Annotated in this window: 102 protein-coding genes, 1 tRNA gene and 12 pseudogenes (2 of these 115 cut by a window edge); 68 read left to right on the top strand and 47 right to left on the bottom strand. The window is 72.1% G+C overall.

The features are described from left to right. Positions 1-3: the 3' end of an acyl-CoA dehydrogenase family protein gene (locus JNO44_RS37225; protein ID WP_205368432.1), read on the top strand. It extends 1248 nt beyond the left edge of the window; only the last 3 of its 1251 coding nucleotides appear in the window; its start codon lies off the left edge, out of view; it ends in the stop codon at positions 1-3. Between the two features lie 393 nt (positions 4-396). On the opposite strand, the pseudogene JNO44_RS45365 reads toward JNO44_RS37225, so the two are convergent. Continuing rightward, positions 397-669: pseudogene (locus JNO44_RS45365) on the bottom strand (hypothetical protein); the annotation flags it as partial. A gap of 732 nt (positions 670-1401) precedes the next feature. Between JNO44_RS45365 and JNO44_RS37215 the strand changes: the two are divergent. Continuing rightward, positions 1402-2210, top strand: a protein-coding gene (locus JNO44_RS37215; RefSeq protein ID WP_205368430.1) for an IS5 family transposase whose coding sequence is annotated in 2 segments (ribosomal slippage) — positions 1402-1741 and positions 1741-2210 — 810 coding nt in all. Because the reading frame shifts where the segments join, the coding sequence is not laid out codon by codon here. A gap of 5 nt (positions 2211-2215) precedes the next feature. On the opposite strand, the pseudogene JNO44_RS44100 reads toward JNO44_RS37215, so the two are convergent. Beyond that, positions 2216-2425 (bottom strand): annotated as a pseudogene (locus JNO44_RS44100) (DUF6896 domain-containing protein); the annotation flags it as partial. A gap of 229 nt (positions 2426-2654) precedes the next feature. On the opposite strand from JNO44_RS44100, the gene JNO44_RS37205 reads away from it, so the two are divergent. Further along, positions 2655-3410 (top strand): dienelactone hydrolase family protein, encoded by a 756-nt coding sequence (locus JNO44_RS37205; protein WP_205368429.1) that lies wholly within the window; start codon positions 2655-2657, stop codon positions 3408-3410. Between the two features lie 91 nt (positions 3411-3501). Here JNO44_RS37205 and JNO44_RS37200 read toward each other — a convergent pair. After that, positions 3502-3635, bottom strand: a pseudogene (locus JNO44_RS37200) (transposase); the annotation flags it as partial. Between the two features lie 366 nt (positions 3636-4001). Between JNO44_RS37200 and JNO44_RS44915 the strand changes: the two are divergent. Then, positions 4002-4244, top strand: coding sequence for a DUF6879 family protein (locus JNO44_RS44915; RefSeq protein ID WP_338058596.1), 243 nt, complete (start codon positions 4002-4004; stop codon positions 4242-4244). Between the two features lie 47 nt (positions 4245-4291). Here JNO44_RS44915 and JNO44_RS37195 read toward each other — a convergent pair whose 3' ends face one another. Then, complete coding sequence (locus tag JNO44_RS37195) at positions 4292-4732, bottom strand: hypothetical protein (RefSeq protein WP_205368428.1); 441 nt, start codon at positions 4730-4732, stop codon at positions 4292-4294. A gap of 161 nt (positions 4733-4893) precedes the next feature. Between JNO44_RS37195 and JNO44_RS37190 the strand changes: the two genes are divergently transcribed. Together JNO44_RS37190 and JNO44_RS45360 are read left to right on the top strand one after the other, a co-directional pair. Beyond that, a complete protein-coding gene (locus JNO44_RS37190; RefSeq protein ID WP_205368427.1) occupies positions 4894-5529 on the top strand; it encodes a LysE family translocator in 636 nt (211 codons plus the stop codon). Positions 5530-5746: 217 nt separating this feature from the next. Continuing rightward, a pseudogene (locus JNO44_RS45360) lies at positions 5747-5854 on the top strand (acyl-CoA dehydrogenase family protein); the annotation flags it as partial. Positions 5855-6054: 200 nt separating this feature from the next. On the opposite strand, the gene JNO44_RS37180 reads toward JNO44_RS45360, so the two are convergent. Then, positions 6055-7332 carry an FAD-dependent oxidoreductase gene (locus JNO44_RS37180; protein WP_240167836.1) on the bottom strand — a complete coding sequence of 426 codons (1278 nt, stop codon included), beginning with the start codon at positions 7330-7332 and terminating at the stop codon, positions 6055-6057. A gap of 400 nt (positions 7333-7732) precedes the next feature. On the opposite strand from JNO44_RS37180, the gene JNO44_RS37175 reads away from it, so the two are divergent. After that, the gene (locus JNO44_RS37175) at positions 7733-9349 is read left to right on the top strand and encodes a metallophosphoesterase family protein (RefSeq protein ID WP_205368426.1); all 1617 of its coding nucleotides are present in this window, start codon (positions 7733-7735) and stop codon (positions 9347-9349) included. A gap of 798 nt (positions 9350-10147) precedes the next feature. On the opposite strand, the gene JNO44_RS37170 is transcribed toward JNO44_RS37175, so the two are convergent. After that, positions 10148-11374 (bottom strand): MFS transporter, encoded by a 1227-nt coding sequence (locus JNO44_RS37170; RefSeq protein WP_205368425.1) that lies wholly within the window; start codon positions 11372-11374, stop codon positions 10148-10150. 64 nt (positions 11375-11438) lie between these two features. On the opposite strand from JNO44_RS37170, the gene JNO44_RS37165 reads away from it, so the two are divergent. Beyond that, positions 11439-11813: an ArsR/SmtB family transcription factor gene (locus JNO44_RS37165; protein ID WP_205368424.1), complete on the top strand. Its 375-nt coding sequence runs from the start codon at positions 11439-11441 to the stop codon at positions 11811-11813. A gap of 313 nt (positions 11814-12126) precedes the next feature. Here JNO44_RS37165 and JNO44_RS37160 read toward each other — a convergent pair. Both JNO44_RS37160 and JNO44_RS37155 read right to left on the bottom strand, forming a co-directional pair. Next, positions 12127-12200 (bottom strand) — tRNA-Met (locus JNO44_RS37160). A gap of 266 nt (positions 12201-12466) precedes the next feature. After that, a complete protein-coding gene (locus JNO44_RS37155) occupies positions 12467-12922 on the bottom strand; it encodes a VOC family protein (protein ID WP_205368423.1) in 456 nt (151 codons plus the stop codon). An 857-nt stretch (positions 12923-13779) separates the two neighbouring features. On the opposite strand from JNO44_RS37155, the gene JNO44_RS37150 reads away from it, so the two are divergent. Further along, positions 13780-14313, top strand: coding sequence for a GNAT family N-acetyltransferase (locus JNO44_RS37150; protein ID WP_205368422.1), 534 nt, complete (start codon positions 13780-13782; stop codon positions 14311-14313). Between the two features lie 801 nt (positions 14314-15114). Then, positions 15115-15492: a hypothetical protein gene (locus tag JNO44_RS37145; protein WP_235095259.1), complete on the top strand. Its 378-nt coding sequence runs from the start codon at positions 15115-15117 to the stop codon at positions 15490-15492. 481 nt (positions 15493-15973) lie between these two features. Here JNO44_RS37145 and JNO44_RS37140 read toward each other — a convergent pair whose 3' ends face one another. The 6 genes and pseudogenes from JNO44_RS37140 to JNO44_RS45340 form a co-directional block, all read right to left on the bottom strand. Continuing rightward, a complete protein-coding gene (locus JNO44_RS37140) occupies positions 15974-16147 on the bottom strand; it encodes a hypothetical protein (RefSeq protein WP_167390888.1) in 174 nt (57 codons plus the stop codon). A 157-nt stretch (positions 16148-16304) separates the two neighbouring features. Beyond that, entirely contained in the window at positions 16305-16538 is a 234-nt protein-coding gene (locus JNO44_RS45355; protein ID WP_420882717.1) for a hypothetical protein, read from the bottom strand. A 26-nt stretch (positions 16539-16564) separates the two neighbouring features. Continuing rightward, positions 16565-16867 (bottom strand): glycosyltransferase family protein, encoded by a 303-nt coding sequence (locus JNO44_RS45350; RefSeq protein ID WP_420882716.1) that lies wholly within the window; start codon positions 16865-16867, stop codon positions 16565-16567. Between the two features lie 55 nt (positions 16868-16922). Continuing rightward, entirely contained in the window at positions 16923-17465 is a 543-nt protein-coding gene (locus JNO44_RS37130) for a UDP-N-acetylglucosamine 2-epimerase (protein ID WP_240167835.1), read from the bottom strand. A 122-nt stretch (positions 17466-17587) separates the two neighbouring features. Beyond that, on the bottom strand, positions 17588-17929 hold the full coding sequence (locus JNO44_RS45345) for a winged helix-turn-helix domain-containing protein (RefSeq protein WP_275695785.1): 342 nt from the start codon (positions 17927-17929) through the stop codon (positions 17588-17590). Between the two features lie 71 nt (positions 17930-18000). Further along, positions 18001-18135: pseudogene (locus JNO44_RS45340) on the bottom strand (response regulator); the annotation flags it as partial. A 397-nt stretch (positions 18136-18532) separates the two neighbouring features. Here JNO44_RS45340 and gcl point away from each other — a divergent pair. The 3 genes from gcl to JNO44_RS37110 all read left to right on the top strand — a co-directional run bounded on the left by gcl (position 18533) and on the right by JNO44_RS37110 (position 22296). Next, a complete protein-coding gene (gene gcl, locus JNO44_RS37120; RefSeq protein WP_205368421.1) occupies positions 18533-20314 on the top strand; it encodes a glyoxylate carboligase in 1782 nt (593 codons plus the stop codon). A gap of 144 nt (positions 20315-20458) precedes the next feature. Continuing rightward, positions 20459-21298, top strand: coding sequence for a TIM barrel protein (locus JNO44_RS37115; RefSeq protein WP_205368420.1), 840 nt, complete (start codon positions 20459-20461; stop codon positions 21296-21298). A 77-nt stretch (positions 21299-21375) separates the two neighbouring features. Next, positions 21376-22296, top strand: a complete 921-nt coding sequence (locus tag JNO44_RS37110; RefSeq protein ID WP_205368419.1) for a 2-hydroxy-3-oxopropionate reductase — start codon at positions 21376-21378, stop codon at positions 22294-22296. 248 nt (positions 22297-22544) lie between these two features. Here the strand turns inward: JNO44_RS37110 and JNO44_RS37105 are convergent, their stop codons facing one another. After that, positions 22545-23807 (bottom strand): cytochrome P450 family protein, encoded by a 1263-nt coding sequence (locus JNO44_RS37105; protein WP_420882772.1) that lies wholly within the window; start codon positions 23805-23807, stop codon positions 22545-22547. A gap of 171 nt (positions 23808-23978) precedes the next feature. Here JNO44_RS37105 and JNO44_RS37100 point away from each other — a divergent pair, with 171 nt between their 5' ends. The 3 genes from JNO44_RS37100 to JNO44_RS37090 all read left to right on the top strand — a co-directional run bounded on the left by JNO44_RS37100 (position 23979) and on the right by JNO44_RS37090 (position 26378). Further along, positions 23979-24206 (top strand): hypothetical protein, encoded by a 228-nt coding sequence (locus tag JNO44_RS37100; RefSeq protein ID WP_039629879.1) that lies wholly within the window; start codon positions 23979-23981, stop codon positions 24204-24206. A gap of 187 nt (positions 24207-24393) precedes the next feature. Continuing rightward, a complete protein-coding gene (locus JNO44_RS37095) occupies positions 24394-25872 on the top strand; it encodes a DNA-3-methyladenine glycosylase 2 family protein (RefSeq protein WP_205371204.1) in 1479 nt (492 codons plus the stop codon). Next, positions 25869-26378 (top strand): methylated-DNA--[protein]-cysteine S-methyltransferase, encoded by a 510-nt coding sequence (locus JNO44_RS37090; RefSeq protein ID WP_205368418.1) that lies wholly within the window; start codon positions 25869-25871, stop codon positions 26376-26378. Before JNO44_RS37095 ends, JNO44_RS37090 begins: the two co-directional genes overlap by 4 nt. A 63-nt stretch (positions 26379-26441) precedes the next feature. Here the strand turns inward: JNO44_RS37090 and JNO44_RS37085 are convergent, their stop codons facing one another. Both JNO44_RS37085 and JNO44_RS37080 read right to left on the bottom strand, forming a co-directional pair. Continuing rightward, positions 26442-27206, bottom strand: a complete 765-nt coding sequence (locus JNO44_RS37085) for an SDR family oxidoreductase (RefSeq protein WP_205368417.1) — start codon at positions 27204-27206, stop codon at positions 26442-26444. 217 nt (positions 27207-27423) lie between these two features. Continuing rightward, a complete protein-coding gene (locus JNO44_RS37080; protein ID WP_205371202.1) occupies positions 27424-28359 on the bottom strand; it encodes a ScbA/BarX family gamma-butyrolactone biosynthesis protein in 936 nt (311 codons plus the stop codon). Positions 28360-28585: 226 nt separating this feature from the next. On the opposite strand from JNO44_RS37080, the gene JNO44_RS37075 reads away from it, so the two are divergent. Together JNO44_RS37075 and JNO44_RS37070 are read left to right on the top strand one after the other, a co-directional pair. Further along, the gene (locus JNO44_RS37075; protein ID WP_205368416.1) at positions 28586-29284 is read left to right on the top strand and encodes a ScbR family autoregulator-binding transcription factor; all 699 of its coding nucleotides are present in this window, start codon (positions 28586-28588) and stop codon (positions 29282-29284) included. A 432-nt stretch (positions 29285-29716) separates the two neighbouring features. Next, a complete protein-coding gene (locus JNO44_RS37070) occupies positions 29717-32101 on the top strand; it encodes an MFS transporter (RefSeq protein WP_205368415.1) in 2385 nt (794 codons plus the stop codon). Positions 32102-32235: 134 nt separating this feature from the next. Here JNO44_RS37070 and JNO44_RS37065 read toward each other — a convergent pair whose 3' ends face one another. Continuing rightward, the gene (locus JNO44_RS37065; protein ID WP_205368414.1) at positions 32236-32940 is read right to left on the bottom strand and encodes a FadR/GntR family transcriptional regulator; all 705 of its coding nucleotides are present in this window, start codon (positions 32938-32940) and stop codon (positions 32236-32238) included. 185 nt (positions 32941-33125) lie between these two features. Between JNO44_RS37065 and JNO44_RS37060 the strand changes: the two genes are divergently transcribed. The 22 genes and pseudogenes from JNO44_RS37060 to JNO44_RS36965 all read left to right on the top strand — a co-directional run. Continuing rightward, the gene (locus tag JNO44_RS37060; RefSeq protein WP_205368413.1) at positions 33126-34928 is read left to right on the top strand and encodes a 2-isopropylmalate synthase; all 1803 of its coding nucleotides are present in this window, start codon (positions 33126-33128) and stop codon (positions 34926-34928) included. A 500-nt stretch (positions 34929-35428) separates the two neighbouring features. After that, the gene (locus JNO44_RS37055) at positions 35429-36139 is read left to right on the top strand and encodes a DUF4232 domain-containing protein (protein WP_205368412.1); all 711 of its coding nucleotides are present in this window, start codon (positions 35429-35431) and stop codon (positions 36137-36139) included. Positions 36140-36296: 157 nt separating this feature from the next. Next, positions 36297-37379: an NADH-quinone oxidoreductase subunit B family protein gene (locus JNO44_RS37050; RefSeq protein WP_205368411.1), complete on the top strand. Its 1083-nt coding sequence runs from the start codon at positions 36297-36299 to the stop codon at positions 37377-37379. Between the two features lie 67 nt (positions 37380-37446). After that, on the top strand, positions 37447-39228 hold the full coding sequence (locus JNO44_RS37045; RefSeq protein WP_039629857.1) for a nickel-dependent hydrogenase large subunit: 1782 nt from the start codon (positions 37447-37449) through the stop codon (positions 39226-39228). Beyond that, the gene (locus tag JNO44_RS37040; RefSeq protein ID WP_205368410.1) at positions 39225-39773 is read left to right on the top strand and encodes a hypothetical protein; all 549 of its coding nucleotides are present in this window, start codon (positions 39225-39227) and stop codon (positions 39771-39773) included. The genes JNO44_RS37045 and JNO44_RS37040 overlap by 4 nt, the downstream gene beginning before the upstream one ends. Then, positions 39770-40417, top strand: a complete 648-nt coding sequence (locus JNO44_RS37035; RefSeq protein WP_205368409.1) for a DUF5947 family protein — start codon at positions 39770-39772, stop codon at positions 40415-40417. Before JNO44_RS37040 ends, JNO44_RS37035 begins: the two co-directional genes overlap by 4 nt. Beyond that, positions 40414-41106: a DUF6084 family protein gene (locus JNO44_RS37030; RefSeq protein ID WP_039629850.1), complete on the top strand. Its 693-nt coding sequence runs from the start codon at positions 40414-40416 to the stop codon at positions 41104-41106. Before JNO44_RS37035 ends, JNO44_RS37030 begins: the two co-directional genes overlap by 4 nt. Continuing rightward, on the top strand, positions 41103-42494 hold the full coding sequence (locus JNO44_RS37025; RefSeq protein ID WP_205368408.1) for a hypothetical protein: 1392 nt from the start codon (positions 41103-41105) through the stop codon (positions 42492-42494). The genes JNO44_RS37030 and JNO44_RS37025 overlap by 4 nt, the downstream gene beginning before the upstream one ends. A gap of 86 nt (positions 42495-42580) precedes the next feature. After that, a complete protein-coding gene (locus JNO44_RS37020) occupies positions 42581-43141 on the top strand; it encodes a hydrogenase maturation protease (RefSeq protein ID WP_235095272.1) in 561 nt (186 codons plus the stop codon). After that, positions 43135-43236, top strand: a complete 102-nt coding sequence (locus JNO44_RS45335; RefSeq protein ID WP_420882715.1) for a DUF6893 family small protein — start codon at positions 43135-43137, stop codon at positions 43234-43236. The genes JNO44_RS37020 and JNO44_RS45335 overlap by 7 nt, the downstream gene beginning before the upstream one ends. 145 nt (positions 43237-43381) lie before the next feature. Then, entirely contained in the window at positions 43382-43762 is a 381-nt protein-coding gene (locus JNO44_RS37015) for a hydrogenase maturation nickel metallochaperone HypA/HybF (protein ID WP_205368406.1), read from the top strand. 4 nt (positions 43763-43766) lie between these two features. After that, on the top strand, positions 43767-44525 hold the full coding sequence (gene hypB / locus JNO44_RS37010) for a hydrogenase nickel incorporation protein HypB (RefSeq protein WP_205368405.1): 759 nt from the start codon (positions 43767-43769) through the stop codon (positions 44523-44525). Next, positions 44522-47032: a carbamoyltransferase HypF gene (gene hypF / locus JNO44_RS37005; protein WP_205368404.1), complete on the top strand. Its 2511-nt coding sequence runs from the start codon at positions 44522-44524 to the stop codon at positions 47030-47032. Before hypB ends, hypF begins: the two co-directional genes overlap by 4 nt. A 47-nt stretch (positions 47033-47079) precedes the next feature. Next, positions 47080-47379 (top strand): HypC/HybG/HupF family hydrogenase formation chaperone, encoded by a 300-nt coding sequence (locus tag JNO44_RS37000; RefSeq protein ID WP_205368403.1) that lies wholly within the window; start codon positions 47080-47082, stop codon positions 47377-47379. Continuing rightward, a complete protein-coding gene (hypD, locus tag JNO44_RS36995; protein WP_205368402.1) occupies positions 47376-48500 on the top strand; it encodes a hydrogenase formation protein HypD in 1125 nt (374 codons plus the stop codon). Before JNO44_RS37000 ends, hypD begins: the two co-directional genes overlap by 4 nt. Then, positions 48493-49599 carry a hydrogenase expression/formation protein HypE gene (gene hypE / locus JNO44_RS36990; protein WP_275695784.1) on the top strand — a complete coding sequence of 369 codons (1107 nt, stop codon included), beginning with the start codon at positions 48493-48495 and terminating at the stop codon, positions 49597-49599. The genes hypD and hypE overlap by 8 nt, the downstream gene beginning before the upstream one ends. 102 nt (positions 49600-49701) lie before the next feature. Next, the gene (locus JNO44_RS36985; protein ID WP_205368401.1) at positions 49702-50784 is read left to right on the top strand and encodes an AraC family transcriptional regulator; all 1083 of its coding nucleotides are present in this window, start codon (positions 49702-49704) and stop codon (positions 50782-50784) included. Between the two features lie 83 nt (positions 50785-50867). Beyond that, a complete protein-coding gene (locus tag JNO44_RS36980) occupies positions 50868-52037 on the top strand; it encodes a lipase family protein (protein WP_205368400.1) in 1170 nt (389 codons plus the stop codon). Between the two features lie 373 nt (positions 52038-52410). Continuing rightward, positions 52411-52602 (top strand): annotated as a pseudogene (locus JNO44_RS44080) (pyrroloquinoline quinone biosynthesis protein PqqE); the annotation flags it as partial. A 224-nt stretch (positions 52603-52826) separates the two neighbouring features. Then, positions 52827-53285: pseudogene (locus JNO44_RS36975) on the top strand (chitinase); the annotation flags it as partial. Between the two features lie 610 nt (positions 53286-53895). Then, positions 53896-55323, top strand: a complete 1428-nt coding sequence (ltrA, locus tag JNO44_RS36970) for a group II intron reverse transcriptase/maturase (protein ID WP_205368399.1) — start codon at positions 53896-53898, stop codon at positions 55321-55323. Between the two features lie 128 nt (positions 55324-55451). Beyond that, a pseudogene (locus JNO44_RS36965) lies at positions 55452-55751 on the top strand (chitinase); the annotation flags it as partial. A 31-nt stretch (positions 55752-55782) separates the two neighbouring features. Here JNO44_RS36965 and JNO44_RS36960 read toward each other — a convergent pair. Next, positions 55783-57066, bottom strand: a complete 1284-nt coding sequence (locus JNO44_RS36960; RefSeq protein ID WP_205368398.1) for a Dyp-type peroxidase — start codon at positions 57064-57066, stop codon at positions 55783-55785. A 195-nt stretch (positions 57067-57261) separates the two neighbouring features. On the opposite strand from JNO44_RS36960, the gene JNO44_RS36955 reads away from it, so the two are divergent. Together JNO44_RS36955 and JNO44_RS36950 are read left to right on the top strand one after the other, a co-directional pair. Beyond that, on the top strand, positions 57262-57495 hold the full coding sequence (locus tag JNO44_RS36955) for an acyl-CoA carboxylase subunit epsilon (protein WP_073445497.1): 234 nt from the start codon (positions 57262-57264) through the stop codon (positions 57493-57495). Between the two features lie 129 nt (positions 57496-57624). Next, positions 57625-57879: a hypothetical protein gene (locus tag JNO44_RS36950; protein ID WP_205368397.1), complete on the top strand. Its 255-nt coding sequence runs from the start codon at positions 57625-57627 to the stop codon at positions 57877-57879. Positions 57880-57918: 39 nt separating this feature from the next. On the opposite strand, the gene JNO44_RS36945 is transcribed toward JNO44_RS36950, so the two are convergent. Then, entirely contained in the window at positions 57919-59310 is a 1392-nt protein-coding gene (locus tag JNO44_RS36945; RefSeq protein ID WP_205368396.1) for an MFS transporter, read from the bottom strand. A gap of 156 nt (positions 59311-59466) precedes the next feature. Between JNO44_RS36945 and JNO44_RS36940 the strand changes: the two genes are divergently transcribed. From JNO44_RS36940 to JNO44_RS36925, 4 genes are all read left to right on the top strand, one after another. Further along, positions 59467-60207 carry an ArsR/SmtB family transcription factor gene (locus tag JNO44_RS36940; protein WP_205368395.1) on the top strand — a complete coding sequence of 247 codons (741 nt, stop codon included), beginning with the start codon at positions 59467-59469 and terminating at the stop codon, positions 60205-60207. A 180-nt stretch (positions 60208-60387) separates the two neighbouring features. Then, a complete protein-coding gene (locus JNO44_RS36935; RefSeq protein ID WP_235096197.1) occupies positions 60388-61944 on the top strand; it encodes an APC family permease in 1557 nt (518 codons plus the stop codon). An 88-nt stretch (positions 61945-62032) separates the two neighbouring features. Further along, positions 62033-62866, top strand: coding sequence for a PP2C family protein-serine/threonine phosphatase (locus JNO44_RS36930; RefSeq protein ID WP_205368394.1), 834 nt, complete (start codon positions 62033-62035; stop codon positions 62864-62866). A gap of 63 nt (positions 62867-62929) precedes the next feature. Next, positions 62930-63907, top strand: coding sequence for an MASE1 domain-containing protein (locus JNO44_RS36925; RefSeq protein ID WP_205371193.1), 978 nt, complete (start codon positions 62930-62932; stop codon positions 63905-63907). Between the two features lie 16 nt (positions 63908-63923). Here the strand turns inward: JNO44_RS36925 and JNO44_RS36920 are convergent, their stop codons facing one another. Further along, a complete protein-coding gene (locus tag JNO44_RS36920; RefSeq protein WP_205368393.1) occupies positions 63924-64985 on the bottom strand; it encodes an ATP-dependent DNA ligase in 1062 nt (353 codons plus the stop codon). A 104-nt stretch (positions 64986-65089) separates the two neighbouring features. Here JNO44_RS36920 and ligD point away from each other — a divergent pair, with 104 nt between their 5' ends. Continuing rightward, the gene (ligD, locus tag JNO44_RS36915; RefSeq protein ID WP_205368392.1) at positions 65090-66103 is read left to right on the top strand and encodes a non-homologous end-joining DNA ligase; all 1014 of its coding nucleotides are present in this window, start codon (positions 65090-65092) and stop codon (positions 66101-66103) included. Between the two features lie 147 nt (positions 66104-66250). Next, positions 66251-66619, top strand: coding sequence for a hypothetical protein (locus JNO44_RS36910; RefSeq protein ID WP_205368391.1), 369 nt, complete (start codon positions 66251-66253; stop codon positions 66617-66619). Between the two features lie 85 nt (positions 66620-66704). On the opposite strand, the gene JNO44_RS36905 is transcribed toward JNO44_RS36910, so the two are convergent. Further along, entirely contained in the window at positions 66705-68249 is a 1545-nt protein-coding gene (locus JNO44_RS36905; RefSeq protein ID WP_205368390.1) for an AMP-binding protein, read from the bottom strand. Positions 68250-68617: 368 nt separating this feature from the next. On the opposite strand from JNO44_RS36905, the gene JNO44_RS36900 reads away from it, so the two are divergent. Both JNO44_RS36900 and JNO44_RS36895 read left to right on the top strand, forming a co-directional pair. Beyond that, positions 68618-70702 carry a SpoIIE family protein phosphatase gene (locus tag JNO44_RS36900; protein ID WP_205368389.1) on the top strand — a complete coding sequence of 695 codons (2085 nt, stop codon included), beginning with the start codon at positions 68618-68620 and terminating at the stop codon, positions 70700-70702. Between the two features lie 308 nt (positions 70703-71010). After that, positions 71011-72465, top strand: a complete 1455-nt coding sequence (locus tag JNO44_RS36895; RefSeq protein WP_205368388.1) for an APC family permease — start codon at positions 71011-71013, stop codon at positions 72463-72465. Positions 72466-72521: 56 nt separating this feature from the next. Here JNO44_RS36895 and JNO44_RS36890 read toward each other — a convergent pair whose 3' ends face one another. Beyond that, a complete protein-coding gene (locus tag JNO44_RS36890) occupies positions 72522-72863 on the bottom strand; it encodes a hypothetical protein (RefSeq protein WP_102926342.1) in 342 nt (113 codons plus the stop codon). A 330-nt stretch (positions 72864-73193) separates the two neighbouring features. Here JNO44_RS36890 and JNO44_RS36885 point away from each other — a divergent pair, with 330 nt between their 5' ends. The 3 genes from JNO44_RS36885 to JNO44_RS36875 all read left to right on the top strand — a co-directional run bounded on the left by JNO44_RS36885 (position 73194) and on the right by JNO44_RS36875 (position 77766). After that, on the top strand, positions 73194-75917 hold the full coding sequence (locus tag JNO44_RS36885; protein WP_205368387.1) for a SpoIIE family protein phosphatase: 2724 nt from the start codon (positions 73194-73196) through the stop codon (positions 75915-75917). A 93-nt stretch (positions 75918-76010) separates the two neighbouring features. Beyond that, on the top strand, positions 76011-77327 hold the full coding sequence (locus tag JNO44_RS36880; protein ID WP_240167834.1) for an MFS transporter: 1317 nt from the start codon (positions 76011-76013) through the stop codon (positions 77325-77327). A gap of 208 nt (positions 77328-77535) precedes the next feature. Further along, positions 77536-77766 carry a hypothetical protein gene (locus tag JNO44_RS36875; RefSeq protein ID WP_205371465.1) on the top strand — a complete coding sequence of 77 codons (231 nt, stop codon included), beginning with the start codon at positions 77536-77538 and terminating at the stop codon, positions 77764-77766. 144 nt (positions 77767-77910) lie between these two features. Here JNO44_RS36875 and JNO44_RS36870 read toward each other — a convergent pair whose 3' ends face one another. Beyond that, on the bottom strand, positions 77911-78405 hold the full coding sequence (locus JNO44_RS36870; RefSeq protein ID WP_205368386.1) for a MarR family winged helix-turn-helix transcriptional regulator: 495 nt from the start codon (positions 78403-78405) through the stop codon (positions 77911-77913). A 52-nt stretch (positions 78406-78457) separates the two neighbouring features. Here JNO44_RS36870 and JNO44_RS36865 point away from each other — a divergent pair, with 52 nt between their 5' ends. From JNO44_RS36865 to JNO44_RS36855, 3 genes are all read left to right on the top strand, one after another. Further along, positions 78458-79132: a TIGR03086 family metal-binding protein gene (locus JNO44_RS36865; RefSeq protein ID WP_240167833.1), complete on the top strand. Its 675-nt coding sequence runs from the start codon at positions 78458-78460 to the stop codon at positions 79130-79132. Between the two features lie 217 nt (positions 79133-79349). Beyond that, positions 79350-80411 carry an isopenicillin N synthase family dioxygenase gene (locus JNO44_RS36860; protein ID WP_205368385.1) on the top strand — a complete coding sequence of 354 codons (1062 nt, stop codon included), beginning with the start codon at positions 79350-79352 and terminating at the stop codon, positions 80409-80411. Then, the gene (locus JNO44_RS36855; RefSeq protein WP_205368384.1) at positions 80404-81177 is read left to right on the top strand and encodes a solute carrier family 23 protein; all 774 of its coding nucleotides are present in this window, start codon (positions 80404-80406) and stop codon (positions 81175-81177) included. The genes JNO44_RS36860 and JNO44_RS36855 overlap by 8 nt, the downstream gene beginning before the upstream one ends. A 538-nt stretch (positions 81178-81715) precedes the next feature. Here JNO44_RS36855 and JNO44_RS36850 read toward each other — a convergent pair. The 7 genes and pseudogenes from JNO44_RS36850 to JNO44_RS36825 form a co-directional block, all read right to left on the bottom strand. Further along, positions 81716-82918, bottom strand: a complete 1203-nt coding sequence (locus tag JNO44_RS36850; protein ID WP_205368383.1) for an MFS transporter — start codon at positions 82916-82918, stop codon at positions 81716-81718. 87 nt (positions 82919-83005) lie between these two features. Next, positions 83006-84781 (bottom strand): M4 family metallopeptidase, encoded by a 1776-nt coding sequence (locus tag JNO44_RS36845; protein ID WP_205368382.1) that lies wholly within the window; start codon positions 84779-84781, stop codon positions 83006-83008. 332 nt (positions 84782-85113) lie between these two features. Further along, positions 85114-85407 (bottom strand): hypothetical protein, encoded by a 294-nt coding sequence (locus tag JNO44_RS36840; RefSeq protein WP_039640170.1) that lies wholly within the window; start codon positions 85405-85407, stop codon positions 85114-85116. A gap of 141 nt (positions 85408-85548) precedes the next feature. After that, a complete protein-coding gene (locus tag JNO44_RS44660; protein ID WP_275695783.1) occupies positions 85549-86052 on the bottom strand; it encodes an alpha/beta hydrolase fold domain-containing protein in 504 nt (167 codons plus the stop codon). A gap of 64 nt (positions 86053-86116) precedes the next feature. Next, a pseudogene (locus JNO44_RS44655) lies at positions 86117-86548 on the bottom strand (alpha/beta hydrolase); the annotation flags it as partial. Continuing rightward, the gene (locus JNO44_RS36830; RefSeq protein WP_205368381.1) at positions 86545-87300 is read right to left on the bottom strand and encodes a glucose 1-dehydrogenase; all 756 of its coding nucleotides are present in this window, start codon (positions 87298-87300) and stop codon (positions 86545-86547) included. The pseudogene JNO44_RS44655 and the gene JNO44_RS36830, both read right to left, overlap by 4 nt. Then, positions 87297-88424 (bottom strand): LLM class flavin-dependent oxidoreductase, encoded by a 1128-nt coding sequence (locus JNO44_RS36825; protein WP_205368380.1) that lies wholly within the window; start codon positions 88422-88424, stop codon positions 87297-87299. The genes JNO44_RS36830 and JNO44_RS36825 overlap by 4 nt, the downstream gene beginning before the upstream one ends. A 180-nt stretch (positions 88425-88604) precedes the next feature. Here JNO44_RS36825 and JNO44_RS36820 point away from each other — a divergent pair, with 180 nt between their 5' ends. Next, on the top strand, positions 88605-89261 hold the full coding sequence (locus tag JNO44_RS36820; RefSeq protein WP_205368379.1) for a PadR family transcriptional regulator: 657 nt from the start codon (positions 88605-88607) through the stop codon (positions 89259-89261). Between the two features lie 273 nt (positions 89262-89534). Here JNO44_RS36820 and JNO44_RS36815 read toward each other — a convergent pair whose 3' ends face one another. The 3 genes from JNO44_RS36815 to JNO44_RS36805 form a co-directional block, all read right to left on the bottom strand. Continuing rightward, positions 89535-90518: an acyl-CoA dehydrogenase family protein gene (locus JNO44_RS36815; protein ID WP_205368378.1), complete on the bottom strand. Its 984-nt coding sequence runs from the start codon at positions 90516-90518 to the stop codon at positions 89535-89537. Positions 90519-90675: 157 nt separating this feature from the next. Then, entirely contained in the window at positions 90676-91884 is a 1209-nt protein-coding gene (locus tag JNO44_RS36810; RefSeq protein ID WP_205368377.1) for an acyl-CoA dehydrogenase family protein, read from the bottom strand. After that, positions 91884-92735 carry an enoyl-CoA hydratase gene (locus JNO44_RS36805; protein ID WP_205368376.1) on the bottom strand — a complete coding sequence of 284 codons (852 nt, stop codon included), beginning with the start codon at positions 92733-92735 and terminating at the stop codon, positions 91884-91886. Before JNO44_RS36805 ends, JNO44_RS36810 begins: the two co-directional genes overlap by 1 nt. 102 nt (positions 92736-92837) lie before the next feature. Between JNO44_RS36805 and JNO44_RS44905 the strand changes: the two are divergent. The 5 genes and pseudogenes from JNO44_RS44905 (at position 92838) to JNO44_RS36780 (ending at position 96492) form a co-directional block, all read left to right on the top strand. Beyond that, a pseudogene (locus JNO44_RS44905) lies at positions 92838-93361 on the top strand (acyl-CoA dehydrogenase family protein). After that, positions 93358-94140 carry an SDR family oxidoreductase gene (locus tag JNO44_RS36795; RefSeq protein ID WP_205368375.1) on the top strand — a complete coding sequence of 261 codons (783 nt, stop codon included), beginning with the start codon at positions 93358-93360 and terminating at the stop codon, positions 94138-94140. Before JNO44_RS44905 ends, JNO44_RS36795 begins: the two are co-directional and overlap by 4 nt. Then, positions 94133-94717: a TetR/AcrR family transcriptional regulator gene (locus JNO44_RS36790; RefSeq protein WP_205368374.1), complete on the top strand. Its 585-nt coding sequence runs from the start codon at positions 94133-94135 to the stop codon at positions 94715-94717. Before JNO44_RS36795 ends, JNO44_RS36790 begins: the two co-directional genes overlap by 8 nt. Positions 94718-94753: 36 nt before the next feature. Next, positions 94754-95911 (top strand): acetyl-CoA C-acetyltransferase, encoded by a 1158-nt coding sequence (locus JNO44_RS36785; RefSeq protein ID WP_205368373.1) that lies wholly within the window; start codon positions 94754-94756, stop codon positions 95909-95911. Between the two features lie 281 nt (positions 95912-96192). Then, complete coding sequence (locus JNO44_RS36780) at positions 96193-96492, top strand: hypothetical protein (protein ID WP_205368372.1); 300 nt, start codon at positions 96193-96195, stop codon at positions 96490-96492. A 271-nt stretch (positions 96493-96763) separates the two neighbouring features. On the opposite strand, the gene JNO44_RS36775 is transcribed toward JNO44_RS36780, so the two are convergent. Beyond that, positions 96764-97711, bottom strand: a complete 948-nt coding sequence (locus JNO44_RS36775) for a threonine/serine dehydratase (protein ID WP_205368371.1) — start codon at positions 97709-97711, stop codon at positions 96764-96766. 81 nt (positions 97712-97792) lie between these two features. Next, positions 97793-98002, bottom strand: a pseudogene (locus tag JNO44_RS36770) (NUDIX hydrolase); the annotation flags it as partial. Between the two features lie 449 nt (positions 98003-98451). On the opposite strand from JNO44_RS36770, the gene JNO44_RS36765 reads away from it, so the two are divergent. From JNO44_RS36765 to JNO44_RS36755, 3 genes and pseudogenes are all read left to right on the top strand, one after another. Next, on the top strand, positions 98452-98970 hold the full coding sequence (locus JNO44_RS36765; RefSeq protein ID WP_205360206.1) for a helix-turn-helix domain-containing protein: 519 nt from the start codon (positions 98452-98454) through the stop codon (positions 98968-98970). Beyond that, the gene (locus JNO44_RS36760) at positions 98934-99563 is read left to right on the top strand and encodes a transposase (RefSeq protein ID WP_205360203.1); all 630 of its coding nucleotides are present in this window, start codon (positions 98934-98936) and stop codon (positions 99561-99563) included. Before JNO44_RS36765 ends, JNO44_RS36760 begins: the two co-directional genes overlap by 37 nt. 539 nt (positions 99564-100102) lie before the next feature. Continuing rightward, positions 100103-100507 (top strand): annotated as a pseudogene (locus JNO44_RS36755) (ATP-binding cassette domain-containing protein); the annotation flags it as partial. 36 nt (positions 100508-100543) lie between these two features. On the opposite strand, the gene JNO44_RS36750 reads toward JNO44_RS36755, so the two are convergent. The 5 genes from JNO44_RS36750 to JNO44_RS36730 all read right to left on the bottom strand — a co-directional run bounded on the left by JNO44_RS36750 (position 100544) and on the right by JNO44_RS36730 (position 104968). Then, positions 100544-101470: a tyrosine-protein phosphatase gene (locus JNO44_RS36750; RefSeq protein WP_240167832.1), complete on the bottom strand. Its 927-nt coding sequence runs from the start codon at positions 101468-101470 to the stop codon at positions 100544-100546. A gap of 69 nt (positions 101471-101539) precedes the next feature. After that, positions 101540-102583, bottom strand: a complete 1044-nt coding sequence (locus tag JNO44_RS36745; RefSeq protein WP_205371177.1) for an NAD(P)H-dependent flavin oxidoreductase — start codon at positions 102581-102583, stop codon at positions 101540-101542. Between the two features lie 56 nt (positions 102584-102639). After that, complete coding sequence (locus JNO44_RS36740) at positions 102640-103368, bottom strand: CoA-transferase subunit beta (RefSeq protein ID WP_205368370.1); 729 nt, start codon at positions 103366-103368, stop codon at positions 102640-102642. After that, a complete protein-coding gene (locus JNO44_RS36735) occupies positions 103365-104204 on the bottom strand; it encodes a CoA transferase subunit A (protein WP_205368369.1) in 840 nt (279 codons plus the stop codon). The genes JNO44_RS36740 and JNO44_RS36735 overlap by 4 nt, the downstream gene beginning before the upstream one ends. Then, complete coding sequence (locus JNO44_RS36730; protein WP_205368368.1) at positions 104201-104968, bottom strand: enoyl-CoA hydratase family protein; 768 nt, start codon at positions 104966-104968, stop codon at positions 104201-104203. Before JNO44_RS36730 ends, JNO44_RS36735 begins: the two co-directional genes overlap by 4 nt. Positions 104969-105048: 80 nt before the next feature. Between JNO44_RS36730 and JNO44_RS36725 the strand changes: the two genes are divergently transcribed. Then, a complete protein-coding gene (locus JNO44_RS36725) occupies positions 105049-105837 on the top strand; it encodes an SDR family oxidoreductase (RefSeq protein WP_205368367.1) in 789 nt (262 codons plus the stop codon). Between the two features lies 1 nt (position 105838). Beyond that, a complete protein-coding gene (locus JNO44_RS36720; protein WP_205368366.1) occupies positions 105839-106759 on the top strand; it encodes an SDR family oxidoreductase in 921 nt (306 codons plus the stop codon). 483 nt (positions 106760-107242) lie between these two features. On the opposite strand, the gene JNO44_RS36715 is transcribed toward JNO44_RS36720, so the two are convergent. Together JNO44_RS36715 and JNO44_RS36710 are read right to left on the bottom strand one after the other, a co-directional pair. Beyond that, entirely contained in the window at positions 107243-107761 is a 519-nt protein-coding gene (locus JNO44_RS36715) for a cupin domain-containing protein (RefSeq protein ID WP_205368365.1), read from the bottom strand. Positions 107762-107823: 62 nt separating this feature from the next. Beyond that, positions 107824-108060, bottom strand: coding sequence for a hypothetical protein (locus tag JNO44_RS36710; protein WP_205368364.1), 237 nt, complete (start codon positions 108058-108060; stop codon positions 107824-107826). A 158-nt stretch (positions 108061-108218) separates the two neighbouring features. Between JNO44_RS36710 and JNO44_RS36705 the strand changes: the two genes are divergently transcribed. Next, positions 108219-109151 (top strand): DMT family transporter, encoded by a 933-nt coding sequence (locus tag JNO44_RS36705; protein WP_205368363.1) that lies wholly within the window; start codon positions 108219-108221, stop codon positions 109149-109151. A gap of 12 nt (positions 109152-109163) precedes the next feature. Here JNO44_RS36705 and JNO44_RS36700 read toward each other — a convergent pair whose 3' ends face one another. From JNO44_RS36700 to JNO44_RS36685, 4 genes are all read right to left on the bottom strand, one after another. Continuing rightward, positions 109164-110186, bottom strand: a complete 1023-nt coding sequence (locus JNO44_RS36700; RefSeq protein WP_205368362.1) for a TolB family protein — start codon at positions 110184-110186, stop codon at positions 109164-109166. Further along, positions 110183-111520 (bottom strand): MFS transporter, encoded by a 1338-nt coding sequence (locus JNO44_RS36695; protein ID WP_205368361.1) that lies wholly within the window; start codon positions 111518-111520, stop codon positions 110183-110185. The genes JNO44_RS36700 and JNO44_RS36695 overlap by 4 nt, the downstream gene beginning before the upstream one ends. A 6-nt stretch (positions 111521-111526) precedes the next feature. Beyond that, positions 111527-112420 carry an alkaline phosphatase family protein gene (locus JNO44_RS36690; protein WP_205368360.1) on the bottom strand — a complete coding sequence of 298 codons (894 nt, stop codon included), beginning with the start codon at positions 112418-112420 and terminating at the stop codon, positions 111527-111529. 203 nt (positions 112421-112623) lie between these two features. Continuing rightward, positions 112624-112657: the end of a trypsin-like serine peptidase gene (locus tag JNO44_RS36685; protein ID WP_205368359.1), read on the bottom strand. Its footprint extends 926 nt past the window's final position; 34 of the gene's 960 nt are visible here — the last part of the coding sequence; its start codon lies beyond the right edge, outside the window; its stop codon occupies positions 112624-112626.

The following is a 112657-nucleotide window of genomic DNA, read 5'->3' as shown; positions in this document are numbered from 1 at the left end:
TAGGGCAAAGCTCCTGCTAAGGGTCAGCAGGCTTTCTGCGGCGGGTGACCGGGCCCGAAACGTGGCCGCTGGCCGGACCTTCCCAAGAGGTCCAGCCAGCGGCCCAGCGTTTCGACTGCGGGGCGTGCGGAGCCCCGCGGCCCGGCCTTATGAGGTCGTAAGGGTCTCGGTTTGGACTGTGTAGCGGAGAGTGGGCCGCGGTGTCATTGCCTGCTGTTCCCCGCCTTTACCTTCCCTGTTCTCCGAACATCCGCACTTCTGTGCGTCGGCGCCCTTGTCTCCGTTGCTTGCGCTTTCCTCCGAGGCGCTGGCCTCTGGCTTCTGGGCTTCTGGCCGCCGAGCCTCTGAGCCTCTGCCCTTGTCTTCGTCGCCGCCCTTGCTTTCCTTGGGGAAGTCGGCGCGGTTGTCGCAGCCCATGTCCGAGCCCATCTTGGTGCTCTGGGCACCCGGGGAGCCCTCGCCGTTGAGCAGGTTTCCGCCCAGCCCGTTCGCGATCCCGACCTGGCCGAGGATGTCGACGTTCGAGTCGTGCGACCTGCACTGGCTGCCCTGCTTGATGTCGAGGTCGGTGCCGCCCTTCTCGCCGTGGGCGTAGGCGGTGCCGGCGCCGAGGAAGCCGAAGCTGCCGAGGGCGACGGCCAGGACGGCAGTCTTCTGAAGCTTGCGCATTTCTTCTCCGGTGGTCGACGGATGCAATCCGTGATATAGCGACTTCGTACAGTCACAAGAGGCTAATACGAGATATGTCGCAGGTGTTGGGCGGCACGCCGGATTCAGGGCTGTTGCGAACGGGTGGCTGTACTGCTGGAGTTGCGGGCCCTCCGCCCCAACGGCCCAATATGAAGTTAAGTGTTGATCATTTGAGACGATCCATAAGTGCGTGCGGACTTGTTAGTTGAATCTCGCGCTGCTCCCAACGGAGCACTCGTGTGCCCGCGAGCCCGTAAAGTTCCCGATCCGTCGGGGGCTTTTGCATGTTCGATCTGGAGGCGTGCGCGTGCGTCTCGTCGAGAACCTGCCGGAGGGTCAGGTATTCGCTCACGAAGCCGCCGCGGCAACTGGAGTCCCACAGCAAGTGATCCGTCAGCGGGCGACGCGTGGCAAGATCCGCCGCTTCTCCCGTAAGAACCGGCTCACCGGAAACCGGCGCGAGTGCAAGACCATCTACGCGCTCCCCGAAATCCAGCAGCGGGCCCGCGCCTATCGGGCAACCCCACAGTGCGGCATACGTGCCGCCGCCTGCATTCCTCGCGGACGGTTGAGCACTTGTGGCGGCAGTTCCCGCCCGCGAGGATGCACGCCTGCCAATGTGGGGGCAGGGCTTTGGGCATAACTGATCGTTTCGGAATGGGTTGAGCTGCGGGTCTTGTGCTCGACGATCTTGGTCGGCAGGGTGCCTGGATGCGTGTTGATCTTGTTCCGGACGACCTGTGGGAGGGGGTGGCCCCGCTGCTGCCACCCTCTCCCGAACGGCGCCGTCGGCATCCCGGGCGGTTGCGTGTTCCTGACCGAACAGCACTCGCTGGCGTCCTGTTTGTGCTGTGGACCGGTGTCGCCTGGCGGGACGTCCCGGCGGAGACCGTGGGCTGTTCCGGGGGGACGGCCTGGCGCCGGCTGCGGGACTGGACCGAGGCCGGCCTCTGGCCACGCCTGCATGCCGCCCTGCTGGCCGAGCTTCGCCGGGCCGACCGGCTGGACCTGGACGACTGCGCCGTGGATGGGTCGCACGTCCGGGCCCTCAAAGGGGGGATCATGTCGGCCCCTCTCCCGTCGATCGTGCCCGCCCCGGCTCGAAGCACCACCTGATCGTCGATCGCCACGGAACCCCGCTCGCCGTCACTCTCACCGGCGGCAATTGGCACGACGTCACCCAGCTCCTGCACCTGCTCGACGCCGTCCCGCCGATCCGGGGACGGCGGGGACGTCCCCGCCGCAAGCCCCGGCGCCTGTATGCCGACCGGGGCTACGACTTCGACAAGTACCGCCGCCTGCTGTGGAAGCGGGGCATCAAGCCGTTGATTGCGCGACGCGGCGTCGCCCACGGTTCCGGACTGGGCACGGTGCGCTGGGTGGTCGAGCGCGCCTTCGCCTGGCTGCATCAGTTCAAACGCCTCCGCACCCGCTACGAGCGACGCGCCGATCTCCATCAGGGCCTGCTCGAACTGGCCTGCAGCCTCATATGCCTGCGCCGCCTGCGAACCTCATCCTGAAGCGATCAGTTGGCTACGCTGAACCACCCCGGCCGCACCTCGTCCAGAAGCGGTTGCAGCGACCGCACTGCGGCTCGCAGGTCCTCATCCGTGACATCCACAGTCTCCGGCAGGCTCAGTCCGTGACGGCGCAGCCGCCAGATGTCGAAGACTTCGCTCCCGTCGGCTGCGAAGTCCATATCGACCTCAGTGCGGTTGTCACTGACGAAGCGGCACCCTGCCCCATGAACCCTGTAGGAGTAGGTGCCGACGTGCCCACTCCGGTTGAACCGGCGCGCCGGGCCAGGCCGAGGACATCCGCCAGTCGCTCAAGTGAGGGGATCGCCACCATCCGCCGCCCCGCGAGCCGACGAGTTACGGTATCGGGATCCATCGGCCGTGTGAGCCAGCGGGTGGACGGCCGCTCGTCGCGCGTCGCCCGGACGCCTGAGGAAAGGTGCGGAGATGACCAACGCGCAGGGAGTATCACTCGGCCTTCCCACGCCGGACGGGACCGCTGACGCCTATCTCGCCCACCCCGGCGACGGCGCGCCGCACCCCGGCGTGCTGCTCTACATGGACGCCTTCGGGCTGCGCCCCTCGTTGGAGGCGATGGCCAGGCGACTGGCCGGGCATGGTTACACGGTGCTGGTGCCCAATGTCTTCTACCGTGCGGGGCGCGCTCCAGTGGCGGAACTGCCCACGTACATCAAGCCGGCCGAGCGGCCCGAGATCTTCGCCCAGCTCGGTCCGATCATCCAGGCGCTTACCCCCGAAGCGGCGATGCGCGACGCCGGCGCCTACCTCGACTGGCTGGCCGCCTCCCCCCTGGTCGCGAATGGTCCCATGGGCACCACCGGTTACTGCATGGGCGGCGCCCTCGCCGTCCGTACCGCCGCAGCTTTCCCTGACCGGATAGCGGCCGCGGCGGCCTTCCATACCAGCCGTATGGTCACCGATGCTGAGGACAGCCCGCACCGGCTTGCCGACCACATCACGGCAGAGCTGTACTTCGGTCATGCCGACCAGGACCCCTGGATGTCGGCCGAGCAGATCAAAAGCCTGGGGCAGGCACTGGGTACTGCGGGTGTGCGCTACCGCAATGAGGTCTACGAGGGCGCCCACCATGGATACACCCAGTCCGACACCGCCGCGTACAACGCCGAGGCAGACGAGCGTCATTGGCGGGTACTGCTAGACCTCCTCGGCCGGACGCTCTGAGCCAGACCAGTACCGCCGCGCATTCACCAACCAGTGCGAGTCACCGAAAAACCGACCAGAACCACCGTGTTCCACCAGCAACGGCTTGCGCGCCGGCCTCGGTCCAGTCCCGCAGACGGCGCCAGCAGGCCACCCCGTGCAACCGATCCGCTCGGCTGAGACGTCACGCCAGCTCACCCCCGTGCACAGCACGTAGACGATGCCGGCCAAGGACACGCGGTCGTCCGCCGCCATGCTGAATCGCAAGCTGATCTCGCGAAAGGCCACGGTCATGGCACTGAGGCTCATCGGGACCACCTTCGACGACGGCGACCGCCCCACCCTCTGCCCACCCTCTACGAGGTCGAAGAGAGCGGCGACATTGTCGTCCAGGGCGACCGGCTTACCGATCCTGCCCACTTCGCGCAACTCCGTGACGTCAAGGACTCCGAAACGTTCGTCGTGATCCCTCGTAAACTCCTCACCTGCTTCGCGCCCAAGGGGTGACCTGCCCGATCTGATCCCGTTCTCGGAAGCGGCCCACTACTTTCAGGACTTCGGACATCGCCGAGAACCCTGACAACGCGTGGGGGCCAACGTGCCGCCCTGGTCGTGGTCGGCAAATGCATCGAGCGGGTTCGTCTGATCGACCAGCCAACCACCGAGGGGCAACGATTCCTCCTGGCCGGCGGCCTAGGCAATGTGGCAGCCGGTGAAGACATCCGGAACCTGTATCGGTCGGAGGCTCATGGTCGGAGGCCCATGGAGGGGCTGGGAGGGCTGCTCCGGGGCCGCATCGAGGTGATACTGCCGGAAGTCCTTGAGCGGATGGACCGGCTGTGGCATGGCAGCTGAGAGTGGTACCCGCTGCTACTCGCTGGAGTAGGCGGGTTGGCGTCGGGTCACCCCCAGCTGCCCGTTCTCTCCAGTCGCCAACGGATGATGATGAGCGAGCCGGATCGATCCCTGCGATAGACGGACCCGTTGTACACCTCGTAGAAGTCGCCGTCGCTGTTTCCCTTGACGACGGCGTCTTCGTGCGGGATCTTCCGCATGGCCTTCATCTTGCGTGTGTCGATACCGGTGTTGAACCTGAGCCGGCCTTCGCCCGGGTATCCACCACCGATCGCGACACTGCGCGCGCACTCGGAAAGGAAGGAGTCGAATTCCTCGATCCAAGCCCGCAGCATCTCAGCCCTCGGGCGCATGCCCGCCCAGTGTGTGGTGTCATCTTGGCCCTCCGCGAGAAGGTCCTGCTCACTGCCTGGCCAAACCGGCGCCTTCATGAGCCACTTGCGACAGACCTTCGTGGCTTCCGCAAGACGTGCCTCGTAGTCGTTCATGCGCCGAGTCTGAGCCATTGGCTCGCGGCGTGGAGCCAGAGGTATGAGAACGGCCCGTTTTCGAGGTCGTGTGGCTGTCCAGCGGATCTTGTGCGTTCTAGGCTGCCGGAGCGGGGCCTGAGCTCCGTGCTTGCTCGTAGCGGCTGGAACAGGGGCTCATCGTGACAACTTCCCTCATCAGTTTCTCCCTGTTCGCCCTGGTGGTGACGATGGCTCCAGGCCCGGACACACTTTTGGTACTGCGTAATTGCATGCGCGGCGGCCGTCTCTCGGGCGTCTCGACCGCGCTCGGTGCGGCGGCAGGCTCGCTCGCCTGGGCGGTCGTGGCCGCCGTCGGGCTGGCTGCAGTTCTGCAGCGGTGGGACGTGGCCTTCACCGTGGTTCGTCTGGCTGGCGCCACGTACCTGGTGTTCCTGGGGGTGCAGAGCCTGTGGGCATACCGTCGTGGCGCAACGGGCCGACCGGAGATGCCCGGGGAGTCGGCGGGGCCCACCCCGGCCGCCGGGCGGGCTTTCCGTCAAGGTCTGTTGAGCTGCCTACTCAACCCCAAGGTAGGGATCTTCTTCGTGTCGGTGGTCCCACAGTTCCTCCCCAACGGCCATGGGACGTTCGCTGCGACGCTGACCTTCGGTGTCATCGACGCCGGAATCGCTGCTGGGTGGTTGATGCTGGTCACGGTGTTCGCAGCCCGCATGCTGACGTGGCTGCGTCGTCCGCGCGTGAACACGGCGATGGAGCGAACCGCCGCCGGCGTTCTGGTGGTTCTGGGTATTGGCACCGCTGTCGAATCGGTCTAGATCTGCGCGGAGCCCGTCAGGTCCGGAGCCATAGCCGGATCGCCGCGTCAGATGTAGGCGCTGACGTCCTCCACCGTGCGCGCCAGGCGGACATCAGCGGGCGTACTCGCAACCTTGAGCGACACCCAAGGAACCCGGCGGAATTCGGCGGAACCCGGCGGAACGCGGCGGAAATCACAAGGAAAGCGCGGCTCGGGACGGCGATGCGGCACGTTGCGTCGAGCGGATGCACCGCGACGCGGCGATCTACGCCATCTTCGAGGGCACCAGCGAGAACCAGCGGCTGGTCATCGCCCGCACGCTATCGGGGATGCCGATCCGCTAGGGCAGAGCCCCTGCAAGTCGCGCGCAGACCGATCTCGCGCCGGACGGGCCCCACTCCCTCGGGAGCGGGGCCCAATCGCGTCATACGGGTCCTCGATTCCCCGGACAGCGTCACCGGCGATTCCCTGGACTGCGCCATCACCCCCCCGGGCCGTTCACGCGCTCACCGTAGGGAACCCACCGGTCCCCACCGGAATGCCCTCAGGATGTCGGCAGTGGGTCTTGGCCCAACATGCGCTGTCCGTTGTCCGCAGACAGGCGCACCGCGTCGAATCCGTATCCGGTCATTGCGGATTCGTACGCGGCAATCGTCTCGACGAGTGGTCTGCCGTCGGCTGCCTGCTCCAGCGCGGCGGCGAGAATTCCGGCGTCGCGCAAGGCGGTGTTCGCGCCGATCCCACCCGCGGGGCTCATTGCGTGTATCGCATCTCCGAGCAAGGTGACGGGGGTTGGCCGCCAGGCAGGAATGGGCACACTGGTGCGCAGGGTCAACGGGAAGACGCTTTCGGGCAGCCAGTGCTCGATGATCCGGCGGACATCCGGGTGCCACGGCTCGATCAGGCGCAATGTCGCGCTGCGCAGTTCGGCCCCGGTCATGGCCTGCAACTGGGCGTCGCCGTAGGGCAGGAGTTCCCGGCGGGAGCCGAAGGTAACGGTCATGTAGTCCGCCGTGTCGTTCAGTGCTGCCGTGGGCGCAAGACGGCGGGCCGCCAGTCGAGGTGGCTCGGGGAATTCCACCGGGGCGACTCCGATGAATTGCTTCGCGGGTCCGATCACCGGCGTGAACACAGCGAACATCTCCGGCGGGAACAGGGCTCTGGTCTCCTTGGTGAGGAGGACTTTCCCGTACAGCTGCCGCAGGCCGGTGTCCACCACCCGTGCATGCGGCAGATACTGCCGACGCACAGGGGAATTCACTCCGTCCGCGGCCACGATCACATCGCCGCGCACCTCGGTCCCGTCGTCGAAGCACGCTACAGGGCCGCCGTCCGATCCGACGCGGTAGTGGGTGAACCGCTTGCCGAATGCGACGGCGTCCGCCACTCCGGTGAGCAGGATCTGCCGCAGTGTCAGCCGGTCGACCGCGAGATGCGTACCGCCGTCCCCTTCCAACTCGGCCAACTGCCGCAACTGCTCGTCGAATACGGGGGTGCGGGACAGCGGAACGCCTGCCGTGGCCCGGAACAACTGGTAGAGCTCGGGCGGGAGAGCATCCGTGAGTGAGTCGTCCCCGTGGGTGTCGATATGGATTCGATAGCCTTGGTCGCGGGACATCAAAGAGGCGTCCCGTTCGTACACGCAGAAGTCGATGCCTCTGCGGCGCAGGCCCTGCGCGAGGCAGAGCCCACCCAGCCCTGCGCCGACGATGATCACATGTGGATACGGCATGCCGACCGTTCCTTCCTCGTATCGTGACAGAGAAAGGAACACGCAGGTCACATAGGGCAGTTGCAGACCCTCTTGGGACTGACTGCACATGCGGTGTTCGGTGCCGTGAAGCGCTGTCCGGACTAACCCATACCGGACCGTGTCTTCGCGCGTCCTCGGAGTTCAGGCTACAAGCCGGGCGTGCGAACTTCCATCCACTCGTGGTCTGAACACATTTCAACCCGCCGATGCGCCACAGCGTCGATCTCTTCCTGCGCCTCCGGGACGGCGGCCTGCGCGGCGGTTTTCGTCGGCCTCACACCGACCCCCAACGACTCGCCGCCCACGCCAGTGCGGCGCAGCCGCGAACACTGCTCGACGCCGCGGAGCGAGTCCCACGATGTCTGATGTCTCGGGACAGTGCGAGCGCGGGCGATATCCACTGGCTTCGGCCCGGTCGGTCACACCTAAGGTGCAGCTGAGCAACTTTCCTCTGCTGTAAGGGTGTTACATGTCGATCGCACGCAGATCCCTCCTGACCGGCTCGACGGCGGCTGTGGCTGCCGGCGCCCTCGGCACCGCGGGGAGCGCCGAGGCCGCCGGCCCCGCGCGGCCCGGTCCGGACCCCCTGCTCGCGCGTACCCCGGGCCGCCTCGGCGTACCCGGTGTCACCGGCCTGCACCTCCAGTTCGGGGCCGACCCGGCCACCGAGATGACGGTTTCCTGGATCAGCCCCTGCTCCGTACGCCGCCCGCAGGTGCGCCTCGGCACCCATGGCGGAGGCTCCGGCAGCGTGGTGGACGCGGAGACCCGCAGCTACCGCGACGGACTGAGCCGCGAGGAGGTGTACGTCCACCACGCCCGCCTCACCGGACTGCGGCCGGACACCACCTACCTGTACTCGGCCGGGCACGACGGCACCGCGCCGGAGACCGGTGCGTTCACCACGGCGCCGCGCGGGCGTACCGCTTTCACGTTCACCAGCTTCGGCGACCAGGGCGCGCCCAACCTGCGCCGGGTCGTCACCTGGCCGGCGGGCGGCGCCCCGTCACCCTCGGGGCGCTTCCCGCTCTACACCAGCAGCCAGGCCGGCAGCCCCGCCGCCGCCGACATCGTGGCCGCGGTGGAACGGGTCGGACCGCTGTTCAACCTGGTCAACGGCGACCTGTGCTACGCCTCCGCGGCCGGCCTCTTCGGCCAGGACAGAGTTGCGACCTGGGCGGACTGGTTCATCGGCAACAGCCGGTCGACGCGACTGCGCCCGTGGATGCCGTGCGTCGGCAACGGCGAGAACGAGAAGGGCAACGGCCCCCTGGGGCTGACCGGCTACCAGACCTACTTCACCCTGCCCGGTCCGACGGGCACCGACCCCGAGATCCGGGGCCTGTGGTACGCGTTCACGGTCGGCGCGGTCCGCTTCATCAGCCTGGCCAACGACGACGTGGCGATCCAGGACACCGGCGACACCTATGTGCGCGGCTACTCCGGCGGGGCGCAACGACAGTGGCTGGAACGGGAGTTGAAGGCCGCACGCGGCAACGCGGGCATCGACTGGATCGTCGTCTTCATGCACCACCCGATGATCTCCAGCAGCCGCAGTGGCAGCGGCAGCGACGTCGGCATCCGCACGGCATGGGGTCCGCTCTTCGACGCGTACGGGGTCGATCTGGTGCTGTGCGGCCACGAGCACTACTACGAGCGCTCGCTGCCGGTCCGCGGTGCGATGCCGAACGAGGCCCGCACGCCGGTACCGGTGTCCACCAGGACCGATGTCGCCGACACCGCCAAGGGCACGGTTCACATGATCATCGGAGGCGGCGGGAACTTCGCCACCACCCAGGACGACCTGTTCCAGGAGCCCAAGGGGCGCGTCGTGGTCGACCTGGCCAAGGAAACCGAGGGCCGCCACCGCAAGGCGATCTTCGTCACCGAGGACGCCCCCTGGCGCGCCGTCCAGGACCGCGTCCACACTCACGGCTTCGCCGCCTTCGACGTCGACCCGGGCGACCACCGCACCGGCCGCACCCGCATCCACGTCACCTACTACACCTTCGACGGCCCCTACGGCGACCTGACCCCCGTGGACACCTTCACCCTGGAACGCCCGCGCAGGGACGCCCGCCACTGACCGACGACGCCTTCCCGTACGGGAGGTGGCGCGGCCGCGGCGGAGCCGGATGCCGGCGGTGGAGCGGGCCACGGCTCCTTTCGTGACACACATCCGAACGGGACGCCCTCTAATCCCGATGCGCGCCACTACTGCCGTTGCGCAGCTGTGTTGCCAGTCGGGCTGCCATTGTCGCGGTCCTTCCACTTGGCTGTTTTGCTCCATCAGCACTTCGGGTCGCCGCTGGTGCAAGCGCCCAGCCCCGGTTCGTTCTTGTCATCCGGTCCGACCTTGCTGGGGGTCGCACTCGTTGTCTGCTGTGCAAAACAGTCCCTTCGGCGGTTCGACTGCTTTGCGTGCGGGGTTCCGGCTTGTCCTTGCCCGAGAGGCGCATTCCATTGGTGACCCGAGTGATGGCGTAACCGCACTCGTCCTTGCCCAGTGGATTCTCCACGGGGCGTTCCGCTGGGAGTTGGCCGCGTACTTGATGCCGTAGAAGTTGGCGACCAGCGGGTTGCTTGTGGTGTCAGGGACGGCGACGCGGGATGCCTGCCGCTTGTTGTATTCCTGGGAGGTGACGCCGAGCATCACCTGCGCCAGAATTCAGCCGGCTGCAGAGAGGGTTCTTCGCATGGGCACGGTGGTGTGGCGATGTCTGGGCCGTGAAGGCGAGCGGACGTTGGTGGTCGCGCAGCGACCCTCTGAATCCGCGGCCTGGCCGCCGAAGAACCCAATGGCTCCCCAGCGGCCGCAGCAACCCAGGAGGTCGCCCCTCCGCCGTCTGCGCGGGCTTCCTGCCAGGACGGTGCGCGTGCGGTGTTACTCCGCGCCGGCCGGATCCGGGGCCGTGGGGGTGGTGGAAGTGGCCGCTGTCCTTGTGCCGTTGTGGGGTGCGCTGCCTACCGGCACCACCTGGCGCACAGTCACCAGGGCGGCGAGTGCGATCGCTGCCGCGACGGCGGGAACGGCTGCCGGTCCGGCCGTGGAAAGGGTCACGCCGCCGAGCGCGCCGGCCACGGCGACGCCGAGGAACTGGGCGGAGAAGTGCAGCCCGAGGGCCTGGGAGCGCTGCTCGGGGGCGAGGCCGGCCAGGCGCGTCTGCTGGCTGATGCCGCCCGACCACCAGACCATGCCGAACGCGAACAGGAGGGGGAAGGCGGTGATTCGCGCCACCGTGTGCATGTGCGCGACGGTCAAGAGGGTCAGTACGGCGAGGAGGGCGGCGACCAGCAGCAGTACCGTGCGCAGGACGCTCGCCAGCGCATGCCGTGCGAGGACTGAGCCGATGAGGCGGCCGCCGGTGAATCCGCCCGCGCCGAACACGATCATCAGGGCGGCCACCCCGGTGCTGCCCAGGCCGGTGGAGCGCTGCACGATGGGGGAGAGGTACGTGTACATGGTGTAGGCGGCCAGGAACAGGCCAAACGTGGTGACCAGGCCCCAGCGGACGGCGCCGCGGTGGAGCAGGTTGAGCCGTCCGGCCGTGGCGACCGCGGTACTTGGGATGTCCGGAAGCCACGCGGCGAGGGAGCCGGCGGTGACCAGGGCGAGGGCCGTGACGAAGCCGAAGGAGGCCCGCCAGCCCAGGGCCGCGCCGACAACCGTGCCAAGGGGAGCACCGAGGGTGAGGGCGACCGCGTTGCCGCCGGCCGTGACGGCGATCGCGCGGGGCAGTTCCTCGGGTTTGCTCAGCGCCGCGGCGGCAGCGGCGGCGGGCGCGGCGAAGAGGGCGGCACCCATTGCGGCGAGGACGCGGGCCACGGCCAGGGTGGCGAGATCGGGGGCGAGGCCGGCCAGCACATTGGCGGCGGCGAAGCCGACGGCCGCCCAGATGAGGAGCTTCTTGGGCGGCACGTGCTGGAACCGGCCGATCAGGGGTGGGCCCGCCAAGGCATAGACGACGGCGAAGACCGTGACCATCTGCCCGCACATCGACACCGTCGAGTGGAGGTCGTGCGCGACGTCGGGGAGAACCCCGGCGATCACGTAACCCTCGGTTCCGACCGTGAAGGTGCCAAGGGCCAGGAGGTAGATCCTTGGATTCATGGTCCAACGGTACAAGAGTCGTTGAACCTTTGGAAGGGTGATCCGTGGCAGTAGGGTCGTAGGCATGCGCGACAGGTTTCACGCCGAACTGGCCAACGTCAGCCTCGCCCAGGCAATGCACGGGCTCAGCGACCCGCTGCGTCTGGGGATCGTCGCCCTACTCGCCGAGCGCGGCGAGACCGAATGCTCGGTGATCTACCACGACCTCGGCATCAGTAAGTCGAATGCCTCGCACCACTTCCGCGTCCTGCGCGAGTGCGGACTGATCTGGCGCAGTCACCAGGGACAGCAACAGAGCGCCCGGCTGCGCGCCGACGAGTTCGAGGAGCGATTCCCGGGACTGTTGCATGCCGTGATCCGCAACATGGGTGTCGGTGAGCCCGCGTCCGGGCGGCAGCGCGAGGGCGATGAGCCCGAGGGGGCGCCGACTTCGAGCTGACCGGTCGACTTCGAGCTGACCGGGCTGGTCATTGGCCATTGGTCCCTGGTCGCGCTGCCTGAGCGTGCTGTCCGCCCACCGACTGCCGCGGACCACCTGCTCGGCGTGCCGCGCCAGCCCCGATGCCGAGTACGCACCGCCCCTGCCGGATCCCACCGAATCCCACCGAGCGTGACTGGGCCGCATGTACCTCATCGGCATGATCGATGACCTCGGATGAGATGACTCCGGATGGACTCGATCGAGAACGCGAACAGCATGAGAACGCGAACAGTGAAGGCCCGGTGGAAACCACCGGGCCTTCACATATGAGTAGCGGGGACAGGATTTGAACCTGCGACCTCTGGGTTATGAGCCCAGCGAGCTACCGAGCTGCTCCACCCCGCGTCGGCACAAGGAACTCTACGGCACTTCCCCGGATCGGCCGAATCGACCTCCGCCCCGGCCCATCGGCGAGCTCTTCGGGCCGCCGCATCGGCCTCGGAGTCGACCGTGAAGCAGCAGGCCGTCCGTACGGCGCCGCGCCAGTCGGACGCCAGGCGCGCGGGGCCGAGGCGTAGCAGCGAGGGCTGTCTTCGCGCCCGGCGCACGTCCGGGTGAGGGTTCAAGTCAGGGACGTCGTTAGAGGTCGAGCCGGGGCAGCCCGTGCACGCTCAGCCTCTGGAGTTCTCGTCAATGACAGGCATGGCCTCCCCGCCTGGATGCCACTTGTCGAGGAAGGCGGTCTGCCGACTGACGTCGACGAGCTCGATGCGGGCCCCGATGCTGTCCATGCGGTGATAGGCGAACGGTCGACCGTAGGGGCAGCCCGAGAAGTCCACGGGCATGCCTTCCTTCTCCAGGCGCGGGGATCCTTGCCCGACATCGCTGGACCAGAAGCCCATGTGATCGAACCTGGCGCCCTGCGACGCGTCCCAAGGGCTGCCTGTGGGCCCGGTGATGAGTTCAATGAACGGTGGCCCGCCCGTGCTGAAGGCGATGCGGTAGTCCCACTCGCCCATCCGATCGGACACCGGGGCACTCCACTCGACCCCGGCCGAACGCTGAAAGTCCCGCATCGCCTGCTCGATGTCGGGGACCACGAAACACACATGGTAGAAGCCAGTCATCCACCCATGATCGAACACGTCGACGCGGAGTCCCAGCAGTTAAGAACCAGGATCGGTCGACGCGTATGTCCGTCCATAGCCGGCCTGAATGGACTGGCTCGTGCAACTTCGTGCAACTTCCTGGCGCACTCATCACCCGGCCCATCAAGCTGGCTCCCTGCATCGATTCGCCGAAGACAGGGGGCGCAACCATGGGAGCGGACAGCGTGGCCATGGACAAGGAGTACCTCGACGAGATGCGTGAAAGCTCCGGAGGTCAAGCTGCACCCGGGTGGCTGGTTGGGCGAGGCCGAGAGGTTCGGGGTGCCTTCCCCGCTCCATTGGGCCGCGGGCCCTGGCGGCAGTTCGTCAACACCCGCTCCGCGAAGGAGACTTGTGGATGGCGGCAGCGGTGAACATCGCTGTGGGAACGGTCTCCAGCGTGATCGCTACGGTCGCAGGAGAGGTGTTGTTGCGGGCGCTCGGCCTGAAGTAGGGCTTGAAGTGCACCGCACCCCGAGTGCTGCAACACCGGGGCGCAGTCGATCTCCCAGTCGGACCCTGGCTAAGTCCAAGCGAGGTCGGGGTCCGACCACTGCGCCAGACCGTTGCTCCGGCCTGGCTTTGCATGCTCTGACGTGGATGGTCTGCGTCTGCATGCGGCGACTCTCAAGCCTGTACCCGCAGCGGGGACGTTCGGCAATTTATAAGAGTCGGGTTCAGCCTACATGTTGAGTCGCTGGTGTGAGTCGCTGTGAAAGGCCGGGGATCGGGGGCCAGGGGCCAGGGGGCAGAGATTGGGTCCGGCGGCACCGGGAGCGGCGGTCCAGCGAGTGCCGATTTCCGACGAGTCCCTTGCCTTCGGCAGGATGGGTGCCATGACTGAGATCCGCACCCCCCGCCTCCTGCTTCGTCGCTGGCACGACGACGACCTCGTGCCCATGGCCGACATCAACGCAGACCCTCGGGCCATGCGCTGGGTCGACGACGGCTCGGTGCGCGACCTGGACCACACGGCGGAGGCGATCGAGCGGTGGGAGGAGGAGTGGGATGAGGAAGGCTTCGGGCTCTTCGCCGTCGAGCTGCTGGCCTCAGGGGAACTGGCCGGCTTCACGGGGCTGTACGTGCCTGAGTTCCTGCCGGAGGTAGGGCCCGCCGTGGCGATCAGCTGGCGGCTCGGCTCACAGTTCTGGGGCCAGGGATACGCGTCCGAAGCAGCCCAGGCCACGCTGGAGTTCGCGCTCCAGGACCGCGGTCTCGACCGCGTCATCAGCATCAGTCGAGCGGGCGACACTGCCTCCGAGAACGTCATCCGCAAGCTCGGCATGGTGCTGGAGCGCGAGACGACCCACCCGGTGTACGGCTTTCCGCTGCGCATTCACGCCATCGACCTCACCGAGTACCAGGCGTGAACCAGCCGAGCACTCGGATCGTCACGAGACAGCCGACTGCTGTCCGTACGTCCTCGGCCGCAGGGGTCGCCACGGAGTAGGACGCCCAGACGTCAGGCACCGCACGGGGTTCAGGAACCTGCCTGCCGCCTCGTGGACCTGGACGCGCTCAGTCTCCGCCCGGATCTCAAGGCGCTTCGTCGTTCGTATTCAGCGGGTTCCTCTGATCCGGACGCCCAGCCCTCGGCGGGGGCGCGCCTCGCGCATCGCCGCCCCGTCCCGCGAGGCCGGACGGGCTCGACGACCAGCGCTCCGGGGGGCTCTCTCTTCCCGGTGTGTGCGGGCTTCCTTTCGCGAGACATGGTGCGTTTTGCCCTCATGGATTCCTGGACGGCGGGTTCTTTTGTGGAGGGGAGGGATCCCTGGGAGATGGTCTTGTGTCTCCAATCCTGAGCAACACCCATGGAACCCGGTGGATCGAGGCGGGGATCCGGTGGCTGGTCGTCGCCCGGACGCTGTCGGGGGTGCCGATTCGCTGACGGGGGCCTGAGAGGTCCGCTCAATTCGATGTGGCACGGAAGGCGTCGCCCTTTGCCGGGGCGGTGCCTTCCGTGCCGAGAAGGGGCCCGATATTCGACTCGGTGGGGGGAGCGGCGATGCCGCCGCCGGGTTGTCGCCGCGCATCTTAAGCGGGATGGCGTCGGCCTGCTGCGAATCGCCGGGGGGCTGAACCGCCGAGCGGGTGAAACGGGGCGTGATGGCCGGGAATTGGTGGCATGGATTCCACGTCCCAGCGACCCCGACGATATTTCGGAGCTCAGCATGCGTATGCGTACCGCTCTCACCACCGCAGCCCTGTGTTCGGCCGCCCTCCTCGGCCCCGTCGGCACCGCCGTCGCCGACGACGACTACACGGGCGGCGTGATGAACACCGCCACCATGAACTTCCAGGACGTGAACAACGACGGAGCCGGCTACCGCTGGGCCTTCGGTGACGAAGACTCGGAGAAGGGCAAGCACGGCAAGGAAGGCGCGGGGGGCAAGGAAGGCGGTATGGGCGGCAAGGAAGGTGGCAAGGAAAGCGGCAAGGAAAGCGGCAAGGAAGGCGGCAAGGGGGGCAAGGAAAGCGGTATGGGCGGCAAGGAAGGAATGGGCGGCAAGGAAGGCAAGGTGGTGAATGGTCCGGAAGAGGACAACTAACCTTCCCCCGTACATCCCCGCCCCTCCTTCGGCGCGCATGCCGAAGGAGGGGCGGGGTTTTTCCTGCCCGGTCGCCGTCCGGAATTGCGGCATGGCGGCGTAGGCCCGGATTGTCCATTCGGGGTGGGTGCCGAAATGCGGCGAGCGGGGCGTGCGTGGCGGGGATCGTCCGGAGGGCGTGGCGGGGATTGCCTGATCGCGGTGGCGGGAACGGGCACTCGTACGGGTGAGGGGCGTCGCGGTCGGCGTAACGGCGGGGAATTCCCGCATCGCCATTGCGGATGATCCCCGCGCGCGAGATATCGCGCGGAAGAATCCCCGGAGGCGATGACTCCGGAGGCCACGACTTCGGAAGCGACGTCTTCGGAAGAGGCACCTTCGGAAGCGGGGCCTTCGGGAGAAGCACCGTCGGTGGTGGAGCCGTCGGTGATGGTCGGAGGGCGGGGTCGGGCGGATGCTCCGACCCGGCCTCCGGGTGGGGTCAGTTCCGGCCGTCGCGCGGGGCGAAGTGCAGCAAACGGTCGGCCTCCCGCTGGGTCTCCTGCGCGGCGCGACGGCTCTCGGCGACCACATCGCCGTGTTTCGAGACCAGGCTCTCGTAGATCGGTGAACCGCTCGCAGGGGCGGGCGCGGGTACGGGGACGGGGGCGGGCATCGGTGACTCTCCTGAAAATCGATCGGGCAGACGGCGGCAGCCGGACATGGGTGCGCGCCGCCGGCGCCCGACTACCCAATCATGTCGAGCCCATTCCCCGCCCTCTATGTGATCAGTTCCACGTCCAGCTGGTGAGACGGCGGTATCTGAGCGCCGGTCAGGATTCCCGGGCCACCGGACCGTCCGTCACCGGTTCCGCGTTGCGCCGGGTCTTGGCCCAGCCGTTGCGGCCCCGGAACATCCGCACGAACCCGCGGGCCGACACCACGAAGAGGTGGTAGGCGTACAGCCACAGGGCGGCGCCCCACAGGAGGGCCGTCAGCCGGGGCGCCTCGCCCAGCCCGACCGAGCCGGTGCGCACCCGCAGCAGCTGCATCCCCGTGTTGGACACCGCGAACTCCATGTCCTGGACCCGGATCAGCAGACGGGCCAGGGCGTTGGCGACCCGGCCGCGTCGGGCAGCGGACGCTCCTCGCCGACATTGCGCATCCGCACGCCCACCTGCACCCCGCCGACCTCCGGATCGGCGAACCCGGCCGGTCCGGACACCGCCGCGAGGGCTCCGGGGGCCAGTCGCCCGTCGGCGTCGACCACGCAGACCACCACCGCCGAGCGGTCGGTGTCCGCCGGCAGGAACTCCGCGAGCTGGTCGTAGGCGGCGTTCAGGGCGTCGCCCTTGCCGGTGCGGGCCTGCGGGCGCACCCGGCGGACGAGGTGCACCCGGCGGTCGTCCCCGGCGAGTGCGGCGACGATGTGCCCGGTCCGAGCGGGCGGGTCACCCGCAGCGGGGCGAGGAGCCCGGACAGCCCGGTGGTCTCGGCCCGGGCCCGGGTGCGCGGGTGCTCGGGTGCAGCGGCAGGACGACGGGCACCTCGGCGGCGAGCGCGGCCAGCTCGCGCAGGACGGCCCGCAGCGCGGCCGGGTCGTCGGTGTTCTCGGGTCGGTGGACGGTGGCCAGCAGGAACGCGTCGGGTGTCAGTCCGAGCCGTGCCAGATGCGCCAACCTCTCGTCCTCGTCCGGCAGTTGACGGTGCACAGCCTCGACCACGGTGTTGCCGGTGACCTCGATGCGGTCGGCCGGGACGCCCTCGGCGAGCAGGTTGGCGCGGTTGTCGGGCGTCGCCGCGCACAGCACGTCGGCGAGCCGGTCGATCAGCACCCGGTTGTGTTCCTCGGGCATGTTCCGGTCGTGGCTGCGCAGCCCGGCCTCGACGTGGACGAGCGGGAGGGCGCGGGCGTTGGCGGCGAGCGCCCTGGCGAGCGCGGCGTTGGTGTCGCCCTGGACCACCACGGCCCGGCCCGGCCCGGCCCGGAACACCGCGTCGAGCTGGCCGAGTGCGGCCGAGATCCGGACCGCGCGGGGCTGTCCGCCGACCCCGGTCAGACGGTGCCGCTCCCCGGCCGGCGGTGCCGCTCCCCGGTCGACGTCCTGCGCCGCGGTCAGCCGTCCCCGTCGCCCCGGTAGCGGTAGCCCAGCCCGCGGACCGCCTCGATCGGGTCGGTCGCCGCGCCGCCCGTCGCCTGCTGGAGCTTGCGCCGCACCCGCAGCACCGCGAACTTCACCCGGTCCCGGCAGATGCCCTGCGGATCGTCCCAGACCTGGTCCAGCAGCTGGTCGGTGGTGACCACCCGGCCGGGGTTGCGGACCAGCACCTGGAGCAGTCGGTACTCGATGTCGCTGAGCCGGACCTCCGCGCCCCGCCAGACTGCCGAGCGGCGCTCGGGCACCAGCCGCAGCGCCTCGTCCTGCGCGGCCCGGCCCAGCGCGCGGGCACCGCGCACCGCAACAGGGCCTCGATCCGGGCCAGCAACTCGTCGTTGCCGAACGGCTTGGGCAGGTAGTCGTCGGCCTCGGCCCGCAGGCCCCGCACCCGGTCGCTCTCCGCCCCGCGCGCGGTGAGCAGCAGCACCGGCAGATCGGTCAGGTCGCGGGTGCGCTCCAGCACCTGCCAGCCGTCCAGGCCGGGCAGGCCGATGTCGAGCACCATGAGGTCGGGGGCGTCGGCGAGGACGAAGCGGCGGTTGACGGCGACCACGTGCGCGTCGCCGCCTTGCACGATCGCCGCCCGTGGCAGGGCCTCCAGGACGGCCTGCAGCCGGTCGCGCGCACGGTCCACCCGCCCACGGTACGCGCGGGACGGCCCCTGCCGGTGGATCTCACGAGCGGGCCGCCGCATGCCGCGTACCGGGCGTTCGCCTGGTGCGCGGTTCTTCCGTGCTCCGGGCCGTCCCCCGACTGCCGTCGCAGCGCGATCGCCTCTTGACGGGTCGAACGTCGCGCTCTACGTTCCTTCCATAAAGCAAAACATTAATTCCATGATGCGGAATTAAGTCCCGGCCTCTTCGGTCGGAGATGCCCGTGACAGGTCGACGCAGGAGTACTCGATGCCTCGAATGACAGCCGCCCGCGCCGCGGTGGAGATCCTCAAGCGCGAGGGCGTGACCAACGCCTTCGGAGTGCCCGGCGCGGCGATCAACCCCTTCTACGCGGCGCTCAAGGCCGCGGGCGGGATCGACCACACGCTGGCCCGCCACGTCGAGGGCGCCTCGCACATGGCCGAGGGCTACACCCGGACCCACCCGGGCAACATCGGCGTCTGCATCGGCACGTCGGGCCCGGCCGGCACGGACATGATCACCGGCCTGTACTCCGCCACCGGCGACTCCATCCCGATCCTCTGCATCACCGGCCAGGCGCCCACCGCGGTGATCCAGAAGGAGGACTTCCAGGCCGTCGACATCGCCGCGATCGCCAAGCCGGTCGCCAAGGCCGCGACCACGGTCATGGAGGCCGCCCAGGTCCCCGGCGTCTTCCAGCAGGCGTTCCACCTGATGCGCTCCGGTCGCCCCGGCCCGGTCCTGATCGACCTGCCCATCGACGTCCAGCTCACCGAGATCGACTTCGACCCGGAGCTGTACGAGCCGCTGCCCGCCTTCAAGCCGGCCGCCACCCGCGCCCAGATCGAGAAGGCGATCACCCTCCTCAACGAGTCCGAGCGCCCGCTGATCGTCGCCGGCGGTGGCATCATCAACGCCGACGCGTCCGACCTGCTGGTCGAGTTCGCCGAACTGACCGGCACCCCGGTCGTCCCGACCCTGATGGGCTGGGGCATCGTCCCCGACGACCACGAGCTGAACGCCGGCATGGTCGGCCTGCAGACCTCGCACCGCTACGGCAACGCGAACTTCCTGGAGTCCGACTTCGTCCTCGGCATCGGCAACCGCTGGGCCAACCGCCACACCGGCAAGCTGGACCTGTACACCAAGGGCCGGAAGTTCGTCCACGTCGACGTCGAGCCGACCCAGATCGGCAAGATCTTCGCGCCGGACTACGGCATCGCCTCGGACGCCAAGGCCGCCCTGGAGCTGTTCGTCGAGGTGGCCAAGGAGCTCAAGGCCGCCGGCAAGCTGCCCGACCGCAGCGACTGGGCCGCCTCCACCCAGGAGCGCAAGGCCCAGCTCCAGCGCCGTACGCACTTCGACGACATCCCGATGAAGCCGCAGCGCGTCTACGAGGAGATGAACAAGGCGTTCGGCCCGGAGACCCGCTACGTCACCACCATCGGCCTCTCCCAGATCGCCGGCGCGCAGATGCTGCACGTCTACCGGCCGCGCCACTGGATCAACTGCGGCCAGGCCGGCCCGCTCGGCTGGACCATCCCGGCCGCCCTGGGTGTCGCCAAGGCCGACCCGGAGACCCCGGTCGTCGCGCTGTCCGGCGACTACGACTTCCAGTTCATGATCGAGGAGCTGGCGGTCGGCGCCCAGCACAAGATTCCCTACGTCCACGTCCTGGTGAACAACGCCTACCTGGGTCTGATCCGCCAGGCGCAGCGCAACTTCGACATCAACTTCCAGGTCAACCTGGAGTTCGAGAACATCAACTCGCCGGAGCTGGGCGTCTACGGCGTGGACCACGCCAAGGTCGCCGAGGGCCTGGGCTGCAAGGCCATCCGGGTCACCGACCCCAGCCAGTTGGGCGCCGCCTTCGAGGAGGCCAAGAAGCTGGCCGCCGAGCACCGCGTCCCGGTCGTCGTCGAGGCGATCCTGGAGCGGATCACCAACATCTCCATGGCCGCCGCGGAGATCGACAAGGTCAACGAGTGGGAAGAGGTCGCGACCGAGCCCGGCCACGCGCCCACCGCGATCAAGCCGCTCAAGGTCTGACGGGCGGAGCCGGTTTCCGGACCCGTTCCGGGCCGATCCGGTCCGGTCCGGATGCCGGGCGCGGCTCGACCGCCGTGCCCGGCGCCCGCAGAATCCCGTAAAGCAAAAATAGAAATTCGCTATCCGGAAGGAGCGCCGGGCCTTATGGGTTTCACGGACACGCGCTTCAACGTCAATCTGTCGATCCTGTTCACCGAGCTTCCGTTGTTGGAGCGGCCGGCGGCCGCGCGGGCGGCGGGTTTCACCGCGGTGGAGCTGTGGTGGCCGTGGGTGGACGCCCCGACCCCGGAGCGGTCCGAGCTGGACGCGCTGGGCGATGCGCTGCGTGATGCCGGGACGCGGTTGACGGGGCTGAACTTCTACGCCGGGCGGTTGCCGGGTCCGGATCGTGGTGCGCTGTCGGTTCCGGGGGTGGAGTCGGAGAGGTTCCGGGCGAACGTGCCGGTGGCGATCGCGTTCGCCGCGTCGCTGGGCTGCACCACCTTCAACGCCCTGTACGGCAACCGCGTCGAGGGCGCCACGCCTGCGGAGCAGGATGCTCTTGCTCTGGAGAACCTGGCCTTCGCGGCGCGGGCGGTGGGCGAGGTGGACGGCACGCTGCTGATCGAGGCGCTCAACGCGCCGGAGTCGCCGGCGTGTCCGATCGTCTCGGCACCCAAGGCGATCGAGGTGGTCGACGCGGTCAACGCCGCCACCGGGTTGGACAACGCACGGTTCCTGATGGACCTGTACCACCTGTCGATGAACGGCGAGGACCTTGCGGAGGTCATCGACCGCTACACGCCCAAGACCGCACACGTGCAGATCGCCGACAACCCCGGCCGCGGCGCGCCCGGCACCGGCTCGCTCCCGCTGGAGGAGTTGCTCGGCCGCCTGAAGAAGGCCGGCTACGACGGCTACGTCGGCCTGGAGTACAAGCCGGGCGACCGCCCGAGCGCCGAGTCCTTCACCTGGCTCCCGGCGGCCCTGCGCGCCGCCCACTGACCCCGGCGCCCGCGTCACCTGCCGCTGTCTGGCGTCCCCTCTCCCCCTTTACGTTTGCGTGTGAAAGAGGCTTCCCAATGAGCAACCTGGCCGACTCCTCCCGCCCGACCCGCCCGGCGATCGCCTGGATCGGGCTGGGCATCATGGGTTCGCCCATGGCCGAGAATCTGATCAAGGCCGGCTACGCGGTGACCGGTTACACCCTGGAAGCCGACAAGCTGGAGCGCCTGGCCGCGGCCGGTGGCACCGCCGCCACCGACATCGCCGCGGCCGTCGCCGACGCCGACGTCGTCATCACGATGGTCCCGGCCTCCCCGCACGTCGAGGCCATCGCCTACGGCCCCGACGGCATCCTGGAGAACGCCAAGTCCGGCGCGCTGCTGATCGACATGTCCTCGATCACCCCGCAGACCTCCATCGACCTGGCCAAGAACGCCGCCGAGAAGGGCATCCGGGTCCTGGACGCCCCCGTCTCCGGCGGCGAGGCCGGCGCCATCGAGGCCGTCCTGTCGATCATGGTCGGTGGCCAGCAGGCCGACTTCGACGCCGCCAAGCCGATCCTGGAAGCCCTGGGCAAGACCATCGTGCTGTGCGGCCCGCACGGCGCCGGCCAGACCGTCAAGGCCGCCAACCAGCTCATCGTCGCCGTCAACATCCAAGCCTGCGCCGAAGCCGTGGTCTTCCTGGAGAAGTCCGGCGTCGACCTGCCCGCCGCCCTCGACGTCCTGGGCGGCGGCCTGGCCGGCTCCACCGTCCTTGCCCGCAAGAAGGACAACTTCGCCAACCGCGACTTCAAGCCCGGCTTCCGCATCGACCTGCACCACAAGGACATGGGCATCGTCACCGACGCCGCCCGCACCGTCGGCGCCGCCCTGCCCGTCGGCTCCGTCGTCGCCTCCCTCGTGGCCTCCCTGCGCGCCCAGGGCGACGGCGGCCTGGACCACTCCGCCCTCCTCCGCGGCGTCGAACGCCTCTCCGGATACGACCTCAAGGACTGAACCCGGGTGCGGATCCAGGTCTGTAGCCAGGTCCGCATCCAGGACTGAACCAAGCGCTGGAGCCAGGGCTGGAGCAAGCGCTGGAGCCAGGGCTGGTGCAAGGGCCGACCCGATCCGCGGTCCCGGACCGCGACGGGCCATGGACGACCGGCGCCGCGACCGCCGCACTGCGGTCGCGGCGCCGGTGCCTTGAAGAGGGTCGTCGCACGCCGAACGGCCGGGCCGGGCCGTCCGCGAGCCGCCTCGCCTCAACGCAGCGCCGGCGGCGCCCCGTTCGTGCCGCCCGCGATCGGGCCCAGGAGCGCCGGGAGCCGGGCCGGGCCGCGCATGAGCCGGGTCCGTCGCCAACTGACCCCGTCGGGGCCGGCGGAGGCGTCCCGGCCGTCCGTGGCGGGTCGCAGTGCGGGGAAGCGGGCGAGCAGTACCGCGAATGCGATCCGGGCCTCGGCCCGGGCCAGCGGAGCGCCCAGGCAGTGGTGCGGTCCGTGCCCGAAGGACACGTGGCCGCCCGGGGCCGGGCGGTCCAGCCGTACCGCGTCCGGCTCGTCGAACCGCGCCGGGTCGCGGTTGGCGCCGCCGGGCGAGACCATGACCACGTCCCCCGCCCCGATGCGGGCGCCGCCGAGGTCGAACGGCTCGGTGGCGTAACGGAAGGTCGCCAGCGTCACCGGCGCGTCGAACCGCAGGAACTCCTCCACCGCGGCGGGCAGCAGCCCCGCGTCGTCCCGCAGGCGGGCGCGCAGCGCGTCGTCGCGGAGCAGGGCCAGCAGGCCGTTGCCGATCAGATTGGCCGTGGTCTCGTGCCCGGCGACCACCAACAGCACGGCCAGCGAGACGAGTTCGGGCTCGCTGAGTCGGTCACCGGCGTCCCGGGCGGCGATCAAGCCGCTCAGCACGTCGTCCCCGGGCGCCGCGCGCCGCGCCGCGATCAACTCGGCCAGGTACCCGGCCAGGGCGTGCGAGGCCCGGTCGGCGGTGTCCGGATCCGCCGCCGCGAACAGGTCGTCGGACCACCGGCGCACCGCGGCCCGGTCCGGGTCCGGCACCGCCAACAGCTCGCAGATCACCGTGATCGGCAGCGGCGCCGCGAACCCCTCGACCAGATCGACGGGGCCGCCGCCCGCCGCCTGCGCGGCTCCGGCCAGCGCCTCGGCCAGCCCCTCCGCGATCTCCCGGATGCGGGGCTCCAGCCGGCTCACCGCCGCGGGGGTGAAGGCCGCCATGGCCAGTTTCCGCAGCCGGCCGTGGTCCGGCGGGTCGGTGGCGAGCATGCTCCGGCTGACGGCCGGTGCCAGATCGCGTCCGGAGGGCCGGTCCGCGAAGTACCGTGCGGTGTCCTTCGACAACCGCCGGTCGGCCAGCGCCGCGCGGGCCTCCGCCCAGCCGGTCACCACCCACGTCGTGCGGTCCTTGCCGGTCCGCACCCGCTGCACCGGGCCGCCCGCCCGGAGCGCGGCGAGCAGCGGGTAGGGGTTGCGGGAGAACTCGGCCGACTCCATGGGGTTGTTCACTGCCACCCTCGTGCTCTCGTTCGCCGTCAGATCCGCGCCCGCCCTGCCGTACCGGCCCGGTGACCACCTTCGCACCGGCGCCGGTCGCCCCGTCCGGTCCGGATCCCAGCCGTCCGGGTGAGATCCCACCGCCGAGGTGCGAGCGCGCGGAGCCCGGCGCACGCTGGAGGCATGTCCGAGCATCCGCCTGTCATCGTGCACCCACCGACGCCCTCCGGTGGACGCCGGGTGACCGTGCACGGGCAGATCGTCGGCCTGGCCCATGGCCGCGGCGACGTGGCGGAGTTCCTCCGGCGCGCGGGTGTCGCCGGCCCCGCCGAGGACATCGCACTGGACGACCCCCGCCTGGTCGAGTGGCGCGGCGGCTCCCTGGACGACTGGCCGATGCCGTCGCCGTGACGGGCCCCGGCCCGGCACCTCCCAGACGCGCCCGGCCCGTCCTCCCCCCCCCCGAGCCCACGCCGGCCCCCCCCGCTCGCATCCATGGGCACCCGTTGTCGCTCGACGTGTTCCTCCTGGCTGCCGACAGCGCCGTGTCCGATTTCCGCCAGAGTGGTGGCGCGGAATGACGCACAGTGGGGGTGTGATGAGCGAGGACAGCAGGTACGAGGCGGTGCGGAGCCGGGACGCCAGGTTCGACGGGGCGTTCTTCTTCGCGGTGTCGACGACGGGGATCTACTGCCGGCCGAGCTGCCCCGCGACCACCCCGCGGCGGCGGAACGTCACCTTCTTCCCGACCGCCGCGGCCGCGCAGGGCTCCGGATTCCGGGCCTGCCGGCGGTGCCGCCCGGACGCGGTCCCCGGCTCGGTCGAGTGGAACGCCCGGGCGGATGTCGTGGGGCGGGCGATGCGGCTGATCGGCGACGGGGTGGTCGACCGGGAGGGCGTGGCCGGGCTGGCCGACCGGCTCGGCTACAGCGCCCGGCAGGTGCAGCGGCAGCTGACCGCCGAGCTCGGCGCCGGGCCCGCGGCCCTGGCCCGGGCGCAGCGCGCGCACACCGCTCGGGTGCTGCTGCAGACCACCGGCCTGCCGATCGCCGAGATCGCCTTCGCCGCCGGATTCGCCAGCGTCCGGCAGTTCAACGACACCATCAAGGAGATCTACGCGCTCACCCCGAGCGGACTGCGGGCGGTCCGCCCCGGGCCCGGTTCCCGCTTCGGCGGCCTTGCGGCCCCGTCCGGCACGCCCGGCGTGCTGCCGCTGAGGTTGGCGTACCGCGGCCCGTACGCGGCCCGGCAGATCTTCGACTACCTGGCACAGCGGGCGCTCGGCGGGATCGAGGAGGTCACCGGGGAGCCCGGTGGCCGGACGTACCGGCGCACCCTGCGGCTGCCCCACGGCACCGGCATCGCGGAGGTCGACGAGGCCACCGGCGACGGCTGGCTGGACTGCCGACTGCACCTCACCGAGCTGCGGGACCTCGCCACCGCCGCCCAGCGCGTCCGCCGCCTGTTCGACCTGGACGCCGACCCGTTCGCGGTAGGCGAACGCCTCGGTGCGGATCCCGCGCTGGCCCCGTTGGTCGCCCGCTGCCCCGGACTGCGCTCCCCGGGGACCGTGGACCCGGACGAACTCGCGGTGCGCGCCGTCCTCGGCCGGCGGGCCGGGACCGCCGCCGGACGGGCCCTGGGCACACGCCTGGTCGCCGTGCACGGGGAGCCGCTGCCACGGCCTGCCGGCACCCTCGGCCATCTCTTCCCGCGGGCCGTCGAGTTGGCGGACGCGCCGCTCACCGGGCTCGGCCTGTCCGACGCGCGGATCGCCGCGCTGCGCGCCCTCGCCGCCGCCCTCGCCGCCCGGGACGTCGTCCTGGACGCCGGGACCGACCGCGACCGGGCCGAACGCGCGCTCCGCGGGCTCCCCGGCATCGGTCCGTGGACCGCCGACTACATCCGGATGCGGGCGCTGGGCGACCCCGATGTCCTCCTCGGCGCACCGCCGGCGGGCACCGACCCGGCAGTGTGGAGCCCCTGGTGCTCGTACGCGACGCACCACCTCTGGGCCGCCGACCCCGCCGGCACCGCGGAACGGCACCCGAACCCGACAGAACGGATCGACGCATGACCTTGTACGCCACCCTCGACAGCCCCCTGGGCGAACTCCTGCTGGTCGGCGAGCGGTCCGCCACCGCACCCGGCGGCACGGCGCTCGCCTCGCTCTCCGTGCCGGGTCAGAAGCGCGGGGCCGTCGTCCAGGACGACTGGACGCACGACCCGGCCGCGTTCGCCGGGATCGCCCGCCAGCTCCGGGCGTACTTCGACGGGGCGCAGCAGCCGTTCGCCGTCGAGTGCGTCCCCCGCGGCACGGACTTCCAACAGCGCGTCTGGGCGGCGCTGGAGGCCATCCCGTACGGCACGACGACCACCTACGGAGCGATCGCCGCGGCCATCGGGGCGTCGCGCGGTGCGGTCCGCGCCATCGGGACGGCGATCGGCGCCAACCCGCTGCTGGTGGTCCGGCCCTGCCACCGCGTCATCGGCGCCGACGGGTCGCTCACCGGCTACGCCGGCGGCCTGGCCCGCAAGCAACTGCTCCTCGGCCTCGAAGGGGCGGTGCCGGCGGCCCGTTGAGCCGGCCGAACACGGCCGCGCCCGCCGGTCCGGGCAGCCACCCGGACCGGCGGACCGGTTCGGTCAGAGCATCGACCCGCCGGTGACGTCGATGCGCTGGCCGGTGATCCAACGGGAGTCGTCGGAGGCGAGGAAGGCGACCACGTCCGCGACGTCGGCGGGTCGGCCGAGCCGGTTGAACACCGAGATGGCGGCAAGTGCCGCATGTGCCTCGGGAGTAGACCGCATCGCCGCGTTCATATCGGTCTCTATGAATCCCGGCGCCACGGTGTTCACCGTGATCCCGCGCTCGCCGACGTCCTTGGCGAGGGTCCGGGTGAGGGTGTCGATCGCGCCCTTGGAGAGTCCGTAGGCGATGGTCGAGGGGAAGGCCGTACTCGTCACCGCGGACGAGATGTTGACGATCCGCCCGCCGTCCCGCATCCGCCGCAGACCGTGCTGGATGATGAAGAACGGGGCCTTGGTGTTGATCGCGATGGTCCGGTCGAACTCCTCGGTCGTCACCTCGCCGATGTGTCCCGGCAGGCTGATCGCCGCGTTGTTGACGAGGATGTCCAGGCCGGGTTCGGCGCCCGCCGCGGCCAGCCCGGCGTCGAAGGCGTCGAACAGCGCCTCGGCGTCGCCCGGGACGCCCAGCTCCGCACCGACCAGGAACGCCTGACCGCCGTTGTCCCGGATGCCCTCGACGGTCTCCTTGGCCGCGCCCTCGTTGCTCCCGTAATGGACGGCGACCACGGCACCGTCCTGTGCGAGGCGCTGGGCGATGCCCCGCCCGATGCCGCGGCTGGATCCCGTAACCAGCGCGGTCTTTCCGTAAAGGTCACCCATGGTCGTTGTCGGCCTTCCGTAGTGCTTCTGGCGGTCGGTTGCCGCCGTGTCAAAGGGGAGTGCTGTGCGGGCGGCCCGGCCGTTGTTCCGGTATGTCGTCTGCCTACACGGTGCATGAGCCGGTCGGGCTCATGACGAAGGGGGGTGGCGCGTGCGCGCCGGCGCCCATGCGGCGGTGGGCTCGGACGGGCGGTTCGATGGCGGCCCGCCCGTCCGGTCAGCTGCGCGCATCCATGGCGGTCAGGACGGAGGTGAAGACCGGCTCGCCGTCCTGGGCCCCGGTGACCAGGACCGTCGTGGTGCCGGTGGTCGTCGGCACCTTCCGCCGCGCCTCGATCAGACACGGGCGGCCGTGTTCCGCGTATCGGTGGAACTCGGTGCCGAAGGCGTAGGGCAGGAAGGAGCTGCTCCCGGTCAGCGTGCGGGCGGCCTGCTGCGCCGCGTCGAGCAGGGACAGTCCGGGCACGTGGTCGTTGGCGGGGTTGACGACCGTGGGGTGGCCGGGCGCGATCCGCAGCAGCCATCGGCCCGGCTGCCCGTCGGGGGAGAGCAGGACGTCCCTCTCGGTGGCGCTGCCGGTCAGTCCCGGCGGGACGGGGGTGGGGAGCGGGCCGGGGACGTGGCGGGCCGTGATCCGTTCCCCGCGGACCCGGCGGTAGACGGCCGGCGAGGTGACGCTGACATGGGAGTGGCCGGTCGCGACGACGCGGCCGTCCTTGCGGATCGTCATGTCGAAGCGGCTGCTGGACAGCATGCCGGCGCGCATCCGTGTCTGGCTGCACACGACGTCGATGCTCAGCTGCGTCGGCCCGTTCCCGGAGACGCGGTGCGCGGGGTCGGCGGTGTAGACGAGGTCGTGAAGGATGAAGTGATGACCGAGCGGCACCCCGAACTCGGTGTGGCAGAGCAGCAGTCCGGCCTGTCGGATGGTCTCTCCCGCCAGCATCGGATGGGGCCGGTTGTCGTGGGGGGCGAAGTAGAGGTGATCATGCGGCCACTGGGCGGTCACGGAGAAGCGGTCCTGGCTCAGTCGGAGCCAGGAAATGATCAGGATGTCCTCCACGAGGGGGCGGTGCAGAAACTCGTGGGGGATCGGGGCACTGGCGTCGGACCCCCGCCGGCTTGCGGCCGGGGGGTTCTGGACCTGCTGCATCCGGCGTCGGCTCGTGACTGGAACCGTGCTGCTGGCCTGCAACGTGTCGCTCATGACAGCCCCTATGCGTCTCTACGGAAGAGCTCCGGACACGATTAAGATACGTACCATCCGGTTTTCTTTTCAATGCCGGTGTGCGGGCAAAGGCGATCCGCCGATCTGGAGGAGACTTGAGCTGTGGCGAAATGCTGAGAAGCTTGAGCCTTTGACAGACAGGAGGCGCTCTGTGGCACGTCAGGACCGCGCAATCAAGACGCGGCGAGTGATCTTGGAATCCGCCGCGGCGGTCTTCGATGAACACGGCTTCGACCGCGCGACGATTGCCGAGATCCTCTCGCGCGCCGGCGTGACGAAGGGTGCCTTGTATTTCCACTTTCCCTCTAAAGAAGATCTTGCGCTCGCCGTGCTGCATGAGCAGGTGCTCGACATCGCCGTGCGGCCGCAGCCGATCAAACTCCAGGAGTTCGTGGACGCCGGGCAGATCCTGGCATACCGGCTGCGACGCGACCCGATCCAGCGCGGCGCCGCCCGTCTCGCCATCGAGCCGGGTGCCAACCAACTCGATCGCAAGCAGTCGATGTCGGCGTGGACCACGTTCGTCGAGGGTCTGCTCAACGAGGCCAGGGCGCGGGGCGAAGTGCTGGAGAGCGTCAACGTGCGGGACACGGCGGAGCTGTTCGTCGGTGCCTTCGCCGGTATTCAGATGATGTCCAAGGCGTTCACCGACCAGAACGACGTCAGTCATCGGCTGTTGGTCTTCTTCGAGCACACCCTTCCCACCATCGCGGTGCCGGCCGTTCTCGCCAAACTCAGGCTCGACCCGGAGCGGGGTGCGCGGCTCGATGCGGAGCTCCGGGAACGCGCGGCGGAGGAGGCGGAGCACGCCGCCGCGCTGGAGGCGGACCTGCAGAACGCGGCGCCGTAGCGCGCCGCGGGAGCTCCTCGGGGTGCGGATGTCGCGGGGTGGAAGTTCCCCGGGTGTGCTGATACGTCGGTTCCGTCCCGGGCGCGGCCCCGCCGCCCGTGCTCCGCTCTTGACCCAGTCTTGATCCCTCGTCCGGTCGATTGTCAGTGGTGTGCGGTTCACTGGATCCCGTGTCCGGAACGAGACCGGGGGAGGGGCGATGGATGGGACGGCGGGCCCGAAGGGGCGGGCCGCGTACGGGTGTTGGTGCAGGCGGAGGCCGGGCGTGGTCGGCGTGAGCGAGATCACCGTCCGGGGCCCGAGATCTGGCCGGATGGCTTGGAATAGGCCCCCGAGCTGAAACGTTCGCCATGCACGTATCAAGGGGCCACGCCCCTGTTCGCGCGCCGCGCACCCTCTCCGCTCGCTCCTGCCGCCCTGGAGGCCGCACGCATGACCCAGACGATGACGGACCAGCTCCCCGCGGGGGCTGCGGACTCCGCCGCCGCGCCGCCACTGCCCCCGCCCGCCAAGGGCGGACACCGCAGAACGCACGCCGGCATCGTCCCGGTGCTCGCCTTCGCCGGCATCGTCGTCGCGGTGATGCAGACGCTGCTCGTGCCGGTCATCAAGGACCTGCCGACCCTGCTCGGCACCGCGCCCGGCAACGCCACCTGGGTCATGACGGCCACCCTCCTCGCCGGCGCGGTCGCCACCCCCATCATGGGCCGCCTCGGCGACCTCTACGGCAAGCGGCGGATGCTGCTGACGAGTCTCGCCGTCATGGTCGTGGGCTCGCTGATCTGTGGCTTCACCGACCAGTTGATCGTCATGATCGTCGGGCGGGCGCTGCAGGGCTTCGCGATGGGCGCGATACCCCTCGGCATCGGCCTGATGCGCGATGAACTGCCCCGGGAGCGGCTCGGCTCCGCCATGGCCCTGATGAGCTCCTCGATCGGCGTCGGCGGCGGACTGGCGCTGCCCGCCGCGGCCCTGGTGGCCCAACACGCCGACTGGCACACGCTGTTCTTCGCCGCCGCCGGGCTCGGCGTGCTGTCGATGCTGCTCACCGCGCTGGTCGTCCCGGAGACCTCGGTACGGGCGCCCGGCCGCTTCGACGTCGCCGGCGCCCTCGGCCTGTCGGTCGGCCTGGTCGCCCTCCTGTTGCCGATCACCAAGGCGAGCGAGTGGGGTTGGGGATCGCCCCGCACCCTCGGCCTGTTCGGGGCCGCGGCGCTGATCCTGGTGCTGTGGGGCGTGATGGAGCTGCGGATCGCCGACCCGCTGGTGGACCTGCGCACCACCGCCCGGCGCGAGGTGCTGCTCACCAACCTCGCCTCCATCACGGTCGGAGTGGCGTTCTACGCCATCTCGCTGGTGCTGCCGCAGCTGCTCCAGTTGCCCACGTCGACCGGCTACGGCCTCGGCCAGTCGATGGTGGTGGCCGGGCTGTGCGTGGCGCCGCTGGGGCTGACGATGATGTTCGTGGCACCGCTGTACGCACGGATCGCGGCCCGCCGCGGCCCCAAGGTCTCGCTGCTGCTCGGCATGCTGGTCATCGGGGTCGGTTACGGCGGCGGGATCGGCCTGATGCAGGCCCCCTGGCAGACGGTCGTCATCGCGGTGGTGGTCGGTGCGGGCATCGGCCTGGCGTACTCCTCGCTCCCGGCGCTCATCATCGGGGCCGTCGACCCGTCCGAGACCGGCGCGGCCAACGGCCTGAACACCCTGATGCGTTCGATCGGCACGTCCGTGTCCAGCGCCGTCATCGGCATGGTGCTGGCCCGTATGTCCGAGCCGCTGGGGCCGATCACCGTGCCCACGATGGCCGGATTCCGGGTCTCGTTCCTGATCGCCACCGCCGCGGTCGCCCTCGGGGTGCTGGTGGCGGCCTTCCTGCCGTCCCAGCGGAAGGCCGCCGGGGCGCGGGCGACGCCGGTGACGCAGAGCGCGGACGAGGCCGGCACGGCGGCGGACGTCCCGGCGGACGCGGCCGGGCGGAGCGCACCCGCTGCGGGAGCGGCGGACGAGCCGGCCGCCGGGTTCCGGGGGCGGGTCGTGGACACCGCAGGCGGTCCGGTGCCGGGCGCCACGGTCACCCTGATCGACCGGCACGGGCAGCAGGCCGGGGTCACCACGGCCGCGTCCGACGGCAGTTATGCGCTGGCCGCCCCGGCCGCGGGCACCTACGTCCTGACCGGCGCCGCCCCGGCACACGCCCCGCAGGCCGTCTCCGCCGCGCATGCCGGCGAGGGCACGGTGGCCGGGGCGGACCTGGTGCTGACGCCCACCGGCAGCCGCCTCGCCGGCACCGTGCTCGGTGGCCCGGAAGGGACGGCGCTGACCGGAGCGCGCGTCGTGATCACCGATGCCCACGGCGACGTGGTGACGCACACGACGACCGGAGTCGACGGGCGGTGGACGGTCGCCCAACTGCCGGACGGGCCCTACACCCTCGTCTTCAGCGCTCCGGGGCACCAGCCGACCGCGCATGCCGTCCAGTTGGGCGGCGGCGTCGACGGCGCCGGGGGCGATACGCGCCACCAGGAGGTGCGGCTGCGGCCCGGCGGCACCGTGCGCGGTACGGTCCGCGGGCCGGACGGGCACCCCTTGGCGGACGCCGCCGTGACCCTGCTGGAGGACGGGACGGTCGCCGGGCACGCGGTCACCGGGCCGGACGGCGCCTATGCCTTCGCGGACCTGGTGGGACGCCACTACACCCTCTCGGCGGCCGGCTATCCGCCGCACGCCGCGCCGATATCCCTGGCGGGCGGCGCGGATGCGCGGCTGGACCTGGAGTTGGCGCAGCCGGGCGGGGCCGGGCAGCGGGAGCGCTGAGAGTGCCGCCCGTGGCGTGCGCCGGCCCGCGGTGATTCCTCGTCAGCGCGGAGGGCCGCTGCCGACGGCCGTGCCGACGCAGGCAGTGCCGGCGGCACCGCTTCCAGCGGCGTTCGCACAATCCTGACGAGGTGTCACCCGGCTTCCGCGGGGCGCCCCGTCAACAAGAGCGCCCGGGTTTCCGCCAGTTCGGACTGGAGGACGTCGCCGGCGGTGTCGGCATCGCCGGCGGCCACGGCCTCGACGAGGGCGGCGTGGCGGGCGTCCCCGTGGTGCGGGTCGTGGTCGCGCAGGCCGAGCAGCCGGACGAGGTCGATCAGGCCCTGGCGCAGGGCGGGGACGAACTGGCCGAAGAGGTCGGTCAGTACGGGGTTGTGGGCGGCGTCCACCACCGCCGCGTGCAGGGCGATGTCCGCGTCGACGAAGGCCGCGTCGTCGGCGCCGTCCGCCCGCCGCCTGTCCAGTGCCGCGTACAGGGCCGTGACATCGGCCTCGGTGCGGCGCTCGGCGGCGAGGCGGGCGGCCTGGACCTCGACCATCGCGCGCACCTCATAGACGTCGGCGACGGCCGCGCGGCGCAGGCGGGTCGGCCAGTCCTCGGTGGGTTCGGCGGCGATGACGAAGACGCCGGCGCCCTGGCGGGGCTGCACCATTCCGGCGCCGGCCAGTGCGCGCAGCGCTTCGCGGACCGTCGAGCGGCCGACGCCGAGGGTCTTGGCCAGCGTCGTCTCGCCCGGGAGCCTGCTGCCCACCGGCCAGTGTCCGCCGGTGATCTGGTCGCGCAGCTGTTGCGCGGCCTGTTCGACCAGGGGGCTGGGGCGGAGGGCTTCCAGCGGCATCCCGTTTCTCCTGTCCTCATAACTCCTCAGCTTGTCTGAGGAGTTAATTCGTGGTTAGTGTACCCGCCATGACGCTGCGTGGCCTCCTCCTCGGGTGCCGCGGCGGGGCCTGACACGACCGGCACCCCGCCGCGGGGTTCGGTGCTGCCGGTCTCTCCCCCCCCCGGCTTCTGTGAAGGAACGCGATGTCCCGCACTTTCCCCACCGTCCGCACGCCCCGCGGGCCGGTGCCCGCGACGGCCCCGGCCTGGAATCCGCAGCGTGGCAGCGCCATGCCGGCCCACCGCTACCGGCCCGCCCACCAGCGGGTCGAGGTGCCGCACACCGACCGCTCGTGGCCCGCCGCCCGGATCGAGCGGGCGCCCCTGTGGGTGCCGGTCGACCTGCGCGACGGCAACCAGGCGTTGGCCGAACCGATGGACACCCCGCGCAAGCGCCGGCTGTTCGACCTGCTGGTCGCCATGGGCTTCAAGGAGATCGAGGTCGCCTATCCCTCCGCGAGCCGCACCGACTTCGACTTCGTACGGCATCTGGCCGAGAGCGACGCCGTCCCCGACGACGTGACCGTCGTGGTGTTCACCCCGGCCCGCAAGGAGCTGATCGAGCGGACCTTCGAGGCGATCGACGGGCTGCCGCGCACCGTCGTCCACCTCTACACGGCCACCGCTCCCACGTGGCGCGAGGTGGTCCTCGGCCGCACCAGGGACGAGGTGCACGCCATGGTCCGGGACGCCGCGACGCTGATGGCGCGGCTGGCCGACGCCCGTCCGCACGCCGACATCCGGTTCCAGTTCTCGCCCGAGGTCTTCAATCTGACCGAACCCGATCTGGTGCTGGAGATCTGCAACGGGCTGACCGCGCTCTGGGACGCCGCCCCGGACCGCCCGGTGACGCACAACCTCCCGGCCACCGTCGAGATCGCCACGCCCAATGTGTACGCGGACCAGATCGCCTATATGCACCGGCACTTGGCCCGCCGGGACGCGGTGATCCTCTCCCTGCACCCGCACAACGACCGCGGTACCGGCGTGGCCTGCGCCGAGCTCGGCCTGCTCGCGGGAGCGCAGCGCATCGAGGGCTGCCTGTTCGGCAACGGCGAGCGCACCGGGAACGTCGATCTGGTCACCCTGGCCCTCAACCTGTACACCCAGGGCGTCGATCCGATGCTGGACTTCTCCGACCTGGACACCGTCCGCCGCACCGTCGAGGACTGCATCCGGCTGCCCGTCCACCCCCGCCACCCCTACGCCGGCGACCTCGTCCACACCGCCTTCTCCGGCACCCACCAGGACGCCATCGGCAAGGGGTTCGCCCACCACGCCCGGCGCGCCGCCGAGTTGGGCGTCCCCGAGGCCGAGGCGCCGTGGGACGTGCCGTACCTGCCCGTCGACCCGGCCGACCTCGGCCGCGGCTACGAGGCGGTGATCCGTGTCAACAGCCAGTCGGGCAAGGGCGGGATCGCCCACCTCCTGCACGCCCACTACGGGCTGGACCTGCCCGGGGACCTGCGGCCGGAGTTCTCCCGCACCGTGCAGCGCGCGACCGACGACAGCGGGCAGGAACTCACCCCGAGGGACCTGTGGGAGCTGTTCCGCAGCAGCTACCTCGCCCCGGGCGTGGACGGCCCGCTGACCCTCGGCGCCTGGAGCGCCGGTGAGCCGACGCCGGGGGAGCACCTGGTCCGCTGCGAACTGGGCGGCGGGGCGGACCTGCGGACGTACCAGGGGCGCGGCAACGGGCCGCTGGCTGCTTTCGCCGACGCCCTGGCCGCGGCCGGCCACCCCGTGGACATCACCGCCTACGCCGAGCACGCCACCGCCGCCGGGCCGGACAGTGCCGCCGTCGCCTACGTCCGCTGCCGGATCGACGGGGACACCACCTGGGGCGCGGGCCAGGACACCTCCGTGCTGACCGCGTCTGTACGGGCCGTCCTGGCGGCTGTCAACCGGGCGGCGCGGGCGAAGGCCGGTCGCCCCGGTCCGACCTGAGCCGCGAACCGGGCTCCGGAGGCCGAAAAGTGCCGTTCTCGTGCAACCCCGGCGTCAAGGGAAGCGTCTCTTCTACTCCCTATGGTGGGATTTCGGTCGAGTGCGGACCCCCGGTCCGCCCCGGGCGCACCGCGGCATCACCAGCATCGATGCCCAGGGCCCGGCCCTGCGCACTTACCAGGGGCATGGGCCCGTCGCGCGGGGCACCAGGGGCGGAAGGGGTCTTCCGGGGACGGTGCGCAGGAAGGCTGAAACGGCCGAACCTCGTAGTGCCGCGTCCGCAACCGCAGAGATTTCTGCGAGCCTGGGCGGCACACCGGAGTTCCGGCTGGTCACACAGGCCGCCGGGGCAGCGCCGTACCGGGCGCGCGGCCTCGTTAGCGGGGTGTTAGTGCCTCGTTAGCGGACCGGCAGTGCCCGGGAGCACGCTGGAAGAGCAACGGACGGACCGTACGCACCCACATTCACGAGGGTACCCACCTACCAGACGAGGGGGACTCATGTCGCTCACCATCAAGACCCTCGGCCGCGGCCGCCGTGTCGCCGCCGGATCGCTGATCGCCGTCACCGCGTTGACGCTCTCCGCCTGCCAGAACGGCGCGGACAGTGCGTCGTCCCAGTCCTCGTCGGCCGCCGCGCCCGCCACCTCCAGCGCGAGCCGGGCGCAGGGCGCGCCGTCGACCGGTGGCAGCCCGCAGTCCGCCGGGAACGCCGCCCGGCCGTCCAGCGTGGCCAAGCCCTCCGCGGGCACCTCCGGCGTCCCCAGTGCCAGCCAGGCCAACCCCTCGGCCATGACGGCCTCGGACCGCTGCACCGCGGAGAACATGTCGCTGCGCCTGGGGCGCACCGACGTCGGCGCGGGCAACATCCGGGTCCCGCTGGTCTTCACCAACAAGGGCAAGAAGGCGTGCTCGCTGCGCGGCTACCCCGGCGTCTCGCTGATCCAGCGTGACGGCTCGGCGGTCGGCACGCCCGCCTCCCGCGAGGGCGGCGCCGGCGGCAGCGTGCGGCTCCAGCCCGGGCAGAGCGCGCACGCCGTGCTGCACACCGTCAACGACGGTGTCTCGGACATCCCCTGCTGGAAGGACTCGCAGATCGTCTTCGTCTACCCGCCCGGCTCCAAGGAGTCCATGACCACCAACAGCGGTGGGCTGCGGGTGTGCGGCGGCACGTTCACCGTCACCGCCTTGGAGGCCGGTGTGCCGTCCTGACGGCAGACCCTCCTCGGGCCATGGGGCCGTTCCGGTGCTGGTGCGTCACCGGAACGGCCCCTGTCGGCTCTCGTGGCCTCCCGGGCGGTGTTACCAAGGTGGACGGAAGCCGTGCCGAGCGCTTCCGCTGCCCACCTCGCCGAGGAGGCGTAACGCCATGGATGCCGCACCTGCCACCGCGACCGGGCCCGCCCCGGCCGCCGAGAAGGACGATGAGCCCCCGATCCACGTCCTCTGGATCAACGCCGGCCTGAGCTGCGACGGCGACTCGGTGGCGCTGACCGCCGCGACCCAGCCGAGCATCGAGGAAATCGCGCTCAGCGTGCTGCCGGGCCTGCCCAAGGTCCAGGTCCACTGGCCGCTGATCGACTTCGAATGCGGTCCGGTGCAGGGCGCGGACACCTTCATCGAGTGGTTCTTCAAGGGCGAGCGCGGTGAGATCGACCCGTTCGTGCTGGTCGTCGAGGGCTCCATCCCCAACGAGGCGATCAAGCCGGAGGGTTACTGGTGCGGCTTCGGCGACGACCCCGAGACCGGGCAGCCGATCACCACCAGTGAGTGGATCGACCGACTGGCCCCCAAGGCGCTCGCCGTCGTCGCCATCGGCACCTGCGCCACGTACGGCGGCATCCATGCCATGGCCGGCAACCCGACCGGCGCCATGGGCGTGCCCGACTACCTGGGCTGGGACTGGAAGTCCAAGGCCGGGATCCCGATCGTGTGCGTCCCGGGCTGTCCGATCAAGCCGGACAACTTCGCCGAGACCCTGGTCTACCTGCTCTACCAGGCCGCCGGCGCGGCCCCGATGATCCCGCTGGACGACCAACTGCGGCCCACCTGGCTCTTCGGCGAGACCGTGCACGAGGGCTGCGACCGGGCCGGCTACTACGAACAGGGCCAGTTCGCCACCACGTACGACTCGCCCAAGTGCCTGGTGAAGGTCGGCTGCTGGGGTCCCGTGGTCAAATGCAACGTGCCCAAGCGGGGCTGGATGGACGGCATCGGCGGCTGCCCCAACGTCGGCGGGGTCTGCATCGCCTGCACCATGCCCGGCTTCCCCGACAAGTTCATGCCGTTCATGGACGAGCCGCCCGGCGCCAAGCTCTCCAGCACCGCCAGTACCGCGTACGGCAACGTTGTCCGCCGGCTGCGCGGCATCACGGCCCGGACCGTGGACCACGAGCCCAAGTGGCGGCACCGCGGCGAGAAGCTGACCACCGGCTACCGCCGGCCCTGGTGACCCCACCCTGACCCGACGCTCCGTCAGATCCCCACCTCGGCAAGCGAAGAAGGGCATGGCACAGACAATGGCAGCGAAGACCAAGACGGCCGGCGACGGCAGCGGTCTGACGGAGATGTCCTGGGACCCGATCACCCGGATCGTGGGCAGCCTGGGTATCCACACCAAGATCGACTTCAAGCAGAAGCGGGTCGCCGAGTGCTACAGCACCTCATCGGTCTTCCGCGGCTACAGCGTTTTCATGCGCGGCAAGGACCCGCGCGACGCGCACTTCATCACCAGCCGGATCTGCGGGATCTGCGGCGACAACCACGCCACCTGCTCCGTCTACACCCAGAACATGGCCTACGGGGTGAAGCCCCCGCACCTGGGCGAGTGGATCATCAACCTCGGCGAGTCCGCGGAGTACATGTTCGACCACAACATCTTCCAGGAGAACCTGGTCGGGGTCGACTACTGCGAGAAGATGGTCCGCGAGACCAACCCGGGCGTCTGGGAGCTCGCCCAGCGCACCGAGGCCCCGCACGCCGGCGACCACGGCTACCGCACCATCGCCGACATCATGACCTCGCTCAACCCCATCGAGGGCGAGTTCTACCGCGAGGCGCTCCAGGTCAGCCGCTACACCCGGGAGATGTTCTGCCTGATGGAGGGCCGCCATGTGCACCCCTCCACGCTCTACCCGGGCGGCGTCGGCACCGTCGCCAGCGTCCAGCTCTTCACCGACTACCTCAGCCGGCTGATGCGCTACGTCGAGTTCATGAAGCGCGTGGTGCCGCTCCACGACGACCTCTTCGACTTCTTCTACGAGGCGCTGCCCGGCTACGAGGAGGTCGGCCGGCGGCGGGTGCTGCTCGGCTGCTGGGGCGCCCTCAACGACCCCGAGCACTGCGACTTCACCTACCGCAACATGTCGGACTGGGGCCGGCGGATGTTCGTCACCCCCGGCATCATCGTCGACGGGAAGCTGGTCACCAACGACCTCACCGAGATCAACCTCGGCATCCGCATCCTGCTCGGCAGCTCCTACTACCAGGACTGGGAGGGGCAGGAGAAGTTCGTCACCCACGACCCGCTCGGCAACCCCGTCGACGCCCGCCACCCCTGGAACCAGCACACCATCCCCGCCCCGCAGAAGCGCGACTTCGACGACAAGTACAGCTGGGTGATGTCGCCGCGCTGGTTCGACGGCAAGGAGCACCTGGCCCTGGACACCGGCGGCGGCCCGATCGCCCGTCTGTGGTCCACCGCCCTCTCCGGCCTCGTCGACACCCCCTACGTCAAGGCCACCGGCAACAGCGTCGTCATCGACCTGCCGCGCAGCATGACCCGGCCCGAGGCCCGCTTCGAGTGGAAGATCCCGAAGTGGAGCAACGCGCTGGAGCGCAACCGCGCCCGCACCTACTTCCAGGCGTACGCGGCGGCCATGGCGCTGCACTTCGCCGAGCAGGGGCTGGAGGAGGTCCGCGCCGGACGCACCCAGACGTGGGAGAAGTTCGAGGTGCCCGACGAGTCCATCGGCTGCGGCTTCACCGAGGCGGTGCGCGGCGTCCTCTCCCACCACATGGTCATCCGGGACGGGAAGATCGCCAACTACCACCCCTATCCACCGACGCCCTGGAACGCCAGCACCCGCGACTCCTACGGCACCCCCGGCCCCTACGAGGACGCCGTCCAGAACACCCCGATCTTCGAGGAGAACACCCCGGAGAACTTCAAGGGCATCGACATCATGCGGGCGGTGCGCAGCTTCGACCCCTGCCTGCCGTGCGGCGTCCACATGTACGTCGGCGGCCGGACCGTCGAGACCATGCACGTCCCCACCGGGCTGAGCGGACTCGCCGGATGACCGCGCCCGTCGCCGCCCCCGACGCCGAGCTGACCGGCCGCCGGGTCGAGGAACTGCTGGACCGACTCATCGAACACGGCGACGCCGCGACGGCCGCGACCGCCGAGGAACTCGTCCGGGTCCTGATGGACTTCTACGGCGCCGGACTGGCCCGCATCATGCACCTCGTCGAGCGGCGCACCGGCGCCGACGGGCCGCGGGCCGCGCTGCTGGGCGACGCCCTGGTCAGCAGCCTGCTGGTGCTGCACGACCTGCATCCGGAGGACGCCGCCGCCCGCATCGACCGGGCGCTGGCGAGCGTACGGAGCCAGGACGCGGTCGAGGTCGCGGAGTTCGCCCCGGAGATCGGGGAACTGCGGCTGGCGGAGAGCGGATCGGGCGGCTGCGGATGCGGCGGGGCGGTCGACCGGCCGGCGGTGGAGGGCGCGTTGTCCTGCTTCGCGCCGGAGGTGGCCTCGGTCGCGTGGGAGACCCGCCGCGCCGCGCCGGAACTCCCGCTGCTCCAGATCTCGCGCCGCCCGCCGACCGCCGCCCCGGTGCCGTGAGCGCCCCGCCGACCGCCGCCGCCCACCGCGGCCTGCGGCGCTTCCGGGCCCCCGCGCCCCCGCCACCCGAACGCTGCGAACTGTGCGGCATGGAACTCGCCGGCCGCCACCGCCACTTGGTCGACACCAGGAACCGCGGGCTGGCCTGCGCCTGCCCGCCCTGCGCGCTGCTCTTCGAGCGGGCCGGCGCCGCCGGCGGGCAGTTCCGCACCGTCCCGGACCGCTTCCTGTCCGACCCCGACCACCGCCTGGACGACATGGTCTGGGACCGGCTCCGGATCCCCGTCGGCGTCGCATTCCTGCTGGACAACACCGCGCTGGGCCGGGCGGTGGCGCTCTACCCCAGCCCGGCCGGCGCCACCGAGAGCGAACTGGAACCCTCCGCCTGGCAGGCCGTCCTCGATGCCACCCGACTCGCCGGGCTCCTCGCCCCCGACGTGGAGGCCCTGCTGCTGCGCCGCACCGAGGACCGGATCGAGTGTCACCTGATCCCGGTCGATCTCGCCTACGAACTCACCGGCCGGCTACGGATGTTGTGGCGGGGCTTCGACGGCGGGGCCGAGGCCCGCGCCGCCCTCGCGGACTTCTTCGCCGACGTCGCCCGGCGGGCCCGGGAACCGCACGAGGAGGCCCGACGGCCGTGACCGAGCTGTCCTTCGTCTGCACCGGCGTCCGCGCCGACCGCTACGCCGCCGCCCCCACCCTCCTCTTCCGCCTGCGGATCACCGCCGCCGGGGACGCCCGGGTGCACGCCCTGGCGCTGCGCTGCCAGCTCCGCATCGAACCGGCCCGGCGCGACTACGACCCCGAGGAGGCCGCCGCGCTGGCCGACCTCTTCGGCGCGCGGTCCCGCTGGGGCAGCACCCTCAAACCCCTCCAGTTCGCACAGGTCTCCCTCGTCGTCCCCGGCTTCACCGGCGAGACCGAGGTGGACCTGCCGGTCCCGTGCAGCTACGACCTGGAGGTGGCCGCCGGCCGCTACATGCACGCCCTGCGCGACGGCGAGGTGCCGCTGCTGCTGCTCTTCTCCGGCACCGTCTTCGCCGGCCCGAGCGGTTTCCAGGTCTTCCCGGTGCCCTGGCACAAGGAGGCCGAGTGCCGGCTCCCGGCCGCCGTGTGGCGGGAGATGACCGACACCCACTTCCCCGGCTGCGGCTGGCTGCGCCTCCCCAAGGAGAGCCTGGACGCGCTGCTGGCGTTCCGGTCCCGGCACGCCCTGCCGTCCTGGGAGGCCACCGTCCAGGCGCTGCTGGCCGCCGCGGACGGCACCACGCCCGGGCCACGCGGCTTCCCCGCCGTCGCCCGCCCCGCCACCGAGAGGACCGCACCGTGACGACGCCGGCGCCCACCGCCACGCTCGCGGAACGCTTCGCCACCGCCCGGCAGGTCGCGGACGCCGTGCTGTTCGAGGGCTACGTCCTGTACCCCTACCGGGCGTCCGCCGCCAAGAACCGGCTGCGCTGGCAGTTCGGCGTCCTGGTACCGCCCGGCTGGGGCGCCGACCACGCCGAACACTCCCACCAGCGCACCGAATGCCTCATGGAGCCGCGCTCCGGAGCCCGGCTCACCGCCGAGTTGCGCTTTCTGCGCACCCAGCGGCGTACCGTCCAACGCCTCGACTCCGATGGGGAGTTCACCACCGTTGCCGAGCTGGAGCTGCCGGACCGGGTGCTGGTCCCCTGGGACGAGGGCATCGAGGAGCGCTGCCCCATCGACGTCCCGGTGGCCGAGTTGGCCGGCGACGGCGTCACCGTCCCGTTCAGCCGGCCCGCCGGCGAGGAGACCGAGCCGGTGCACGACGCCGACGGGCGGCCGGTGGGCCGACTGGTGCGCCGCCGCGAGGAGATCCGCGGGGTGCTGCGGCTGACCGCGCAGGAGATCGAGGGCCCGTACGCGGTGCTGAGACTGACCGCGACGGTCGAGAACACCAGCGGCTGGGCCCCGGCCCCGGCGGCGGACGACCGGGACGCGGCGCTGCCCCGCTCGCTGGTCGCCGCCCACCTCCTCCTCGGCCTGAGCGCCGGCCGGTTCCTCTCCCAGACCGACCCGCCCGAATGGGCCCGGGGCGCGGTCGCCGGCTGCCGCAACGAGCACACCTGGCCGGTGCTGGCCGGCCCGCCCGGCAGCGCCGAGGTGGTGCTGTCCGCCCCGATCATCCTGGAGGACCACCCGGCCATCGCCCCCGAGAGCCCCGGCGCGCTCTACGACGCCCTGGAGATCGACGAGATCCTCGCCCTGCGCACGGCGACCCTCACCGACCAGGAGAAGCGCGAGGCCCGCGGCACCGACCCGCGGGCCGCCGAGGTGATCGACCTCGCCGACGGGATGCCCCCCGAGGTGCTGGAACGGCTGCACGGCGCCGTACGGGCGCTGCGCGAGGTCACCGCCCCGGACCCGGAACCGGCCCGCCCGGACACCCCCTGGTGGGACCCGGGCGGCGACCGCGACGTGGACCCGCTGACCGACCGGATCAGCATCGACGGCCGCTCGGTCGGCGCCGGCAGCCGGGTGGAACTGCGCCCCGGCCGCCGTCGCACCGACGCCCAGGACCTCTTCCTGCACGGGCGCGCCGCGCGCGTCGAGGCCGTGCTGCACGACGTGGACGGCGGGGTGCACCTCGCGGTGACCGTCGAGGGCGATCCGGGCGCCGACATCCGGCGCGAACAGGGCCGGTTCCTCTACTTCCAACCCGACGAACTCGCGCCCCTGGAGGACGAGTGAGCAGCGCCCCGCCCCGCCCCCTCCCGCCGGGCCGCACTGTGCCCCTCCCGCCGGGCCGCACTGTGCCCCTCCCACCCGGCCGCACTGTGCCCCTCCCACCCGGCCGCACCCTGATTGCGGGCGTCGGCAACATCTTCCTCGGCGACGACGGCTTCGGCGTCGAGACCGTCCGCGCGCTCGGTGCGCACACCCTCCCCGACGGAGTGGAACTGGTGGACGCCGGCGTCCGCGGCGTCCACCTCGCCTACCGGATGCTGGACGACTACCGGACGGTGCTGCTGGTGGACGCCGCGGCGCGCGGCGGCGCGCCCGGTTCGCTCTACCTCCTGGACGCCACCGATCCCGCCGACGCCGCCGCCCGCCCGGAGAACACCCCGCTCGACGCCCACCACATGACGCCCGACGCCGTCCTGGCGCTGCTCGACACGCTCAGCGCGGGCACCGGCGCCCGGCGCCCGGAACGCGTCCTGGTCGTCGGCTGCGAACCCGCCGACACCGAAGAAGGAATCGGCCTGAGCACCCCCGTCGCCGCCGCCGTCGACGAGGCCGTCCGGCTCGTGCTGCGGCTGGTCGGCGCGCAGGAGCCGGCGCCGGCCCCCACCGGCGCCCCGACCGCCACCAGTGAGAGGAACACGACACCATGCTGAAGCTCGCCCTCGGCGGCGCCCTGGCCGCCGCCCTCGCGCTCGCCCTGCGCAACCTGCCCGACCTCAAGCGCTATATGCGGATGCGCGCCATGTGACGCGGGCCCCCACCGGCGGCGGGCGCGCTGCACCGAACGGTGTATGCCGCCGCGCCGCCCCGGCGAGGCACCCCGAACGCCCCGGTGCCGCGCCGTCTAATGAAGCCAGCGGCAACCGGTCGTCACACCCGAAAGAGACGGACCGATGCACGAGATGTCCATCGCGCTGGCGGTCATCGACCAGGTGGAGAGCGCGGTACGGCCCGCCGGCGCGACCGCGGTCAGCAGCGTCCGGCTCCAGATCGGCGAACTGGCCGGCGTGGTCCCCGACGCCCTGGCGTTCTCCTTCCAGCTTGCCTGCGAGGGCACGGTCCTGGCCGGCGCCGAGCTGATCACCGAACCGATCGCGGCCCGCGCCCGCTGCGCCGCCTGCGACCGGACCTGGCCGGCCGGCATGCCGCCGCGCCTGAGCTGCCCCGGGTGCGGCGGGGCCCGTGTGGAGCTGCTCTCCGGCCGCGAACTGCGGATCACCGACGTCAGCTGGCACGACGCCCCGGTACCCACACCGACGCACGAGGAGCGCTGATCCCATGTGCCGTGTCCTTGATCTGCAGCAGGCGGTGCTCGCCAAGAACGACGCCTGTGCGCACACCCTGCGCGAGGAACTGGCCGGCCGCGGCACCGCGGTCGTCAATCTGCTCTCCAGCCCAGGCAGCGGCAAGACCGCCCTGCTGGAACGGGAGTTGACGCGGGCGCGGGAACGCGGGGTGCCGGTCGCGGCGCTCACCGCCGACCTGGCCACCGAGAACGACGCGGTGCGGCTGGCCCGCTCCGGAGTCCCCGTCAAACAGGTGCTCACCGACGGGTTGTGCCACCTGGAGGCCGAGATGCTCGGCGGGCACCTGGACGGCTGGCTCCCCGCCGGGACCCGGCTGCTGTTCGTCGAGAACGTCGGCAACCTCGTCTGCCCCGCCTCCTACGACCTGGGGGAGACCCTGCGGGTGGTACTCGCCTCGGTGACCGAGGGCGAGGACAAGCCGCTGAAGTACCCCACCGCCTTCGGGCTGGCCCACCTGGTCCTGATCACCAAGACCGACATCGCCGCGGCGGTGGACTTCGACGAGGCGGCGTTCCGGGCCAACGTGGAACGGGTCAACCCCGGCGCCGAGGTCGTCCGCACCTCGGTGCGCGCCGGCGAGGGCGTCGGGGTGCTGCTGGACCGGGCCCTGGCGGCGCGGGAGGGCGGGCCGGCGCACATCCCGGTGATGACCCGTCAGTCCCACCATGCGCACGACGCGTCGGCGGACCGGGTCGGCCACCGCGACACCGTGGGGTCGAGCCGCTCATGACCGTCGGGCGGCCCGGTGCCGGCACCGCTCCCCACGCTCCCGCAGCCTCCCCCGAGCCGTCGACGTCCCTCGACGAGCGGGCGTCCCCGGGCGCGGGGGAGGCCCCCCGCGCGGGAGCGGTGGGCAGGGTACGCCGTGCCGAGGCCCTCGGGGCCGCCCCCGCCCGCCACCGGATCATCGTGCGCGGCATCGTCCAGGGCGTCGGCTTCCGCCCGTTCGTGCACGGCCTCGCCACCGAGCTGGGGCTGGCCGGTCACGTCAGCAACACCGGCGAAGGAGTCGTCGCCGAGGTCGAGGGCCCGCCGGGCGTGCTGCACCGGTTCGGTGCGCGGCTGCGCGCCGAGGCGCCGCCGCTGGCGGTCGTGGAGGCGGTGGACGGCCAGGACATCGAGGTCACCGGCGGCACCGGCTTCACCATCCTCCCCTCCCGCACCGGTGGCCCGGCCCGCACCCTGGTCGCGCCGGACGCCGCCACCTGTGACGCCTGCCTGGCCGAACTGACCGACCCCGCCGACCGCCGCTACCGGCACCCCTTCGTCACCTGCACGCACTGCGGGCCGCGCTTCACCATCGTCCGCGCGCTGCCCTACGACCGGGCGCAGACCACGATGGCCGACTTCCCGATGTGCCCGCGCTGCGCGGCCGAGTACGCGGACCCGGCCGACCGGCGGTTCCACGCCCAGCCGGTCGCCTGCCATGACTGCGGGCCCCGGCTGCGGCTGCTGGCCCACGGCCCGGACGGGCCCGCCGGCCCGCCGCGTCCGCTGCCCGGCGACCCGGTGGCCGGCGCCCGGCGGCTGCTCGCCGAGGGCGCGATCGTCGCCGTCAAGGGCCTGGGCGGCTACCACCTGGTGTGCGACGCCCAGGACGACCGCGCGGTGGCCGAGCTGCGTCGGCGGAAGGCCCGAGGCGACAAGCCTTTCGCCCTGATGGCCCGTCAACTCGCTGATGTGGAAGGGCTGGTGGAGCTCGGTACGGAGGAGCGGGCGCTGCTCACCGGGTCGGTGCGGCCGATCGTGCTGCTGCGCCGGCGGCCCGGTGGGCCCGCGCCGGGAGCCCCGGCGGTCTCCGACCACGTCGCCCCCGGCTGCCCCGACCTGGGGCTGATGCTCCCCTACACCCCACTGCACCACCTGCTGTTCGGCCTGCCCGGCGACCCCCAGGGGCCCCGGCTGCTGGTGATGACCAGCGGCAACGTCTCCGGCGACCCGCTCGTCACGGACGACGCGGACGCCCTGGTGCGGCTGACGCACCTGGCCGATGCCTGGCTGGCCCACGACCGGGCGATCCAGGTCCCGTGCGACGACTCGGTGGTCCGGATCAGCGACGGCGCACCGCTGTACGTCCGGCGCTCGCGCGGCTGCGCCCCGTACCCGGTGCCGCTGCCGGTGCCGGTCCGGCCCGCGCTGGCCACCGGCGGTGACCTGAAGACCGTGCTGTGCCTGGGGGAGGGGCACCGGGCCTGGCTGTCCGCGCACATCGGCGACATGGACGACCTCGCCACCCAGCTGGCGTTCGAGCGGGCCGCCGAGCACCTGGCGACCCTCACCGGGGTCCGGCCCCGGCTGCTGGCCACCGACCGGCACCCCGGCTACCGCACCGGCCAGTGGGCCCACCGGCACACCCGCGGTCGTCCCCTGGTCCGGGTCCAGCACCACCACGCGCACATCGCCTCCACCATGGCCGAACACGGCCTGGACGGCAGCCGGCCGGTGATCGGCGTCGCTTTCGACGGCACCGGCTACGGCGACGACGGTGCGGTCTGGGGCGGCGAGGTCCTCCTCGCCGACTACGCCGGATACCGCCGCTTCGCCCAGCTCGGCTACGTCCCGCAGCCCGGCGGCGACGGCGCCGTCCGCCGGCCCTACCGGATGGCCCTCGCCCATCTGCACGCCGCGGGCCTCCCCTGGACCCCCGACCTGCCGCCGGTCGCCGCCTGCCCGCCCGACGAACTCCAGCTGCTGGCACGCCAGTTGGAGCGCAACCTCAACTGCGCGCCGACCTCCAGCATGGGCCGGCTCTTCGACGCGGTCTCCTCGCTCGCCGGGATCTGCCACCACGCCGGCTACGAGGCGCAGGCCGCCGCCGCACTGGAGGCCGCCGCCCGCGCCGCCGGCGACGACCGCGGCCCGGGCTACACCTTCGGGCTGCGCACCGGCACCCCGGGCGACGGAGGCGCGGCGCTGGTCGCCGACCCCGCCCCCGTGCTCGCCGCGGTCATCGAGGACGTGCGGGCCGGCACCGGCCCGGCGCCGGTCGCGGCCCGCTTCCACGCCGCGGTCGCCCGGCTGGTCCGGCGCTGCTGCGGACTGGCCAGGGAGCGCACCGGCCTGTCGACCGTGGCACTGACCGGCGGGGTGTTCGTCAACACCCTGCTCGCCGAGACCGCCGCCCGGATGCTGCGCCAGGACGGTTTCACCGTGCTGCGGCACCGCCTGGTCCCGCCCAACGACGGCGGACTGGCGCTCGGTCAACTGCTGGTCGCGGCCTGGCGGCGCGGCGCCTAGCCCCCCTGTATGTCCCCGCACCCGCACCCGTACGACGAGGAGGAGCCATGTGCCTGGCGGTGCCCGGCAAAGTGATGGAGATCGAGGAACGGGACGGCACCCGGATGGCCACCGTCGACTTCGGCGGGGTGGTCAAGGAGGTGTGCCTGGAATACGTGCCGGACCTCGTGGTCGGCGACTACGCGATCGTCCATGTGGGCTTCGCGCTGCAGCGCCTCGACGAGGAGTCGGCCCGGCGGACCCTGGAGCTCTTCGAGGAACTCGGCCTGCTCCAGGAGGAGTTCGGCGACCCGTGGGAAGCGGCGGCCGCCCGGGAAGCGATCCAGGCACAGGAGGCGCGGAAGTGAAGTACCTCGACGAGTTCCAGAACCCGGAGCTGGCCCGGCGGCTGCTCGGCGAGATCCGCGCCACGGTGACCCGGCCCTGGGCGCTGATGGAGGTCTGCGGCGGCCAGACGCACACCATCATCCGGCACGGCATCGACCAACTTCTCCCCGAAGAGGTCGAGTTGATCCACGGGCCGGGCTGCCCGGTATGCGTCACCCCGCTGGCGGTCATCGACCAGGCGCTGGAGATCGCCGCCCGCCCCGAGGTGATCTTCTGCTCGTTCGGCGACATGCTCCGCGTCCCGGGCACCGACCGCGACCTGTTCCGGGTACGCGGCGAGGGCGGCGACGTCCGCGTGGTCTACTCGCCGCTCGACGCCCTGAAGATCGCCCAACAGAACCCGCACCGCGAGGTGGTGTTCTTCGGCATCGGCTTCGAGACCACCGCCCCGCCCAATGCCATGACGGTCTATCAGGCCCGCAAGCTGGGCATCCGCAACTTCAGCATGCTGGTCTCGCACGTCCGGGTGCCGCCCGCGATCGAGGCGATCATGACCTCGTCGAGCTGCCGGGTCCAGGGATTCCTGGCCGCCGGCCATGTGTGCAGCGTGATGGGCACCGACGAGTACCCCGCACTGGCCGACCGCTTCCGGGTGCCGATCGTCGTCACCGGCTTTGAACCGCTGGACATCCTGGAGGGCATCCGTCGCACCGTCCGCCAGCTGGAACGCGGCGAGCACACCGTGGACAACGCCTATCCGCGCGCCGTCCGCCCCGACGGCAACCCGGCCGCCCGGGCCATGCTGGCCGACGTCTTCGAGGTCACCGACCGCAGCTGGCGCGGCATCGGCACCATCCCCGCCAGCGGCTGGCGGCTCTCCGACCGCTACCGCGACCACGACGCCGAACACCGCTTCTCGGTCGGGGGCATCACCACCCGCGAGCCCGCCGCCTGCCGCAGCGGCGAGGTCCTGCAGGGGCTGATCAAACCCCACGAGTGCCAGGCGTTCGGCACCACCTGCACCCCGCGCACCCCGCTCGGCGCCACCATGGTCTCCAGCGAGGGCGCCTGCGCCGCCTACTACCTGTACCGCCGGCTCGGCAGCACGCCGACCCCCTTGGAGGCGACCCCCGTTGTCTGACACCACCTCGCAGACCCCCACCACCGCGCAGGGCCCCCGCGACCTGCCCACCGTCGACATCACCGGCTGGACCTGCCCCGCCCCGCTGCGCGAGACCCCGCGTGTCGTGATGGGGCACGGCGGGGGCGGGGCGCTCTCCGCCGAACTCGTCCAGCAGATCTTCGTGCCCGCCTTCGGCGGTGAACTCCTCGCCCAGCTCGGCGACTCCGCGGTCTTCGCGCTCGGCGGACAGCGCCTGGCCTTCTCCACCGACTCCTACGTCGTCCGCCCGCTGTTCTTCCCCGGCGGCTGCATCGGCGACCTCGCGGTCAACGGCACCGTCAACGACCTCGCCATGAGCGGGGCCCGGGCCGCCTACCTCTCCTGCGGTTTCATCCTGGAGGAGGGCGTGGAGATGCCGGTGGTCGCCGGGGTCGCCGACGCGATGGGCGCCGCGGCCCGGGCCGCCGGCGTGGAGGTGGCCACCGGCGACACCAAGGTCGTCGAGGCCGGCCGCGGCGACGGGGTCTACCTCAACACCGCCGGCATCGGGGTGATCCCGCCCGGCGTCGATCTGCGGCCGCAGCGGGTGGTGCCCGGCGACGTGGTGATCGTCAGCGGCGACATCGGCGTGCACGGCGTGGCCATCATGAGCGTCCGCGAGGGCCTGGAGTTCGGCGTGGAGATCGAGAGCGACTGCGCGGCCCTCGGCGGGCTCGTCCAGACGATGCTCGCGGTCACCCCCGAACTGCACGTGCTGCGCGACCCCACCCGAGGTGGACTGGCCGCCGCGCTCAACGAGATCGCCACCGCCTCCGCCACCGGCGTGGTCATCGACGAGCGCGCCGTCCCCGTCCCCCCGGCCGTCGCCAACGCCTGCGCCATCCTCGGCCTCGACCCGATGTACGTCGCCAACGAGGGCAAGCTGGTGGCGTTCGTCCCCCGTGAGCACGCCGACGCCGTGCTGGACGCGATGCGCGCCCACCCCTTGGGCGCCGGCGCCGCGGTGATCGGCGAGGCGGTCGCCGCCCACCCCGGCATGGTGGTGGCCCGCACCCCGCTCGGTGGCACGCGGGTGGTGGACCTGCCCCTGGGGGAGCAGCTGCCGCGGATCTGCTGAGCCGGCGGTCGCACCGCTCGGCGGGGCCGCCCGCGCCCGCCCCCGCCGACCGGCGGCGTCACGACCGCTGACCTCTGCGCCCGCCACCGCTACGGTGCGGCCATGAGCGGGTTGACGATCGCGGTGCACCACGTACGGGCGGCGCTGGGCGGGGCGCGGCGGCTCGGGATCGACACCGCCCCGTTGCTCCAGGGCGCCGGGATTCCGCCGCTGCTGCTCGCCGACGACCGGGCCCGGGTCACCGCGGAACAGTTCACCCGCCTGATCCGGGCCCTGCACCAGGCCACCGACGACGAGTTCCTGGGCCTGGGCCCGGTCCCCAGCCGCCGCGGCACGTTCGCGATGATGTGCCACGCCTGCCTGGGCTGCCCGGACCTCGGTTCCGCCCTGGACCGGGCCACGCGCTTCTACCGGCTCTTCCCCGGCGGCCCCGACCTGGCCGTGGCGCTCCGCCCGGACGACGGGCCGGCCGTCCTCACCGTCCGCAGCGCACTGCACCGGCACGACGAGGCCGCCTTCCTCGCCGCCTGCCTGCTGCTCATCTGGCACCGGCTCGCCGGCTGGCTGATCGGGCGTCGGATCCCGCTGCACTGGGCCCAGTTCGCCCACCCGGCCCCCGCGCACGCCGACGAGTACCCGGCCCTGTTCGGCTGCCCGGTCCGCTTCGGCGCCCCGTACACCGCGGCCGGCTGGGACGCCCACTGGCTCACCGCGCCGGTCGTCCGGGACCAGCCGGCGCTGGCCGCCCTGCTGCGGCGGGCACCGGCCGACCTGCTGGGCCGCCGCGACTACGGCACCACCGTCGCCGAGCAGGTGCGCCGCAGCCTCGCCCAGGCGCTGCGGTCCCCGGCGCCGGCGCGGCTGCCGGAGGCCGGCGAGATCGCGGCCCGGCTGGCGGTCAGCCCGGCGACGCTGCGGCGCCGGCTGCGTGCCGAGGGCACTTCGTACCAACGGCTGAAGGACACGGTGCGCCGGGACGCCGCGCTCACCGCGCTGACCGACGGGCGGGAGCCGATCGCCGCACTCGCGGCCCGGATCGGCTTCTCCGAGGACACCGCCTTCCACCGCGCTTTCCGCCGCTGGACCGGCACCACCCCCGGCGCGTACCGACTGGCCGGCGGCACCCCGCGGCTCGGCGAGGCCCCGCCGTCCGGCCCGTCCGTCCCGCGCGGCCAGCAAAGCTGAGCGTTCCGGTCAGCGCCCGCCCCTGCGCAGCTCACTACGGTCGGCCCAACCACCCCGGTCCACAGGACAGTTGGGAGAGCCGCATGCACCGTCGCGCCACCGCCCTGGGCACCGCCGCAGCGCTGGCCCTGTCGCTCGGCACCGTCGGCGCCGCCGCCGCGGACCCGCCGCGGACCGCGGCCGGCCGCCCCGGCGACATCGTCACCGCCACCCCCACCGCGTTCCATCCGCTGCCCGGCCAGCCGACCGGTACCCGCGCCTGGCACCTCACCTACCGCTCCACCTCCGCCAAGGGCACCCCCAACACCGTCTCCGGCACCGTGATCGTGCCCGACGACGGCCGCACGGGCCCGCGCCCGCTCGTCACCTACGCCGTCGGCACCGTCGGCCTCGGCGACTCCTGCGCCCCCTCGGCCGGCTTCCCCAAGGGCACCACCATGGAGGCCAACCTCATCCAGCAACTCACCGCCCGCGGCTGGGCGGTCGCGGTCACCGACTACGAGGGTCTGGGCACCCCCGGCGACCACACCTACACCGTTGGGCGCGCCGAGGGGCAGGCCGTCCTGGACGCCGCCCGGGCCGCCGAGCGGCTCCCCGAAGCGGCCGCCGCCGGCGTCACCCAGGACTCCCCGGTCGGCATCATGGGCTACTCCCAGGGCGGCCAGGCCACCAGCTGGGCCGCCGAGCTGCACCGGGCCTACGCGCCCGAACTCAAGGTCAAGGGCACCGCGACCGGCGGCGTCCCGGCCGACCTGCGCAAGGTCGCGGACGCCAACAACGGCAACGTCGGCGCCGGGCTGATCCTGATGGCCGCCATCGGCCAGAACGCCGCCTTCCCCGAGCTGGACCTGGCGAAGTACCTCAACGACCGGGGCCGGCGCTATGTCGCCTTCCTGCGCGAGAACTGCGTCGTCGCCGACGTCGCCGCCGGGCTCTTCAAGAGGATCTCCGACGTGACCGTCCGCAACCCGCTGGACCAGCCGGACTGGCAGGCCCGGCTGCGCGAGTCCACGCTCGGCACCCGGGCCCCGGACGCGCCCGTGTACCTCTACCACGGCACCGCCGACGAGCTGATCCCGTACGCCGTCGGCAAGCGGCTGCGGGCCGACTGGTGCGCCCGGGGCGCCCGCGTCCAGTGGACCTCGATACCGCTCGGTGAGCACGTGCTCGGCGCGATCGTCGGCGCCGCGCCGGCCGCCGACTGGCTCGCCGACCGCTTCGCGGACCGACCGGCACCCGGCAACTGCCCGTGAGGTGTGGGGCGTTGATCGCACGGGCGAGCGGGCACGGCCTCGTACAGGTTGGTCCGGAACGCCATCTTCGAACCGGGTGCGCCGCATCCGTTGTCATCCGCGTGGGCGGTGGTCGGCCACCGGGGGTGGGCTGGCGGAGCGTTGGTCACCGGGGCGTCCGGATGGCTGTGTGAGGCGTCCACAGGTCGGATCGATTTTCCGCGCCGCCCTGGACCGTGCCGCCCCGGCTGAGGATTCTGCAATCTGCACAGCCACACCGGACACCACCACGCACCGTGGCCGACGACCCGGCAACCGCTGGCGCCCACGGTGCCGTTGACGCACGGACCGCCATCTGCCGTTCCCTCCGCTCCCTTGCGGCGTTCCGCGGTGCTGCCGCTGCCAGGCGTTCGCGTTCACCGGCGACGCCGCCGCCACCGATCCCGCCTGTCGTCTCTCTCCGGACCACGGCCTCGTCCGGGAGCTGGTGGAGGCGGCTCCCTTGCGCGACCCTGCCCGGCTCGGCCGCCCGCGGAGGCCGGCCCGGCGGGCTCCGGTGACCGGCGGAGGGGGCGCGGCGGAGTGAGCCCGGGGCGGACCGCCGGCCGTCGCCGCAGTGGTATGGACATGCTCGCGCGACCGCCCGTAGGGTGACCTGGTCTAGACCGCGGATCGCCCCCCCGGTCGCAGTCGCCGACCTGCCTGCTCATGCGTCAACGAGCCGGTTCCGCACGGTACTTGCCCCCCCACAGTGGTCGCCCCCCCACCCTTCTCGCCCGCGGGGTCCGGCCGCGCGAAGGAGTCACCGCCATGAAGACCCGCCTCGCCGCCCTGTTAAGCGCCACCAGCATGGCCGTGGGCCTCGCCCTCGTCGCGCCCGCCTCGCCGGCGGTGGCCTCGGCGGGCTGTCCTTCCTGCGTCGCCCCGGCTGGTGCGGACACCCGAGCCGAGGGATTCGTCGTCAGCGAGGCGCAGTTCAACCAGATGTTCCCGAACCGGAATCCGTTCTACACCTACAGCGGGCTGGTCGCCGCGCTGAGCTCCTACCCGGAGTTCGCGAACACCGGGAGCGACACCGTCAAACGCCAGGAGGCCGCCGCCTTCCTGGCGAACGTCGGCCACGAGACCGGGGGCCTGGTCTACGTGGTGGAGCAGAACACCGGCAACTACCCGCACTACTGCGACGCCACCCAGCCGTACGGGTGTCCGGCCGGCCAAGCCGCCTACTACGGACGCGGACCGCTCCAGCTCAGCTGGAACTTCAACTACGCGCGCCACGAGGCGCTACTTAACCGAGCTGGGGTGTAAGACCCCGGCCGTCGGGCGGTCGCAGCCGCCCGGCAGAAGCTGAGGACAGCCCGATCCGGGGAATGCCGGGGAGGGCGGTAAGCAGTCCTGACAAAGCCCGGACACGGCAGAACTACCAGATGCCGCGGGTCGGGCAAGCGAGGTCAGAAGGTGTAACGAGAGTGAACCGGTGTCAGACGTCTCGTAAGAGTTCCAGCGGCTCAAATCTGGTGGATATGGGCCGTGTTGCAGTGTGTGCCGTCTCTATGTGGTTGGAGGGGGCAACTCCGAAGCCGACTGTTTTCATCGGTGGGGAGGCCGTGCCGAATGTCTGCGGCGTAGGTACGGCGATGCTGTCGGGATATAGCCGGACACCTAACTGGCCAATCGGTTTCGTAGTGAACGTGGGAACCACCTGTGGCTCTCCATTCGCCTGGGCATCCAACTCAGAGAGTGGAAAGGCTCGTTGTCGGCTGACGGTCACAGCGTGGGACGGAGGCCCCGTAGTAGTCCGAGCGCGCGAAAGGCGCGTACATGGCGAAGGGGGCCAGCAAGTCAGCAGTACGGATGCTGGAATGCCAGGAGGTCGACGGTGAACACCGACGCACTGGAGTGGGCCTTGATGAAGGCCGAACGCCGGGTACTGGAGATCCAGGCCAAGCTGCACCAATGGGCAATCGATGATTCTCATCGCAAGTTCGACGATCTGTACAACCTTGTGACCGACCCCGCCTTCCTTTTGGTTTCGTGGGATCGGGTACAGGGCAACAGGGGCGCCCGTACGGCGGGAGTGGACGGCAAGACGGTTCGCTCCATCGAGGACGGGCAAGGGGTCGAGGCTTTCCTCGACAAGCTGCGGTCGCAACTGAAGGACTTCAGCTTCCGGCCTGTTCCGGTACGCGAACGGATGATCCCGAAGGCGAATGGCAAGAAGCGCCGGCTGGGCATCCCGACCGTGGCGGACAGAGTGGCCCAAGCAGCCCTGAAGCTAGTGTTGGAGCCTATTTTCGAAGCGGATTTCCTCCCGTGCTCCTACGGGTTCCGTCCGAATCGCAGGGCACACGATGCGCTCGCTGAGACGCGCCTGTTGACCACCAAGCACTACGAGTGGGTGGTTGAGGGCGACATCAAGGCGTGCTTTGACGAGATCTCCCACACGGCCCTGATGGACCGAGTGCGGAATCGGATCAAGGACAAGCGCGCCCTGGACCTAGTGAAGGCATTCCTCAAATCCGGCATCCTCTCGCAGGACGGTCGGGTACGAGACACCAACACAGGCACTCCGCAAGGAGGAATTCTTTCGCCACTGCTGGCGAACATCGCCCTCTCAGTACTGGATGAACATGTAGCCAGTATGCCCGGGGGCCCGAACTCGACCCGAAGTGAACGCGCGAAACGCAAGTACCGAGGACTCGGAAACTACCGGCTCATCCGGTACGCGGACGATTTTCTGGTGCTTGTCTCAGGTACCCGCGATAACGCGGAGGCCGTGCGCAACGAGGTCGCCTCGGTTCTTACGCCGATGGGATTGACCCTGTCGGAGGAGAAGACGTTCATCACGCACATCGACGAAGGATTTGACTTCCTCGGGTGGCACATCCAGCGCCACCCCAAGCGGGGAACAGATAAGCGGCATGTCTACAACTACCCCTCCAAGAAGGCCCTTATGGCCGTCAAGGAGAAGGTGAAGAAGATCTGCCGCAAGAGTACGCACTTGTCCATGGCCGCCCTGCTGCACCAGCTCAACCCGGTGTTGCGGGGATGGACCGCCTACTTCCGCCCCGGAGTGTCCAAGTCGACGTTCCAGTATCTCGGCCACTACACGTGGACGAGGGTCTTCATCTGGGCGCGACGGAAACACAAAGGTATGCGGCTCCGTGGGTTCCGCCGCATGTATTGCAGCGGCGGGTGGGTGCCCGCCTCGGAGAGAGGACAGCTGTACCAGGCCGCCGAAGTCACCACGACTCGGTACCGGTTCCGCGGCTACAGCATCCCGACCCCTTGGACGGTCGCAGCATGAGATTGGAGATCACTCAGATGGGACTTGTGGAGAGCCCGGTGCTCGGAGACGGGCACGCCGGGTTCGGCGGGCGGTCCGGGGAAACTCACCAGCGGCAACGCTGGCAGAGCGCCCCGGATCGACCCAACAAGGCCGCGGGCGACGCGTTGGGCATCGACCTGCTGAACAACCCGTACCTCGTCGAGCGGGACGCCGCCGTCGCCTGGCGGACCGCGCTGTGGTACTGGAACACCCAGAACGGACCGGGCACCATGACCGCGCACAACGCCATGGTCACCGGCGCCGGCTTCGGCGAGACCATCCGCAGCATCAACGGCTCGCTGGAGTGCAACGGCGGCAACCCCGGCCAGGTGCAGAACCGGATCGACAACTACACGCGCTTCGTGCAGATCCTCGGCACCGTGCCGGGCGACCGCCTCAGCTGCTGACCGGCGCTCCGCCGCCGGGACACCCGCCTCGTCAGTGGGTGTCCCGCATCAGCCGGGCGCCGAACCAGTCCTCCTCGTCCCGCACCCCGGGCGGCACGAAGAAGTAGCCGCCGCCCTCCGGGGTGATGAAGCGGGACAGCGGTTCGTGCCGCAGCCGGTGCTGCACGGTGGCGAACTGCCGCTGCACGTTCTGCTGGTAGCCGCAGAAGACCAGGCCCAGGTCCACCTGCCCGTGCCGGTCGTACCCCTGGTTGTAGTTGTAACTCCGGCGCAGGAAGCGGGACTTGTCGGTGCGTCGGGTGCGCGGGTTGGCCAGGCGGATGTGCGAGTCGAGCGGGACGGTCCGGCCGTCCGGGTCGTTGCGGTAGTCCGGTGCTTCGTCCTCCCTGGTACCTCCCAGCGGCGCACCGCTCGCCTTGTGCCGTCCGAAGATCTCCTCCTGGCGCCGCACCGGCACCTCGTCCCAGGACTCGGAGTGGAAGCGGATCAGCCGCAGCACCTGATAGCTGCCGCCCTCGGCCCAGTCCGGCTCGCCGCACGGCGGCGTCACCCAGATCAGGTCGTCCAGCTCCTGTGCCGACCCGGTGTCGGGGTTGACGATGCCGTCCTTGAAGCCGAGGAAGTTCCGCGGCGACCCCGAGGGCCGGGACGGGTTCAGGAACGCGTCCATCCGCCAGCGCGGCCGGAGCATGCCGTGGGTCGCCCGGCTCAGTTCGCGCAGCACGTGCACGATCGCGTCCGGGTGCTCCGCACAGACCTGGACCGAGAGGTCGCCGTGGCAGCGCGCCGGCTCCAGCCGGTCGTTGGGGAAGGACGGCATCGCCTTCAGGTGCCGCGGCTTGTGCCCGGCCAGCCCGAACCGGTCGTCGAAGAGGGACGCCCCGAGGCCGACCGTGACGGTCAGCGAGTCCGGGGTCTGCGGCTCCGACGCCGTCCGCTCGTCCTTCGGCTTCACCCCGGCGGACAGCACCCGGGAGTGGTCGGTCAGCCTCTGCAGCAGCCGCGCCAGGTCCGCCCGGTTCTGCACCAGCACGTCGAACGCCGCGAACCCGGCGAAGAGCTGCTGCGGGGTGATGATGCCGGCCTGGTGGTGGCCGTGGAACGGCACCCGGTCGGGCGGCAGCTGACGGCCGTCGCCCGACGGGTCGGGGGAGCCCTCCGCCGACGTCCGGCCCGCCGGGACGGCCGCCGCCGTGCCGCCGCCCAGCCCGGCGCCGGCCGCCACCCCGGCGATCCCCGCCGCGTACTTGAGGAACCCCCGGCGCCCGCCGTCCTGCGCCGGGCCCTGCTCGTCGCCGGTCCGCTCAGATCTCATCGCCCAGCCTTCCCCACTGCGGCATCCGCCGCCGGTGTGCGTGCCCCTATTTGCGCGCGATCCTCGCCGCCCGCCCGGCGGCGGCCGGGAACAACACGGCCGGGCCCATCGAAATCACGCCTGCGGAGGCGGCCCGGCCGCCGAACGGCGCAGGCCGCCGGGCCGCCGCCGCCACCCGCTCCTAGCGTCGGCGGTATGACCCGTCCGCCCGAGGAGTCCGCCGAGGTGCCGCTGCGCATCGTCCGGGGCCGCGCCGATCCCGAGGAGCTGGCCGCGCTCACCGTCATCGTGTGCAGTCGGCTCGCCCTGGCCCGCGCGCTCGCCGAGGGCCAGGGCGCCGAGCACCGGCCCGACGCGCTCACCGGGCCGCAGTTGCGCAACCACCAGGTCCGCTCCGCGTGCTGGGCGGGCTGCTGGGTCTGCGGGTGAGCACCGGGGCCGGAAGGGCGCCCTCGCGCGACGGGCGGGACGTCCCGGGCGGATTCCGCCCCGGACGCGGGTGTGCCGACGCGGATCACGGGCAGGCGGCCGTCGGGAACGACCGTGAGGAGCAGACGCATGACGTTGCCGTGGCGGGAGGACGAGAGCTGGCGCCGCCGCTATCCGCAGGCCGGCCCCGACTGGACCAGCGGGATGCCGCAGGGCGCGACCGAGCCGCTCACGCCGATGGGGCGGATCGAGCAGTACGGGCGGATGGGCGGCGCCCTGCGAGGCGGCTGGCTGGCGCCCTGGCAGCGCAAGGTGATCCTCGCGTTCGTCGTCGGGGCGGTGGCGGTCGCGGTGGTGGCCGTCGGACTGATCGCCTTCGGGTAAGGACGGCGGGGGCGCGACGCGGGCGCGCGGGGGCACGACCTAGGCCGCGCGGGCCGTGCCGGGTGCCCAGCGTGCCGTGAGCAGGGCCGCGACCAGGAACCCGGCGGCGCCCACCATGGCCGCGGTGTGCAACCCCGGCATCAACCCGCCGGCGGTCAGCGTGCCGAAGACCGCCACACCGAGGACGCTGCCCAACTGGCGGGCGGCGTTGAACACCGCGGCCGCGGCGCCGCCCCGTTCGCCGGGGGCGGACTCCATCACCGCCGCGGTGGCGGACGGCATGGTCAGCGCGGTCCCGAAACCGGCCGCGGCCATCGGGCCGACCAGCGCCGCATAGGGCGTACCTGGTCCCGCGCACAGCCAGCCGGCCAGGCCCGCCGCCCCGATGACCAGGCCCGCCACCATCGGAGGCCGCGGCCCCGTGCGGGCGGTCAGGCGCCCGCCCAGCGCGGAGCCGACCGCCAACAGGCCGACGGCCGGCAGCAGCGCGAAGCCGGTGCGCAGCGTGCTGTAGTGCTGGACCCGCTCGAAGTAGAGCGGGGCGAGGAACAGCAGCCCGTAGAAGCCGGTGTTGAGCAGGACGCCGACGAGCGTGGCGGCGGTGAAGGCCCGGCCGCGGAAGAGGGCGAGCGGCAGCATCGGCGCCGGCGCGCGGCGTTCCAGGAACACGAACGCGGCGAGGCCCAGCACCGCGACGGCGAACGCGCCGAGGACGACGGCGCGCGGGTGCCCCGGGGCGCCGGCCTCGATGCAGCCCGCGGCCAGTGCGGCGACGCTCACCGCCGCGGCGGTCTGGGCCGGAACGTCCAGGCCGCCGCGGCGTGGTCCGGCGGGGGAGCGCGGTATGTGACGAATCGTCAGCACGAGGGCGACCAGCGTGGCCGGCAGGTTCACCAGGAACACCGCGCGCCAGCCGAACGAGGCGACCAGCACCCCGCCGAGCACCGGCCCGGCCCCGGCGGCCATTCCGGCGATCGCGCCCCAGACGCCGAACGCCCGGGCCCGCGCGGCCGGTTCCGGATAAGCGGCCCGCAGCAGCGCCAGCGACGCGGGCACCAGCAGTGCCGCGCCGACGCCCTGCACCAGCCGGGCCGCGACCAGCACCGCGACCGACGGGGCGAGCGCGCACCCGGCCGAGGCCGCCGCGAACACCGCCAGCCCCGCCAGGAACACCGTCCGCCCGCCGAACCGGTCGGCCAGCCCGCCGCAGAACAGCAGCAGCCCGGCGAACACCAGGGTGTAGCCGTCCACCGTCCACTGCAGCCCGGTCACCCCGGCGCCCAGTGCACGGTCCAGGTCCGGCAGTGCCACGGTCACCACGGTGACGTCGAGGATGACCAGGAAGTAGCCCAGGCACACGGCCACCAGGGGGAGCGGCGAGGCGCGGCCGGTGCGAGCCGGGGCCGGGGCGGAGGTGTTGATCGTCGTCATGCGGTCAGTGTCGGGCCGGATCGTTGCGGCCCCCGGCGAAACGTTCTGGCCACGGGGCGGGGTGGTGCGCACGGCGGTCAAGCCGTCCGCCCGTCCGTTTCCGCGCGCGAGAACGTTTCGCTGGTTGGCGAAGCGTTCGCGCCGTACGGTCGCGGTATGGACGCCCGGACGCAGCTCGAAGCCCGCACCGAGACCGATGTGGCCGAGGTCGCCGCCGCGATCGGCGACCCCTCCCGGGCCAAGGTGCTGCTGGCCCTCGCCGGCGGCGGTGCGCTGCCCGCCAGCGCCCTGGCCGCCGAGGCCGGGGTGAGCAACTCCACCATCAGCGGCCATCTGGCCAGGCTCCGTGCGGCACGGCTGCTCACCGTCGAACTCGACGGCCGGCACCGCTACTACCGGCTTGCCACACCCGACGTCGCCCGCGCCCTGGAACAGCTCGCCCTGATCGCCCGGCCGCTGCCGGTGCACTCCTTGAACGACGACACCCGCGCCCGGGCCCTGCTGCGCGCCCGCCTGTGCTACGACCATCTGGCGGGTCGCCTCGGCGTCGCGCTGATGGCGGCCCTGCTGGCGGACGGCATCCTCCAGGAGGAGCGCACCGAGGCGGCCCAGGCACCGGTCCGCTACCTCCTGACGCCCCACGGCCGCAGCCGACTGACCGCGCTCGGCGTGGAGTTGGAGCACCTGCCGCGCCGCCGCTCGGCGGTCCGCTACTGCGTCGACTGGGGCGAGCGGCGCCACCACCTCGCCGGCGCGGTCGGCGGCGCGGTAACCGCCCGGCTGTTCGCGCTGGACTGGCTGCGCAACGGTCGGTACCGGCGGGTCGTCCGGCTCACCGACGCCGGGCGCCGGGGGTTCGGCGAGACCTTCGGCCTCACCCCCGAGCAGCTCGTCTGACGCCGTCGCCACACGCTTCACACTGCCGCAACATTCGGCCTCCCTCTGGCGCGAACATGTCGAGTAGGGTCCTGACCAGCGCAGATCGCGAGGCGAGGAGGCCGTTCCGTGGCGGAACGTCAGGTATCGGGCGAGCTCGGCGGGGGCGCAGCGCCCGAAGTGCAGGCACAGGAACGCCGGTTGCGGCGGGACCTGGGCTTCTGGGGGCTGACCGGCATCGGCTTCTCCAACATCGTCGGCTCCGGCTGGCTGTTCGCGGCCATGTACGCCGCCCAGACCGCCGGACCGGCCGCGCTGCTGTCCTGGGTCGGAGCGGGCCTGCTGTGCGGACTGGTCGCCCTGGTCATGATCGAGCTGGGTGCCTCCCGGCCGGAGGGCGGCGGCACCGTCCGCTGGCCGCTGTTCGCCAACGGCCGGCTGGTCGGCACCCTCGTCGGCTGGTCGGTGCTGCTGTCGGTCGGCGGGACCGCCGCCGAGATCAGCGCGATCATGCAGTACACCGCGCACTACCTCCCCGGCCTCTACAACGGCCACACCCTCACCCTCGCCGGGCTGGCCCTGGCCTGTGGGCTGAGCGTGCTGTTGACCGCGCTGAACTGGTTCGCGGTCAAGCTGTTCGCCCGGCTCAACACCCTGGTCTCGATCTTCAAGATCGCCGTACCGATCGCCACCGTGCTCGCCCTGATCGCCTCCGGCTGGCACTCCGGGCGCCTGACCGACCACGGCGGATTCGCCCCGTACGGCTACGTCGCCTGCCTGACCGCGCTGGCCGGCGGCGGCATCGTCTACTCCGTCAACGGCTTCCAGGCGCCGCTGGACTTCTCCGGCGAGACCCGCAAGCCCCGCCGCACCCTCCCCTGGGCCGTCCTCGCCGGCATCGGCCTGGCGCTGCTGATGTACCTCGCGCTCCAGGTCGCCTACCTGTTCACCGTCCCCGAACACCTCCTCGGCGGCGGCTGGAAGGGCGTCTCCTTCGACTCCCCCTTCGGTCAACTGGCCCTGATCCTCAACCTGCACTGGCTCTCCAGCCTGCTCTACGCCGACGCGGTGCTCTCGCCCGGCGGTTCGGCCTACGTCGGCGTGGCGATCGACGCCCGGCACACCTACGCGCTGGCCAAGAACGGCACCATTCCCCGCTACTTCATGAAGGTCGACGAGGGTTCCGGCATGCCGCGCCGGGCACTGGTCATCAACCTCGTCGTCATCGTGCTGTTCCTGCTGCCGTTCGGTGGCTGGCAGGACATCGTCAGCGTGATGGGCGACATGTACCTGCTGATCTACGCCGCCTCCGCGGTCGCCGTCGCGGTCTTCCGCACCGGGCCCGGCGGCACCGCCGGCTGGGTGCCGGGACTGCGCTGGATCGCCCCGCTGAGCTTCGTGGTGGCCAGCGAGTTCGTCTACTGGTCGGGGTGGCAGCACCTCCGGCTGGCGCTGCCGCTGGTCCTCGCCGGAGTGCTGCTCTTCCTGTGGATGCGGCGGCCCGGCGCGCGGGTCATCGAGGACGACGGCGCCGGGCCGCGCCGCTCGCTGGGGGCCGAACTCCGCATCGGCGCCTGGCTGGTGGTCTACCTCGTCGGGCTCACCGTGCTGTCCTGGCTGGGCACCTTCAAGGGCTCCGGGCACCTGCCCGCCCCCTACGACTCGCTCGCCGTGGCCGCCGCCGCGCTGGCGGTCTTCTTCTGGGCGGTGCGGTCCGGCGTCGGCCAGCTGACCGCGGCCCCGCAGCCGGCCGGCTGAGCCCGCCGCGCCCCGGGGCCGCCACCGGGGCGCCCGCGGCCGTTCAGGCCGTCAAGCGGATGTCGGACCCCCGAAATATGATGGGGCCATGCTTCGGCGTCGTCCCCCGCGGGCGGCGAGCGCCGACGATCTGCTCACCACGCTCGGGCGGCTGACCGCCCAGGCGCGGGAAGGCGCGGAGCTCCAGCGGGCCAGAGTGGAGCTGGCCGAGGTGCTGCAGCGCGAGATGCTGCCGGCCGCCCTTCCGGAGCTGCCCGGTCTGCGCACCGCCGCCACCTACGCCCCCGCCCGGCACGGCCTCGCCATCGGGGGCGACTGGTACGACGGATTCCCCCTGCCCGACGGGTCGCTGGCCTTCTCCGTCGGCGACGTCCAGGGCCATGACGTGGAGGCGGCCGCGTTCATGGGGCAGATCCGGATCGGACTGCGGGCCGTCGCCGCGCACGCCGCCGACCCCGGCGAAGTCCTCAGCCGAGCCAACGACCTGCTCCTGTCCATCGACTGCGAGCTCTTCGCGACCTGCACCTTCGTCCGGTTCGACCCGCTGTCCTGGGAGCTGACCAGCGCCCGCGCCGGACACGTCCCCGGCGTCTGGGCCACCACCGACCGACGATGGGGCGTCGCCGAGGACCCCGGCGGCATCCCGCTCGGCGTGCTGCCCGGTCAGCGGTATCCGGTCACCCGCCGGCGGCTCACCGCGGCGGGTGCGTTCGTGCTGCTCACCGACGGGGTGATCGAGGGGCCGTCGTTCCCCATCGAGGCCGGGCTGGCGGAGGTGGCCCGGCTGGTCAGCGCCAAGGCCGGCGACGACCCGGCCGAGGTCGCCGGCGCGGTGATGTGCGTCGCCGAGCTGACCGGCCACACCGACGACGCCGCGGTGATCGTGTTGTGCCACGACGCGGGGCGGCGCGGGGCCGGGTGAAGCCCGGACCGGCAGCGCGTGTCGCGTCCGGCGGCCGCCCGCCGGCATTGTCTGATGGCAGATGTGGTGCGCACCGGGGAAATCCGTCGGCTGGCTCCGGCCGCCCTGGGCAACCTCGTGCTCGCCGCCGTCTACTACGGGGCCGCGAAGATCGGCCTGCTGGAGCAGGTGGTGATCGCGGGCGCCGTGGTCACCCCGCTGTGGCCGCCCACCGGCATCGCCCTGAGCTGTCTGCTCCTGCTGGGCCTGCGGATGTGGCCGGGCATCGCGGTCGGCACCTTCCTGGTCATCTCCACGCTCACCCGGCCGGACCTGGCCGGCTTCGGCGTGGTGGCGGGCAACACCCTCGCCCCGGTCTGCGCCTGCCTGATGCTGCGGCGGGTCGGCTTCCACACCGAACTGGACCGGCTGCGCGACGGCGTCGCCCTGGTCTCCCTCGGCGCCTTCGCCGCGATGGTGATCAGCGCGACGCTGGGCAGCGGCACCCAGGTGCTCACCGGGGCACTGCCCGCCGGGGACTTCTGGCGGACCTGGGCGTCCTGGTGGGTGGGCGACGCGATGGGCGTCCTGGTGATCACCCCGCTGGTGCTGGCCTTTCGGACGGTCCGGCCGTTCCGCGACGTCCCCCTGTACCGGTGGGGCGAGGCGGCGGCGCTGCTGGTGACCGCGGTGGTGGTCTCGCTGGTGGTCACCCGGACCTCGCTGTCCGTGCTGTTCCTGGTCTTCCCGGTGATCGTGTGGGCGGCGCTGCGGTTCCAACTGATCGGGGCGGCGCCCTGCGTCCTGCTGATGTCGGTCTTCGCGATCAGCGCGGCGACCGGCCGGTACGGCCCGTTCACCGGGCGGAGCCTGCTGGAGTCGATGGTCAACCTCCAGGCGTTCAACGCCTCCGCCGCACTCACCGCGCTACTGCTCTCGGCGATCGTCACCGAGCAGAACACCATCCGCCGGAAGATCGAGCAGGTGTGTCAGGAACTCGCCGAGGTGGTGGACCGGCTGGCACCGGGGGAGAGCCGGCGCCGCTGGCCGCCGGAGCGCTGACCGGCCGCCCGCCGGGTCAGTCGCCGAGCAGCTCGCCCAGGTCGTAGCCGACCGGCTCCTCCAACTGCGCGTAGGTGCAGCTCTCCGGCGTACGGTCGGGACGCCAGTGGCGGAACTGCGCGGTGTGCCGGAACCGGCTGCCCTCCATGTGGTCGTAGCCCACCTCGCACACCCGCTCCGGGCGCAGCGGCACCCACGACAGGTCCTTGCCGCCGCTCCAGCGGCTCGGCCCGCCCGGCATCCGGCGGCCGGCGTGCGCCGCCTCGTCGGCCCACGCGCCCCAGGGGTGCCCGGTGGCGTCGTCCATCCGCAGCGGCGCCAGCTCCTCGACCAGGGCGCGCCGCCGGGCCATGGGGAACGACGCGCACACCCCGACGTGCTGGAGGTGCCCGGCGTCGTCGTGCAGTCCGAGCAGCAGCGAGCCGACGACCGGCCCGCTCTTGTGCAGCCGGTACCCCGCGACCACGCAGTCGGCGGTCCGGGCGTGCTTGACCTTGTACATCACCCGCTCGCCCGGCCGGTACGGCAGGTCCGGCGGTTTGGCGATCACCCCGTCCAGCCCTGCCCCCTCGAACTGCGCGAACCACCGCTGCGCCAGCTCCCGGTCGGTGGTGGCGGGCGCGAGGTGTACCGGCGCCCGGGCCGGCCGCACCGCTTCGACCAGGGCTTCCCGGCGGGCCGTCTGCGGTTCGTCCAGCAGCGAAGCGGAGTCCAGCGCCAGCAGGTCGAAGGCGACCAGCGAGGCGGGCGTGCGGGCGGCCAGCGTCCGCACCCGGGAATCGGCCGGGTGGATGCGCTCCAGCAGTTCCTCGAAGTGCAGCCGGCCGTCGTGCGCGATGACGATCTCACCGTCCAGCACGCAGCGCGGCGGGAGTTCGGCCCGTGCCGCGGCCAGCACCTCGGGGAAGTAGCGGCTGAGCGACTTGGTGGTGCGGCTGGCGATCTCGACCTCGTCGCCGTCCCGGAACACGATGACGCGGAAGCCGTCCCACTTGGCCTCGTACTGCATGCCGGCGGGGATCTTCGCCACCGCCTTGGCGAGCATGGGGGAGACCGGGGGCATCACGGGCAGGTCCATGCCCTCGATCCTGCGGGCCGGCGCCCGTTCCCGCCCGCCGGGACCGGCCGCCCCGCCGGGCCGCCCACCGCGCGGGGTCCCCCGGCGGCCCCTAGCGTGGAGGCATGGCCGGAGCCCGAGCTGTGGAACTGGACGTCGCGGGGCGTGCGGTGCGCGTGTCGAACCCGGACAAGACGTACTACCCGGCGCGCGGATTCACCAAGTTGGACGTCGCCCGGTACTACCTGTCCGTGGCGGACGGGGTGCTGCGCGGCCTGCGGGACCGGCCGACGACGATGCAGCGGTTCCCCGACGGCGTCGAGGGCGATTTCTTCTACCAGAAGCGGGCGCCCAAGGGGCTGCCGGACTGGCTGCCGACCGCCCGCATCACCTTCCCCAGTGGGAGGTTCGCGGACGAGATGTGCCCGACCGAACCCGCCGCCGTGGTCTGGGCGGCCAACCTGGGGTGCCTGACCTTCCACCCCTGGCCGGTCCGCCGGGCGGACACCGAGCACCCCGACGAGCTGCGCATCGACCTCGACCCGCAGCCCGGCACCGGCTTCGCCGACGCCGTCACCGTCGCCCACGAGCTGCGCGCGCTGCTGACCGAGCACGGGCTGCGCGGCTGGCCGAAGACCTCCGGCGGCCGCGGGGTGCACGTCTATGTACCGATCCGCCCGCACTGGACGTTCACCGAGGTCAGAAGGGCCGCGATCGCCGTGGCACGGACGCTGGAGCGGCGGCTGCCCACGCTGGTGACCTCCGCCTGGTGGAAGGAGGAGCGCGGCGAGAAGGTGTTCGTCGACTACAACCAGATGGCCCGCGACCGCACCATCGCCTCGCCCTATTCGCTGCGCGCCCGGCCCCGGGCGACGGTCTCCACCCCGCTGCGCTGGGAGGAGCTGTCCGCCGTCGAGCCGGAGGACTTCGACCTGCGCACCGTCCCGCCCCGGTTCGCCGAACTCGGCGATGTCCACGCGGACATGGCCGAGTTCGCCTTCGGCCTGGAGGGCCTGCTGGAGCTCGCCGACCGGCACGCCGCCGACGAGGGGCTGGGCGACCTGCCCTATCCGCCGGACCACCCGAAGATGCCCGGCGAGCCCGCCAGGGTCCAGCCCAGCCGGGCCCGCAAGCACTGATCCGACCGGCCGCGGAACGCACGGCCGCGCGGTGCCCGCCCGGGCCCGGTCGTCCCGGCGATACCCGTTCGGCCGCAATCCGCGGGCTGTTGGAGTGGCCGTCCGCTGCGCCTGCGAGGAACTCGGTACCGCGCGGTACCGATCACCTTGTCCGATTTCCTGCCAAATCAGGAGCAGCGCATGCGTAAGTTCATAGGGCGTTCCCTGGCCGTCGCGGTGCTCACCGCTGCGACGGTCGTCCCGACGGTCGGTATGGCCCAGGCCGCCCCTCAGGGTCAGACCGTCGCGGTGAGCGGGGATCACGGCCGTGGTCATCACGGTCGCAATCACCGTCACCACCGGGACGATGACTGCGACTTCGTCGGCTTCGGAAAGTTCGGCGAGGAGGGGCGATCCGGTCACGAGGGCCGTGAGGGTCACCACGGCCGCGGTCACTATGAGCGGGAAGGCTGCGAGTTCCACGATATCGGGCTCATCGGACGCATTCTCCGTGGCCTGTTGGGTTGGTGGTTCTGACCGTGAGCAGCCGGCGGGCCGCCGCAGACGCGTGCTGCGGCGGCCCGCTCTCACCGGTCCGGCGTCCCGGGACCGGTCGATGCGATCAGGCCGCGGCGCCCGACTCCTCGGCGCGGCGCCGGAGTTCCTTCTTGTCCGGCTTGCCCGCGTCGGTCAGCGGCAGCGCCTCGGCGAAGGTGATCCGGGCCGGCTCGTACATCGGGCCGCGGACCTCGCGCACCATCGCGCGCAGCTGCTCCGCGTCGACGTCGCCGCCGGGGGTCCGCACCACCGTCGCGTGCACCCGCTCCATCCGGTCCGCGTCGCGGACGCCGTAGACGGCGCTCTGGAGTACCTGCGGGTGCGAGTTCAGCAGGTCCTCCAGCTCGGTGGTGTACACATGGCCGCCGACCACGACGATCATGTCCTTGAGCCGGTCGACGATGGTCAAGTAGCCCTCTTCGTCGACGAATCCGACGTCGCCGGTGTGCAGCCAGCCGTCCCGCAGCACCTCCGCGGTCAGTTCGGGCTGCTTCCAGTACCCCTGCATGATCATGCTGGAGCGGACGCAGATCTCACCGTGCTCGCCGGGCGGCAGATCGCGCCCGGACTCGTCCCGGACCGCCACCTCGACGTCGGGCAGCACCTTGCCGGCCGAGCGCAGTCGGTCGGGGCGCTCGGGGTCGTGGTCCTCCTGGGTGAGCACGCTGATGCCGCCGGCCTCGTTCTGGCCGTAGCCCTGCACCAGCACCGGGCCGAACGCCCGTACCGCGTCGGCCAGTCGGGCCGGCGACGCCTGGCAGCCGCCGTAGGCGACCATGCGCAGGCTGGAGGTGTCGGTGTGCGGCCGGTCGGGGTGGTCCATCAGCTGATACAGCAGCGGCGGCAGCAGGAACAGGGCGGTGATCCGCTCCCGCTCGATGGTGGCGAGCGCCTCCTCGGCGTCGAAGTCGTCGAGCAGGACTACGGTGCCGCCGGAGCGCAGGACGCCGTCGGCCATGTAGCCGGCTGCGTGCGCGAGGGTGGTGCAGACCAACTGCCGGTGCACCACGTCCTCGAACTCCGGGAGCGCCCCGGTGAACCACCGCACCTGCTCGAAGCTGGTGCAGATGCCCTTGGGGTGGCCGGTGGTGCCGCCGGTGTGGCGGATGGTGCAGATGTCGTCGGGCCGGGCGTCGGTGACGAACGGCTCGTCGCTGTGGCCGGCCGCCAGCTCCAGCAGGTCGGTGCCCAGCTTGGCCGGGCCCAGCACCAGGACGTCCGGGACGGGCGCCAACTCGACCAGTTCCGCAGCCCGTTCGGCCAGTCGCGGATCGACGATCAGGGCGCGGGTCTCGACGTCGCGGACGATCGCGGCCTGGGAGTCGGCGGAGAGCTTGTTGTAGAGGTGGTTGACCCGGGCGCCGACGAGGTTGGCGGCGTAGCGGGCGGCGACGGTCTCCGGGAGGTTGCCGCTCAGCAGGGTGACGGTGGTGCCGCGCTGGACGCCGCGCTCGCGCAGGGCGCGGGCCATTCGCAGGACCAGTGCGCGGAACTCGCCGGCGGTGACCCGGCGACCCTGGTGGACCAGGGCCTCGTGGCCGGGGTCGCGGTTAAGCGCATCGAGGTTCTCCTCCACGTATGTGCGGAACGGCTGGTCGGATATGGGCATTGAGGGCTTCCTCCTGGCCCCGGCGACGTATAGGGGTACGCCGGGGTGCGAAAACGATTATTGGTTGCCTCCAGCAACTAATGTCAGGGTAGTCCCAAGAGATCGACATCTCCAAGTCGGGTGCTCCCGCGCGGGCGTTGTCCGGCCACCGCGCAGTGGATCAATATCGTCAACCCGGTCGCCCGGGTGGGGGACGGCGGCACATAATGCTCCCTCCGGTACGACCCTCAACCCTGGTGGGCCCTGCTCTGCCTGCGGGTCCGTCCGGTGTCGAGAGATGATGGAGGGCAGCGGCAGCACGGCACGACCAGTCCGTGCACGGAGCGCCACGGCTGTCGGTCTCGCAGACCGGCGGAAGGAGTGCCTGGATGGGTGCGACCGACGCGTTCCCGGAGAGTGCTGCCCAGGCCGGGGCCGGGCCGTCGCACCCCGGCGGGCTGCTGGACGTCCTGGGCGTGGCCGCCGTCATGCTGGACGCCAAGGGGCGGATCACGCTGTGGAGCCCGCAGGCGGAGGAGCTCTTCGGATGGCGCGCCGAGGAGGCGCTCGGCCGGTCCGCCGCCCGGCTGCTGGTCCACCCCGAGCACGTGGAACTGGTCCTGCGGCTGTTCGCGGAGGTGATGTCCGGCGGGGAGAGCTGGGCCGGGGTCTTCCCCGTCCGGCACAAGGACGGCAGTACCCGGCTGGTCGAGTTCCGCAACATGCGGCTCCAGGATGAGCACGGCGCCTCCTACGCCCTGGGCATCGCCACCGACCAGGCCGTGCTGCGCGAGGTGGAGCGGGACCTGGCGCTGTCGGTGCGGCTGGTGGCCCAGTCGCCGATCGGGCTCGCGGTGCTCGACACCGACCTGCGGTTCGTCATGGTCAACCCGGCGCTGGAACGGATCAACGACCTGCCTGCCGAGCGGCACATCGGACGGCACGTGCGGGACGCGTTGTCCTTCCTGGACACCGACGCGATCGAGGAGCGGATGCGCGAGGTGCTGGCCACCGGCCGGCCGCTGCTGGACGAGTTCTCCGTCGGCCCCACCGCCACCCACCCCGACGCCGACCAGGCGTGGTCGGTCTCGTACTACCGACTGGAGGACGCCAACGGGCGGGTGCTGGGCGTGGCGACCTCCGTCGTGGACGTCACCGACCAGCACCGGGCCGCGACCGAGGCGGCCCGCGCCCGCCGGCGCCTGGCGGTCATCGCGGACGCCTCGGCGACCGTCGGCACCACCCTCGACGTCGGCCAGACGGCCCAGGAGCTGGCCGACGTCATCGTGCCCGAGCTCGCCGACCTGGCCGCCGTGGACGTCCTCGACGCCGTCCTGGACGGCCGCCGCCCCGCCGCGCGCGACCGCGGCGGGCTGGCCCGCTTCCGGGCGCTGGCGACCGCCGCGGCCGGCGAGACGCCCGCCATGGGGGCCGCCGACCCCACCGGGCAGCTGGCCGCCTACGAGACCGAGCGGCTGATCACCCGCTGCGTCACCGAGGCCCGGCCGGTGCTGGTCACCGAGGTGGGCCCGGCGGACCGTCGGCACATCGCTGCCGACCAACGGGGCGCCGAGCTGCTGCGGGAGGCCGGGCTGCACTCCTATCTGGCGGTGCCGCTGATCGCCCGCGGCGAGGTGCTGGGCGCGCTGTCGCTCTACCGCACGGACAATCCGGTCCCCTTCGACGAGGACGACGCGGTGCTCGCCGTCGAACTGGCCGCCAGGGCGGCGGTCTGCATCGACAACGCCCGCTCCTACCAGAGCGAGCGCCGCACCGCGCTCACCCTCCAGCGGCACCTGATGAACCACCGGCCGCCGAAGCCCATCACGATGGACATCGCCTACCGCTACCAGCCCGCGCAGGCGGCCAGCGAGGTGGGCGGCGACTGGTTCGATGTCATCCCGGTCGCCGAGGACAAGACCGCGCTGGTGGTCGGCGACGTCATGGGCAGCGGCATCAACGCGGCGGCCACCATGGGGCAGTTGCGCACCACCACCCGCGCGCTGGCCGACCTCGACCTCGCCCCCGCCGAGGTGCTGCACCACCTCGACCACATCGCCGGCGGCCTCGACCCGGCGTTCGCGACCTGCCTCTACGCCGTCCACGACCCGCAGCGGGAGGAGTGCCGGATCGCCGTCGCGGGACACCTGCCGCCCGTCGTGGTGCGCCCCGGCCGACCGCCGGAACTCCTGGACCTGCCCACCGGCGCCCCGCTCGGCGTCGGTGGTGTGACCTTCGAGCAGACCACCGTGCCGCTGCGCGCCGGCGATCAACTGGTGCTCTACACCGACGGGCTGATCGAGACCCGTGACCAGCCCATCGACGCCCGCCTGGACCTGCTCCTCGGGCTGCTCGCCGAGCCCGAGCGGCCGCTGGAGGAGCTCTGCGACCGCCTCCTGGGGGAACTGCGGCACGGCAACGACCACGACGACGTCGCGCTACTGATCGCCCGCGTCCGGGGCCAAGACGGCTGAAACCCGCCCATTGGGGCGCGCGCCGCGGAAAGTCGCCGGACCGCGCCGCCGAAGAATCCGCAGCCCGTCAAAACGCCCGCGAATTCCGCGTGGATAGGGCTACTGGAGCGTGGATAGCGGTGTTTGATGCGGCAAGAGCTACGGATTTCGTCGCCGAATGGGGTTAACGAACTCTTGACGGGAGTGACGGACGGAGGTTGTATTCCGGTCACCGCAGCGGCCCCGCAGTGCATCTGGTGCGACCGCTCGCCGGCACTCCACCCCTGGCAGTGCCGCCCCTCCTGCCCTCCAGCACCGATGGGACCCGGATGACCGATATGCCCACCACGCCAGTTGCCACCGCCACCGCAGCGCCGGAGACCCGGCCCGCGACACCGGCGGACAGTCCCCAACTCACCCGGTCGATCGGTGTGGTCGGCGGCACCCTGCTCACCCTGTCCTGCCTGACCCCGGCATCCTCGCTGTTCGTGATCGTGCCGGACTCGTTCGCCACCCTCGGCACCGGTACGGCGCTGACCATCGCGATCGCGGCGGTGCTGTGCGTCGGAGTGGCCTTCACCTACTCCGAGCTGGGCACCCTGATCCCCAGCTCCGGCGGCGAGTACGCCATGGTCGGCACCCTGATGGGCCGGCTGGCCGGCTGGCTGGTCTTCGTGCTCTCCCTGATCGTCGTCATGATCGTGCCCCCGATCATCGCGCTGGGCACCGCCGACTACCTCGCCCCGCTGGTGCACCTGGACAAGCAGATGACGGCCGCCGCGGTCATGCTGCTGGCCACCGCCATGGGCCTGCTCGACCTGCGCGCCAACGCCTGGATCACCGGCATCTTCCTCGTACTGGAAGTGGTGGCCGCCGCGGTCGTGGCGTTCCTCGGCTTCAGTCACACGCAGCGGTCCGCGGCCACCCTCATCCACCCCGTCATGGACGCCGGGCACGGCACCAGTACCGCGGTCACCGGCGGGCTGATCGTGGCCGGGCTCGCCACCGCGCTCTTCATCCTCCAGGGCTTCTCCACCGCGGTGTACCTGGCCGAGGAGATGGAGAACCCGCGGCGCAACGTCTCCCGCACCGTGCTGTGGACGCTCGCCATCGGCGCCGCCGTGGTCCTCGTCCCGGTCGTCGCCATCACCCTCGGCGCCCCCGACCTCAAGACCCTCGGCGCCGGCGACCTCGCCGGAATGGTCCAGGGCTGGAGCAACTCCGCCGTCGGCACCTTCGTCAGCCTGTGCATCGCCCTGGCGATCATCAACGCGGCGATCGTGATGGTGATCCAGAACTCCCGGGTGGTCTTCTCCTCCGCCCGCGACGCCGCCTGGCCGACCCCGGTCAACCGGATCTTCTCGCACGTCGGCAAGCGCTTCGGGTCACCCTGGGTGGCCACCCTCGCGGTCGGCGTCCCCGGCGCCGCGCTGTGCTTCGTCACCCTCGACACCCTCAACGAGGTGACCGGTGTGGCGGTGGCCGGCATGTACGTCTTCGTCGCGCTGGGCGCGCTGGTCTCCCGCCGGGGCGAGCACAAGCACCGGCTGGCCTGGCGGATGCCGCTGTGGCCGGTGGTCCCCGCGCTGATCGTGATCGTCCTGGCGTGGGTGCTGTGCCAGCAGAGCGCCGAGAGCCTGCTGATCACCGGTGGGGTGATCGCGGTGGCCGCCGTCTACTGGGCCGTCTACCTCCGCCCGCGACAGGACAGCCACTGGGTCATCTCGGTCCCGGAGGACGAAGTGGCCGGAACCACGGAGCTGACGGAACCGGCCCGACCCTGACCCGTCCGGCGGACCCCGGGCGCTGCCCCGGGTCCGTCGTCAGACGCCCCGTCCGCTCACCGGCCGTCCGGCCGGGACAGCGCGAGCGCGTCCAACAGCAGACACACGTGGTCGACGGCGTCCCGCCCGGCGGGGCCGTCGGCCACGTCCGTCGTGTCCAGCAACCCCGCGGTGGATCGCAGCAGCGCCAGCAGTCCCGCGCTCACCGGCGCCGCCGGCTCCGGGAGGGCGAGGGCGGAACGGATCTGCTCGGCATCGAGCGGCAGCCCCGTCTCCAGGAAGCGGAACAGCGCGACGGCGGTCTTCCGGTCCGCGTCGTTCGGCTGCCACGCTCCGCGCGCATGGTGGTCGATGAGCACGGCCGCCTCGGCACGGATCTCCTCTGCTGCAACATGCATGCCCACGAACGTCTCATACGCGCCCGGCGGCCCCCGGAACGGCCCCGGCCGTTCCCCGACCTCCCGCACGCCTCACCCAACTCCCGAGTAAACCCCGCTGACCAGGAACGTTGCGTGTGGCGCCGGGCTCGCCCGGCAGATTCACGGCCGGTCCGCAACCGTCCCGCCCTGTGGGAAGAGTTACATGTACGCGGCTGGGGAGTGCACACCCGTAGCCGGGAAACATACCGACAGGTTTTACTGACGCTGCTGTGCCGCACGCTTTCCGGCGCCGCTGCGCTGCGCAGTGTGCGGCTCGCCCACCGTATGCGGGAGGTGTAGAAAGAGGACATGGCCGGACGCTACGGCCGCCCGCGTTCGGTTCTGAGGATGCGAACTGTCGCTGGTCAGGTCTTTCTCCTGCAAGTGGCGATCGTGGTCTTGCTCGTCGCCGCCGCCATCGCGGCCCTGGTGCTGCAGTCCGGGACCGACTCGGAACGGGAGGCCCGGAACCGCTCGGTCGCCGTGGCCGAGACCTTCGCCAACTCACCCGGCCTGGAGGAGGCGCTCAAGAGCCCCGACCCCACCGCCGTGCTCCAGCCACGGGCCGAGGCCGCCCGCAGGGGCTCGCAGGTCGACTTCCTCGTCGTCATGAACACCCACGGCATCCGCTACACCCACCCGCTCCCCGACCGGATCGGCAAGAAGTTCGTCGGCACCATCGGGCCCGCGCTGGCCGGCAAGGTGGTCACCGAGAAGATCACCGGCACCATCGGCCCGCTCGTCCAGGCGGTGGTGCCCGTCATCGGTCATGACGGCAAGGTCGTCGGCCTGGTCTCCGCGGGCATCACCATCAGCAAGGTCAGCGGCGTCGTCGACGAACAGTTCCCGCTGCTGTTCGGCGTCGCGGCCGGCGTGCTGCTGCTGACCACCGGCGGCACCGCGCTGGTCAGCCGACGGCTGCGGCGGCAGACCCACGGGCTGGGGCCGGAAGAGATGACGCGGATGTACGAGCACCACGACGCGGTGCTGCACGCCGTCCGGGAAGGAGTGATCATCGTCCGCGGCGACGGGCGACTGGTGCTCGCCAACGACGAGGCCCGACGGCTGCTCGACCTCCCGCCCGACGTCGAGGGCCGCCAGGTCGCCGAGCTGGGGCTCGACCCGGCCACCGCGTTGCTGCTGGAGTCCGGCCGGATCGTCACCGACGAGGTGCACCCGGTCGGGGACCGGCTGCTCGCGGTCAACCAGCGCTCCACCGAACGCGCCGGCGGCCCGCCCGGCAGCGTCACCACCCTCCGCGACACCACCGAACTCCGGGCCCTGACCGGCCGCGCCGACATCGCCCGCGGCCGGCTGAAGCTGCTCTACGACGCCGGCGCCGAGATCGGCACCACCCTCGACGTGGTGCGCACCTGCGAGGAACTCGCCCGGTTCGGCGCCGAGCGGTTCAGCGACCTCGTCACCGTTGACCTGGCCGTGTCGGTGCTGAGCGGCGAGGAGCCCGCCACCGGGCCGGCCATCGAGATGCGCCGCACCGCCGTCGCCGGCGAGGTGCCCGACGGGTCGCTCTACCCGGTCGGCGAGCCGATGCGGTTCGCGTCCACCACCGCGCTGGGCACCCGGCTGCCGGCCGGCGAACCGGTCCTGGAGGCCGACCTGGCCGCGTTCTCCGGCTGGCAGCGGCAGGACCCCGAGCGCGCCCGGCAGATCGTCGCGCACGGCATCCACTCGATGATCGCGGTGCCGCTGCGGGCCCGCGGGGTGATCCTCGGCGTGGTCCTCTTCTGGCGCTCGCACACCCCCGAGGCGTTCGACGACGAGGACCTCTCGCTGGCCGAGGAACTGGTCGCCCGCGCCGCGGTGAGCCTCGACAACGCCCGCCGCTACACCCGCGAGCACACCATGGCGGTCACCCTCCAGCGCAGCCTGCTGCCGCGCGCCCTGCCGGACCAGAACGCCGTCGAGGCCGCCTTCCGCTATCTGCCCGCGCAGGCCGGGATCGGCGGGCTGGGCGGCGTCGGCGGCGACTGGTTCGACATCATCCCGCTGCCCGGCACCCGGGTCGCGCTGGTCGTCGGCGACGTCGTCGGACACGGCCTGCACGCCGCCGCCACGATGGGCCGGCTGCGCACCGCGGTCCACAACTTCGCCAACCTCGACGTCCCGCCCGACGAGCTGCTGTGGCACCTCGACGAGCTGGTCACCCGCATCGACCAGGACGAGGGCGCGGAGGGCACCGGCAACGGCCCCAAGGCCCCGGTCACCGGCGCCACCTGCCTCTACGCCATCTACGACCCGGTCACCGGCGCCTGCACCATGGCCCGCGCCGGGCACGTCCAGCCGCTGCTGCTGCGGCCGGACGGCAGCGCGGAGTTCGTCGAGGTGCCCGGCGGTCCGCCGCTCGGGCTCGGCGGGATGCCCTTCGACACCTGCCGGCTGGAGCTCTCCGAGGGCAGCCGCCTGGTCCTGTACACCGACGGGCTCGTCGAGGACCGCGCCCGCGACATCGACGAGGGCATGGCGCTGCTGCGCCGCACCCTCGGCGGCCACCCCGGGCGGACCCCGGAGGACACCTGTGAGGCGGCGCTCGACGCGCTGCTGCCGGACCGCCCGGCCGACGACATCGCCCTGCTGGTCGCCCGCACCCGACGGCTGGCCGCCGCGCAGATCGCCGACTGGGAGGTCCCCGCCGACCCGTCCGCGGTCGCCCAGATGCGCGCCGCGGCGGTCCGCAAACTGATCGAGTGGGGGCTGGCCGACGAGGCGTTCACCACCGAGCTGATCCTCAGCGAGCTGGTCACCAACGCCATCCGCTACGCCTCCGGCCCGATCCACGTCCGGCTGATCCGCGACTCCTCGCTGATCTGCGAGGTCGCCGACCACAGCAGCACCTCCCCGCACCTGCGGCACGCCGCCACCACCGACGAGGGCGGTCGCGGCCTCTTCCTGATCGCGCAGCTGGCCGAGCGGTGGGGCACCCGCTACACCGGCGACGGCAAGGTGATCTGGACCGAGCAGGCGCTGGCCGACGCGGACCGGGACCCGCAGGCGCCGGGTGATCACGCCTCCTGACCGGCCAACTCTCGACTGCTACCCTCCAGTTGCGCGAGACGCGCGGCGTGCGGCGGCCGGGGGAGCAGCCGCACCGGGGGAGGATGCAGTCACATGACGGGGACGAACGACGCTCCGCGGGTCCGCGACACGGCGGCCGGTGCCGCCACCGAGTCCCCGGCGGTGATCCCGGCCAAGCGCTGGGTCTATGTCATCCCGGTGGCCGCGATCATGTACATGCTGGCCTACCTCGACCGCAACAACGTCTCCGTCGTCCTGCCGTACATGCACGGCGACCTGGACCTCTCCAACGCCGACAAGGGCCTGGCCGGCGGCATCTTCTTCCTCGGCTACGTCTTCCTGCAGATCCCGGCGGCGGTCCTCGCCCAGCGCTGGAGCGCCCGGAAGACCGTCCTGATCCTGATGGTCGCCTGGGGCCTGTCCGCGGTCCTGTCCGGCCTGGTGCAGTCCCGCACCCAGTTCTACGCCGCGCGGTTCGTGCTGGGCTTCTTCGAGGGCGGCGTCTGGCCGGCCGTCCTCATCCTGCTCGCCTCGTGGTTCCCGCTCCGCGAGCGGGCCCGCGCCAACGCGCTGTGGATGGCCTGTCTGCCGCTGTCGTCGGTGCTGATGGCGCCGCTGTCCGGCTGGATGCTCGACCACGCGGGCTGGCGCTGGGTGCTCGTCCTCCAGGGGCTGCCGCCGCTGGTGTGGGCGGTGGTCTGGTGGTTCGCCGTCGCCGACCGTCCCGCCCAGGCCCGCTGGATCTCCTCCGCGGAGGCCGACCACCTGGCCCGGGCCATCGCCGCCGACGAGGCCGCCAAGCCCGCGGCGGGCGGCGGCTCCTACTTCGGCGCGGTCCGGCAGCCGTCGGTCCTGGTCCTCATCGGGGTCTATTTCTTCTGGATCACCGGTTTCTACGGTTTCAGCCTCTGGCTGCCGGCCGTCATCAAGGAGCTCACCCACAACGGCTCCGCCACCGAGGTCGGGCTGCTGACCGCGGTCCCGTTCACCGTCGCGCTCGTGGCGATGATCGCCAACGCCGCCTGGTCGGACCGCACCGGCCGACGGCGGCAGGCGGTCGCGCTACCCCTGGTCGTGGGCGTCGTCGCGCTGCTGCTCGGTCAGACGGTGCACGGCGCGCTGCCGCGGATGCTGCTGCTGTGCGTCACGGCCGCCGCGGTCTACGCCCCCTACGGACCCTTCTGGGCGATCCCGGGCCAGCTGCTCCGCTTCGAGGTGGTGGCCGTGGCGATGGGGCTGATCAACGCGCTCGGCAACCTCGGCGGTTTCGCCGGTCCGTACCTGGTCGGCTGGCTCACCGATGCCACCGGGACCAGTCTGACCGGCTTCGCGGTGCTCGCCGGCTTCCTGGCGGTGGCCGTCATTCTGGTGACGCTCGGGCTGCGGCCGGTGCCCCGCACCGCCCCGTGACCGTTCCGGGGATGCCCCGGTGCAGCCCGCCAACTCGGTGGCAAAGACGGAGAGTTGACGCGAGCGCGGCCTGGGGGTGAGGCGGTGGGGCCGCCGGTTCCGGCCGGCGGGGCCCGCACGATTGGCGGTAAGTGGGGTTTTGGTCGCTTTCGCCAGGGTGATTCCTGAAAGGGCTGATATCACACTTCGAGCTTCCTGAGGAGCAGACATGCGTATCCGTGCCGCGATCGCTGCCAGCGCCCTGGCCGCCACCATCGTCCTCGGCGCGGCGGGCACCGCACTCGCCGGGGACGACGACTACCACGAGCGCAACTACGGCAGGGGCTGGTACCACGGCTACTCGTTCGACGCGGCCGTCGTCGACGGCAACCCGATCTTCCATGACGGTGCGCACCGGGGTCACTTCTCCCACGGCAAGGAGCGCTTCGACGGGGAGTGAGCGGGCGCCGGGCCTGCGGGCCGGGCGCCCCCGCGTCACCTCGTCGGACGCAGCCTCACGCGGGTGCCGGCCGGGAACCACCGCCTTCGGGCGTGCCCGGCCGGCACCCGCCGCGTTCGGTGCCGGGTCGCCCTCCGGTGCCGCTCAGGCGGCGCCGGAGGGGCGGTGCGGAGGGATCTCGGGGAGGGCGTGCAGCGTCAGCAGGCCGCGCACGAAACCTTCCCGGTCGGCGGCCGGGAGGCGGGTGAGCAGTTCTTCCTCGCCGCGCTGGATGTCCCCCTGGACGGCGTCCCGCACGCGCCGCCCCTCGGGGGTGAGGGAGACCAGCCGGACCCGGCGGTCCCCGGGGTCGGGTCGGCGGTGGATCAGCCCGCGGGACTCCAGGTCGTCGAGGACCGGGATGATCCGGGTCCGGTCGGCCCGGATGGCGTCGGCCAGGGCGGCCTGGGTGCGGATCGGGGTGTCGTCGAGGCGCAGCAGCACGGAGTAGGCCCACATGGTCAGGCCGTGCGCGTCCAGGACCGGCCGCTCGGCGTCCACCAGGGCGCGGCACAGCGGGACCAGCATCGCGGCCAGGTCGGGGCGGGCCGTCGGCCGCCCTCCGGTCGGGGTGTCCCTCGGTGCTGCGTTCTCGGCCATGGACAGGAAAATACCCCTTGACAGATCATGTGCTCACACAGATCGTAGGCACATGCATATGAACTTGGAACGGGACGCGGTGGACGGGGTGTTCGCGACGACGGGAGCGCCGGACCTGGACCGCCTGCGCAGGCTCGACGCCCGCGCGGTGCGCGACAGCGTGGCACTGGTGAACCGGCTGGCTCCCGGGGACCTCGCCCGGCCGACGCCCTGCGCCGGCTGGGACCTGGCGGCGCTGCTCGGCCATCTGACGGCCCAGCACCGGGGGTTCGCGGCGGCCGCGCTGGGGCGCGGGCAGGACCTGGCGCACTGGGCAGTCCGCCCGCTCGGCGACGACATCGCGACGGCGGTGACGCGCTACCGCCACGCCGCCGAGGACGTCCTCGCGGCCTTCGCGACCGTGGACGACCCCGACCGCCCGTTCGCGCTCCCGGAATTCACCACCGAGCGGACCGTCCCCGCCGCCCGGGCCATGGGCTTCCACCTCATCGACTACGTCGTCCACAGTTGGGACCTCGCCCGCACACTGGGCCTGCCCTACGCGCCGGACCCCGAACTCCTCGACGCGTCGCTGCCGATCGCCCGGGCCGTCCCCGACGGCCCGAACCGGCTCGCCGCCGGCAGTTCCTTCCGGCCCGGCCTGCCGGTGACCGAGGGTGCCGGGGAAATGGACCGGATCCTGGCGCTGCTGGGACGCGCGCCGGACTGGCGGGCGCCGGCGCGCTGAGGGTCTCGCGCGTGTCCGGAAATCGGCGAAGGCGCGCCGCATACAGGGGAGTCGACGGGGCGTCCCGGTCAATGGGCGGCTGATTTCGGCTCGTTCGGCTCGGGAGCGTTAACAAGAAGTTCATCAAACTGTTGAAGCGGATAGGGGAGGGTGGGCGCCGCGCGGGACCGGCGGACACCCCAGGGGAGGGGAACGGCGCGAGGGAAGGAAGGCTGCGATGGGCAGGGCCACGGCCGTGAACGGGGTACTCGACGTACCCGTCATCGACATCTCCGCCTGGGCGGACGGCACCGCCGCCGACCGGGCCGGCATCGCGGGCGAGATCGACCGGGCCGCCCGCACCGTCGGATTCATGCAGATCAAGGGGCATGGCATCGCCGACGCCGCGGCGCACGCGTTCGCCGCGGCGCTGGACGCCTTCTTCGCCCTCCCGATGGACGAGAAGAAGGCGCTGTGCGCCCCGTCCCCGGACGTCAACCGCGGCTACACCCCGCCGCGCACCGAGAAGCTCAGCCTGAGCCTGGGCGTGCCGGCGGCGACCGAGGACCTCTTCGAGGCGTTCAACGTCGGAGCGGAGGCCGCCGCCTACCCGGACCTGGCACTGCCCGCGGCCCACTACCCGGCCAACATCTGGCCGGCGCTGCCGGGATTCCGGGAGGCGGTGGAGGAGTGGTGCACCCAGGCCGGCGGGCTCGCCCGCCGGTTGACCGGGATCTTCGCGCACGCCCTGGGCCTGCCGGCGGACCACTTCGCACCGTTCACCGACCACTCCCTCGACGTGCTCCGGATGAACCACTACCCGCTCCCCGAGCGCGAAGTGGCCCTCGACCGCGACCAGATGGGCATGGGCGCCCACACCGACTACGGCATCGTCACCGTGCTGTGGGCCGACCGGGTCCCCGGGCTGCAGATCCTCGACACCGACGGGCGCTGGCACGACGTCCTGCCGGAGCCCGGCTGTCTTCTCGTCAACCTCGGCGATCTGCTGGCCCGTTGGACCAACGACCGGTGGCTGTCGACGCTGCACCGGGTGCTGCCGCCGGCCGACGCCACCGGGCGGGTGGTGCGCCGCCGCTCCGCCGCGTTCTTCCACGACGGCAACTGGGACGCCGAGATCAGCTGTCTGCCCGGCTGCGTCCCGGCGGGCACCGAGCCGCTGTACCCGCCCACGACCGTCGGCCGGCACCTCGCCGAGAAACTGGGCGGCTCGCGGGCCGGGAAGCCCAACGCCAACTCGCCCCGCGAGGCCGCCCGACTGCGCGCCGCCAAGGGTGACTGAACGTCACCACCGCCCGCGGGCCGCCCGCGCCGACGGGGAACGGCACCCCACCGCCGGCCGGACGGTGGGCCTCGGCGTGCAGCACGCGCTGGTGATGTACGCGGGGGCCATCGCGGTGCCGCTGATGTTCGGGGCCGGTGCGGGGCTGGACGAGGCATCGGTCGGCGTCCTGGTCAACGCGGACGTCTTCGTCGCCGGCGTCGTCACCCTGGTGCAGAGCCTGGGCGTCGGGCGCCTCCTCGGCGCCAGGCTGCCGGTGTTCGCCGAGTCGACCGCGCAGATGATCGCCGTCGGCGAGGCGGTGGAGCGGCCGCTGACCGACCGGGCCCTGCGGCGCGGCCTGGCCGCCGACGGTCTGTCAGGGGTGCTCGGCGGCGCCATGAACTCCTTCCCCGACACCGTCTTCGCCGGGAACATCGGGCTCACGCTCATGACCGGCGTCCGCAGCCGGTACGTCACCGCGGCCGGCGGCGCCGCCATGGTGCTCCTGGGAACGCTCTCCAAGCTGGGCGATTTGATCGCCTCCCTGCCCCAACCCGTCGTCGGTGCCGTCTCGTTGATGTGCTTCGCCACCGTCGCGATGGTCGACATCTCCCTTCTGCGCCGGGCCGGGCTCGACCACGGCGACAACCTCCTCGTCGGGGCGGCGGCGATCGGGTCGGGATGCTGCCGGTCGTCGCCCCGCGGATCCACCACCGCTTCCCGCAGTGGTGGCAACTGGTCTTCGGCAGCCCCTCGACCGCGGCGCTGGTGGTCGCCCTGGTGAGGTGGTGGTGGGTGTTGATCAGGCCGGGGGTGACCAGGCGGCCGGTGGCCACGAGCGTCCGGGCGGCCCCCGTGGGCTCGGAGCCGGGGCGTCCGTAGGCCGCGACCCGGCCGTCCCGCAGCGCGATCCAGCCGCCGGGGATCTCGGTGTCGGCGTCGACGACCAGCAGGCGGGCGTCGCGGACGAGCAGTTCGCAGCCGTCGGGCGGGGCGGTGTCGGCAGGGCGGGCGGTGGCGCGGGTTTCGGTCATGCGGGGACTCCTGTGGTGCGGCGTGCCGGGCGCCGGCACGGGGCTCGATGAATGCGCGCGGGCCCTGTACCGGTGTGGTGCGCGGCCACCGGATCGTCACCGCCGGGTCTGCCGGCGGACGGGCGGCCCTCCTTCCGGACGTCTCGCTCCTGTGGGTGTCCGGGCGTTCCCCGGGAGCGTCGCCGTGCCGTCGTCGACGCTCACGGGCCGCCCAATTCGACTGTGGCAAACGGTCGTTGGAGCCTTGCCCGAAATCCGGCCGGTCAGTCCGGAGCGGACGCACGGGGTTCAGGCGGCGTCCTCCGCCGGCAGGGGGTGCCGCAGGACGTACCCGCCGACCGCCACCGCCACCGCGATGACGCATCCGGCGAAGACGAGCCCCGCCCCGCGCAGCCCCAGGGCCATGGTGAGCGCGCCGACGCCCACCACCGGCAGGGAGATGCCGAGGTAGGCGACGAGGAAGAAGGCGGACAGGGTGCCGCCGCGGTGTTCCGGCGGGGCCGCGGCGCCCACCGCGGTGAGTCCGGCGCGGAACGCCAGGCCCTGGCCGGTGCCGCCGCACAGCGCGCCGGCGACCAGGACGGGCAGCGAGTCCGCGGCGAGCGAGGCGCCGACCAGGCAGAGCCCCAGCACCAGGACCAGACAGCCGACCGGCAGGGCGGTGCGGACGCCGAGCCGGCCGGTCAGGGCCTGGCCGAGCGTCGAGCCCAGGAAGACCGTGCAGACGACCGCCCCGGAGACCGCGAGGTTGTGCTCGCCGAGGGTCCGCGCGACGAAGCTCGGCGCGATCGCGGTGAACAGCCCGAGGAGCGCGAAGCCGGCGAACGCGGCGATGGCGGCGGGGGCGAACACCCCGCGGACGGCCGGGGGGATCCGCATCCCCTGGGGACGCGGGGAGCGGGGTCGGTGCGGGTGCGCGACGGTCTCCGGCAGGAACCAGGTGACCTGCGCGGCGAGGACCAGCAGGACCAGGTGGACGAGGAAGGGGAGGGCCAGTGGCCGGGGCGCGTACTGGGCGAGCAGTCCGGCCAGCAGCGGGCCGCAGCCCAGGCCGCCCATGTTGGCGGCGGTGGCGGCGAAGCCGGCCCGGGATTCCCGCCCGGGGCGGGCCAGTTCGAGGACGGCGGCGGTGGCGGCGCCGCTGAACAGCCCGGCGGCGAAGCCGGACAGCACCCGGCCGAGCAGCAGCAGCGGCAGACCGTCCTCAAGGAGGAAGCACAGGGAGCTCGCCGCGGACAGGCCCAGCGCGGCGAACAGCACCGGGCGCCGGCCGGTGGCGTCGGAGACGTTGCCGGCGCCGAACAGCACCGCGATCACCCCGACGGCGTAGGTGGCGAAGACCACCGTCACCATCAGCTCGGAGAAGCCCAGTTGCTGCCGGTAGAGCCCATAGAGGGGGGTGGGCAGGGTCGTCCCGGCCATGCCGATCGCGAAGACGCCCGCCGCGGCGGGGCTGCCGAGGCGGCGCCTCCGCCCGGTGCGCACGGTCATGGCGTCAACGTAGGCGCCGGCGCCCCGGCCGGCCAGGACCGGTGCCCCGCGTGGCGGGGGCACCGGTCCGATCGGTGCGGTGCCCGGTCAGCGCCGGGGGGCGTTGGCGGCGGTGACGTTGACCGCGGCCCAGGCGCGATCGACCGTGCGGTACGCGGTGCTGCCCGCGCCGTAGAGGTCCTTGGCGGCCTGGAGGGTGGCGGTCCGGGCGTCGTGGAAGTCGGTCGTGGAGACCATGTACCGGGTCAGCGCCCGGTAGAAGATCGCCAGGGCCTTGTCCCGGCCGATGCCGGTCACCTTGGCGCCGTCGTAGGTGGCGGAGTCGTAGGCGACGCGGCCGATGGTCTTCTTGCCGCTGCCCTCGGCCAGCAGGTAGAAGGCGTGCGAGGAGACCCCGGAGCCGGCGTGCACCTCGGTGTCGTAGGTGTCCTTCGACCAGTAGTCGACGGTCCCTTCGAGCTTGTCCAGGGACGGCTTGTCCAGCCGGCGCAGGAACTTCTGGGCCAGGCCGAGCTTCTCGCCCATGAGGTAGTTGGGCGGGTTCTTCGGGTTGTTGGTGGCGAACTCCACCGCGCTGCCGAAGATGTCCGCGAGCGACTCGTTGAGCGCGCCCGGCTCGCCGAACTGGCGGCCCTCGGGGTCGACGCGGGTGGGTTCGAGGCCGGCGGTGGCGTCGACCACGCCGTGGGTCAGCTCGTGGCCGGTGACGTCCAGGACGACCAGCGGCTTGGTGAAGAGCTTGCCGTCCCCGTCGCCGTAGAGCATGCAGCCGCAGTCCGAGGACCAGAAGGCGTTGCCGACGTTCGCGCCGTAGTGGACTAGGGCGTGCGCGCCGGCGCCGTCGTTCTTGATGCCCTTGCGGCCGAAGGTCTTCTTGTAGAAGTCCAGGGTGCTGGTGATGCCGAACTGGGCGTCGACCGCGGCGGTGGTGCGGTTGCCGGTGGTGCCGTTGCCCCAGCTGTTGGTGCCGCTGGTGAAGGGCTTGCCGGTGAGGAACTTGTCGAGTTCCTTGCCGCCGGCGTCGCGGGTCTCGGTGTTGCCGCGGGTGCCGTCCCGCAGGACGAAGGCGTTCTTGGTGGTCTGGGTGGTGGACAGCGGCACGGTGCCGACGAAGAAGGACACGCCGGAGCCGGTGGCCGGGGCCGGGTAGTGGCCGGCGGCGGGCTTGCCCGGGGCGGGCGGGGTGGCGGCCACCGCGGTGCCGGGGGTGAGCCGTTCGCCGCGCTGCCGGAGCTTGTGCTGGACCGACGGCGACAGGAACGGCTCGTTGACCGGGATGTTGCTGAGGACGTTGCCGGTGGCGGCGTCGATGACGACGGTCCGGGCGCCGCCGGCCTCGGCGGTGCCGCTGTCGTCGACCTGCACCTGGTAGGCGAGGGCGGTCCGGCCGGCGCGGGCGTCGACGACGAGTCGGGGCTCGCCGGCGGTGCCCTGTGCCACGGCGGCGGCCTTGGCGGCGGCCTGGCGGCCCGACAGCTTCGGGTCGGCGGTGGGCAGATCGACCGTGTGGCGGGCGGCCCGGGTCACGCCCTGGTAGGAGGAGTCGGCGCCGAGGTGGACGACCAGGTCGCCGCCGAGCACCGGCATGCCGCGATGGGTGCGGACGAACCGCACGTGCCGGCTGCCGTCGGCGTCGACCAGGGTGTCGGTGGCCTTGAGGGTGTCCTGTGCGCCGACGCCGGTGGTGGCGGAGTGGGCGTAGGCGGCGGCGCGCGCCGCGTCGACGATCGCGGGGGTGCCGGTGGCCGATGGTGCGGAGGGGGAGGCCGGCGTCGCGACGGCGGCGCCCGCGCTGAGGGTGGCGGCCGTGGTCACGGCCAGGGCTATCGCCAGGCGGCGACTGCGTATGTGGGGTCTACGCACAGATCTGCGTCCTTATGTGCTGTGAGCGGTGGAATGCGCCAACCGCCCGTACACGCGGTGGCGTTGCACACCGCGGGGGCCGTCCGGCCCCGCACAGACCCTGGTCTGCCTGGCATGGGCATGTAAAGAGAAATGATCAATTTTCAACACTAGGTAGTCAAAAATTGATAATTGATCAGCTTTAGGTAGTCGGAAGATGACCAATCGTGTTCCGACGGGAGAGACTCACCAGATCGCGCCGGGGTTGCCCCGCGGCGTGCGGAAGTTTCCGGGCATGACGAAGCCGGGACGGCGATCGCCGTCCCGGCCTGCGCGCGGGGATGCCGAGGGGGCTATCCGGTGCGGAAGAGCTCCTCCAACGACGCGTGGGCCTTCTCGCCGCCCCGGACCGCCTCGACGACGGCCTGGTGGAAGGCCCGACTGTCCGCCTCCGAGTGACAGGGGACGGGGCTGCCGACCATGGTGTACCAGTCCGAGGAGCCGGTGTACTGGACGGCGACGTGCGCCTCGTCCTCCGACCACGTGGTGTGGATGGTCAGGTCGCCCTGCATCGGGCCGATCTCCTCGGTCTGCACCGCGCCGGGGCGGGCGTGAATCCCCACCGTCGTCCAAGATGCCCAGGTCATGTCGTTCCCCTCGGTCACATGGGCCCCGGCCGGCGGCCGGGCGCGGTGCTTCAAGTCTGGCACTCGACGTGCGGCGGCGCACCGCATCGACGGCCCGCCACGGCGCCCCCGCACAGTGTCACCACCCTAGCCACCCGCCGCTCACCCGCTCGTCACGCCACCGTCACACAGCGTGCCGACCAGCCAGTTGGTGGCCGCTTCCAGCGCGGCGTCGGCGGCCGGCAGCCGCCCCGCCGCCCCGAGGAACCCGTGGAAGGTGCCGGGGTATTCGGCCACGCGCGCCGCCACGCCGGCGGCCCGCAGTGCCTCCCCGTAGGCGCGCCCCTCGTCCCGCAGCGGATCGCACTCGGGCAGCACCAGCAGCGCGGGCGGCAGCCCGGTCAGGTCCGGGGCGAGTCCCGGGGAGGCGTACGGGTGCCCGCGGTCGCCGTCCGGGCCCAGGTACTGGTCCCAGTACCAGCGCATATGGGCCGTGGTGTGGAAGAAGCCGGTGGCGTGGTCGACGGCCGAGCGGCCCGCCAGCCGGTGGTCCAGGGCCGGGTAGAGCAGCAGTTGGGCGGCGAGCGGCGGGCCGCCGCGATCCCGGGCCATCAGGGTGACCGCGGCGGCCAGGTTGCCCCCGCTGGAGTCGCCGACGACCGCCACCCCGGGCCGGGTCGCAGCCCAGCTCCGTCGCCCGCGCGGCGGCCCATGCGGTCGCCGCGTAGGCGTCCTCGGCGGCGGCCGGGAAGCGGTCCTCGGGGGCCCGGCGGTAATCCACCGAGACCACCACCGCTCCGCAGCGCCGGGCGAGTTGGCGGCACAGACCGTCGTGGGTGTCCAGGTCGCAGAGCACCCAGCCGCCGCCGTGGAAGAAGACGATCAGCGGGCGGGGCCCGGCGGCGGGGCCGTCCGGCCGGTAGACGCGGACCGGGAGGGCGGGCGCGCCGGGCGGGCCGGGGACGGTGCGGTCGGCCGAGGCGACCCCGTCGTCGCCGGGCTCGGGCGGGGCGGCCCGGGAGGCGCGGCGCAGCGCGGCGGCGTCCAGCGGGCCGCGCGCCGGGTCCGGGAAGTCCGCGGACAGCGCGTTCACGATGAGCCGCGCCCGGGGGGAGAGGGGATCGGGGGCGCCGGCGGCCGGCCCGGGCGGGGTGCCGGTCATCGGGTGGTCAGCCCCCCGTCCACCGCGAACTCGGCGCCGGTGATGTAGCCGGACGCGTCGGACGCCAGGAAGCGGACCAGTTCGGCCACCTCGTCCGGGCGGCCAACGCGGCGCAGCGGCACCCGCGGCCAGTCCTGTTCGCCGGGGGCGGGGCCCAGGACGTCCGCCACCATCGGGGTGTCGATCATGCCGGGGTGGACGGAGTTGACCCGGATCCGGTCACCGGCCAGATCGAGCGCGGCGGACTTGGTGAGCCCGCGCAGCCCGAACTTGCTCGCCCCGTAGGCCGAGTGACCGGGGATGCCGCGCAGTCCGGCGGTCGAGGAGATGTTGACGACCGAGCCGCCGCCCGCCGTGCGCAGCGCGGGGATCACCGCCTGGATGCCCAGGAACGGGCCGAGCAGATTGACCCGCAACAGCCGGTCGAAGTTCTCCTCGGTCTCCTGGTCGACCGGCGCGGTCCGCCACAGTGCGGCGTTGTTCACCAGGACGTCCAGCCGGCCGAAGGCGGTGACCGCGGTGTCGACCACCGCCCGCCAGCCGTCCGCGTCGGTGACGTCGTGCCGGACGAACCGGGCCGCGTCGCCCAGTTCGGCGGCGAGCGCCCGGCCCTCCTCCTCACGGACGTCGCCGAGCACCACCCGGGCGCCGGACGCCACGAACAGCCGGGCCTCCGCCGCGCCCTGCCCGCGACCGGCGCCGGTGATCACCGCGACCTTGCCGTCGAGCCGTGCCCCGTCGGCGGCGCTCATGCCCGTCCCTCCAGGGCCCGGAAGTGCGGGATGACCGTCTCGCCCCAGTGCCGGATGGTCTCCAGGCAGGCTTCCTGCGGCACGGTGCCCATCTGGATCAGGCACATCACCTCGTCCACCCCGATCCCCCGGAGCTGTCCGGCGTAGGCGATGGCGTCCTGGGCGGTGCCGTAGGCGTGCCGGGCGTTGTAGGTGCCGGTGTCGACCGGGCGGGCCGGGATGTTGGCCTCGTGCAGCTTGGCGACCAGCTCCTCGCGGTCCTGGGCCAGCGCCGCCACGTGGTCGTCGTGCTCGTCGTGGACGGTGGGCGCCGGGCCGTTGCCATACCAGTGGGCGATCGCCTCGGCGAAGAACCGCTGGCCGCGGGTGCCGATGCGGTACGCGGCCGGGCCGTCGTCCAGCACGACCGTCGGGCACAGCGCGGAGAAGTGGTCGTTGGCCTCGGTGGAGACGAAGCGGTCGCCGCCGCGGGTGGCGATCGCCTCGTCGTAGACCTTGCGCATCGCGCGCACGTCGTCGGCGCCGGCGAACCCCATCACCAGGGCGCCGATGCCCAGTTCGGCGGCGAGCTTGAGGGTGTCGTGCTTGGAGCAGGCCATGAACAGCGGCGGGTGCGGGGCCTGCACGGGGCGGGGGAGGATCGCGCCGGGGCCGATGTCGAGTGCGCCGTGCCACTCGAAGGTCTGCTCCCGCCAGGCGTTGCTGAAGATCCGCAGCGCCTCCTCCATCTGCGGGTAGGTGTCCTCGGGGCGGACCCCGTACATCGCCATCTCCTGCTTGGTGGCGCCGCGTCCGGCACCGATGTCCACCCGGCCGCCGGAGAGCACGTCGAGCATCGCGGCCCGTTCGGCGACCCGCACCGGGTGCTGGTAGCCGAACGGCATGGTGACCACGCCGTGGCCGATCCGGATCCGGGAGGTCCGGGCGGCGACCCAGGTGAGGAAGATCTCCGAGGCGCTCATGTGCGCGTACTGGGTGAGCGAGTGGTGCTCCACCGCCCAGATGCGGTCGAAGCCCATCTCCTCGGCGTAGACGGCCTGTTCGACGCAGTCGTGGATGACCTGGCGCTCCCGTTCGGGCGTCGGGTCGGCCAGCTGCGCCTCGAAGATCATCGAGAACTTCACGGAACTGCCTCCTCGTTCTGGAGGATGCGAAGGCTATTTCTAATAGGAATATGTCTAGCAGGTATACGTGGTAATAGGGAAGGGGGATCGGCGATGTCCCGTCGTGGGTCCGGGGACGTGCCGGGTGCACGACGGCGGGCGGGACTTCGCGGACGCGACCCAGGCCGTAGACTGCGGAGCGTGACGGAGAAGAAGGTGCGCGGACCGCGGGCAGGGGACGGCGCGGAGCGCCCGGCGCTGCCGGCGACCAGCTGGGCGGTGCTCGGACTGCTGTCCTTCGGCGAGGAGTTGTCCGGTTACGACCTCAAGAAGTGGTCGGACTGGTCGCTGCGCTTCTTCTACTGGAGCCCGTCGTTCAGTCAGATCTACGGCGAGCTCAAGCGCCTGGAGACGGCGGGTTACGTCAGCTCGCGGATGGTCGCCCAGGAGACCGGCAACCGCGACAAGCGGGTCTACGTCATCACCGACGAGGGCATGGCGGCGGTCCGGCGATGGGCGCGCGAGGCGCCGGTGGAGCCGCCGGTGCTCAAGCACGGGGTGATGCTGCGCCTGTGGTTGGGGCACCTGCTGGAGGCCGACCAGATGCGCGAGGTGCTCGGTCGGCACCGGGAGTACGCCGAGACCATGCGGCGGAGCGCCGAGGCGGACGCCGCGGGCGCCCGCGCCGACGCGGCCTGGGCCTACCCCTCGCTCGCCCTGAAGTGGTCGGAGCGGTACTACGCCTCCGAACGCGACCTGGCGGACGCGATGCTGGCCGACCTGGACGAGATGGCGGCCACCCAAGCCGCCGGCGGTGCCGGTGACGGTGCCGGCGACGAGGGGCCCAAGCGCCCGTAGGTGCGCCGGAAGTAGAGCACCGAGGAGAACGACTGGACGGCCGTGCCTGTGGGGCGGCCGCCGGGCTGGACCGCGGTGATCACGGCCACGCCGGTGCAGAAGCGGCTGAGCGCGTCCCGCATCGCGGCGTCGTCGAACCTTGTGGTGGGGGCGGGGGAGTGGTGGGCGGGATGTAGGTGGGCACGCGACCTCCCGGGTGAGGGTCTTTTGCTGCGAGTTCCGGGAATGTGTTTCGGGGCTGCGGCCTTGGTGTCGTCCGCCGCGTCCGCCGGGCTAGCCGGCCAGCACTCGGGCCCGGCAGGCGGCCGGGGTGCCCCAGGCGTCCCGTAGCGGGCGGGCCTTGCGGATCCAGAGGGAGAGGTCCAGCGCGTCCGTGTAGCCGACCGCGCCGTGCAGTTGGAGGGCGGTGCGGGCGGCGGCGTAACACGCCTCGCCGGCCGCCGCCTTCGCCGCCGCGGCCTGAGTGCCGGCCGACGGGTCCTCCGCGGCCAGCGCCAGGGCCGCGGCGTGCACCAGCGGCTGGGCGAACTCCAGCCCGATCAGGGTGTCCGCCAGCCGGTGTTTGACCGCCTGGAAGGAGCCGATCGGCCGCCCGAACTGGGTGCGTTGCTTCACATAGTCGACGGTCCCGTCCAGCAGGGCCCGGCCCAGGCCCAGGGCCTGGGCGGCGGTGAGCAGCCGGGCCAGGTCGGTGGCGTGGCGGGCGGCGGCGGTGACCGCCGGGCCGCGGGCGAGGACAGTGCCGCCCAGCGGGCGGGAGAGCCGTCGGGCCGGGTCGAGGGCGGGCTGGACCGGGCCGTGGGTCTCGGTGTGGCACACCGTGTCGTCCCGGACGACCAGGACGGTGTCGGCGGCGTCCGCGTCCAGGGCGAACGGGGCGTCCTGGACGCACAGGCCGACGAGTGCGTCACCGGCGGCGATCCGCGGCAGCCAGTCGGCCGCCGCGTCGGGGTCCCCCAGCCGGTGCAGGAAGGCCGCAGCGGCGACGGTCTCCACGAGCGGGCCCGGTACCGCGTGGCGCCCCAACTCAACGTAGGCGACGGCGAGTTCTACGGGAAGCGGGCCCATGCCGTCGTGCTCCTCGGGGACCGCGAGGGCGAACACCCCGGTCCCGGCGAGCCGGGCCCACAGGTCACGGCCGGGCTTGTGCTCCCCGGCCGCCCAGGCGCGGACGGCGGCCGGGGTGCCGGCGGCACCCAGCAGGGAGTCCAGCGTACGGGCGAACTCCCGCTGCTCAGCGGTCAGCAGGAACCGCATCACCGGCACCCTTCCGGCAGGCCGGGCCGGCGCGCGCCGCCCCGGTGCGTACGGGTACTCATGCCCGGGCCTCCTTCGGCAGACCGAGCAGCCGCTCGGCGCTGTGCTGTCCCGGTGGGCAACCCCCGGACCCCCGGCCGGACCGTGCCGCGTTCCGTCATGCCCGGGCCTCCTTCGGCAGACCGAGCAGCCGCTCGGCGATGATGTTGCGTTGGATCTCGTTGGTGCCGGCGTAGAGGGGGCCGGCGAGGGAGAAGGTGTAGCCGTCGGCCCAACTGCCGTGTGCCGGCGCCTCGTCGGCGTCGTCGGCGAGCGTGCCGTGGGGCCCGAGCAGGTCCAGGGCGGTCTCGTGGAGGGCGATGTCCAGCTCCGACCAGAAGACCTTGTTGAGGCTGGATGCGGCGCCCAGGTCCCCCACTTTCGACGGCGCTCGACCGGGGGCGTCCCCGTCGCCGGCGGCGAGCCGGGAGGCGTTGGCGTAGGTGAACAGCTGGTAGGCGCGGGCGCCGATCACCGCGTCGGCGACCCGGTCGCGCAGTGCGGTGTCGGTCGGGTCGGCGGCCTCCCGCCACAGTGCGGTGAGCCGCTCGGCGGCGGCGGTGAAGCGGCCGGGGCTGCGCAGGGTCAGCCCGCGTTCGTTGCCGGCGGTGCTCATCGCCACCCGCCAGCCCTGGCCGGGCTCACCGATGACGTCCGCGTCCGGGACGAAGACCTCGTCGAGGAAGAGCTCGGCGAAGGCCGGTTTGCCGTCCAGCCGGCCGATCGGACGCACCGTCACCCCGGGGGCGTCCAGCGGGAACATCAGATACGTCAGGCCCTGGTGCGGGCGCGGCGTGCCGGGTTCGCTGCGGAACAGGCCGAACGCGCGGTCGGCGAAGGCGGCCCGGGACGACCAGGTCTTCTGGCCGCGCAAGCGCCAGCCGCCGTCGGTGCGGACCGCCGTCGAGCGCAGCGACGCGAGGTCGGAGCCGGCCTCCGGCTCGGACCATGCCTGGGCCCAGATGACCTCACCGGTCGCCATCGGGCCGAGGACGCGGGCGCGCTGTTCCGGGGTGCCGTGCTCGAAGAGGGTGGGGGCGAGGAGGTTGATGCCGTTCTGGCTCACCCGGCCGGGGGCGCCCGCCGCGTAGTACTCCTCCTCGAAGATCAGCCATTGGAAGAGGGAGGCGTCCCGGCCGCCGTACTCGGCCGGCCAGGAGACCACCGACCAGCGGTCCGCGGCGAGTCGGCGTTCCCAGTCGCGGTGTGCGGCGAAGCCCTCGCGGGTCTCCAGTGACGGCAGCGGCGTCGCAGGGACGTGCGCGGCGAGCCAGGCGCGGGCCTCGGCCCGGAACGCGGCGTCGGCGTCGCTTGCGTCCAGGTCCATCAGGAACCGGCCTCCTTCATCTTCTTGATGTCCATGCCGCCGAGCGGGTCCGGGGCGGTCTCGGCGTTGTGGGCGTGGGCGAGGTGGTGCAGGCCGAAGACCGAGTCCAGGCCGGTGTGCAGGCCCTGGAGGTCCTCCGCCTGGTTGACCGCGCACTTGGTCAGTGCCAGGCCCATGCGGGGCATCTCGGCGATGCGCTCCGCCAACTCCCGTGTGCGGTCAGCCAGTTCGGCGCGAGGGACGACGCGGTTGACCATGCCCAACTGGTAGGCCCGCTGGGCCGGCATCCGGTCGCCGGTGTAGAGGAACTCCTTGGCGATCCGGGGCGGCATCACCCACGGGTGGGCGAAGTACTCCACGCCGGGGATGCCCATCCGCACGACCGGGTCGGCGAAGAAGGCGTCGTCGGCGGCGACGATCAGATCGCAGATCCAGGCGAGCATCAACCCGCCCGCCACGCAGGCCCCTTGGACCGAGGCGATCACCGGTTTGGGCAGCTCCCGCCATCGGCGGCACATCCCCAGGTAGACCTCGGACTCGCGGGCGTAGCGGCTCTCCGCTCCGGTCTTGTCCGAGTGGTCCCACCACAGGCCGGCCCTGCGGTCGAAGGGGAGATGCGCGTCCCGGCCGGGGCTGCCGATGTCGTGTCCCGCGGAGAAGTGCCGGCCCTCGCCGGCCAGCACCACGACCTTGACCTCGTCGTCGTCCGCGGCGCGGTAGAAGGCGCGGTCCAGGGCGTAGGTCATTGCGGAGTTCTGGGCGTTGCGGTAGTCCGGGCGGTTCATCGTGACGGTGGCGACCGGGCCTTGCCGGGCATAGCGCACCACGGGCGTTTCCTCGCCGGCGGTCATCGGCGACCTCCTTCCCTAACAAGTGTTTGGTAGGTTAACGTACGGCCATGAGCAGCGTCGAGGCCCCCACCGCCGTCGAGAGTTCCGCACCGAGATCCGCAGCTGGCTGCGGGCCAACCTCGCCGCGCGCCGCACGTCGTCGGTGCGCCGGGCGACGGCTGGCGGGTCGCGAGGGCCACCCTGGGATTCGAACGAGGGGTCTCCATCCTCGGCCAACAGGTCGTATTCCGGAGGGAGTTGGCAACGCTGATGGAGCTGGCCCGGCGCAACGGGGTGGCGGACGACCCGCTGATCCGCGACCGGCTGGCGCGGGCCTGGATCGGCCTGGAGACCATCCGCTGCAACGCCCCGCGGATGCTGGCGGGCGTCGCCGCCGGCGCCCCGGCCCCGAGGCGTCCATCGGGAAGATCTACTGGGCGACCTGGCACCGCGAACTGGGCGAACTCGCCATGGACGTCTGCGGCGCGGGCGGCATGATCGCCGCCGGCGCGCCCTACGACCTCGACGACTGGCAGCGGCTCTTCCTCTTCTCCCGCGCCGACACCCGCTACGCGGGCTCCAACGAGATCCAGCGGAACATCAGCGCCGAGCGGGTGCTCGGCCTGCCGAAGGAGGCGAAGGCATGACAGCGCCGTCGTACGTGGCCGGTCACGATCTGCTCACGGGGCGGACCGCCGTGATCACCGCCGCCGCCGGGGCGGGGATCGGCGGGGCCACCGCCCGCCGGTTCCTGGAGGAGGGCGCCCGGATCGTCATCGGGGACGCGCACGCCCGGCGGCTGGCGGCCAGCGCGGCCGCGCTGGCCGAGGAGTTCGGGGCCGACCGGGTCGCCGGGTTGCCCTGCGACGTGACCGACGAGGCGCAGGTGGCCGCGCTGTACGCACTCGCCGAGGAGCGGCACGGCCGGCTCGACATCGTGGTCAACAACGCCGGGCTGGGCGGCACCGCCGACCTCGTGGAGATGACCGACGACCAGTGGGCGAAGGTCATCGACGTCACGCTGGGCGGCACCTTCCGCTGCACCCGGGCCGCGCTGCGCCGGATGAAGGCGTCCGGAGCGGGCGGTGTGATCGTCAACAACGCCTCTGTGGTGGGCTGGCGCGCCCAGCGCGGCCAGGCCCACTACGCCGCCGCCAAGGCCGGGGTGATGGCGTTGACCCGCTGTGCCGCGATGGAGGCCGCTGAGTACGGCGTGCGGGTCAACGCGGTCTCGCCCAGCCTGGCCATGCACCCGCACCTGGTGAAGGTCACCACCCCTGAGCTGCTGGCCGAGCTGACCGAGAAGGAGGCGTTCGGCCGCTACGCCGAGCCCTGGGAGGTGGCCAACGTGATCGTCTTCCTGGCCGGCGACTACGCCTCGTACATGACCGGGGAGACCGTCTCGGTCAGCTCGCAGCATGCCTGAGGAGCGGCGCGGCGAACTCCTCGCCACCGCCGCCGAGGTGTTCGCCGCGCAGGGCTACAACGCGACCACGGTCCGGCAGATCGCGGACGCGGCCGGGATGCTGGCGGGCAGCCTCTACTACCACTTCGATTCCAAGGAATCGATGGTCGACGAGATCCTCACCGCCTTCCTGGACGAGCTGTGGGCCGGTTACGACGCGGTGCTGGAGGCGGGCCTGGGGCCGCGGGAGACCATCGAGGCGCTGGTCACCGAGTCCTTCAGGGAGATCGACCGGCACCGCGCGGCGGTGGCGATCTACCAGAAGGAGGCCCGGCACCTGGCCGACCGGCATCCGCGCTTCGGCTACCTCGCCGACGCCCGGCTCCGGTTCGCGGGTGCCTGGCTCGGCACGCTGGAGCGCGGCGTGGCCGACGGGACCTTCCGCGCCGACCTCGACATCCGGCTGGCCTACCGCTTCCTGCGCGACACCGTCTGGGTCGCCGCCTCCTGGTACCGGCCGGGCGCACGCCACGGCCCCGAGGAGATCGCCCGCCAGTACCTCTCGATGGTCCTGGACGGCATCGCCTTGCGGGACTGACAGGTATATCCGCAGAATCTGACCAAGGAGTTCACCATGTCCGAGGCGTACCTCGTCGATGCCGTCCGCACCCCGGTGGGGAAGAAGGGCGGCGGGCTGTCCGCCGTCCATCCGGCCGACCTCGGCGCACATGTGCTGACCGCGCTGATGCAGCGCACCGGGATCGATCCGGCGGCGGTGGAGGACGTCGTCTTCGGCTGCCTCGACACGGTCGGGCCGCAGGCCGGGGACGTCGCCCGGACCTGCTGGCTGGCCGCCGGGCTGCCGGAGGAGGTGCCCGGCGTCACCGTCGACCGGCAGTGCGGGTCCTCGCAACAGGCCGTGCACTTCGCCGCACAGGGGGTGCTCTCCGGCACCCAGGACCTGGTCGTGGCGGGCGGGGTGCAGAACATGTCGCAGATCCCGATCGCCTTCGCCAGCCGCCAGGCCGCCGAGCCCCTGGGGCTCACCCAGGGCCCCTTCGCCGGTTCCGTGGGCTGGCGGGCCCGCTACGGTGACCAGCCGGTCAACCAGTTCCACGGCGCCGAGTTGATCGCCACCAAGTGGGACATCTCCCGCCGGGACATGGAGGAGTTCGCGCTCCGCTCCCACCGGCGGGCGGTCCGGGCCATCGACGAGGGCCGCTTCGACCGGGAGATCGTCGCCTACGGGGATGTCACCGCGGACGAGGGGCCGCGGCGGAACACCTCGCTGGAGAAGATGGCCGCGCTGGCGCCGGTGGTGGAGGGCGGTCGGCTGACCGCCGCGGTCTCCTCGCAGGTCTCCGACGGGGCGGCGGCGATGCTGCTGGCCTCCGAGCGGGCGGTGGCCGAGCACGGCCTGACGCCGCGCGCCCGGATCCACCACCTCTCGGTCCGCGGCGAGGACCCCATCCGGATGTTGTCCGCGCCGATCCCCGCCACCGCGCACGCGCTGAAGAAGGCCGGGATGACGATCGACGACATCGACCTGGTCGAGATCAACGAGGCGTTCGCGCCGGTGGTGCTGGCCTGGCTGAAGGAGACCGGCGCCGATCCGGAGCGGGTCAACGTCAACGGCGGTGCCATCGCCCTGGGGCACCCGCTGGGTGCGACCGGCGTCCGGCTGATGACCACACTGCTGAACGAACTGGAGCGCACCGGCGGGCGGTTCGGCCTGCAGACCATGTGCGAGGGCGGCGGCCAGGCCAACGTCACGATCATCGAACGCCTCTGACAGTGATCCGTTGCCACCCCAACTGACCTTGTTTTTCGCCCCGTTCAATCCCTCGGATGGGAGGCAACTGGGAGACAGTGTCTGTCCCATGAGGCGTCGCTGGCCCACTCGCCCTACCGACCATGTTCCCTGTCCCCCCCCGTGTCTGCAGCACCTTGAAGACCTGATGAGGATTCCTGCATTTCCCCACCGCCGATCGGCTCCGTACCCCGGACCTGCCCTTGTTCCCCACCCAGGGACGTGGCTGACGTCGGTGAAGCGGATCCGCCCGGCCTTCGAGGGTGCGGGAGCACCACCGACGGCAGGCCCGGCGCCGCGCAGCCCGGTCCGAGATCGCCTACTCGATGCTCGACGCGTGCCTGCAGAACCTCACCGTCCGCGAGGTGCCCGACAACCGGGGCGGCGCGCTCTCAGCGGTCTCCGGCTGCCGGTTCGGCGGCGCGGCGATGGCCCCGATCGCCCTGCTGCCGCTGTACCACGCGGCGCCCCCGCTGTCCTTCGTCATCGGCGGCAGCTCACTGCTGCCTGCCTCTGTCGGCCTCGCCGCGCTGCGGTCGCCGCGAACCGGTAACCCGGTCTGACGAGTGTTGGGCCGTGGTGAGCTCTCCTGGGCCGCACTCACCACGGTCCGCTGTGTGCCCGTCTGCGGGTTGCAGGGCCCATGCACCGGGTGGCCCTGAGGGATGGAACCCCGATCTGGTTGGTCGTGCCTGAAACCGACGTCCGAGCTGGCCTGACCGACGAACGCTTATCGGTCAACAAGAAGCACACCGGCATCAGTTATATGGGTTTCTCCCAGGGGCCCGGATGCCGGGCAGCCGCAGCCGCCCGGCCGAGGACGTCCTCCGGCCGCTAGAGATCAGCAGTGCTGGTGTTCGCCCCACACAGCACCACCGCAACCCGTTCGCCCTCGCCGGGTACATAGACACCGCTCGTCAAGGCCGACAACGCCGTCGCCGCCCCGTGCTCCACGACCAGCCGCCGGTGATCCCACAGCGCCCGCCGAGCACGCACGACCGCATCATCCTCCACCAGAACCGAGCGAACATCGCCTCGCCGAGCAGCATGCAAAGCCATCTCCGACACACGGCGCGCACCAAGCGAATCCGCAGCGATCGACTCAACAGGCACATCGACGACCTGGCCAGCCTCGACGGCTGCATTCAGCGCCCGGCAATTCTCGGGCTCCACCGCGACCACTCGGACGCCATGCGCTTCGGCCGCCGCAGCGACACCGGAGAACAAGCCCCCACCGCCGACCGCGACGACCACCGTGTCCAAGTCGGCCACCTGCTGCCGGACCTCCTCCAGCAGCGTCCCCGCACCAGCAGCGATCAACGGATGGTCATAGGCATGCGAGGCCAGAGCCCCCGTAGACGCCGCGAACTCGGCGCAGGCGGCAGCCGCCTCGGCGTACTCGGCGCCGACGAGCCGGACATCCGCCCCGTACCCCCGCAGCCGCTCCACCTTCACCGACGGGGCCGTCTCCGGCAGGAACACCGTGGCGTGCACGCTGTGCTGCTGCGCAGCCCACGCACACGCCAGGCCGGCGTTCCCGCCAGACGCGAGCGTCACTCCCACCTCCGGCAACGTCCCAGCCTCCCGATGAGCCAGCAGGAAATTCACCGCGCCCCGAGCCTTGAAACTGCCCGTGTGCTGCATGAACTCCAGCGCCAGCCACACCCGACACGACTCCGGACCGAGGGCCCCAGGATCGACAGGCGCCACCGACACCGGACGCACACGCCCAGCGATACGGTCAGCAGCCTGCTTCACATCACCGAAGGTGAGAGCGGTCACGATCTACTCCTTACAGGTTCAGGACCAGGCGATGAGCTGGCCCGTTGTCGTCAGCCCCAGGAAGAACGCGAAGGCGATGTGTCACTCCCCGGGGTCCGGCTGCAGCTCTGCGTCGAGGTACCCCTGCACCGGCTCGAACAGTCTGCAGGGCACGTACTCGGGGATCTCCCCATGGGCGACCCACGCGACCTCGGCCAGCTCCTCGGTGTCCGCGGTGTGGGCTTCGCCAGAGATCGGGGCGCACGTCGTGTACGACATCAGCCGGCCCGTCTACGGGTGCACCCGCTCGCCAAACCCGCGCGCATCGAGCAACTCGCCCATGCCGAGAACCCGATGACGGTGCTTCGGCGTGGCGGGTGACGATAGCCGTTGGCCCGCAACGAACGTCAGCTCTGTCCCGGATGGTCATTGTCTACTTCGCGGTCACGGGACTGATGATCTGGTTGCAGCGGACGATCATCCCCCCAGCATAAAGAACCCTCACGTGACGACAGCCAACACCATCAAGTGCCGCCAGCGCCCCCGGGTCGGGTGGAGCCGACCCGCCACCACCGTCCCCCTTCGAGGAGCCAACACGCGGTCGACTCCCGCACTTGCCCGGCAATGGCAACACCCGGGGGCAACGGGACTGTCACCCCGTCCGGGAAGGCGGGCCAACTCGCTGCGCGCCGCCGAGCTAAGCGGTCTTGGTGAAGTGTGGTGCTGTTTGGGTATGTGCCATACCAGGAGGGGGGTTTGGAATGGCAGGACCGTTGTGGGTGGAGCTCTCGTCGGAGGATGAGGCGGAGTTGGGGCGGCGGTTGAGGGCTCGGGACTTGCCGGTGAATGAGCGGGTGCGGTTGGAATGCGTGCGGCTGTCGGCCCAGGGCCGCAACGCTCCCGAGATCGCGTCCATTGTCGACCGGCATGTGGTCACCGTGCGCAAAGCTCTGCGCCGGTTCCTTGACGGAAGTTTCGAGGCCCTGGCCGACGCGCCCCGGTCGGGCCGGCCGCCACGGTGGACGCGCGAGGACCTGGACGCGCTGGAGGCGATGCTGGATACCGCGGCGGCTGAGGGGACCACGTGGACGCTGCCCGCTTTGGCGGAGTGGCTGCGCCGAGAGCGTGGGGTAAATGTCGATTCTTCCTGGCTGTCGGTGCTGCTGCACCGGGACGGTTTCCGCTGGAAACGTACCCGCGACAGTCTGCGGCACAAGGCCGGCCCGGCCCTCCAGGCCGCCGCGTGGGAGCGGCTGGAGGGCCTACGGCTGTACGGCTGAGGGCCGAAGCCGGTACCGAGGATCTGTACTACCTGGACGAGTCCGGGTTCTCTCCGACCCTGCCCACCGGTTTCACCTGGGCCCGCACCGGTGTCCGCGCTGTCGTCAAGCGGGAGGACACCAAGAACCGGCGGGTCAACGTCCTGGGAGCACTGAGCGAGAGCGGGCCAGGCCCCGAACTGGTGTGGAGGGCCGTCGACCACAAAATTGACGCTTCGATGGTTCTCGACTTCGTCTGCACGCACATCGCACGCCTGCCCAAAGGAACGGACAGTCTCACTGACCCGCCGCCTGGTTGGCGGCGGGTCAGACCGTGCACGATCGTCATGGACAACGCCCAGATCCACCACGCCAGACTCTTCAAGGGACGGCGTGAAGAACTGGAGGCCATCGGCGTCCACCTGTTCTACCTCCCACCGCGATCGCCGGAGCTGAACCTCATCGAGCGCATATGGCGCTCAGTGAAGTACCAGGACATGCCCGTCCGTGCCTACACCAGCACCACCGCACTACACACCGCCGTCGACCAGGCAATGACCCGACGGGCAACAGCACTGACACCAACCACAGAAGACTTGCTCAAGACCGCTTAGCCGCGACCAGAACAGGTCGAGGTCGGCGGCTCGCGGAGCCTGGGGGGGGGACGCAGAGTCCGCCCTGCACTGCCGGGTCGCCGGCGACCCCATGCCACCGCAACATCTCCGACCGGCTGCGCCCTACCGCACCCGTCGGGACGTCGCTCAGCGTCCCGGCATGCAGTGGTGGACGCTAGCAAGTGCGATCGTGGGAGCGGTCATCGCGACCCTCGGTCACAGCATCGGAAGACGCGTTTCGGCGGCTGCGCGACGTCCGCGACTTCGCAGCCCAAGGCACGCTCCCCGGCGACGAGTGCTACACCGGCGGGAGAGGAAAATACGAAGCCGCCCTCACGAAGCTCCGCACAGCGATGCGACGCGAACTGGGAGCCGACGAACTGAGCTGACCGCTGGATCACGCCCTACGCGCGTGGGCTGGACCCTCCGTGCTCACATCACGGCTGACCGTGGCCGGTGTGAGGCAGCGGCCGACGTCCCGAGTCTGCGAGGCCGCGTAGCCGCGACAGTTGGCCCTGACGCAGCGACAGCCTCTCAGCATGGTGGGCATGACTACGAGAAGCAGTGGGATCGAGGTCGCCGGGCTACGCAAGTCCTCCGGCGACCACGAGGTAGTCGCCGGAGTCGACCCGACCGTCCCGGCAGGCACCGTCTACGCCCTGCTCGGACCCAACGGGGCCGGCAAGACCACCACAGTCCGGATCCTGTCCACGTTCCTCCCCGCGGACGCCGGTCAGGCTCAGGTCGCCGGGTACGACATACGCCGCGAGGCCGACCAGGTACGTGCGTCGATCGGAGTGACCGGGCAGTTCTCCGCCGTGGACGAGTTACTGACCGGGCGGGAAAATCAGCGGCTGATGGCCGGACTCGGCCACCTCGACCGGCGCCAGGCGGAGAGCGTGGTGGAACAACTGCTGGAGCGGTTCCACCTTGCTGATGCCGCCGACCGGCGGGCCAGGGGCCCGGCGCCCGGGCCCGGATCAGTGCAGCAGCTGCGCGCGGATCCGGGCCGTCGTGCGGGCGTCCACGCCGAGTCCGGCGCTGAGGTAGCGGGGGATGCCGCCGTAGTCCCGTTGCAGCCGGTCGAGCCCGGCCGCCAGATAGCCGGTGCGCACCTCCTGGAGAGGGATCAGCAGGTCCGGGTTCTGCATCAGCCCGGCCTGTTTGAGCTGCGCGCGGACCGCGGCGTCGGCGTCGCGGCGCAGGGTGTTGGAGAGCAGGTAGTCCCGCAGGGCGGTGGCGTGCGGGACGCCGAGCAGGCGCAGCAGGAGGTAGCTCAGCCAGCCGGTGCGGTCCTTGCCCGAGGTGCAGTGGTACAGCAGCGGCAACCGGTCTCCGTCGGCGATCCGGGTGAGCAGGGCGCCGAAGGCAGCGCGGTCGGCGGCGTTGGTGACGAACGTCGGGTACATGGCGCGCATCAGGGCCTCCGCCTTGCCGTCGCCCAGCCGGCGCTGCTGCTCGACCGGGTCCCTGGTGGCGATGGCCGCCTGCATGGCGGCGAACAGCCCGGTGTCGTCAACCGGCAGCGACGTCACCGCCAGGCCGGTCGGCAACCGGTCCGCGCCGTCGAACGAGATCTCCGAGGCCACCCGCATGTCGATGACGGTGGTCAGTCCGAGGCGGCCCAGCGCGGTGACGTCCTCCGGGGTCAGCTTGGCGAGCGCGTCGGAGCGGAACAGCCGGCCGGAGCGCAGCTGCCGGCCGTCCTCGGCGCGATAGCCGCCCAGATCACGGCAGTTGACCGCGCCGTGCAGCGGGACGCGGCGGTCGGGTGGTGGGGCGCTCCGCCGGGCGGGCGGCGCGATGGCGGCGTCGGCGGGGGCTCCGCAGCCGCCGGCGGTCAGCCCGCCGAGGGTGAGCGCGGAGCCGAAGAGCAGGGTGGTGACGCGTCGTCGGGAGGGGAACACGCGGCAGCTCCTGAGGGGGAGGGGAGGGACCCGGGTGCGGTCCGGTGCCGGTCCGCACCCGGGGCGGGGTCAGCGGGGCAGGCCCGCCAGCGTCCGGTGCGCCTCGGCCATGATCCGGTCGACCAGTTCGGCGCACGACGGAAGATCCGCGATCACCCCGGCGACCTGCCCGGAGGCCATCACGCCGAGGTCGGTGCGGCCGTCCACCATCGACGCCTTCAGCAGCATCGGGGTGTTGGCCGCCAACAGGACCTGACTCCACGTCAAGTCCCTGCCGTGCTTCATCGCCAGACCGTCACGGACCATCTGGGCCCAACTCAGGCCGGACAGCTTGCGGAACGATGCGGCGTGCCGCACCGCCGTGAGCAGCGCCGACGTCCGCCCGGACCGCTCCAGCGCCCGGACCAGCTCGCTGCGCAGCATCCGGTGCGGCAGCCCGTCCACCCTGGTGGTCACGGTGACGTCGGTGACCCCCGCCGCCAGGTAGTGGTCCTGGACGGCCGCCGGCACGGTGCTGTCCGAGGTCAGCAGGAAGCGGGTGCCCATGGCGATCCCGGCGGCCCCGTAGGCGAGCGCGGCGACCAGGCCGCGGCCGTCGAAGAAGCCGCCCGCGGCGATCACCGGGATGTCCACCGCGTCCACGACCTGGGGGAGCAGCACGGTGGTGGCGACGCTCCCGGTGTGGCCGCCGCCCTCGCCGCCCTGGACGACGACCGCGTCGGCGCCCCAGGCCGCGACCTTCTCGGCGTGCCGGCGGGCCCCGATGGACGGGATGACCACCACCCCGGCGTCCTTGAGCCGGGCGATCAGCTCCCGCGAGGGCGCCAGCGCGAAGGAGGCGACCCGTACGCCCTCGTCCACGATGATCCGCACGCGCTCGGCCGCGTCGCCGGCGTCGGCCCGCAGATTGACCCCGAACGGCCGGTCCGTACGGGATCTGACCTCGCGGACCGCCGACCGCAACTGGTCCGGGTTCATGGTGGCGGAGGCCAGGATGCCCAGCGCGCCGGCGTTGGCCGCGGCGGACACCAGGCGGGGGCCGGCCACCCAGCCCATGCCGGTCTGCACGAGCGGATGCCGCACCCCGGTCAGCTCGGTCAGCGCAGTGGCGATGACCGGGGGTTCCTCGACGGCCGGGGGGCGGCCGGTGGCCGACGCGGCGTCGGCGCTCATGCCGGCACCTCGCGGTCCCGGAGCCCCTGCGGATCGATCACCTCGCGGATCAACCGCAGTTCCTCGGCGGTGGGTTCACGGGTGCAGGGGACCTCGTCGGCGCGCGCCAGCGGGAAACCGGTGGCGTCCTGCACCTCCTCGGCGGTGACGCCCGGGTGCAGCGAGACCAGCCGCATGGTGTGGTCCGGGGTGGCGAAGTCGAAGACGCCGAGGTCGCTGACCACCCGCGGGATGCGGTGGTAGCGGGTGGCGGAGGGTCCGGCGGCGGCCGCGCTGTCGTAACCGACGCCGCAGACCATGTCGACCTTCTCGACGAAGACCCGCCGGGAGTGCTTGGGGACCCAGTAACTCGTCGGATTGTTCAGGGTGTTGACCGGAGCACCGCGGACGCCGAGGAGCTGTCGGGCGGGTCGCTGCCAGTCACCGATGCAGGAGATGTTCTGGTTGCCGAACCGGTCGAGCTGACTGGCGCCCATCATCACGTGCCGCCTGCCGCCGGTGACCATGGCCAGGTGCTGGCGGTAGGGCAGCCAGCCCTCGGCCCGCCCGTCGAGGCCGACCAGCAGCGCCTCGCCGTCGGTGAGCAGCAGGTCGGGGGAGAAGGTGCGCTTGGCGAGCCGGGCGCCGATGGCGGGCACGGTGCCCATCGGGCTGGCGAGCACCTCGCCGTTGTCGCGCCAGGCGTCGGCGCAGGCGAGCACGCAGTATTCGGCGCGACTGGTCATGCGCTCTCCTCGTGCCAGGTCTGGACGGCCGACTGGTAGCTCTTCTCGTCCCCGTGCAGGAACCGCGCGGCGAACTCCGGCCAGGGCGTGGTCGCGTAGAGCTTCTGGAACGCCTCGTCGCGGTCGTAGTCCGGGACGCAGGAGGTGAAGTGCGCGCCGTGCGGCGTCGCCACGACGCCGGTGACCGCATGGCGCTTGATGAGCAGGGACTGCGGGGCGGCGGTGCCGAAGTCGGCCACCAGTTCCTCGCACGAGACGTACGCGCTGTCCGCCGCCTCGCAGAACAGGTCGTCGAAGTACGGGTCGGGTCCCAGGTACTGGCCGTTGCCGAGCCGGTCGGCGCGGTTGACGTGGGCCAGCGCGGCGTCCATCCGCAGCGCCGGCATCGCGACGAAGGTCTCCCCGTCCTCGTACGGCGAGGTGACCGTCTTCAGCTCGGGGTTGACCCGCATCACGTCCGAGCCGAGCCCGGCCCGGACGGGAAGGAACGGCAGCCGGTTGGCGGCGGCCTGCAACCCCCACATGAACATGGCCTCGTCGACCTCGCTCAACTCGAACGAGCCCTCCTGGCGGGCCGCCCGGAAGTGCGGCTCCAGGGGGATCGAGTCGAGGGTGACGAACGCGGTGACCAGCCTGCGGATCTTCCCGGCGGCGGCCAGCAGCCCCACGTCCGGTCCGCCGTAGGAGACCACGGTCAGGTCGGTGACGTCGGAGCGGAGCAGCGCCCGCACCAGCGCCATCGGTTTGCGGCGGGAGCCCCAGCCGCCGATGCCCAGGGTCATCCCGCTGCGCAGCCGCGCGACGACGTCCTCGGGGGTCATGGTCTTGTCGGTCACGCCCGGACCTCCTCGTTCTCCGTGCCGAAGGTGTCGCGTACCCGGTCCGCCACCCCGCTGAGGTTGGCCTCGAAGGTGAAGCCCTGCTCGAAGCGGTAGCTGCGGCGCACGTCGACCGGGTCGATGCCGTTGATGGCGGCCTTGGCGAGCCGGAGGAGGTAGCCGTCCTTGCGGGCGATCTCCCGTGCCAACTCCTGTGCCGCATCGGCCAGTTCGTCACGCGGTACGACCTGCCAGACCGAGCCGTGCGCATGCAGTTCCCGCGCGGTGGCGGTCCGCGAGGTGTAGTACAGCGCCCGCATCAGGTGCTGGGGGACCAGCCGGGCGAGGTGGGTGGCGGCGCCGAGCGCGCCCCGGTCCAGCTCCGGCAGGCCGAAGGTGGCGTCGTCGCTGGCCACGATCGCGTCGGCGTTGCCCACCAGGCCGATCCCGCCGCCCAGACAGAAGCCGTGCACGGCGGCGACCACCGGCACCTCGCACTCGTAGACCGCGGCGAACGCCTCGGCGCAGCCGCGGTTGGCGCCGATCAGTGCCCGGTGGCCGCCGGCTGCGGTGTCCCGCTGCATCTCCTTGATGTCGACGCCGGCGTTGAATCCGCGGCCCGCGGCGGTGAGCACCACACAGCGGACGTCGGGGTCGCGGCCCGCGGCCCGTATGGCGTCGGCGAGGTCGTACCAGCCCTGTACGGGGAGGGCGTTGACCGGGGGGAAGTCCACGGTGACGACCGCGACGCCGCGGTCGGGTGCGGAGGTGGAGACACCCATGAGCAGATCAGCTACCTTTCCACCAAGCGTTTGTTAGGTAGCGAAGTTAGCAGCGGATCGCCCGCCGCGGGAGGTACCAGTTGTCCCTGAACCTCGATCTGACCGGACGGGTCGCCGTCGTCACCGGCGGCACCCGGGGCGTCGGCGCCGGCATCGCCCGCGCCTTCCTCCAGGCCGGCGCGGCGGTCGTCGTCTGCGCCCGGCGACCGCCGGACGCCCCGATCGCCGCGGACGGCCGCACCGCCCGCTTCCGCCCCGTCGACCTGCGCGAACCGGACGGCGTCCGGGAACTCCTCCAGGCCGTCGCGGCCGACCACGGGCGCCTGGACTGCCTGGTCAACAACGCCGGCGGCACCCCCTACCGGCTGCTCGGCGAGACCACCGCGGAACGCCACGCCCGGGTCGTCGAGCTCAACCTGGTCGCCCCGATGACCGCCTCGCTCGCCGCGTACGAAGTGATGCGCGGCCAACCGGACGGCGGCTCGGTGATCATGATCGGCAGCGTCAGCGGCACCCGCCCCTCGCCCGGCACCGCCGCCTACGGCGCCGCCAAGGCCGGCCTGGACAACCTCGCCCGCTCGATGGCCGTCGAATGGGCACCGCACGTCCGGGTCAACACCCTCGTCCTCGGCATGGTGCGGACCGAACTGACCGCACTGCACTACGGGGACGAGGACGGTATCGCCGCGGTCGGCGCGACCGTGCCGCTCGGCCGGCTCGCCGAACCCACCGAGATCGGCGACGCCTGCGTCTTCCTCGCCTCCGGCCGCGCCGGCTACGTCAGCGGCGCCAGCCTGCTCGTCCACGGCGGCGGCGAACGCCCCGCCTTCCTCGACGCCGCCACCGTCAACCACCCCAAGGAGCCATGAGATGACCGGAATCTGCACCGGACGCGTCGCCGCCGTCACCGGGGCCGGCCGGGGCCTGGGCCGCGCCCACGCCCTCGCCCTGGCCGCCGAGGGAGCGGCCGTCGTGGTCAACGACCTCGGGGTGGCGGCCGACGGCGCCGGCGCCTCCACCGGCCCCGCCCAACAGGTCGTCGAGGAGATCCGGGCGCGCGGCGGCCGGGCCGTCGCACACACCGACGACATCACCACCGACGACGGTGCCCGCTCCCTCGTCGCCACCGCCCTGGACGCCTTCGGCCGCCTGGACGCCCTGGTGAACAACGCCGGCTTCCTGCGCGACCGGATGCTGGTCAACCTCGACGAGGACGACTGGGACGCGGTGATGCGGGTCCACCTCAAAGGCCACTTCCTGCCCCTCAAGCACGCCGCCGCACACTGGCGGGCCGAGGCCAAGGCCGGGCGGACGCCCGACGCCCGGGTCGTCAACACCAGCTCCGGCGCCGGACTGCTGGGCAGCGTCGGCCAGGGCAACTACTCCGCCGCCAAGGCCGGCGTCCTCGGCCTGACCCTCGTCGCCGCCGCCGAACTGGGCCGCTACGGCGTCCAGGTCAACGCCCTCGCCCCGGCGGCCCGCACCCGGATGACCGAGCAGACCTTCGCCGAGACGATGGCAACCCCCACGGACGGCGTCTTCGACGCCATGGCCCCCGAGAACGTCTCCCCACTGGTCGTCTGGCTGTCCTCCGCCGACAGCACCGGCGTCACCGGCCGGGTCTTCGAGGCCGAGGGCGGCCGCATCACCGTCATGGAGGGCTGGCGACCGGGGCCCAGCACCGACCGAGGGGCCCGTTGGGCCCCGTCCGACGTGGGAGCGGCCACCCGCGAACTCCTCGCGGCGGCGGAGCCGGCGTGGCCGGTGTATGGCTCGCGGCTGTCCGCCTGACGGTGGGGTGTTGCGGGTCCGCTGCGTGCCGCTGCGCGGGGCGGGTCCGCTGCGCGGGGCTGTTGGGTGCGGTGACGGGTCTGCGGGGCAGGGGTTGTCCGGACTGCTGCGCTTTACGTCCGGTCAACCCCTGCCCCGCAGACCCGTCCCCTCCCGTGGGTGGTCATGGAAACGGTGGGTGGGTGTGTGCCGGTGGTCGCCTGCGGGTTCGTTGTGGAGTGGTGACCGTGAGCAGACCACCGGCGTGAGGGTGGACGCACCTGTATTTCCCACCCACTCACGGGAGGGGACGGGCCGGAGGGGGTGGTGTGCAGGACGTAAAGCGCAGCAGTCCTGCACACCACCCCCGCAGGCCCGTCACCGCACCCGACAGCCCCGCGCAGCGGACAACGAAACAACCGCCGTCAGGCGGACACGCAGCGGACGAAACAACCCGCCGTCAGGCGGACACGGCGGGGGAGCCGACAACGTGGGAGGCCCACGTCAAAGGTTCACGACGATCGCCTCCTGCGTGCTGCGGGCGATCACCACCACGGCCTCCTCGTCGGGGTGGGGATTTTCCTCGCGGTGGGGCACGTAGGGCGGGACGAAGATGTAGTCGCCGGGGGCGGTCCGGAGGCGGACCTCCTCTCGGGTGTCGTCGGCGAAGACGAATTCCGGGTGTCCCTTGACGACGTAGATCGCGGTTTCCGCGGCGCCGTGGTGGTGGTTGGCGGACGCGGTCGCGGGGGCGACGTGGGTCTGGCCCATCCAGAGGCGTTCCGAGCCGACCCGTTGGCCGCTGATCGCGGCGAAGCGTCGCATTCCGCCGGTCTGTGCGGTGTCACCGTCCAGCGCGTCGGCGCGGATGTGGTGCAGGCGGGTCCGCAGGGGCCGGCGGTCGTCCTCGGCGGTGGGGTCGGGGTCGCGGAGGTGGGGATGGAATGCGTCGCCGGGGGCGGCGGAGCCGCGGGGCGCGGGGGTGGGGGACGCGGCGTGGGGCGTCGGGTCGTGTGGCGGCATGGCGATCCTTTCCCTCTCGGGCCGTGGGCCGGTGTCGCGCGGGCCCGCCGGTCGGCCGGGTGTCAGCCGATCGCCACATGCTCCCATCGGGACATCGTGCGCCGGTCGGCCAGTGCGCCCGGTGGACCTTCCGCCGTCACCGGCCATGGCATCAGTACCGGCGAGGGCCGGCCCGGTGCGACCGTGCGTCGGGCCGAGCCGCCGGGGCTCGGGCCGGCGTCGGGGGCGGAGGTGCAGCTGGCGGCGGCGAGGGAGGCGGCGGCCAGCGCGGTGGCGAGGAGGGGAGCGATGCGGCGCACGGTCTCACCGTGCGGGAGGGGCGCCGGGTGGCCAAGCGACGCGCCGGGGTGTCACGCGGACGAACGACAGGGGCGGACCCTCCTGTACGACCGCGCGGGCGGTCCGGGTGGGCTGCGGTTAGCGTCGGGTGGACGTCGGTCGAGGGAAAGGTGGGCGCGTGGCCATCTGGACGGCCGTCCTGTTCGCGGTGCTCGCGGCTGCGTGCAATGCGCTGTCCACGGTGTTGCAGCGCCGCGCGGCGCGCACCGTACCGGTTGCGGGGCGGCTGCGGCTGGGCCTGATCGCCGACCTGTTGCATCGCGCGGCGTGGCTCGCGGGGATGTTGATGGTGTTGCCGGCCGCCTGCTTCCAGGCGCTGGCGCTGCTGTTCGGGCCGCTGTCGGTGGTTCAGCCGATCTTCGTGTTGGAACTCCCGTTGGCGCTGCTCATCGGCCGGGTGCTGTTGGGCGGACCGGTGCCGGTGCGGATCTCCCGGCGCGGCTGGGCCGGTGTGGGACTGCTGGTCGTCGGGCTGGGCACGGCGCTGGCCGCCGCCGCGCCCACGGCCGGGCGCGACCACGCCCCGCTGAGCCGCTGGGTGCCGGCCCTGATCGCCTGTGGCTCGGTGATCTTCGTGACGGTCGGCGCGGGACTGCGGCGCGGGGCCGGCAGCTTCCGCGCCGCCTGCTTCGGCGCGGCGACCGCGGTCGGATACGCGCTGACCGCCGCGCTGCTCAAGGACGCCACCCACGCCTGGGCGAGCGGCGGTCCGGCCCGGTTCTTCACGTCCTGGCAGAGCTACGGCTTCGCGCTGACCGGCGTCCTGGCGCTGTTCATGATGGAGAACGCCATGCAGTCCGGCCCGTTGACCGCCTCGCAGCCGGTGCTCACCGTCGGCGACGCGCTGGTCAGTCTCTCCCTGGGGGTCACGCTCTTCGACGAACGGGTCCGCGCCGGGTGGTGGCTGCTCCCCGAAGCGCTCGGCGTGGGCCTCGTCCTGTGGGGCGCGGTGCTGATGTCCCAGGTCTCGCTCGCCCGCGATCTGGCGACCGGTCAGATCGGCGAACCGCTGCCCCGGGCCCCGCGCGGGCGGCCCGGGCACGGCGGCTAGCCGGTCCTTCTGTCAGCCGGCGTACGCGGGCGCGACCGCCGAGGTCATCATCCGTCGGGCGGTGCCCGAGCCGTCGGCCGGGACCGTCCACAGGTCCGAGCCGTAGTCGCCGGGCAGCGCGTAGACCAGGGTGTCGTTGCCGGACCAGAGCGCCTGGTCGTCGACGTTGCGGTGCTCGGCGGTGGCGGTCTCCTTCATGGTGGCGAGGTTCAGCACGTAGAGCCGCCAGGGGGCGTCCTGGGAGGCGCCGGGGAGCCGCTTCTTGTACGCGATGCGGGTGCCGTCGGGGGAGAGCGAGGGGCATTCGACGTTGCCGTGCAGGGTGGTCAGGGTGCGGGCGGTGCGGTCGCCGCGGACGAGGTAGGTCCGGCCGCCGGTGGCGAGGGTGGCGTAGAAGCGGGTGTCGTCGGCGAAGGTGACGCCCCAGATGTTGATGTCGGAGGCGTGGTACGGGTGGCCGTCCTTGGTGACCGCGTACTCCTCCAGGTTGTCGTCGAGCGCCCAGGTGCGGGTGTCGGCGATGGCCGTGCGGGTGGAGAAGGCGGTGCCCGCGTACGAGTCCCCGCTGACGAAGACCGTCCAGGCGACGAGGTGGCCGGAGGGGGAGACCCGGGACCGGGTCGGTATGCCGGGCGCCGGGAAGCGGTGCCGTATCCGCAGGTGGGCGTCGAGCACCACCGCCCGGTAGGTGTCCGCCACTGCGCCGCGCTCGGCCTGGAGGCAGATGCCGGTGCCGGCGGCGGCGTGGAAGCGCAGGCACTTCACGCCGGAGGCGGTGCGTGGCCCGTCGGGGTGCCCGGCCGGCACCGTGGCGATCTCGTCGCGGTGCGGGCCCCAGGCCAGGTTGCGCACCAGCAACTGCCGTTCCCCGGGCGGCCGGAGCACGACGTCGCCGGTGCGGACGGTGGGGCCGTCCGTCTGCTGCCGGTCGCGGACGGCGGACCGGTCGGCGGCCCGCAGCACCGCCGCGGTGCCGACCGTCCCCAGCAGCACCACCGCGGTCAGCAGCACGGCCAGGCGGGTCCTACGGTTCATCGGGGTGCTCCCTCGGGGGTACGGCGGTCGTCGTGGTCGGCGTCGCCGGGGTCGCGGTCCGCGCCCGACGGGTCGCCGGTCCGCAGCAGTCGCGCGGCGCACAGCGCGGCGGCGGCGAGCGCGACGGCCGCGACCGCCAGTGCGTCCCGCCCGTCCCACAGGCTCCAGGCCGCGCCGAACGCCAGCGAGCAGACGAAGCGGGCCAGTGCCTGGCCGGTGCCCACCAGGGCCTGTCCGGCGCCCAGGTGCTCCGTCGGGACCACGCCCGCGGTGGCGGCGGCCAGTACCCCGTCGGTGGCCGCGTAGAAGGCCCCGTGCAGGACGAGCACGGTGCCCACGGTGACCGGGCCGCGCAGCGGGGAGAGCACCAGTGCGTACGCGAGGAGCAGGACGGCGTGCCCGGCCAGGAAGAGCCGGCGGCGCCCGATCCGGTCGGCGAGCGCGCCCAGCGGCACGGCGAGCAGCAGGAAGACCGCGGCGGTGCCCAGTGGCAGCAGCGGGAACAGGTCGGCGGGCACGCCCAGTTCGCGCTGGAGGAGGAGGTAGAGGAAGGCGTCGCTGACGGTGGTGAGGCCGAGCAGCGTGGCGCACAGCGTCAGCCGGCGCAGTCCGGGGCGGCGCAGCAGGGCCAGCGAGTCGCGCAGTGCGGGCCGGACGGCCGCGGGTCGGGACGCCGGCTGCCCGGAGTCGAGTCGGGCCGGGACGAAGAGGACCAGCACCAGCACGCCCAGCGCCGCCACGCACGCGCTCACCGTGAACACCGCGTCGTAGCCGTCGACCGCGACCCGCAGCACCGCGAACGCCGTCAGCGGTCCGAGGAGCGCGCCGGCGGTGTCCATGGCACGGTGCACGCCGAACGCCCGGCCGCGGTGCTCGGGCCGGGTGGCCAGCGAGATCATCGCGTCCCGGGGCGCGGTGCGCAGTCCCTTGCCGGCGCGGTCCGCGGCCAGCACGGAGCTGATCGCCGGCAGTCCGTGGGCGAGCAGCAGCAGCGGCTTGCACACCGCCGACAGGCCGTAGCCGATCCCGGCCACCACCTTGTGCCGGCGCCCGCCGCCGTCCGCAAGATGGCCGCCGGCGAGCCGGACCAGGGCGCCCACGCCGTTGTTGATGCCGTCCAACAGGCCGAAGCCGAGCGGCGACAGCCCGAGCGCGGTGACCACGTACAGCGGTAGCACCGCGGTGATCATCTCCGCGGAGACGTCGGTGATCAGGCTGACCGCGCCGAGTGCGAGCACCGTGCCGGGCACCGCGGGCCGCCGCCCCGGGCGGGTGCTGCCCGGGGCGGCGGTGGAGGTGCGCGTGGTGCTGTTGCGGGAGTCCGCGAGGTACACGGGCCGTCAGTTCCAGATGCCGGTGACGTCGGAGGCCGATGCGGCGTTGCCGGCGTGGGTGCTCAGGCCGGCCAGGTCCTCCAGCGTGCGCAGGACGTTGTAGTGGTTGTACGTGCTGCTGCTGGAGCTGCCGGGTGCCACGTGCGCGCCGTAGAACAGCGTCGGGATGCGGTTGCCGGACAGCCGGTTGTCCTCGTCGAAGGTGACGACCAGCATGCTGTTGTGGGTCTTGGCCCACTCCGCGTAGCCGCTCAGATTGTTCTTGATCCAGGTGTCACCGGTGCCCACCGAGCAGTCGTGCATGTCGTTGCAGAGGTCGGGGATGACGAAGGAGACCTTCGGCAGGGTGCTGTAGTCGGACGGGAACTGGTCCATCGTCTTGGCGGTGTCGGTCGGCACGTTGGAGAAGCCGAACCACGGGTTGTGCTTCTGTGCGTAGTCGCCGCTGCTGCACGTGGTCGAGCCCTGGCTCGGCAGTCCCTCGTTGTAGCTCGCCCAGGTCTGGCCGGCGGCGAGCAGCTCGGAGGCGAGGTTGGGCGCGGACATCGAACCGACCGACACGCAACTGTCGTCCGTGCGGCCCTGGTTGGAGCCCGAGAGGAGCATGTAGTAGTTCGGCTCGCTGGGGTGGGTGAGGGCGAACGACTGGGTGAGGTCGGCGCCGCCGGCCTTGAGGGAGTTCAGGTAGGGCGCGCTGGAGCTGCCGACCACCTGCCCGTAGGCGTGGTTCTCCAGCATCACCACGACCACGTGGTCGGGCGAGGGGAGCCCGGTGGTCTGCGCGGTCGCGGTGGCGCCGGTGGCGGCCCACAGGCCGACCGAGGCGGCGGCGAGGGCCGCCGCGCCGGCCAGCGCGGTGAGGGAACGCCGGGTGCGCTTGCGCGCCTTGACTGCGGTCATGACTGTCCTCCGGACAGAAGTGACGAGCGTATGGGGGGAAGGAGCGCGGTAACCCTAGAAGCCACCGGATGGACTCGGCCGCGTCCACCGGATGAAGAACAGACGAACGAATGACCTCTGTGGTCGAACGATGATGGCCGTGAACCGGCCATCGGCACAGGGGAATTCAGGCCACCCGGCGGTCCCGTGTACGCCCGGTCGCGTCAGGTCGCGGTGCGCGGCGCCGCCGGGGTGTCG

The organism is Streptomyces noursei (assembly GCF_016917755.1).
In the GTDB taxonomy this organism is placed as follows: domain Bacteria; phylum Actinomycetota; class Actinomycetes; order Streptomycetales; family Streptomycetaceae; genus Streptomyces; species Streptomyces yunnanensis.
The sequence above is the reverse complement of the archived record's forward strand: the minus strand, read 5'-3'. Positions and strand labels throughout refer to the sequence as shown.

Bases quoted from the DNA above. Each gene is read 5' to 3' on its own strand.
- JNO44_RS37060 (WP_205368413.1), top strand. From the start codon at position 33,126: ATGTCCCGCACTTTCCCCACCGTCCGCACGCCCCGCGGGCCGGTGCCC.
- JNO44_RS36715 (WP_205368365.1), bottom strand. From the start codon at position 107,761: ATGCCGCCACACGACCCGACGCCCCACGCCGCGTCCCCCACCCCCGCG.
- JNO44_RS36790 (WP_205368374.1), top strand. From the start codon at position 94,133: ATGCCTGAGGAGCGGCGCGGCGAACTCCTCGCCACCGCCGCCGAGGTG.
- JNO44_RS36945 (WP_205368396.1), bottom strand. From the start codon at position 59,310: ATGACGACGATCAACACCTCCGCCCCGGCCCCGGCTCGCACCGGCCGC.
- JNO44_RS36900 (WP_205368389.1), top strand. From the start codon at position 68,618: ATGGGTGCGACCGACGCGTTCCCGGAGAGTGCTGCCCAGGCCGGGGCC.
- JNO44_RS36930 (WP_205368394.1), top strand. From the start codon at position 62,033: ATGCTTCGGCGTCGTCCCCCGCGGGCGGCGAGCGCCGACGATCTGCTC.
- JNO44_RS36720 (WP_205368366.1), top strand. From the start codon at position 105,839: ATGACCGGAATCTGCACCGGACGCGTCGCCGCCGTCACCGGGGCCGGC.
- JNO44_RS36740 (WP_205368370.1), bottom strand. From the start codon at position 103,368: ATGACCAGTCGCGCCGAATACTGCGTGCTCGCCTGCGCCGACGCCTGG.
- JNO44_RS37050 (WP_205368411.1), top strand. From the start codon at position 36,297: ATGGATGCCGCACCTGCCACCGCGACCGGGCCCGCCCCGGCCGCCGAG.
- JNO44_RS36815 (WP_205368378.1), bottom strand. From the start codon at position 90,518: ATGCGGTTCCTGCTGACCGCTGAGCAGCGGGAGTTCGCCCGTACGCTG.
- JNO44_RS37085 (WP_205368417.1), bottom strand. From the start codon at position 27,206: ATGGGTGACCTTTACGGAAAGACCGCGCTGGTTACGGGATCCAGCCGC.
- JNO44_RS36885 (WP_205368387.1), top strand. From the start codon at position 73,194: ATGGCCGGACGCTACGGCCGCCCGCGTTCGGTTCTGAGGATGCGAACT.
- JNO44_RS36730 (WP_205368368.1), bottom strand. From the start codon at position 104,968: ATGGGTGTCTCCACCTCCGCACCCGACCGCGGCGTCGCGGTCGTCACC.
- JNO44_RS37000 (WP_205368403.1), top strand. From the start codon at position 47,080: ATGTGCCTGGCGGTGCCCGGCAAAGTGATGGAGATCGAGGAACGGGAC.
- JNO44_RS36920 (WP_205368393.1), bottom strand. From the start codon at position 64,985: ATGGACCTGCCCGTGATGCCCCCGGTCTCCCCCATGCTCGCCAAGGCG.
- JNO44_RS37115 (WP_205368420.1), top strand. From the start codon at position 20,459: ATGGGTTTCACGGACACGCGCTTCAACGTCAATCTGTCGATCCTGTTC.
- gcl (WP_205368421.1), top strand. From the start codon at position 18,533: ATGCCTCGAATGACAGCCGCCCGCGCCGCGGTGGAGATCCTCAAGCGC.
- JNO44_RS36810 (WP_205368377.1), bottom strand. From the start codon at position 91,884: ATGGACCTGGACGCAAGCGACGCCGACGCCGCGTTCCGGGCCGAGGCC.
- JNO44_RS36870 (WP_205368386.1), bottom strand. From the start codon at position 78,405: ATGGCCGAGAACGCAGCACCGAGGGACACCCCGACCGGAGGGCGGCCG.
- JNO44_RS36985 (WP_205368401.1), top strand. From the start codon at position 49,702: ATGAGCGGGTTGACGATCGCGGTGCACCACGTACGGGCGGCGCTGGGC.
- JNO44_RS37140 (WP_167390888.1), bottom strand. From the start codon at position 16,147: ATGCCCGCCCCCGTCCCCGTACCCGCGCCCGCCCCTGCGAGCGGTTCA.
- hypF (WP_205368404.1), top strand. From the start codon at position 44,522: ATGACCGTCGGGCGGCCCGGTGCCGGCACCGCTCCCCACGCTCCCGCA.
- JNO44_RS36785 (WP_205368373.1), top strand. From the start codon at position 94,754: ATGTCCGAGGCGTACCTCGTCGATGCCGTCCGCACCCCGGTGGGGAAG.
- JNO44_RS36905 (WP_205368390.1), bottom strand. From the start codon at position 68,249: ATGCCCATATCCGACCAGCCGTTCCGCACATACGTGGAGGAGAACCTC.
- JNO44_RS36805 (WP_205368376.1), bottom strand. From the start codon at position 92,735: ATGACCGCCGGCGAGGAAACGCCCGTGGTGCGCTATGCCCGGCAAGGC.
- JNO44_RS37080 (WP_205371202.1), bottom strand. From the start codon at position 28,359: ATGCAGCAGGTCCAGAACCCCCCGGCCGCAAGCCGGCGGGGGTCCGAC.
- JNO44_RS36830 (WP_205368381.1), bottom strand. From the start codon at position 87,300: ATGAGCGCCGCCGACGGGGCACGGCTCGACGGCAAGGTCGCGGTGATC.
- JNO44_RS36765 (WP_205360206.1), top strand. From the start codon at position 98,452: ATGGCAGGACCGTTGTGGGTGGAGCTCTCGTCGGAGGATGAGGCGGAG.
- JNO44_RS36850 (WP_205368383.1), bottom strand. From the start codon at position 82,918: ATGACCGTGCGCACCGGGCGGAGGCGCCGCCTCGGCAGCCCCGCCGCG.
- JNO44_RS36880 (WP_240167834.1), top strand. From the start codon at position 76,011: ATGACGGGGACGAACGACGCTCCGCGGGTCCGCGACACGGCGGCCGGT.
- JNO44_RS37145 (WP_235095259.1), top strand. From the start codon at position 15,115: ATGCGTATGCGTACCGCTCTCACCACCGCAGCCCTGTGTTCGGCCGCC.
- JNO44_RS37095 (WP_205371204.1), top strand. From the start codon at position 24,394: ATGAGCGAGGACAGCAGGTACGAGGCGGTGCGGAGCCGGGACGCCAGG.
- JNO44_RS36700 (WP_205368362.1), bottom strand. From the start codon at position 110,186: ATGAACCGTAGGACCCGCCTGGCCGTGCTGCTGACCGCGGTGGTGCTG.
- JNO44_RS37195 (WP_205368428.1), bottom strand. From the start codon at position 4,732: ATGAACGACTACGAGGCACGTCTTGCGGAAGCCACGAAGGTCTGTCGC.
- JNO44_RS37110 (WP_205368419.1), top strand. From the start codon at position 21,376: ATGAGCAACCTGGCCGACTCCTCCCGCCCGACCCGCCCGGCGATCGCC.
- JNO44_RS36875 (WP_205371465.1), top strand. From the start codon at position 77,536: ATGCGTATCCGTGCCGCGATCGCTGCCAGCGCCCTGGCCGCCACCATC.
- JNO44_RS37205 (WP_205368429.1), top strand. From the start codon at position 2,655: ATGACCAACGCGCAGGGAGTATCACTCGGCCTTCCCACGCCGGACGGG.
- JNO44_RS37150 (WP_205368422.1), top strand. From the start codon at position 13,780: ATGACTGAGATCCGCACCCCCCGCCTCCTGCTTCGTCGCTGGCACGAC.
- JNO44_RS36890 (WP_102926342.1), bottom strand. From the start codon at position 72,863: ATGCATGTTGCAGCAGAGGAGATCCGTGCCGAGGCGGCCGTGCTCATC.
- JNO44_RS37090 (WP_205368418.1), top strand. From the start codon at position 25,869: ATGACCTTGTACGCCACCCTCGACAGCCCCCTGGGCGAACTCCTGCTG.
- JNO44_RS37175 (WP_205368426.1), top strand. From the start codon at position 7,733: ATGTCGATCGCACGCAGATCCCTCCTGACCGGCTCGACGGCGGCTGTG.
- JNO44_RS36895 (WP_205368388.1), top strand. From the start codon at position 71,011: ATGACCGATATGCCCACCACGCCAGTTGCCACCGCCACCGCAGCGCCG.
- JNO44_RS36960 (WP_205368398.1), bottom strand. From the start codon at position 57,066: ATGAGATCTGAGCGGACCGGCGACGAGCAGGGCCCGGCGCAGGACGGC.
- JNO44_RS37170 (WP_205368425.1), bottom strand. From the start codon at position 11,374: ATGAATCCAAGGATCTACCTCCTGGCCCTTGGCACCTTCACGGTCGGA.
- JNO44_RS37040 (WP_205368410.1), top strand. From the start codon at position 39,225: ATGACCGCGCCCGTCGCCGCCCCCGACGCCGAGCTGACCGGCCGCCGG.
- JNO44_RS45335 (WP_420882715.1), top strand. From the start codon at position 43,135: ATGCTGAAGCTCGCCCTCGGCGGCGCCCTGGCCGCCGCCCTCGCGCTC.
- JNO44_RS36840 (WP_039640170.1), bottom strand. From the start codon at position 85,407: ATGACCTGGGCATCTTGGACGACGGTGGGGATTCACGCCCGCCCCGGC.
- JNO44_RS37165 (WP_205368424.1), top strand. From the start codon at position 11,439: ATGCGCGACAGGTTTCACGCCGAACTGGCCAACGTCAGCCTCGCCCAG.
- JNO44_RS36860 (WP_205368385.1), top strand. From the start codon at position 79,350: ATGGGCAGGGCCACGGCCGTGAACGGGGTACTCGACGTACCCGTCATC.
- JNO44_RS36795 (WP_205368375.1), top strand. From the start codon at position 93,358: ATGACAGCGCCGTCGTACGTGGCCGGTCACGATCTGCTCACGGGGCGG.
- JNO44_RS36940 (WP_205368395.1), top strand. From the start codon at position 59,467: ATGGACGCCCGGACGCAGCTCGAAGCCCGCACCGAGACCGATGTGGCC.
- JNO44_RS36950 (WP_205368397.1), top strand. From the start codon at position 57,625: ATGACGTTGCCGTGGCGGGAGGACGAGAGCTGGCGCCGCCGCTATCCG.
- JNO44_RS37070 (WP_205368415.1), top strand. From the start codon at position 29,717: ATGACCCAGACGATGACGGACCAGCTCCCCGCGGGGGCTGCGGACTCC.
- JNO44_RS37155 (WP_205368423.1), bottom strand. From the start codon at position 12,922: ATGACTGGCTTCTACCATGTGTGTTTCGTGGTCCCCGACATCGAGCAG.
- JNO44_RS37045 (WP_039629857.1), top strand. From the start codon at position 37,447: ATGGCAGCGAAGACCAAGACGGCCGGCGACGGCAGCGGTCTGACGGAG.
- JNO44_RS36865 (WP_240167833.1), top strand. From the start codon at position 78,458: ATGCATATGAACTTGGAACGGGACGCGGTGGACGGGGTGTTCGCGACG.
- JNO44_RS37100 (WP_039629879.1), top strand. From the start codon at position 23,979: ATGTCCGAGCATCCGCCTGTCATCGTGCACCCACCGACGCCCTCCGGT.
- JNO44_RS37015 (WP_205368406.1), top strand. From the start codon at position 43,382: ATGCACGAGATGTCCATCGCGCTGGCGGTCATCGACCAGGTGGAGAGC.
- JNO44_RS36980 (WP_205368400.1), top strand. From the start codon at position 50,868: ATGCACCGTCGCGCCACCGCCCTGGGCACCGCCGCAGCGCTGGCCCTG.
- JNO44_RS36955 (WP_073445497.1), top strand. From the start codon at position 57,262: ATGACCCGTCCGCCCGAGGAGTCCGCCGAGGTGCCGCTGCGCATCGTC.
- JNO44_RS37180 (WP_240167836.1), bottom strand. From the start codon at position 7,332: ATGTGCAGTCAGTCCCAAGAGGGTCTGCAACTGCCCTATGTGACCTGC.
- JNO44_RS37055 (WP_205368412.1), top strand. From the start codon at position 35,429: ATGTCGCTCACCATCAAGACCCTCGGCCGCGGCCGCCGTGTCGCCGCC.
- JNO44_RS36690 (WP_205368360.1), bottom strand. From the start codon at position 112,420: ATGACCGCAGTCAAGGCGCGCAAGCGCACCCGGCGTTCCCTCACCGCG.
- hypB (WP_205368405.1), top strand. From the start codon at position 43,767: ATGTGCCGTGTCCTTGATCTGCAGCAGGCGGTGCTCGCCAAGAACGAC.
- ligD (WP_205368392.1), top strand. From the start codon at position 65,090: ATGGCCGGAGCCCGAGCTGTGGAACTGGACGTCGCGGGGCGTGCGGTG.
- JNO44_RS37065 (WP_205368414.1), bottom strand. From the start codon at position 32,940: ATGCCGCTGGAAGCCCTCCGCCCCAGCCCCCTGGTCGAACAGGCCGCG.